This window comes from Caballeronia sp. SEWSISQ10-4 2, assembly GCF_030464885.1.
Classification (GTDB): Bacteria; Pseudomonadota; Gammaproteobacteria; order Burkholderiales; family Burkholderiaceae; genus Caballeronia.
On record NZ_JALPRJ010000021.1, the window covers coordinates 1 to 115,343 of the forward strand.

Below are 115,343 nucleotides of genomic sequence, written 5' to 3' on the forward strand. Positions count from 1 at the left end.
AACGAGCTTTCTCGCTGTCGTCGCGCGACAGCGACGTTGTGTATAACGACATGCCTTGAACGGGGTGTTTTCCATCCTGGTAGCAAGTCAGTGCAAGCGATGAAAACACTTACGCCGTTTCTGGCGATGGACCGCAGGGAATTGTCTTTCTGAAGCGCGGATAATTAGACAGGGCCTGGTTTACCTGGTGGAGCCGCGCAGCTTGATTGCAATATCGAGCTTCGATATCCAGCTTGCGTCGTCCAGGCGTGCGCCAAGGATATTTTCGATTCGTTCGAGCCGATAATTGAGCGTATTCGGATGGATGCCGAGAACGCTTGCGGTTACCTTTCTTCGTTGTAGCTGATTGAAGTAGGTCTTGAGTGTTTCGAGTAACTCCGGTTCGCTCGCCAGCTGTTCGACTAGAGAGACGAGGTATCGCAGCGCGTTTTTCGTACCGCGTACGCTTTCTTCGAGGACGATTTTCGAATACAACCACACGCGCTCTTCGCCTCCCTGACTGCGGCCGAGACTAAGGGCGCGGTTTGCTTCCTCCGCGGACATAGCCCAGCCTGCTGCGCCTTCGCCCATCAGGCCAACGCCGATCGCCTTGATTTCCGGTATTGCTTCTGCGAGTGCTGCGATCTGCTTGCCCACTTGAAGATCACTCACGCCCATTAGGTCACCGAGCCGGGACGGTATCCACACGAGCAGTGTCCCGCGGTGCCAGATATCGACGAGCTCATCGACGGACAATTTGAGGCGCCGTGCGGTTGCAACGACAATTCGATCCAGTTCGCTTTTGAACGTGGGTGAATTGCTGTCGATCGAGTGAACGTCGATGGCCAGCGCTATTCTGGGAATCGTTCCATCGAACCGAAGGGCGGCAGCGGTCTTGGCGAATCCCTCGGTATCTTCGGGATAGTGAAAAATAATGCTGTGCAACTGATATCGGAGTGAGTCCCGCCAGCGAGCCTGTTTATATTGTTCATCCAGGTAAGTCTGAGAGATGATCTGCGCCAGGATGTCGAAGAACTCCATCAAAAACGGAGAGATTCGGAATAACAGCTCATCCCGCAAATCGTCACTTTTCTCATCCAGTTCAATATAGAAACACCATAATTCACGGGACCCCAGTCGGAACGCGCGCAGTAGCGCATCGAGGGGTACGCCTTGGTAGACCCTCCGGCGGCCGTACTCCCGGAAGGCTTCAAACTCTTCAGCGGATGGCGCGCTACCGGACAATAGAGTATCGAACCAAAGCTTCGCAGACCAGGCGATCGAATTGCGTATATCAAGTTTTGCTGGAGAATCCAGATCGGCATACAGCTTGATATTCATCAACGCTGCATATACTCGATCGCCGACTCTCGCGTGATCAACGGCGATTTTCTCAGTCCACCCGCGTAGGGCTAGCGATATTTCAGGGACACTTTTAGTCACGCTTTGCATTCCTCTGTGATCGTCGTCCTCGCTAGCTTACCGAAGTCTCGTCCCGATGTATGACTCTGCGAGTGCATCGGCCTCTTTTCCGGTTGGCTTACGTCGGGGTCGTCAAAGCCATATTTTGCGCTACGTCGTATTGCTCGGGCCGCAACTGACGAATGATAAGTGCGAAAGAAAAATGAGCGGGAAAATCGCCCGTGCGCCAGGTTTAGACCTCCAGGGCAGCATCGCCAGCCCTGCACCGACCAACGAACAGAACAAGCTGTGCAACCATGCCGTACTGACGAAACCGACCTCCCCAAGTTTTGCACGCTCTCGAAAACAGCTCGCTCAAGTGTCCGAAGCTGGCACCGGGATGTCATGACCACGGTCTTTCACTCTTCTTACATATACCTCGTATCCGGTGCGCCCCAGCTACATAGACGATAGAACCGAATCCGTCAGTTCGCCACATCCGCCTGCAGCCGCGCGGACAAGGCTTGGGCACACGCGCTGCGCACTCGCTCACCCTTCAAAAAAGTGCCATTGAATCTCATTTTTGTGTAGAGACGCGCGCGCCATCCTCAAATATTCTTACCCCATCGAGACGATACGTACGGCGCTGAAGTCCTCATCCAGCCGTCGGCGACGAGTAATTCAAAGGAGATGGATGTTGACAAAAAAAGTCCCACTCAAGATCGCGATTGCTGAGCATCCGCACACGTCGGCCATTCGTAACGGCTCCATTTCCATCGATGGCGTGGATGCCGAGTTCATCACAGTCCAGCCGCAAATCGGTGCGTTTCGCCGGATGGTGCGCGATGTCGAGTTCGACGTTTGCGAACTGGCGCCGACGACCTACATCATCGCCCGCGCCTATGGAGCGCCGTTTGTCGGATTGCCGATCTTTGTGGTGCGGCGCTTTCACCATGGCGGGCTGCTGGTGCGTCCGGACGCCGGGATCAAAACCCCCAAAGACCTGGAGGGCAAGAAGGTGGGGGTGCGCGCTTACTCAGTCACGACCGGTGTGTGGACGCGCCAGGTTTTCATTGACGAGTTCGGGCTTGATTCATCGAAGGTGACCTGGGTCGTCGATGACGAGGAGCATGTCACTCAGCTCAAGCTGCCGTCGAACGTGATCCACGCTCCCGCTGGCAGCTCGCTGGCGGACATGATGGCCAACGGCGAGCTGTCAGCAGGCTTTGGCGCCGCCGCAGGCATTGGCCGCACCGGCGCACCCACGGGAGGATGGAAGGAGGTCGAGGCCGACTACCCCGATTTGTTGCCCAATGCAGCCGAACTCGAGGCCGAGTACTACACCCGTACGGGGGTGTATCCGATGCATGGAACCATCGTCGTCAAGGACTCGGTGCTGGCTGAACATCCGTGGATCGCGAAATCGATCTTTGACGCTTTTGCACAGGCCAAGAAGGAATGGCTGGCGCGTCTCGATGCCGGTGATGCCACCAGCAAAAGCGACAAGAAGTATCTTGAACTGCGCAAGATCGTTGGACACGATCCGCTTCCGTACGGTCTTCAAGAAAACCTGAGAACCATTAAAACGTTGGAAGCCACCGCGTTCAAGCAGGGTCTCACGCCTCGCCGCATGTCCATTAACGAACTGTTTGTGGACCCACTGGCCTGCTGACCCAGAAGCAACTATCTTGCATGGGACCAGAGTAACGCGCTAAAGCGCGAACTCCGGTCGACATAGGTGACAACATGATTATCGATTGCCACGGCCATTTCACGACCGTACCTACTTCATTTCGCAACTGGCGTGCCAAGCAGGTCGAGTTCGCAAACGACCCAGCCAACGCACCGTCACGCACCGATGCACATGTGACCGACGACGAAATTCGCGAAGGGGTCGGCAATGGTCAACTCAAGCTGCAGCGCGAGCGGGGCAGCGACTTGACGCTGTTTTCGCCGATCGCCGGATTGATGAGCCACCATCTGGGCAATGAACGTACGAGCCTGGAGTGGGCTGAAGTATCAAACGACCTCGTGTACCGCGTGACGAAACTCTATCCGGACAATTTTGCGCCGGTCTGCCAGTTGCCGCAATCGCCGGGCGTAGCACCCGCGAATTCCATCCCCGAGTTGCGACGCTGCGTCGAGCAGATGGGCTTCGTGGGATGCAACCTGAACCCCGATCCGACGGGCGGCTACTGGACCGGCAAGCCGATGACCGATCGCGAGTGGTATCCACTCTACGAAGCGCTGGTCGACCTGGACGTGCCCGCGATGATCCACGTGGCAGCCTCCTGCAACCCCTGCTTCCATGGCACCGGAGCCCACTATCTGAACGCCGATACGTCGGTGTTCATGCAGGTGCTGCAGTCCGACTTGTTCAAGGATTTCCCGGCGTTGCGCTTCGTTATTCCACACGGCGGTGGTGCGGTTCCCTATCACTGGGGACGCTATCGAGGAATGTCGCTGGAAATGTGTAATCGCCCGCTCGAAGGATTGCTGAACAACATCTTCTTCGACTCGTGTGTCTATCACAAGCCGGGCGTCGAGTTGCTGACCAAGGTTATACCGACCGATAACGTGATGTTTGGATCGGAAATGGTCGGTGCAGTGCGAGGCAAGGATCCGGCAACCGGCCAGTACTTCGACGACACCAAGCGCTACATCGACGCTTGCACCGAGCTGACGGACGAGGATCGCTTCAAGATCTTCGAAGGCAACGCACGGCGCGTCTACCCGCGTCTCGATGCGCGCCTGAAGGCCCGCAGCAAATAACATTGGCGCCAGCCGTACGCAACTGAAAAAGGGACTGAGACACTCATGGCTTCATCAATTGTTGATATCCATCCACACATCATTTCCGACGAGGAGAGCCGTTATCCGCCGGCACCGCTGTTCGGCACGCGCTCGGAATGGTCGAAGGAACGCCCCACTACCGTCGAGACATTGATCGCGTCGATGGACAACGCCGGCGTTGCCAAGGCCGCCGTGGTCCATTCTTCGACCACCTACGGTTTCGACAACAGTTATGTAGTTGACAGTTGTGCGAAGTATCCAGGACGCCTCGTTGCCGTCGGCTCCGTCGACGTGTTGCAGTCGGATGCGCCAGCGCGCATCCGCGAATGGGTCAAGCTTGGCCTTGCTGGTTTGCGCCTGTTCACGGGCGGTAGCACGAAGGAGTTCGACCCGAGCGAACTCGATGATCCACGTTCATTTCCGGCGTGGGAACTTTGTGCGGAGCTTAGCCTGACGATGTGCATTCAGACCGGTCCAATCGGACTGCCGCAGGTAACGAAGCTTGCCCGTCTTTTTTCCGACGTGCCCATCATCCTCGATCACCTTGGACGTCCCGACGTCGCTGACGGTGCGCCCTATGCCGCGGCGCAAAGTTTGTTCGACCTGGCGCCGCTCGAAAACATCTACCTGAAGCTCACGCCGCGTATCTTTGGCGATGTGAAGAAGGAAAAGGCAAGCGCCGAAACATTCTTCCCGCGCGTGGTCGAGGCATTTGGCGCGAAGCGGATGGCCTGGGGATCGAATTTTCCGACGTCGCCAGGAACGCTCCCGGAAATTCTGGCGACCGCTCAGGCGGGTCTGCAATGCCTGAGCGATGAAGACCGCGCGTGGATATTTGGCAAGACGGCACAGCAACTGTATCCAGCCGTAGCCTAAGTTCTGATGCATCCGTGCAGTCCACCCAAGGCGCCAGCGACGCCTTGGGTGGCCGAGAAACAGAATCAGTGCAAACCAAGAAGAAAGCAGATGGAGACAAGCAAGTCAGGACGAACAGGGACCGTGAGCCGATGGGGCACTCTCGCGCTCCTTGCGATCGGTGTTTTAATTTCGTTTGTCGATCGCACCAGCATTTCTTCCACGCTGGCGGACGCAAGTTTCGTTAAACACTTTGCGCTCACGAACGTTGATCGCGGCTGGATCAACTCGGCTTTCTTCTGGTCGTATGGACTGTTTCAAGTGCCGATGGGCTGGGCGGCCGATCGCTATGGCGTCAAATGGCCCTACGCGGTCAGCTTCGCGGCGTGGTGCATCGCTACCGCGTTGATGGGGGCGGTGACGGCGCTCGCGAGCCTGGTCGTCCTGCGCCTGATCATTGGCATGTCCGAAGCTATCGTAATTCCTGCAAGCTATCGCTGGATTCGCAACAACTTCGGCGAAAGCCAGAATGGCCTGGCCGTCGGCATTCTCGCGATGGGCAACAAGTTCGGTCCCGCCCTCGGTGCACCGGTCGGGGCCTGGTTCATTGTCAATTATTCCTGGCAGGTCATGTTCGTGGCGACGGGCCTGGTTGGGCTGATCTGGCTGGCGCCGTGGTTGCTGCTGGTCCGCAATGACCTTCCATCGCGGACGGAACTCACCGCGGCGAATCGAAGCGCCCGCACGGTCGGCCTCGGCAGCATCTTGTCCAGCCCGGTCGTATGGGGCGGAATGATCACCAACTTTTGCTACGGCTACTTCACATTCTATTGCATGACCTGGATGCCAGCCTATCTGGTCGAGCAACGCGGTCTCTCGATTTCGAGGTCCGGGCTGTTCACCTTCTTCAGCTTCGCCGGCATCGCGATCGTCGCGGCCGTCGCGGGATGGGGAGCGGACCGGATCATCGCACGGGGAAACAACGCTGTACTGGTGCGTAAGGCATTCACCATTGCGGGCTTTGTGGGCGGATGTACCGTCCTGCTCGGCGCCTATGCGCATTCGCTTGAGATGGCCTTGTTCTGGAACGTGCTCTCGCTCTCGCTGCTCGGCCTTACCACTGCGAACAACCTTGTCCTGTCGCGCCTGACCTTGATCCCCAAGCAAGCGATCGGATTGGTCACCGGCGTGCAGCAGGTTGCCACCAGCCTCGCGGGCGGTGTGGCAGCAAGCCTGTCGGGCTGGCTTCTCCACGTCAGCGGAAGCTACGACCTGTCGATGATGGTGATCCTGGTTTTCCTGCTGATCGGTGCAACGGCCACTGCAACCCTGTTCCGTCCCGAATGGGCGCCGAAGGTGACCGAAGCGCGTGGCTCGCTGCGGCAAGCCTAGAAATCACGGCATGGCCGCAATAGCAGGCCTTGTTGAACACATTAATTCACTGAGAGATCCTACATGGCGAAGATCGTATTCGGGATGGCGGTGCCGCACAGCGGCATGCTTGGGCAGGCACCGGAGGACTGGCTGAAAAACGGTGAGCGGGACCGTAACAATCAGGAGCTGTGGTACCGCAATCGGACCTGGACCTATCCCGAGCTGGAAGCGCATCGTGAAGCGGCCTTCGAGAAATTCCTGACGCTCGAAGAGCGCACTGCGCGCGCTGCGCGCTGCCGTACCGCGCTTGATAAGATGGCCGCCGCCTACCGCGACGCGAACATCGATGTCGCGATCATTCTGGGCAAGGACCAGAAGGAGATCTTCACTGATTTCTCGCCCTCGATCGTCATCTATAGCGGCGAGGAAGTGCACAACGGCCCACCACAGCGGCAAGTCTATGCGCCCGACCATCACGTCACGCACAAGTGTCATCCCAAGCTGGCTGCCCATCTCATCGGCAGCTTCCAGCAAGAGGGTTTCGACCTGACGGACCTCTTCGCGTGGCCCGACAACGTGTGGATGAAGCCACTGCCTGACTATCCGGTCGCGCCGCACGCGTACAGCTTCGTGTATCACCAGATCATGGACGACAATCCGCCGCCGCACGTCCCGATCATCATGAATTGCTTCTATCCGCCGACACAGCCGTCGATGCCACGTTGCATTGAATTCGGACGGGTCCTGCGCGACGCCATCAATGCGTGGCCTGAAGACGTGCGTGTGGGTATCTTCGCCTCCGGCGGCTTGTCCCACTTCGTCAACGACGAGGAGTTCGATCACAGCATCATGAAGATGCTGGCTGACTACGACTATGACGGCCTGGCCGCGGTGGATGACCGCTCATACCAGTCCGGCACCTCCGAAATCAAACTCTACGTCAGCGTGATGAAGGCGGTGCAGGAAACGGGTGCCGAGATGACGCTGGTGGACTACGTTCCCTGCTGGCGCACACCTGCGGGGACCGGCGAAGGCATGGGTTTCATGTACTGGAAAGCGGCCGACTGATCTGGCTTCATGCAACCCGCTATACATCCACCCGCGCACTCAATTAACGAGAGAGAAAGGCCATGAGCGATATGCGCCTCAACAGCATCATTCGCGCTTTCGAATCCAATAAGCCCGCATTCACTGCATTCGCAAAGCTGGATAAGCAGACCGCCATCGAGATGAGCGATGCACCGTATGACGGCATCGTTTTCGAGATGGAGCACAACCCCTACGACGTATCGGCATTGGGCGATGCGTTGCAGTACATGCTTAACCGAAAGCAGATTGCCGAATCCGGCTCGGTTGCGCCGCGCGTCACACCGATTGCCCGTATTCCCGCGAACGGCGTCGAAATGAACCAGGCCTTCGCGAAGCAAGTGCTCGATCGCGGCGCCTATGGCGTGGTATGGCCGCATGTAGCGACGGTCGAGCAGGCCTATAACGCCGTGGCATCGTGCCGCTATGCCCGGCCCAAGAACGCACCGCCGTATGAGCCCAAGGGCGTACGTGGTGACGGCCCCGCAACCGCTGCTCGCTACTGGGGCTTGAGTATGGCCGATTACTACAAAAAAGCGGATGTCTGGCCGCTGGCGCCGCAGGGGGAAGTTCTGGTCGGGCTGATGTGCGAGAGCACCGAGGCGATTGAAAACCTCGACGACATCCTGTCGAACGTGCTCGGCATTGGCTTCATTCTTATCGGCGAAGGCGATCTTAGCCAGCAACTTGGGTATCCGCGCGAGTATGAGCACCCGGCCGTGCTCGATGCCATGCGCCAGATTGTCGAGACTTGCCACAAGCACAAAGTGGTGGTCGGCAATCCGCATGTCACTGCGAAGAATCATCAGCGGCTGCTTGAAGAGGGATACCGCTTCCTGATGTCGGCGCCGCAGCGCAGCTATGGCGTTGTAGGCACGGCGCGCGAGATGGCGGGGTATTGAATGAACGGAGCCGAAAGCCTGGTGCAGACGCTCACCGATCAGGGTGTCGATATATGTTTCGCGAACCCTGGTACCTCGGAGATGCACTTTCTGAAGGCGCTCGAAAACCCGAGCATGCGCAGCGTCCTTTGCCTTTTTGAGGGTGTCTGCACAGGCGCTGCGGACGGGTATTACCGGATGAAAGACATGCCGGCATCCACTCTGCTGCATCTCGGGCCGGGACTCGCGAATGGGCTCGCCAACATTCACAATGCCAAACGGGCATCGTCGGGCATGGTCAACATCGTGGGCGAGCATTCGGCGTCGCACCTGAAATACGATCCACCGCTGATGTCCGATATCGAAGGCCTGGCGCGGCCGCTGAGTCACTGGGTGCGCCGCGTTGAATCGCCGGTTGCGGTGGCATGGGACGTTGCAACTGCGGTGAGCAAGGCAAGCGAACATCCGGGGCAAATTGCGACGCTCATTTTGCCGGGTGACACCTCGTGGCAGGATGCGGGCGAACAAATCGTGCTGCCGCGCACGGTCGCCAATGCGAAGATCCCGGACGCTGCACGCATCGAGCATATTGCGCAGGTACTGCGCTCGGGCGAGCCGGCGCTCATCATCCTGGCCGGTCGCTCGACACGCGGCCGCGCGCTCAAGCTGGCGGGCAAGCTCAAGGCGGCCACAAGCTGTCGCATAGCGACGCAATTCTTCAGCGCGCGGATCGAACGCGGGGCAGGGCGGGTCACGCTCGAACGCATTCCCTATGCCGTGGGACCGGCTGTCGAATATTTGAAAGGCTTCAAACACATCATCACGGTGGAGACGACCGAGCCAATCGCATTCTTCAGCTATCCTGATAAACCGAGCTTGCTCAAGTCGTCCGGCACCAGCGTTCATTCGCTGGTCGAAATTGGCGAGGACGGTGCCGCCGGCCTTGAGATGCTGGTTGAGGTGCTCGGTGCGACGAACTCGGCAGCCGTGCTCCAGCCGCGTTCGGACGCCCCGCCGCCGACTGGCGCATTGAGTCCTGCCACGATTGCCCAGGCGCTGGCCGCCGCTCTGCCCGAAAACTGCATCCTCGTCGATGAATCGCTGACCACAGGCCGCGAGACGATGGGCCTGACCGTTGGTGCTGCGCGTCATGACCTCATCAACAACATGGGCGGCTCGATCGGCTATGGCACACCGGTTGCCACCGGCGCCGCGCTCGCTTGCCCTGAGCGGCGCGTGTTCTGCATGGTCGGTGACGGCAGCGCCATGTACACCATCCAGTCGCTGTGGACGCAGGCACGCGAGAGCCTGAACATCACAACGATCATCTTTGCCAACAACAGCTACGCCATCCTCAAGGCCGAGTACGCCAACATGGGCGCCGGTGCGCCAGGGCAGCAAGCGCTGGCCATGATCGATATCGACCGGCCGCGTATCGACTGGCTGGCCATGGCGAAAAGCATGGGTGTTCCAGCCGTTGCTGTGGATACAGCCGAGGCTTTCCACAAGGCCATGGCCGACTCAGTCAACGAGCCGGGACCGTGTCTCATCGAGGTGCGACTGTAATTCTATTCAAGCTTCATGCGTAAGGAGAGACATCAATGACAACGACGCTGACCGGGGTGCCAACCCTGCGCACCAATCTGGCTGATTACCCGGTAACGAAGGCGATGAAGGACGGACGGGTGAGCTCGGACATCATCAAGCTAGACTATTGCGGACCGACCCTGGCCCATAACGGCTTCAAGGCGATGGTGCGCGAAAACGCCTTCGACGCGGGCGAGCTGGCGATCGTCACCTTCTTGCAGGCGAAGGCCTATGGCAAGCCCTACGTCCTGTTGCCGACGCCAATCTCGGGACGCTTCCAGCATCATTGCGCCGGCTTCAACATCGACTTTAGCGAGTTGAAGCCGAAGGATATCGAGGGCAAGAAGGTCGGCGTTCGCACCTATACCCAGACGACAGCGCTCTGGATTCGGGGCATCCTGCGCCACGAATACGGTGTCGATCTCGACAAGGTGACCTGGATGACGCTCGGTGACGGACATCTCGCCGAGTATCGCGATCCGAATAACTGCGTGCGCTTGCCCGCAGGCTCGTCGATCCCGCAGATGATGCTCGACGGTGAGCTGAGTGCAGCATTGCTCGGTGAAGACATGCCGAAAGACCCGCGTGTGCGCACGCTTGTTCCCGATGCGCAAGCCGCAGCCAAAGACTGGTTTGCGCGCGAGGGTGTGGTGCCGATCAACCACATGTTCGTGGTGCACGAGGACATTTCGAAGCAGCGCCCCGACATCGTTCGCGAGTTGTACCGGATGATCGTAGAAAGCTGTGCTCTCACTGAAGGCGGCGTGCCCGCTATCTTTCCGCCGATCGGGCTGGAGGAGAACCGCAAAGGGCTTCAATTGGCGATCGACTGGGCGCTTGACCAGAAGATCATTCCGCATCGCCTGTCCGTCGACGAACTGTTCGATGACGTCACGGGCAGTCTGGGCTGAATGATGATTCGCAGGAAGGAACGGTAAGGAAGGATGGAGCGCATCGGATTGGATCCGGGCTACGCTTCACGCACGCGCGCAGAAGGCCGGTGTGATTCTGAATCCGATCATTGAGCTCGACCATCAGTCGACGGGATTCGAGCTGGCAGCTCGAGGACTGGGTGATGTGATTGCCTCGCGGCCGATTCTTCATCGCCTCGGCTACGAGAAAAAATTGGGTTGGAAACCTATTGATCCTCCGCTCTTTGAAGTATTCGCGTTCATCCATCGTTACGATGCACCGCTTTCGGCAGCGACAAGAGCACTGATGCAGTTGATGCGGGAGCATCTCGCGCGCATGCAGCGCGCATATGCGCACCTTGATTCCGACTATCCGCCAGATGTAGCCGCTAGCGCGGCGAATGAACCGCATAGGCCTTCGAACGGGTAATACCTGGGCTCTGATTTGATGGACGACTCCCTTCCTTCGGGGTAGGGAGCTTGCTGCCACGCGCATCTAAGCCACCGGCTCGACACCACTCCCGTGAGCGTTTGTTCTTTGGAATGTTTCGACGATCAGCGCTTGCATCAGGTCAGCCGTGCGAATCACGCCAAGGCTTTCTCGCGTGACGCAGAATACGGGTCGCTCAGACATCCACTCGGGCACCGGCAGCCGATACAACTTACCTCGCTCTACCCAAGGCTCGGCAATGTGATCGGGCACAATGCCAACGAACTGGCCACAAAGTAGTAGTTGCAGCGTTCCCTCAACATGATGCGACAACGTTCGTGCTCTTTCCGATAACGATAAAGGCACCGTTTCGTTCACAAGATAGCCTCTGCGCACATAGGACGCGCTCTCTTCGACCAATTGCTTGGCGCGGTGTTCGTCCGCACCGAAAGCAGCGTGACCGCGTCCGCAATACATCGAAGCGCTCTCGGAGGTCACAACCTGATAGTTGAGCGATGGCAGGTTCGACTTGCATATCGTGATGCCCAGCGCAGCTTTTTTTTCCGCTACCGCGCGCTCCACCAGGTCAGGTGATGCCACGTTGAGATTCAGGGTTACCTGCGGATAGCGATCGCAAAATTCACCGATCGCCATGGAAACCGGGTTTGCTGGCGTGAAGGCGCTGTGGTCAATGAGCCAGATGGACAGTTCGCCGCGAATCTCGTTCTTCGCTGTTCCCAGCACCTCACGAAATTCGTCGATGGCGTCCAGTAGGCGCAGCGTAGCAGCGTAGGCGACCTGACCCTCCGCGGTAAGTTGAAAACCGCTGCGCCCACGCACACAAAGCTGGCAACCTACCCGTGTCTCGAGATCGGAAAGCTGCTTGCTGATTGCCGAGGTGCCAAGACCGGTGGCCTCTTCCGCAGCTGAAAGCCCACCGCACTCCACAACGGCCTTGAAGAGCCGCAAGTGCTTGATGTCAATATCGTGAAGTGGCGGGATCGGTAAAGTCATCAACGAAATGGGTCCTGAGTAGAGCGGTGGTCACGGCAACGACGCTCAGACTGTCGCAATTGCCGTCGTCCGGTAAGCGCTTATTTTGCGCCGAGGACGCGATCTAACAGGAGCAACGTCTCTGCCAGCACGCGAGTGCCGTCGAGTAACTGATTCGGGTCGAGCCATTCTTCGGGACAATGGCTACGCCCGTCTAGGCACGGCATGAAAATCATGCCCATGGGCCCGACGTTCTTCATGTAAACCGCGTCGTGGCCAGCGCCACTTGGCATTCTAACGCTTGCATAACCCAGATGGTCGGCCGCCTGCTCAACACACTCGATCACCACGTCCGAGCAGTCCGTTGGATTGCCCGAGGTCAGGTCGACGAATGTTGCATCAAGCCTGAGCGCATGCAAATGGGCTTGAGTTTCGCGCATGAGATTCTCGGGGAAATTCTGGAGCACTTCGTTCGTGTCACTACGCACTTCCAACACCATATCGACTCGCCCCGGTACCGCGTTCGGCACGTTCGGCTCTACGGCGATGCGGCCTACGGTCGCCACCACATAGTTGAGGCGGCCACTTAGCGTGCTCGCCATCCTGTGAGTCGTTTCGATAAGACGGGCGGCGCCCACGAGTGCATCGCGGCGAAGATCCATGGGGGTCGTGCCAGCGTGATCTGGCTGCCCGATAACAGAGATCGCCACGCGCCGAATCCCGACAATATTGGTGACTACGCCGATCGGCAGATTACGGCTTTCCAGCACAGGACCCTGTTCTATATGCAACTCGACAAAGGCGGCGACGCTGTCCGAGCCTCGCAGGGCCGTGCCGAGATCGTCAGGCCGTGCGCCGATGCGCAGCATCGCTTCGCGCAAGGTTTCGCCTTCATGATTGCGCGCGCACAGCATGTCGCTGCCCAGTTTGCCGCATAGCGCGCGACTGCCGACGCAGGACACGCCGTAGTCGCTAGGCTCTTCGGAAAGAAAGTCGATGACTTCCAGCGAATGGCGCAGCGATATCTTCGCGTCCTTGAGCGCATGAGCGACTTCGAGGGCTGCCAGCACGCCAATGATTCCGTCGAAGCGGCCACCTGCAACCACGGTGTCGCAATGAGAACCGCTGACCAGCGGCGCGAGTGCCGGCTCGCTTCCCGCGTGCCGGCCGATCAGGTTGCCGCCGGCGTCAAGTTCGACAGTCAGGCCCGCGGCAATGAATTCGCTCTGGAGCCAATCTCGAGCGCGCAGGAATTCCCCGCTGAACGCGCGGCGAGTCCAGGGAACGTCTGTCCGAACAAAGCCGGCAAGCTTTTCCACACGTGCCCAGAGGCGATCGAGATCAAGTGGCAGAAGGCTGGATGTGGTTGTCATTGGTTTTTAGTCGTGAGGGTGGGGCGTACGAAGCGCCCATCGCCAGATGAACCACAAATTTGACCTCTGTTATAGACGAGTCGTCCCCGACAGAACGTCGAAACCACTTCTACGTTAAATTGCATGCCCTCGAACGCGCTCCATTGCACAGCTGACAGGCTGCGCGAAGGATCGTATGCGTGCACGCGCGGATCGAGAATGACAAGGTCTGCATCGTGGCCGGCTTCAAAACCGCCTTTTTGTTTGTCGATCAGGAAGTGGTGGGCTGGACCATCGCACAGCAGGCGCGCAACCATGCGCAAGTCGATGCCGTGCTGCTCACAGCCCGTCCAAAGCGCTGGAAGTAGCGTTTCCAGACCCGGGCCACCCGACGCATTCAAGAATACGTTGGGATTTTGCTTGCGCTCAAGTCCCCAACTAACGTGATCAGATGAAACGAAGGTGCAGTCGCCGTTCGCGACGTGACGCCAGAGGAGTTCTGTCTCTGCACGCGGCCGGATTGGGGGATAGTGCTTGGCACGCGCACCGAATCTGCGCGTATGGTCCTCGTGGTTCAGCATCAGGTACTGGACACAGGTTTCGATGCTAGACGCGTGTCCCGCGCCTCGATAGAGGTTGCCCAACTCAAAACCGCGCGCCGTCGAGACGTGCACGGCGTGTGCGCGCGCGCCGGTTTCGGCGCCGATCTCGTAGATCAGCGCGGTCGCAAGATTTTCGATCAGCGGTGTATGCGCTCGCAGGAAAGCATCCCAGCCGGTGTCACCGGCTTGCGTCAAGCGCCGCACGTTTTTGCGGGTCAACTCCTGCATTTGATTGTGCACGCCGCACGCAAGACCCGACGGACCGATCATGCGGAATGCCTCGAAGAGCACATCTTCCTCGACACGGGGGAACCGGCCCGGACTCGCCTCGAAGGTCGAAAACTTGAACGCGCACACACCGCCGTCTATGAGACCCGCAGCCGCCGCAAGCCCGTGCTTTTCGTTAAGCGTGCCGAATAGTGCGACGTCCACTACGCAATCCCGCTCCACTTCAGCGATCTTGGCGTCAAGTTGGGAGCGGGTGGCCACGGGCTCGGGGTCGTCGTAAGGCATGTCGACCATCACTGTGATACCCCCGGCAGCCGCGGCATTTGATGCTCGGCCCAGACCCTCCTGATTCGCCTGGCTACCCGCGTGGACTTGCCCATCGATCACGCCGGGCATGACCCATTGCCCATGCGCATCCAGCGTGTCGCGGCCAGCTGGCGGGGTGCCTGTGCCACGCATGACAAACCGGCCGTCGCGTACGGCAAGCCAGCCGTCTTCAACAATTTCGCGAGCATCGACCAACCGCCCGCGCACTATAAGGTCGAAATCGCCCATCACTTAGTCCTTTGTCTTTACTGACGATGGACGAAGTGTCCCCCGCAAAAATGTCAACAACCATGATGGAACGAACAAGTTCACTTTCCGTTTATCGCATGGTTTCTCGAGGCCACTAGCCGAATAATTCGCTGAACTGCTCCTTGTGCAGCAGAAATCGACTGCCATTTAACGAGAGACCTTTCGCAATGACTCAGCAGACCGGAACCCGAATCACCGCTCAGCGTGGCCCTGTTCTTCGCTGCAAGGGCTGGCGTCAGGAAACAATCCTGCGCATGCTGGAAAACAATCTGGAAAACGCCGAGGACCCGTCTCGTCTTATCGTGTATGGCGGCATCGGGCAGGCAGCGCGCAACTGGGAAAGCTTCGACGCGATCGTGCACGCACTTAAGAATCTGGAGAACGACGAGACGCTCGCCATGCAATCCGGCATGCCTGTCGCTGTCTTCAAGACGCACCGCCTGGCGCCCCGCGTTGTGATGGCGAACAGCAACCTGATCCAGGCGACCTGGCCCAAGTTCTACGACTTGAAGGAAAAAAACCTGATTGCGTTTGCGTCCTACACAGCGGGCCCCTGGCAGTACATTGGCAGTCAAGGGGTGATCGAAGGGACCTTTGAGACGCTAGGCGTGATTGCGGAGCGGCACTTTGGCGGCAGCCTCGCCGGACGGATATTCTTCAGCGCAGGACTAGGCGGCATGGGCCGCTCACAGCCGCTCGCAATGAGCATGCACGGCGGGGTGAGTGTGGTAGTCGAAGTGCGCGAGGAAACTATTCGCGAACGCCTTGCGGCCGGTTATGCGGACGTGCGCGCTGACTCGCTGGCGGACGCGATTCGTCTGGCGGAAGAAGCGAAGAGCGAGCGGCGTTCGCTGTCGATCGTGGTGCGCGCCAATTTAATCGATGCACTCGACGACATGGCGCAAAGCGGCTGGGTGCCCGACATTGTCACCGAAATGTGCCCGTGCCACGATCCGTTCGCTCTCGTTCCCGCCGGAATGGAGGTGGCCGAAGCGCTTGACCTTCTTGTGACTGATCGCGACGCTTATCTTGCCCGTTCACGTGCCTCAATGATCCGAATCGTTCGCGCGATGACCCGGCTCCAAAAGGCGGGGGCCGTCGTGTTCGAATACGGTACCTTCGTGCGCAAGGAGAGCGTCGACGCCGGCTTATCTCCAGAGGAAGCCTACGCGTATCCGGGCTGTATCGCCGAGTACGTGCGACCGATGTTTCTTGAGGGTCGCGGGCCGTTCCGCTGGACCTGCGTGTCCGGAGAAGTCAGCGACCAGCGTCGTCTCGACGAGCTTGTGCTTGACATGTTCCACGATGACCCACTGGTGACTCGCTGGATCAAGTTGGCACGCACGCGTTTGCCACTCGAAGGATTGCCCGCGCGTATTTGCTTTCTCGGTTTTGGGCAGCGCAAGGCGTTTGGCCTTGCCGTCAATGCACTGGTTCGCGCTGGGGGGGGGGGGGGGGGGGGGGGGGGGGGGGGGGGGGGGGGGGGGGGGGGGGGGGCGGGGGGGGGGGGGGGGGTCGAAACCGAAAAAATGCGAGACGGCTCTGACGCCATTTCGGACTGGCCCTACCTGAACGCGCTGCTGAACACCGCAGGCATGGCGGATCTCGTGTCTATTCAGGCTAACGGCACGATGGGCGTGTCCGCCCATACCGGCGTCACGATGATCGCCGATGGCAGCGAAGAGGCGGATCTGCGTCTGGACGCAAGCCTGACCACAGACGCTGGTATTGGCATTGTGCGGCTCGCGCAGGCGGGATATCCGGTTGCCCGCGAGGTGGCGGAGGGCCGAGGCCGGCTCACCACCGATTCAATCCAGGTGCCGCTATGGTGGACCCCGGAAGCCACGCGCGTGCGTGAATAAGAGGTCGGCCATGGGACAACTGCACCTCATAGAACAAGTCCTGGTGGCGGGAATGCCAGGTTGCCCGCCGCAAACCATGGATGTATTGATCGACACGGACCGCTTCGTCGCTATTGCGCCAAAAATCGATCTAAGCACGGTACGCATAGATGAGCGCACCAACGGCCACCGGCTGTTGATGGTTCCCGGTCTGATTAACGCGCATCACCACTCTCACGACCGGTTTGACAAGGGCCGCTTCTCTGGTTTGCCGCTCGAGATTTGGATGAGCTTGTACAACCCGCCCACGCATTCGCGCGGATGGACGGCGCGGGAGGTATACCTGCGAACCTTGTTAAACGGTACCGAGATGCTTCGGAACGGTATTACGACGGTCGTCGATGACATTCATTTCGGCGGTTGCACCGATCCTGAAGTGGTGTCTGCGGCGTTCCAGGCTTACACCGATCTCGGCATGCGTGCGGACGTGAGCGTTGCATGGGGCGATCGCGCATTTCGTGACTCAGTTCCCTATCTCGACCGGCACCTACCCGCCAATGCAGGATCGACATGCCCCGTGCGGACTGGCGACTGGACGCTCGCGTTCTGGGAGGAGCTTGCGCAGGAATGGAAGGGCCGGGTGCGCTTTGTTTTTTCACCTTCCGCTCCTCAGCGGTGCTCGACGGCATTTATCGAGAGGACTTGCGAACTCGCAAGAAAACATGACCGTCCAGTGCTGTTGCACGTGCTTGAGACGCGGATACAGGCGCTCACCGCAATAAAGAACTACGGCATGCCGATGGTGGAATACTTGAATTGCCATGGTCTGCTTGATCACCATTGCGTGCTGGCGCATGGTGTCTGGCTGAGCGAAAGCGAACTCGACTTGATCGCCGGCGCTGGTGCGAGCGTCATCCATAATCCTGCCTGCAACCTGAAGCTTGCAAGCGGTATTGCACCTATCGGCGAGATGCTGCGCCGAGGTATTGCGGTCGGGCTCGGAACGGACAACAACAATGGCAATGACCTGAATTCGATGCTCGATGCAATGCGTCTTGCCGCGTTGGTCAGCGGCACGGGGGACGCAAGCCTGGAGGCCGGCATTGACGCGTCACAGGCATTCTCAATGGCAACCGCTGGCGGCGCACGTTCAATCGGGCAGACGACAATCGGCAGCATCCGCGTCGGAATGCAGGCCGACTTCGTTCTGCTGGATCTATCGAGCAATGCTTTCCTGCCGCTCAATGATCCACTCACACAACTCGTGTTCTGCGAGCAGGGGCAGTCTATTCGCGAGGTCTACGTTGCCGGCCAAAAGCTGGTGGACAATGGGCGGATCACGCGTGTTGACGAAAGCGCCATGCTCGCCGAACTGGACGAGCACATGCCCTTCGTGCAACAGCGCATCCAGGAGGGCGAAGCAGCGGCGGCTCACCTGAGGCCATTTCTCGAGGCGGCTTATATGGACTGCCTTGCTGACCCGTTGATGCAACCATGGCTAAGTCGCCATCGGGCGCTGTTGGACCCGGCCCCGCTCATTCAAAAACATACCCCCTTCAACTGGATAAGCATATGAACTCGATCGTCGAAATTTCCCCCGGCCACACGCAGCTTGGCATCTGGCGCGCCGTGCTCGCAGGCGATGCAGCACGGCTACATCAAAGTGCGCACGGGGGTGTTGAAAGCGCGGCTGCAATGGTTGAGCAACTGGTGCGGGCCGGCAAACCGGTCTATGGCCTCAACACTGGTTTTGGTAAGCTCGCGCACGTGCGCATTAGCGATGCGGATCTGTCCAAGCTCCAGCAGAACCTCGTCATGTCGCACATGACCGGCTACGGGCCAGCCCTCGACGCGAACGTAGTACGGCTTGCGATGGCGCTGAAAATCGCAAGCCTTGGCCGCGGTGCTTCGGGTGCGAAGTTGCGCACCGTCCATTTGCTTGAACAAATGCTCGAGCGCGGCGTGGTGCCGGTGATTCCCGCGCAAGGCTCGGTCGGCGCGTCGGGCGATCTCGCACCGCTTGCGCATATGAGCGCTGTGCTCACCGGTGGTGGCGAGGCCGTGTACCAAGGCGAAGCGCTCTCCGGGGCACAGGCGCTGGCGCGTGCGGGCCTCGCACCCATATCGCTCGCGCCAAAAGAGGGGCTTGCGCTGATGAATGGAACTCAAGTGTCCACTGCGCTAGCCCTGTGCGGACTGTTTGCATTGGAAAAGTCGTTCACGGCGGCAATGGTCATTGGGTGCCTTGCAACAGAGGCGATTGCCGGTTTGGCGAGTCCGTTTGACCCGCGCATCCAGGCGCTGCGTGGCCAACCTGGACAGATCGAGGTGGGGCGGACGATGAAAGCGCTCCTCGACAATAGCCCGATGCGGGCTATTAGCGAAGCATCCGGTAAAGTGCAGGATCCCTATAGTATTCGTTGCCAACCACAAGTGCTCGGTGCATGTCTCGACCTGATCCGCAACGCCAGCGCGACACTCGAGATAGAGAGCAATGCGGCTTCGGACAACCCACTCATCTTTACTGACACGGGCGAAGTAATCTCTGGAGGCAACTTTCATGCTGAGCCGGTCGCGTTTGCTGCAGACATGCTCGCCATTGCCATCACTGAAATAGGTAACCTGTCCGAGCGGCGCTGCAACCTCTTGCTGGACCCATCGTTCTCGGGTCTACCAGCAATGCTCACGCCCGACGCGGGCCTGAATTCTGGCTACATGACCGCGCATATATCTGCAGCAGCGATGGCATCGGAAAATAAGCAGCGTGCGCACCCGGCGTCCATTGACACCATTCCGACCGCGGGCAACCAAGAGGATCATGTCTCGATGGCGACTCACGGCGCGCGTCGCCTGCTGGAAATGAACGACACGCTGCGAGGAATACTTTCAATTGAAGCATTGTGCGCGGCACAGGCGCTAGACCTGCGTGGCGGCGATTGCTGTTCGCCGCTCTTGAAGAGCGCCTTCGACGCCATTCGTACGCGAGTGCCCTTCATGCCCGAAGACCGTCCGATTGCTCCAGACATGGCGAGCATCGCCGAGTCGATCCGCAGCGGCGCGCTTGTTCAACAAACGGGACTCGCATCATTTTTCAATTGATCTGACCGGCCTTCGGGCCGTCGCCAATGGCCACACAGCGTTCATACCGACGGACCGCGGTGTGAACACTTGCGCTCGTTTTAACAATGCGCTCGGAGTGCTCACGTTGCCCGCACCATCAGGCAAGTAAAGTTTCCATATCGTGGCTTGATCCCCTCTTTTTGACGCTCAAATAATTCTCCCAACCGCTCTCTGAATGCCAGTTTATAGGCAGATGGCGGTAATAAACCTTAACAACTAAAGGAAGATCATGAAGAGATTTTTTGTGGCGGCGATGACCCTGCTCGTCCTTTATTCAAGCGTGAGTATGGCAAGCGATGCTGCCGTGATTCGTTTCGGTGTGGACGCCAGCTATCCGCCACTCGAATTCAAGGATCCCGAAGGTAAGCCGACCGGTTTCGATATCGATCTAGGTTCCGAAATCTGCCGGCGGCTGAACGCGCGTTGCGAGTTTGTTGACATGAGCTTCGATGGATTGATTCCGGCACTGCTGAGCCGGAAATTTGACGGCGTGCTTTCGTCCTTGTCAGTGACCGAGCAACGGAAGAAGGAGATCACATTTAGCGACAAGCTATTCAGTTTGCCGTCGCGACTCGTCGCGCGCCGCTCAAGCGGGATCACGCCTACCGAGCAAGGACTCAAGGGTAAAACGGTTGGGGTTGAGCAGGGCACGATCCAGGAAACGTTTGCACGCACTTACTGGCAGCCCGCAGGCGCACACATCCAGGCCTATCAATCGCAGGATCAGGTTTACGCCGATCTGACGGCTGGGCGTCTTGATGCTTCGTTTCAGGATGAGGTCCAGGCCAATGCGGCCTTTCTTACGACCCCCCAAGGCAAAGACTTCGCTTTTGCGGGCCCCGTGCTTAGAGATACTAAGGTCCTTGGCGATGGCGCAACGGCTGTGGGACTTCGAAAAGACGACGTCGAGTTACGTGACAAGATTAACCGCGCTTTGCACGATATGCACGCCGACGGAACCTTCCAGCGGATCGAGAAAAAGTACTTCTATTTTGACGTCTACAGCGACTAAGGGCGTCGTTCCGCGCTCAACGTAGCGCGGCTTATAGGTCCGGTCCGAAGTATTCCGTTTTTGAGGGGTTCATCATGTCCTGGCAAGCCTATCTTCCACTTATCGCGCGAGGTGCGTGGACGTCTGTGCAACTATCGTTGTGGGCGCTCTTTATCGCATTCCTGCTGGGGCTGGCCACTGCAGGAGCGAAACTGAGCGGGCGCCCGGCTGCGATCTTTGTGGCCAGACTTTACACAACGCTTATTCGGGGCGTGCCCGATCTCGTGCTCATGCTGCTCCTGTTCTATGGCATCCAACGCGGCCTGAACTGGCTAACCGATCTCTGCGGTGTCGAGTTGATCCAGATCAATCCGTTCGCCGCAGGTGTTATGACGCTGGGCTTCATCTACGGTGCGTATTTTGCAGAGACGTTCCGAGGTGCATTTACTTCGGTGGATTGCGGGCAACGTGAAGCGGCCACTAGTTTCGGCATGACCCCTTCTCAGAGCTTCAGATTGGTCACCTTCCCGCTAATGATGCGCTTCGCGCTCCCCGGGATAAGCAACAACTGGCAGGTCCTCGTCAAGTCGACTGCGCTCGTCTCCATTATTGGCCTAAGCGATGTTGTGAAGGCTGCGGTGGATGCCGGCAAGGGCACTTATCACGTCCTGTTGTTTATGCTGCTCGCAGCCGGCCTGTATCTCTTCTGGGCATCGTTGTCGGGCATCTTGCTCCGACAGCTTAGCCGACGCTATTCCTTAGGAATCAGGGTGGCCGGACTATGATCGAAATAGCCCAACAATACTGGCGCGCGTTCCTCTGGACAGATGGGCAAGGCTATAGCGGCGTCGCAGTAACCTTCTTTCTTTTGTTGGTCTCGACAGTGGGAGGGTTTCTTCTGGCGATTCCGCTTGCCATCGTCCGTGCGTCTCCTAACCGATACTTGAATGCGCCAGTCTGGTTGTACACGTATGTGTTTCGAGGCACGCCTCTGTATGTCCAGTTGCTGATCATTTACACGGGCGTTTATAGCCTCGATTTTGTGCAGCAACACGAGTTGACGAATAGCTTTTTTCGCAGCAGCTATAACTGCACGATTCTCGCGTTCATCCTTAACGAATGCGCCTATGTCACGGAGATTCTCGCTGGGGCAATCAGGGCGACGCCAGCCGGAGAAGTGGAGGCGGCTCGTGCTTTCGGAATGTCGCCACGCACACTTTACACCCGGCTGATTATGCCTTCTGCATTCCGCCGCGCTCTACCCACTTTGAGCAACGAAGTTATCTTCATGCTTCATGGAACCACGGTCGCTTTTACCGCTACGGTCCCCGATATCTTAAAAGTGGCGCGCGACGCGAACGCCGCAACTTATGGGTCGTTTCAGGTCTTTACCCTGGCGGCACTCATATATTTGGCGATCTCCTTGGTGCTCATCGCCGGGTTTAGGCGTGCCGAAATTCGTTGGCTCGACCATCTGGGTCCGCGACAAGCGAAAGCCGGCGTCGCGTTGCTCCCAACCCTTCCAAACAAGGCTTGACATCATGCATACCCTGGACGTTACCGACATCCACAAAAGCTACGGCAACAACGAAGTCCTCAAAGGCATTTCGATCACGGCGAACGCAGGCGACGTGGTGAGCATCATTGGATCGAGTGGCTCTGGCAAGAGCACGTTTCTGCGATGCATCAACTTCCTGGAAACACCCGACCAGGGTCGTGTACAACTAGGGGATCTCGACATTTCCATGCAAGGGGAAAACGGTACGAGGGCCACGCTGCCAGAACGCAAAACGCTGCGAGCGCTTCGGACCCGGCTTGCGATGGTGTTCCAGCATTTCAACCTGTGGTCGTACCTCAACATCGTCGAAAATCTTTGTGTGGCGCCTATGCATGTGCTCGGCATCACGCGCTCGGAAGCGGAGACTAAAGCGCGGCACTATCTCGCGAAAGTGGGCCTTGATTCGAAAGTTCATAAAAGCTATCCGGCGCATCTGTCTGGTGGCCAACAGCAGCGCGTAGCAATTGCCCGGGCACTGGCGATGGAGCCGGACGCCTTGCTTTTCGACGAACCGACTTCGGCGCTTGATCCTGAGCTGGTTGGCGAAGTGCTGCGGATTATGCAGAAGCTCGCCGAAGAGGGCAGAACAATGATCGTGGTAACTCACGAGATGGGTTTCGCCCGACACGCATCGACTCACGGTATCTTTCTCCACAATGGCAGGATAGGAGAAGAGGGTAAGCCGGACGATATTTTTGGCCACCCGAGCAGCGAGCGGCTCAAGCAGTTCCTGTCATCCAACGTAAAGTAGGCCGTGGCATAACTCTGCTACGGCTTATCCGTCCCCCGCCTCCTATTGAGCATTGTCAGTTTGCGGGACCTCAAGATATGAGTTCTTGCAGTTTTTACATAGTCATGATCGGCATCACGTCGATCAACCCTCTCAGAGAAGAAACATGACCAAAAGTATCAAATTGCAATTGATGGGCGGAATGTACTGCATCTCGCGTCTTAGCGGCGGTGCCCCCATCCCCCCTTGGGCAGATGGAGAAGGTTTCGTCTCGATCTCACGTAACGGTGATGAACTTTCGATCGTTTGCAAACAAGAGCGCGTGCCGCCCGGTACTAAAGTTGATCTCGGATGGGTCTGCCTTAAATTTGTCGGACCTTTTGCGTTCGGCGAGACGGGGATCGTGCTGTCCGTAATCCAGCCCCTGTCTGAGAATGGCCTCGGCATCTTTGTTGTTTCCACCTTCGATGCAGACTGCATGTTGCTCAAGCGCGCTGACTTAGAACCGGCCACAAGGCTCCTTAAGGCGGCGGGGCATACGATTATCGATGAACCGTCATAGTCGTATTGGTTAATCGCCCAGGGCACTGGCGAATAGCAAAATGGTTAGCGCTCGCCACGGCAATATCGGTTCATCAAGCTCCGCGAGGTCAACAAGAAAGCGATTGTGTGAAAAGGAATCTTCGCCGGTGATCCGGACAACACGAAGACGCCCCGCCATCGTTGTTTATTTCGTACGATGAGGCTGGTCTCGAGCAGTGACCCGGAACTGGCTTGGCGCTTGACCGACTTCTTTCCGGAAGAAACGCGTGAAGTACGCGGCATCCGAGAAGCCAAGCCCAAAGGCGATCTGCTCCACGGACATATCCCCGAAAATGAGGTTTCGTTTGGCTTCGGTGATGATGCGTGCGTGAATCATCTTGGTGGGGCTTTGCCCTGTTGCGGAGGCGCAGGCCGCACGCAGTTGCACCAGTGACACCGCCATCGTTGACGCATAGTCCTGTAGCGGCAAGTTCTGCCGGTAATGCTGATCGATCAACTCACGAAACCGGTCTGCCAGGCGGATCTCGTTGCGTGTCGCGCCGTCGTTGTCAATCTGGTCCAGACAGGTTCCGCGAACTAGCATGAGCAACAGTGAGGTAAGCAGTGCTTCCGTTCCTACAACATGGCCGACCGCCTTGGATTCAAGCTCCTGTTGGAGCCTTTTGATCAAGCTGAAAAACTCCGTTGCTGCCATGGTAGCTGAAGAGAGTGGGATCATCCGAGGTAATGCCCACAGCTGGATGAATTCGTGAAGTTTGCTGTTGACTTGCGTCAGGTAGGCCACCTCGATCGTTACGACCCATCTATCCACATCGATCTCGTAGTCAAGGCCATGAACGCAGTCGGTCGGTAATAGCAGCGCGCAAGGGCCTTCGAACGGCACATTGCTGCCCTCAAGGTTTATTACACCGCGTCCGTTACGAACGAATATCACCTGGCCGTACTCTGGATGCGCGTGAGGCTCGGTTCGCCAGCGACCCCGGTCAGTGACATGCCCGATATTCACAAACCACTTTTCTTTTTCTTCAGGACGCTCGACATACAGCCGGACCTTTGGAACCGTTGTCAGCGTCGCTTTGTTGTTCGAGTGGCGTTGATATTTTGTCATCGCACTGTCTTTCATATTGTCTCCTTGGCGAGGATCAACGGGATCGATTTGGTGAAGACCGGTCATTGAAATTCCGGTCTTACGTAGAAAGATTTCTCGCGCTGGTCTCGCTTGAACCATGTCTCATCGATTAGACGACGGCCGGTCGTTCCCGCCACGTGGTTGGTGAGAAGGACGGCCTTGTCGATTGATCGACGATCGTCATCATTCTAGGCTTGGATCAGCATTGACTCAATGATCACCAGGCTTGGCTTCCAAGAAATGGAGGAAGCCGAGGTTGGTAGCATGACACATTTCGCGCCACGTCCGATTGCGCAGTTACCCTTCTCGCCAATTTCTGCGACATCTCGGCCCCTCCGGGACGAACGACACTGAGGATCACCCCTACCTCGGAACGACGTGTGGGATAGATGGCTGACCGAGCAAAGATGCGAATTGGACGAGTCACAACACTTGGTCAAGCTTTCTGCGGTCTTTCACCGATGGAAAAAATGCCGGTGAATCGCAATTTTGTGCAGGGACGAGAGATCGGGCATCGAATATCCTTTTCCGCACAGGCGATACTTCCGGTGGCGAGTCTCTTTCGAGCTGCCTGGAAACCTAATCGTTCCTGCGGCGGCGCCAAAAACCGCTGATGGTCTTCACCGACATTGCGCTGTGGTGAACCAGCGAATGGAATAACGGCTGATTGTCCGCTTGCGGTCTATGAATAATGGGGCGGCGGGCAGCGGCTATACCCTCACATCATTTGACTTCCAAGTTAAGAGACTATGACGCAGTCCCTCCGGAGAGGTATGTTGACGCGAGTCGTGGTTATGGCGGCACTTGCCATGCTGACGTTGTTAGCAGGAACATACAGCGAGCAGGGTCGAGCGGCCACGTTACCGAAAAATGCGCAAACGGAACTCGTTTACGTGGGCACGCAGGAGCGCCGAATTCACGCGCTGCGCTTCGACGCCTACACCGGCAAGCTCACTATGATCGGCCCGGTTGAGGAGGGGCTGAGATCCACATGGCTAGTTGCGCATCCCCAACTACCGATACTTTATTCGGTCGACGATCAAAACACAGAAGAGGGAAGTATCACTGCCTATGCGGTGGATCGCGGGAACGGTGCGCTTACCAAAGTGAACGCGGTCGCCACAGGAGGCAACGGAACCACGTATTTGTGGTTAGACATACCCTCGATGACCTTACTCGGTGCCAATTACAGCAGTGGGTCTGTATCGAGCATTGTTATCAACCCCGAAGCAAGCATGGGCTCACTCGTGTCCACGATCAAGGAGACCGGTTCCGGACCAAACCGTCGGCAGGCGAGCGCACATGCGCACAGCGTCGCAGTCGATCCGTCAGGTCGATACGCACTTGTTCCCGATCTGGGTGCCGATCGTGTTTTCGTTTATGGCTTTGACCGGGCGACTCATGCGTTGTCGCCGGATGACGGGGCCAATCCGCGGTCCTTCATTGCCCCGCCGGGCAGCGGCCCCCGTCATCTCGCTTTCGGTTTGAACGGTCAGTTCGTTTATTTGCTAACTGAACTAACTGCGGAGATCATGGTTTTACGCTGGGATGCATCGCAAGGGCATTTGACACTAGTGCAATCGTTGCCGACGACCAGCCCGGAATTTCAGGGTGCCAGGAGCGCAGCCGAGATCGCGCTCAGCCATGACGGGTGTTTTGTCTATGTCGGAAACCGCGGAGAAAATACGCTGGTCGTCTATCGCGTTAGTCCTGACTCGGGGGAGCTTTCTCTGGTTCAGCGCACGTCCTCGGGCGGTCAGAGACCATGGGGATTTGCAATCGATGCGTCGGGGAAATGGATGCTGGTCGAAAACCAAAGTAGCAGTAAAGTGAATGTGTTCAGAATCGACCCCGTGTCGGGCATGGTGTCGGACACCGGGCAATCGGTTGACGTACCTGCTCCTGTCAGTGTTGTCTTTGTGAGATAAGGAACTAGCCTATCATGGGACAGATCTGTCGCACTTAGTTAGAACAACTAACACAATGAAGGTTGAAGTTGCCGCGAACAGATTATTCAGGCAGCGATCTTCATGAACGCCTCCTGAGTGAAGGCGAGGCGTTCGAATCGGTGCGTACGCTTAAGCCCAGGTCGGTCGTAGCGGAAGCTGGTAGCACCGCTTACCACCGGCCCGACGTTTCCAGTTTCTGGGAACAGAAGCCCGACTAAACAGTTTCCGATGCGTCGCGCCGTTCGTCCGGTCAAATCTGTCGAGCAGCAGGGGATCCAGGCGCCGCATCGCATGCGCGCCGTCCTTCTGCGCAAGCGTACCGCGCTGATCAACTACGCAGCGGACCGGTAGGACCAGTCGAACTGAATCTGATTTCGTTCCGCGCAGGTGCTGCCGCTCATAAGGCTGCGGCGCATGCGCTCGCCCACTAGTAACAAAAGTGCCATTGAATCTAATTTTTATCTAGGGACGCGTGATCCGTTCTCCAATATCGTTACTCCGTCCAGACGATTCGGCCGGCACTGGAGCCCTTGCCCAGTCGTCGGTGAAGACTAAGCCACAGGAGAGATTATTGCCCAGAAAAGTCCCGCACATGAGCGCACTTGCTGAGCAACTACGTGCGTCGTCCAACGGTAACGGGTCCATTCCCATTGAGAACGCGGTTGCCGTGTTCATCACGGTCCTGCCGCAATTTGGCGCGTTTCGCCGGATGGTGCGTGATGCCGAATGATATTTATGGAATTGGCAACCGAATGTCGTAACAACAATATAAATAACTACACAATAATTTGGAGACAAAATGAAGAAGCTGGCGATATTTTTATCATGTGCTGCATCCGCCTGTGTTTTTAATACTGCAAGTGCTCAGTCGTCAGTCACTCTGTACGGCGTCATTGACAACGGTTTGGCATACCAGAGCACCAATGCGGGGGCGGCATACCGCGCGGTACCAGGTGGACTATATTCAACTAGGTATGGCTTCAAAGGATCTGAGGATATTGGTGGCGGCCTTAAAATCAATTTCCAACTGGAACAAGCCTTCTCTGGCATGACTGGCGCGGCAACCAATCCGGCTGAGGCCTTTAACCGTCAGGCATGGGTTGGGATGTCTGGAGGTTTTGGCGAGGTGCGTTTTGGTTTGCAGAATTCACCCCAATATGACGTCCTCCAAGCCGCAATGGATCCAACGGCAGTAAAGAGTATCGCGTCTCCCATGAATAACTTCAACAGCTTGACCATTCGGGAGAGTAACGCGATTTCCTATTTCACACCCACGTTCGACGGCTTTAGCGCCAAGTTTATGGTCGCAATGCGCGATTCGACGACTAAACCGACCAACGGACTGCTGTTCTATAACGCCGTAGTTCAATATGTAAAAGGGCCCTTCAGTGGGGCGGCCGGCTATGAGCAGGCGGCCAATGCAACCGGGACCTCAATACTGAAGCTTTTCAATGCAGGGGCGTCTATTGCGACAGGGCCCAACCGGTTTTGGCTGGCATATCACACGGAACTTCAGACAAATACTTTGAAAGACTCCAAGCGGGACGTGTATCAAGTATCGGATTCATACTTGTTCAGTCCTACTGATCAACTTTCACTGATGTATGGCTATGTGCATGACCGAACAGGCGCGGGGAACAACGCACAGGAATTGGGCTTAATTGACGAATACTTCCTTTCCAAGGCGACGGAGGTATACGCTGCGCTCGGATTTATCCAAAACCGGAATCGGGCGGGGTACACCCTGAACGGCACCGCGTATTCGGGAATCGCGGTCGTGCCCGGCGCCGACACGCGCGGCATTAACCTTGGGATCGTGCACAAATTCTGAGTGCGCCGGGAGAACGGCAAGGAGCGGGTGGTCCAGGACCATCGCGATGAAGGAACAGCGAACCACAGTTCGGCTCCAGAACTTGTCTGGCCAGTCGCAGCACGGACTGCTCCGCATCGGAAGGGAGAGGAGCTGTAGCCGATGATAAACGGACGGGAGAAGTCAGACTCTGTCGTTCGTCACTGACTCGGTGGCATGCCGCGTCGTTTTCGCTAGCGCGTCGAGCGCCAGCTCTACTTGATAGGGTGGTACATGAAGCTGGTCCATCAACTCCCCCTGGCGTTGGGCATCGCGTTGCTGGGTGCATCCGCGGCAGGACTCTTCGGAGTTTTCCAGATGAACAATGCTGCGGACACGTACGAGCGGCTTTTCGAAGTGGATGGTACGCAGGCACGCCAGGTCGCCGATGCGTTGGTCGCTTTCAAGAACCAGGTGCAGAACGGGAAAGACATCCTGCTGCGCGGCAAGAACCCCGAGCAACTCGACAAGTACTGGGGCGCCTTCGAGAAGTACGAGCAGGCTTCGCAGGCCGCCACGGAGAAGCTCGCGGTCGAGTTGCCGCCCGGCGAGGCCCGCTCGAAGATCGAGCGATTCAACATTCTCCACAAGGAGATGGGGCAGTCGTACCGCAAGGCGATCGAGCAGTTCAAAGCCTCGGGATTCGATATTGCCGTCGGGGACCTAGCCATGGATGGCATCGACCGAGAGCCGGTGATTCTGCTGCGCGAATCCGGCAGCAAGATCGTCGAGCAGACTACCGCTGCCATCGCCCAAGCAAAGGAAAAGCAAAAACGCGTGGTCCTTGCGAGCGTCGGTGCCATGGTGCTCACCCTTCTGGCCGGCATCGCCGGCACGGTCATGTTTTCGCGCGCGATTACGCGCAAGCTCGGCGGTGAGCCCGACGACGCACGCGAGGTGGTGCGCCAGATAGCGATGGGCAATCTCAATGTCGAGCTGCGCGTGCAGCCGGGCGACACGGACAGTCTGATGGCAGCCATGAAGGCGATGACCGTCTCGCTCGCCGCCATCGTTGGGCAGGTGCGCAACAGCAGCGATTCTATCGCGACCGGCTCGGCGCAGATCGCGTACGGCAACGCCGACCTTAGCCAACGAACAGAGGAGCAGGCGAGCGCGCTGCAGGAAACTGCCGCATCCATGGAGCAGCTCAGCGCTACCGTCAGGCAGAACGCCGAGAATGCCCGGGAAGCTAGCGAGTTGGCCACCGGCGCCTCTTCGATCGCATTGCAGGGTGCAAACGTGGTGGGTCAGGTCGTCGAGACGATGAAGGGCATCAATGAGGGTTCGCGCAAGATTGCCGACATCATCGGCATAATCGACGGCATCGCAGCCCAGACCAACATCCTCGCGCTCAACGCGGCAGTCGAAGCGGCCCGCGCGGGCGAGCAGGGGCGGGGCTTCGCGGTCGTCGCTACCGAAGTCCGCAGCCTCGCCCAGCGCAGCGCGCAGGCCGCCAGTGAGATCCACGCGCTGATCTCCAACAGCGTCGAGCGGGTCGATCACGGTACCGCGCTCGTCGACGAGGCGGGCACGACGATGACCCACATCGTCGGTGCCATCCAGCGCGTGACGATCATCGTGAGTGAGATCAGCAGAGCCAGTGCGCAGCAGAGTGCCGGCGTCGAGCAGGTGGGGAAAGCTGTAGGCCAGATGGATCGGACGACGCAGCAGAATGCCGCGCTGGTCGAGGAGAGCGCCGCGGCGGCCGAGAGCCTCAAGCAGCAGGCAGCGCAGTTGGTCGATTCCGTGGCCCAATTCCAGCTCTGAGGGGCGTCGCGTCGGGTCCATACATGTCGCATTAAGCCGACCTGCTATGGTGGTTGGCCCCGGGACGAGCGATGTAACGAATGATCAAGACCCCTAACGCCACTGCGAGCAAGACGCTAAACGGCTGCATTACCCGCTGGACATAATGCTGACATGCGTAGGTTGGTTCGTCGCCTATCCGTTGAGTCTGCGTCATCTGGAAGAAATGACGTCCGAGCGAACGGTGTCGGTCGATCATTCGACGGTGCACCGGTGGGCTATCAAGTTGCTGCCTGCGCTCGCTAAGGCATTCGGACCGCGCAAGAAAAAGGGTCGGTCGAAGTTGGTGAATCATGCATGTCCGCTCGGCGAAGGCGCGCGATCCCACGAGCCGAAGGCTGCCGCCGACAGCGATGCCCCGCCGGTGACAACTTTAATTTGGTCTACGCTTGGGCACTATCTCCCGTGCCATCAACAAGCCATCACCGTGACACAAGCAAATGACGAGAACAGCTCGGATGTGCTGCAAATCAATCAGATCGGTCTCGCCATCCAGGTGCGTTACGACATGGGGCGGTACCCGGGGCGGGTCGATTCCCCTCAAGCTGTCCCTTTGGGCCTAAACGGGAATTCAATCAGGTAAGGTCAACCCGCAACGTCCAGCACGAGCTTGCCGAAATTCTCGCCTGAGAACAGCTTCAGCAATGCATCATGGAACGCGGGCACGCCGCCCGCGATGACGTCCTCCTTCGACTTCATGCGCCCGTTAGCCAGGTAGCCCGCGAGTTCGGCGACGGCCTCCGGGTAGCGTGACGCGTAGTCGAATACGACGATCCCTTCCATCCGCGCACGGTTCACCAGCAGGGACAGGTAATTCTTCGGGCCGGCGACCGCGGTGCCGCTATCGTTGTTGTACTGGCTGATGGCGCCGCAGATGACGATACGTGCGCCGCGTGCGAGCCGCGTCATCACGATATCGAGGATCTCGCCGCCTACGTTGTCGAAGTAGACGTCCACGCCATCCGGGCAATACTGTTTAAGCCCGTCGCGCATGGCAGATTGGCCGGCCTTGTAGTCGATGCAGGCGTCGAAGCCAAGCTCGCTCACCACCCAGTCGCATTTCGCCTTGCCGCCTGCGATGCCGACTACGCGACAGCCCTTGATCTTCGCAAGCTGGCCGACGGTCTGGCCAACGGCGCCTGCTGCGCCGGAGACGACCAGCGTGTTGCCCGCCTGCGGTTCACCAACGTCGAGCAACCCGAAGTAGGCGGTCATGCCCGGCATGCCGAGCACGTTCAGCCATTGCGTCGCAGTGCCGAGCTGCCGGTCGATTTTAAAAAGGGCGCCGCGCCGCACGTCCTCGGCGCGGATGCGCGCGAACTCCTGGACGCCGAGCAGCGCGCTGACTTCATCGCCGACTGCAAATGACGGGTTCTTCGACGCGACGACCCTGCCGATGCCGCCAGCGCGCATCACTTCGTCGATGCCAACAGGCGGGATATAGCTCTTGCCCTCGTTCATCCAGCCGCGCATGGCCGGGTCCAACGACAGGGCGAGCGTCCTGACGAGCAGTTCGCCGTCGGCGAGTTCGCTCGCGTCGGGCACGGACTCTTCGGTCAAGCGCCAGTTCTCGCTCGTCGGTAATCCGGTTGGCCGCGAGGCGAGACGGATCTGGCGGTTGATCGAGGCAGCGGCGGTGATGGTCATGTAAGGTTCCTCATGGAGAGCCTGCGGTCAGCCGGCAACGGCGTCGCCTGATGCGCGTGGAATCCGTCTATTGTCCGTTCGTCCGCGCCCCGTGAAAGGTGCGATAAGCCCGTCGGCGTGGTGATTTTAGGACAGTTGGGGGGAAGTCATCATTGCAAATAGCCAGGTGCCTTGCTAGCTTAGCCAGTCCAATCGCGACGATACAACGAGATGGCGCCGCGGGACGTATGGACGCAGGAGGAAGGAGACAGAAGGATGGAGGGCCATTGTACCGATCCCGGGCCAATCAACCGGGCCCGTGCGGGCGCGCAGCGCCAACAGGAAGACCAGTTCGCGCTGCGTCGGCTTCCTGACTTCGAGCTGCGCATTTATCCGCCGCACAAGATTGCCGCGCTCGTCGCGGAGCTAGGCGAACAGGGCGTACCGGCGCAGGCGGCACTGGCCGGGACAGGTCTCGACGCGTCCCAACTGGGCACTCCTGCAACGCGCGTGTCCTACCGGCAGCTATCCACGGTCATGAGCAATGCATTGCGCCTGTCGCGCGATCCGGCGATCGCATTGCGAGCCGGTCAGCGGGTTCACGTCACGGCGTACGGCATGTACGGCTATGCGCTCCTCAGCAGCGCGAGCTTTGCCGATGCAATGGCGCTCTCCGGAACCTACGTGCCCGTCATCGGGCCGCTGTGCGACACCATTTACTCCCGCAACGAAACAGTCGCGACCTATACGTCCGAGCCGATCTACTGGCCGAACCCGGCCAGCGATATCTACCGCTTCGCCATCGAATTTGCGACGTCGCTCCACCTGACGGTCGCGCGGGATCTGGCCGGTCCGTCGTTCAGGCTCACCCGCCTGCGCTTCGTCTACGGTGCGCCCGCGCATGCGCACGCCTACCATCAGCTGTTTGAGTGCCCCGTGCTGTTCGGCCAGACCTGCAACGACCTGCAATACGACGCGGCCTGGTTCGACCGCCCCGTCACGCTCGCCGATCCGATTACCTACGCGATGTCGTGCGAAACGTGCGAGCGATTGCTGCGCGAAGTGAACGAGGGGGGAGGCATCGCCACCGACATCCGGCGGATTCTGCACAGCCGGTCCGGCCAGTTTCCGAGCCTCGAGGCGATGGCGGAGATGCTGTCCATGCACCCGCGCGCGCTGCGCCGCAAGCTCGAGAGCGAAAACACGTCGTACCGCGACCTGCTCGCCGAGGTGCGCATGCGTCTCGCGATCGAATACCTGCGCAAGACGCGGATGACCAACGAAGAGATTGCGAGCCTGCTCGGCTATAGCGACGCCGCGAACTTCCGGCATGCCTTCACCCGCTGGACCGGCAAAAGCCCGACCACCTTCCGCTGCTGCTAGCTTGGGGCGCGGCCGGTGCCGTCGCCGGGCGGCGTGCGTTGTCCTAAACTAACCGGCAAAGCGGCTTCGCCGCACCTCCCGTTGCACAGGCTCGGCCAGTACGCTGGTGCGTTTGCGACTGTGTATGGAGAGCCGATGAAAGCACTTGTTTGCCACGCCTACGGGCCGATCGAGAACCTGCAGGTCGAAGAAATCGATGCGCCCGCTGCGGGGCGAGGCCAACTGTCGATAGACGTGATGGCTGCATCGATCAATTTCCCCGATGTCCTGACGGTCCAGGGGCTGTACCAGGTGAAGCCGCCACTGCCGTTCGTGCCGGGCGCGGAGCTGGCCGGCACGGTCCGCGCGGTCGGCGAGGGCGTCACGGGCTTTCGTGCCGGAGACCGCGTGGTCGCCTTGACCGGTACCGGCGCGTTCGCCGAGCAATGCGTGGTCGATGCGGTGAATGCCGCGCCTTGGCTGGCATCGCTGGGCTTCGACGTCGGCGCATCGTTCGTGCTTGCTTATGGCACGTCGCTGCATGCGTTGCAGACGGTCGCCCGGCTGCAGGCAGGCGAGACGGTGCTTGTGCTGGGCGCGGCCGGCGGTGTCGGCATCGCGGCGATCGAGATCGCGAAGGCGCTGGGCGCGCGCGTGATCGCCGCCGCGTCGAACGCGGACAAGCTCCAGTTGGCGCGGGAAGCGGGCGCCGACGAAACCGTCGACTACACGCAACTAGACTGGCGCCGCGCCATCGACGCGCTGACTGACGGCCGCGGCGTCGACGTGGTCTACGACCCGGTCGGTGGCCCGTATACGGAACCGGCGCTGCGGGCGACGGCATGGCGGGGCCGCTACCTGGTGGTGGGATTTGCGGCAGGCGACATTCCGAAACTGCCGCTGAATCTCACCTTGCTCAAGGAACGAATCATCCTCGGCGTGTTCTGGGGCGAGGCCATGCGGCGCGAGCCGCTGCAGCACGCCGCAAATCTGCGTCAGTTGACCAATTGGGTCAAGGCTGGCCGCTTGCGGCCCGCCGTGACGGAACGTGTTCAGCTCGAAGGCGCAGCGGCGGCGATGGTGCGGCTAGCGAACCGGCAGGCGATGGGCAAGCTGGTCGTGCTGCCGGGTGACGGTAACGGTGAGGCTGAGGACGCGAAGCAATGAGCGCCGCCGTGTATCCGCTCGCCGCGATGCCGCAACTGGTCGGCCAAACACTCGGCACCAGCGACTGGGTGCAGGTCGACCAGTCGCGCATCGATAGCTTCGCTCACGCCACCGGTGACGACCAGTGGATTCATGTCGACGCCCAGCGTGCGGTCGGCGGCCCATTCGGGACCACGATCGCGCACGGGTTCCTGACGCTGTCGCTGCTGCCCGTTCTGATGACCTCGGCGTTCTCGATCGACGGCGTGCGCATGTCGGTGAACTATGGTCTCGACCGCTTGCGGTTTCTCGCGCCGGTGCCGGTGAACAGTCGCCTGCGCGGCCATTTCAGGTTGCTCGCCTGCGACGCAATTGAAGGCGGCGCGCAGCTGAAAGTCGAGACAACGATCGAGCGCGAAGGTGCGGGCAAGCCGGTGTGCGTGGCCGAAGCGCTGTCGCGCTGCTTTCGCTGATAATCGCCTCCATTCCAATCGCTCAATATGAGGTCAATTCCATGATCGTCGGCATGCAGCACAAATTCGCGCACGTCAACGGCATCCGGATGCACTACGTCGAAAAAGGCGATGGTCCGCTCGTGCTGCTCTGCCACGGATGGCCGGAGTCCTGGTACGTCTGGCGCTCGCAGATCGACTCGCTGGCGGCAGGGGGCTATCGCGTGGTGGCGCCCGACCAGCGCGGCTATGGGCTCACCGACGCACCGGAAGCCGTCGAGTCCTATGACGTCCTGAATCTGGTCGGCGACCTGGTCGGCCTCGTCAAGGCGCTCGGCGAAGAGCAGGCGATCCTGATCGGACACGATTGGGGAGCCGCCGTCGCCGCCTACGCGGCGCTGCTGCGTCCGGACCTGTTTCCTACCCTCGGGCTGCTGAGCGTTCCTTATGCGCCGAGGCGGCCGACGCGTCCGTCGGCGCGCTTTGCGCTGGCCACGCAGGAGCGCCATTTCTATCAGGAGTATTTCCAGCAGCCGGGGCGGGTTGAGCGGGAACTGGAGGAGGACGTCCGCCGCGCGCTGCTCGGCATCCTGTACACGGCGTCGGGCGACGCGGCCATGACGGGGCGGTCAGCCAATTTCGTGATCTTCGACAAGGCCACGCGCTTCATCGACAACCTGGCGCTACCTGACGAACTCCCTTCGTGGCTGACCGATGCGGACCTGCAATATCTCGCCGGTCAATTCGAGCGGAGCGGATTTTGCGGGCCCATCAACTGGTATCGGAACATTGACCGGAACTGGTCGATGACCGGCTTCCTCGACGGTGCCCGGATTATGCAGCCGACGCTCTTCGTAGCCGGGGAGTTCGATGGGGTGCTGAAAATAGTGGGCAAGGATTTCGACGACCTCGAAGTCAATGTCCCCAATCTCTGGAAGAAGCACTTGGTTCCCAAAGCCGGTCATTGGGTGCAACAAGAGCGTCCGGACGAGGTGAATGAGGTGATCCTGAAGTTCCTCGCCGAACAGTCGAACAATCGATGAAGCCGCCGCGTTTCAAATAAGCGCATAGGCAGGCCGATGCGGGCCGGTAAGACCGGGTAAGACCGCGCTCCACGGGCCTCGCGTTCGCGTGAAGTCCGTGTCGTGTTGCGTGCTCCGTCAGAACATATGGCGAATGCCGGCCTCCACGCCGACCGTCGTGCCTTGCGTGCCGTATAACGCGCCGTTGACCGCCAGGCCCGTGTCCATGCTGCCGTGGTTGTTCACGAAGCCGGCCTGCGCATACACCATCGTCGCCTTCGATAAGCTGTATTGCGCGCCTGTCGCGGCGAGGATCGAGTGATTGTTGGTGTTGTTGCCGTCGCGCGTGACCCAGACGCCGGCATTGAGGTTGAGGGCCGGCGTAACGGTATAGGCCACTCCGCCGGAATAAACGCGGCTGTCGAAGGACCCTGCCACCTTGTAGAGCGCGAACGACGCTTTCACGGTCAGGTTCCCGAACGTATAGCTGCCGCCGACCGTGCGGCCTTCGAAAGCCAGCGTGCTCGCGACCGGAATCGACGCGGCGCTGCCGCCCGCGTTGCCGCTGTAGTACGCCATATCGAGCGCCAGAGGACCGTTGTGATACGTGGCGGCCGCCGAGTATTGCCGGCCGGCCTGATACGTTCCGGCCGAACCGCCGAGCGCCGCCATCACGCTGCCTTGCAGGCCGTAGATATCCGGCGTGGTGTATGACACGGCATTCGGGTTGAACAGCCCGGTCACCAGTACGGAGTCGAGATAGGTGATCAGGCCGCTGCCGAACTGTGAAATGCCGCGCGAATCGGAGCCATACGTCGCGATGAAGAACGGCGAGTATTGCAGGCCGGCCTTGAGCGTGCCGAACCCACCGTCCAGTCCCACCCACGCCTGGCGTCCGAACACATTGCCGTTCGAGTCGCCGATCGCGCCGGTGCCCAGGTTGATACCGCTTTCGAGAGTGAAGATCGCATGCAGGCCGCCGCCGAGGTCCTCGCTGCCTTTCAGGCCGAAGCGTGACGACGATACCCCTCCCGACGAGAACGAGAGTTGCCGGCCGGCATTGCCGCCAGTGGTGGAGTCAATGGTCTTGCTCGTGTAGAGCAGCGAGCCGTCCACGATCCCGTACAACGTGACGCTACTCTGAGCACGCGCGTACGGTGCGATGCTAAGCATGCAGATACCGATCATGCCGAGTGTGGCGCCCATGCGTGCAGGTCGAAATGTGAACATCTGTCAGGTCTCCTGTTTCGATAGTCTCGAATGTCGTTATGGAATAAAAGGGAATAAAAGGCGCGGGACTTCACCCGGCGTGCTGCGGGTACGGCTGGGCGGTACGTTTCGTGATCAGGAGGACGAGGCCCGCCGCGATATACATCACGACCACGAGGTACATGCTGTAGACGGCGTTGCCGGTGTGCTGGACGATCAGTCCGTTGAGGCTCGGGCTTATGGCCGGCCCGAGGTTGCCGAGGCTGCTGATCAGCGCGATGCCGGCGGCGGCCTTGCTGGCCGGCAGGGATTCGCTGACGAGCGCGAAGAAGAGCGGCGTTGCGGCTGCGATGCCGATCGCACCGAACGACAACGCGGCGAGGGAGCCGGGCAGGTTGCCGTGCAGCAGCGTCGTCACCCAGAGGCCGGCCGCCGCGATCATGACGCTCGCCGCGAAGTGCCGCTGCCGTTCGCGCCGCCGGTCCGACCGGCGCCCGAGCACGATCATGCCGACTATCCCGCATGCGTTGGGAATGGTCGTGAGCAGGCTCACGACCAGCACGTCCTTGAGTCCCCAGCTCTGAATCAGCGTCGGCATCCAGAACACGATCATGTAGGTTGCGCCGAGCAGCAGGAAGTACACGAACGAGAGCAGCCAGATGCGCGGGTCGCGCAGCAGTTGGGTGCGTGTCGATGCCTGGCCGCCGGCGGTTTGCGCGATGCCCTGCGCGAGGCTATCGCGCAGCAGTGCTTTCTCGGCCGGCGACAGCCATGCCGCGTCGGCGGCCTTGTCGTCGAGCAGCAGATAGAGCAGCAGGCCGGCTGGCAGTGCGGGCAGTCCTTCGAGCAGGTACAGCCACTGCCAGCCGTGCCAGCCGTTGACGCCGTCGAGATACTTGAGGATCGCACCGCACAGCGGACCGGCAATGACGCCGACGATCGTCGTCGCGGACATGAAGATCGCGATCGCCTGGCCGCGGCGTGCCGGCGGATACCAGTAGGTGAAGTACAGGATCACGCCAGGGAAGAAGCCTGCCTCGAACGTGCCGAGCAGAAAGCGTGCGAGGTAGAACTCTGCCGGTGTCCTGACAAAGAGGATCGCGGTTGCGACGATGCCCCACAGGACCATGATGCGCAGCAGCGTGCGACGCGCGCCGAACTTTTCGAGCAGCAGGTTGCTCGGCACCTCGAACAGGAAGTAGCCGATGAAGAAGATGCCGGCGCCGAGGCCATAGACCGCTTCGCCCCACGGCAAGGTGTGCTTCATCTGCAATTGCGCGTAGCCGATGTTGATGCGGTCGAGGTACGCGATCATGTACGCGAGCAGCAGCACCGGAAGAATGCGCCGGTTGATCTTCGAGAACACGGCATCGACGGGCGTACGGGTGGACGAAAGCGATGGCGGAGTTCGCTTGGCCGCATTGGGGTTCATGTTTTGTCTCCTTATATGTTTCGGGCTGTCTTGCCGGAATCGGCCCGTGCGATTCGTCAGGTCTGCGAGACCTGTGCAGTCTTTTCCTCGTCGCGCAGTTCCTTCTTGGAGATCTTGCCGACGGGCGTTTTGGGCAGCGCCTCGCGGATTTCCAGCGCCTGCACCATCTCGTGCTTGCCGAGCTTGTCCTTCAGGAACGCCTGGAGCTCGGCGAGCGTGAGCACTTGCGCGTCGGGCTTGAGCACGACGAATGCCTTGGGCGACTGGCCGCGGTATGCATCGGGGATGCCGATCACCGCCGCCTCATAGACGTCCGGATGCTGGTAGATCGCCTCTTCCAGCAAGCGCGGGTAGACGTTGTAGCCGCTGCACAGCAGCATGTCCTTGGTGCGGTCGACGATAAAGACGTAGCCGTCTTCATCCATGTAGCCGACGTCGCCGGTGCGCATGAAGCCGTCGGATGTCGTCATGTCGGCGGTGGCTTCGCGGTTGCTCCAGTAGCCGCTCGTCACGTTGAGGCCCTTGATGCAGATCTCGCCGGTGTGGCCGCGCGGCACGTAGCGCGCCGGCGTGCTGAGGTCGAGCATGCGGATCGTAATGCCGGGCAGGGGCAGGCCGCACGAGCCTGCCTTGTGGACGCCCCGCACGGGTGTGTAGGTGCCGGTCGCCGTGGTTTCGGTCATGCCCCAGCCTTCGATCAGCGCGCAGCCTGTGATTGCCGACAAGCGTTGCGCGATTTCCTGCGGCAGCGGTGCGCCGCCGGAGTTGCAGAACTTGAGCGAGGTGAGGTCGCGCCGTCCGATGTCGGGGTGGTTGAGCAGGGCGGTGAACATGGTCGGCACGCCCGGGAAGCAACTGACCTTGTGCCGTTCGATATCGGCGAGCACGGCGGCCGCGTCGAAGCGCGGGTGCTGGATGATCTCGGCCGCGTTGAGAATGCCGAACAGCATGTTGACGGTCAGCGCGTAGATATGGAACGGCGGCAATACGGCGAGGATGCGTTCCTCGCCATCCGCCAGGACCGGCGGCTCGCCCTGCATGGTTTCGCGAAGCTGGGTAACTGCCGCGACGAGATTGGCGTGCGACAGCATCGCGCCTTTCGGCAGGCCGGTTGTGCCGCCGGTGTACTGCAGGACGGCGAGCGCGTGAAGCGGGTCTGCGATCGCGTGCGGGACGAAGCTGCCATCGTTGTCGAGCAGTTGCGCGAAGCTCAGGTGCCGATCGTCCCACCGTACATCGGCAAGAGAGCCATGTGCGGCGATACGTTCTGCCGCTTCGCCGCTGGCTTCGGCCATTTCCGCCATCGTGCCGACGATCAACCGTTTCAGCCGGGTCGTCTCGAGCATCGGTGCCATCTGCGGATAGAGCGACGCCGCGTCGAGCGTGAACAGGACGTCGGTGCGGCTGTCGTGAATCTTGTGCTCGAGCACTTTCGCGGCATCGAGCGGCGAATAATTGACCACGGTGCCGCCAGCCTTCAGGATGCCGAAGAAAGCAATTACGTAGTGCGGCGTGTTCGGCAGGTGCAGGCCGACGTGCACGCCGGGTCCCACGCCGAGGCGTTGCAGACCCTTTGCCGCGCGGCTGGAAAGCGTGAGCAGCTCGGCAAAACTCAGGCGCCTGCCCTCGAACTGCAGTGCCGGCTTGTCGGGCCAACGGGCAGCGCTGTCGTCGAGCAGCTGCTGCACGGGCACCGGCGCGATCTCGATGTTCCAGTGCACGCCGCTCGGGTAGGACTTGATCCAGCACAGGTCTTCCATGGGGTCTCGCTCGGTTCCTCTGGTTTGGGTGTCCGCTGAACCACGTTCCGCTCTGGACGTCAGATTGCCGCCGTCATGCGATCGGCGCGGGTCGTAGGCGACTGGACACGTGACGCAGCGTACTGAGCGTGCTTTGTCAACGGAAGGTTCGATTGGTCCGGTTTGCCGGTTCGTTCTGGACGAAGCCGGACGGGCGATGCTGGCAAGGCAAGCAGCACGGGCTTTGCCGCGCTAGCGGCGAGCCAGGCTAAGGGAAATCACCATGGACGTTGGGGCGCATCGGCCCTCGTGGCAATGTAGTTGGCGCAGATCAGACCGCCGGCATGCTTGCCGGGGCGGCGAAGGCGTCCATCAGTTGTTGCCGGAACCACCGGTTGGCCGGGTCGGCGTCGGAGTTCGCATGCCAGTAGAGGTATGCATCCGCCGACGCCGTGTCGAGCGGGCACGGATGCATCTGGTTGTCGAAGAGCGCGTTGAGGAGCCGTGCATAGCGGCCGGGCATCGTGAGCAGCAGGTCGGTCTGGCTCACCACCCGGCAGGCCGCGAAATAGTGAATGCACCGCAGCCGCACACGCCGCTGCAGGCCGAGTTTCACGAGCTCCATGTCCTCGAGCCCCAGCCCGCGGCGCCGGCTCGTGACGAGCACGTGCTGCTCCGCAACGTAGCTTTGCACGGAGAGCCGCCGACCCACGCGCGGATGGCCGCAGCGGCTCAGCACGACAAGTTCGTCCGATGCGAGGCGCTCGCTGCGCACGGTCTGCGGAATGGACAGCACGACGTCGATCGCGGCGTCGAGCGCGCCCGATTGCAGGTCCGACTCGAGTGTGCGCCGGTCGTGGTGCACGGACGCGATGTCGATCGCCGGTGCGTGCTCGACCACGTGCTTCATCAGCGGCGGCAGCACGACCGATTCGAGCACGTCGCGCACGCCGAGCGAGAAACGCTTGGTCGTCGATTCAACGTCGAACTGGTTCGTCTCGTGCAGCGTCAGCTCGAACGAGCGAAGCGCTTCGCGCACCCGGCCGATGATCGACCGGGTGAACGGCGTGGGCACCATCACGTGTCCCTGCCGTTCGAATAGCGGGTCGCCGAGCAGCTCACGCAGGCGGTTCAGCGCATGGCTGAGCGCCGACTGGCTCAGGTTCAGCTGTTCGGCCGCGCGCGTGATGCCGCCTTGCGTATAGATGCACTCGAGCGCGACGAAGAGGTTGAGGTCAACTCTGGATATATGCATGAAATGAGTTGGTCGCTATTCGAACTATTCATTTGTCTCATTATGCATGGGTGCGTAGTCTGGCGGAAGGAGACAAATGCATGGGATAGATGCGAGGCTGGACGAGTTCGATTACATCGACATCACCGACGCCTGTTCCCGCCGACAACCGCATGAGCGAGATCCTTTCCACCACGACCGCCATCAGGTCCGCGCATCGCTTCGATGTCTCGCGGCTCGAGACGTGGCTATGCGCGCGCATCCACGGTTTTCGCGGACCGCCGGAGGTCGCGCAATTCTCGGGCGGCCAGTCGAATCCAACCTATCTGCTGACCACGCCGGCGGCAAAGTATGTGCTGCGCCGCAAGCCACCGGGAACGCTGCTGCCGTCCGCGCATGCGATCGATCGCGAATACCGTCTGCTCACCGCGCTGCGTGGAACCGGGGTGCCGGTCGCTGACCCGTACTGCTATTGCGACGATGCGTCGGTGATCGGCTCCGAGTTCTATGTGATGAGCTACGTGAACGGGCGTGTGCTGTGGGACGCGCGTCTGCCCGGCATGACGCCAGATGAGCGCCGCGCGGTCTTCGACGAGATGAATCGCGTGATGGCGGCGTTGCATACGCTCGACATTGACGCGCTCGGGTTGCGAGATTACGGCCGGACTGGTAGCTACTTCGAGCGCCAGGTGTCGCGCTGGACCAAGCAATATTGCGCGTCGCAGACACATCGGATCGAATCGGTCGAGCGGCTGATCGCGTGGCTGCCCGAGCACATGCCTACGCGCGAGACGACTGCGCTGGTGCACGGCGATTTTAGCCTGCACAACATGATGTTCGCGCCGGACGAACCGCGAATCATCGCGGTGCTGGACTGGGAGCTGTCTACGCTCGGCGACCCGTTCGCCGATTTCGCGTATCTGTGCCTCGCATGGCATATGCCGTCCGATGGAGGGCGCGGGCTTGGCGGGTTAAGCGCGGCGGAGATCGCCTCGCTCGGCATTCCGCAGGAATCCGCGTTCGTGAGCGAATACTGTCGCCGTACCGGCGTCGAGAAGGTCGACGCGCGCGAATGGAACTTCTATCTCGCGTACAACTTCTTTCGCGGCGCGGCGATCCTGCAGGGGATCACCAAACGTGCGCTCGACGGCAACGCGAGCAATGAGCACGCACTCGAATTCGGTCAGCGCGCCGCGGTGTTGGCCGATCTCGGCTGGACCTGCGCCGAGCGCGCAATGAACGTTAAGACGTCGCGCTTGATCGCTGCATGCACTCACAAGGAGCAACACAAATGAATTTTGAGCATTCGGACAAGGTCATCGAGCTTCAGCATCGTGTCTCTGCGTTCATGGAGACATACGTGTACCCGAACGAGGAGCGGTATCACCGAGAGGTCGGCGAAGGCGATCGCTGGCAGCCGGTGCCGCTGATCGAGGAGTTGAAGGCGCGCGCCAAGGCGGAGGGCTTATGGAACCTGTTTCTGCCCGGCTCCGGTTATGGTCCCGGGCTGACGAACAGCGAATACGCACCGCTGTGCGAATTCATGGGGCGTTCGCTGTGGGCGCCGGAGGTGTTCAACTGCTCCGCGCCCGATACGGGCAACATGGAAGTGCTGGTCCGCTACGGCACGCCGGAGCAGAGAAAGGAATGGCTCGAGCCGCTGCTGCGCGGCGAGATCCGTTCGGCGTTCGCGATGACAGAGCCGCTCGTGGCGTCGTCGGACGCGACGAACATCGAGAGCTCGATCGTGCGCGACGGCAACGAGTACGTGATCAACGGTAGGAAATGGTGGACGTCCGGGGCGAACGATCCGCGCTGCAAGGTGTTCGTGTTCATGGGCAAGACCGACCCGGATTCGGCAGATCGCCATCGCCAGCAGTCGATGATCCTCGTGCCGCGCGACACGCCTGGCATCACGATCCTGCGTCATCTGCCGGTCCTCGGCTTCGACGACGCGCCGCACGGCCATGCGGAAATCCTGTTCGAGAACGTGCGCGTGCCGGTAACCGGCATGCTGCTCGGCGAGGGACGCGGTTTCGAGATTGCGCAGGGACGTCTCGGGCCGGGGCGCATTCATCACTGCATGCGTCTCGTCGGTCTCGCCGAGCGTGCACTGGAAGTGATGTGCAAGCGCAGCCTGTCGCGCACGGCGTTCGGGCGCGCGATCGCGGAGCAGTCGGTCACGCAGCAGCGCATTGCCGATGCGCGCATCGCTATCGACGAGACGCGTTTCCTCGTGCTGGACGCGGCGCACAAGATGGATACCGTCGGCAACAAGGTGGCCGCGCGCGAGATTGCGATGATCAAGGTCGCGGCGCCGAACATGGCGTGCAACGTAATCGACTCGGCGATCCAGGCATGCGGCGGGTACGGCATGCAGGACCGCTTCTTGGCCCACGCGTATGCGGCCGCGCGTTCGCTGCGTATCGCGGATGGCCCCGACGAGGTTCATCGCAACCAGATCGCGCGGATGGAGCTGGCCCGTTATCACAACGCGTCGTGAGCGGCGCAACGATGCCTGTACGGTTATCTATACAGGAAACGACATGACAGTGGAGTACAAGGTGCAGGATGGCGTCGCGCTGATCACGCTCGACAATCCCCCCGTCAACAGCCTCGGACACGCGACGCGCCTCGGCATCGTCGAAGGCGTCGCGCGCGCCGCGGACGATGACAGCGTGCGTGCAATCGTCATCACAGGCGCCGGAAAGGCGTTCTCGGGCGGCGCAGATATCCGCGAGTTCAACACGCCGAAGGCGGCACAGGAGCCATCGCTGCACACCGTCATCGAGGCCGTCGAATCGAGCGCGAAGCCGGTCGTCGCCGCGCTTCATTCGGTGGCGATGGGCGGCGGGCTGGAATTGGCAATGGGTTGCCACTATCGCGTAACCGCGCCGGGTACGCTGATCGCGTTGCCGGAGGTGAAGCTGGGGCTCTTGCCGGGCGCGGGCGGCACGCAGCGTCTGCCGCGTGCGGTCGGCCTGGAGCCGGCGCTGAACATGATCGTGTCCGGCGACACCGTGCCGTCGGACAAGCTTGCCGGCAGCGGCCTGTTCGACCAGGTGATCGATGACGACCTGCTGGCCGGCGCGATCGCGTTCGCGCAACGCGCGGCGGACAGCGGCAAGCTGCCGAAGCTGCGCGAGCGGAAGGTCGCGCACGAGAACCCGGAAGGTTTCCTGCAGCACGCGCGCAATACGATCGTAGCCGCCGCGAAGCATTTTCCCGCGCCGGGGAGGTGCGTGGACGCCGTGCAGGCCGCTGTCCAAAAGCGCTTCGACGACGGCATCCAGTTCGAGCGCTCGCTTTTCATCGAACTGATGGATACGCCGCAATCGCGCGCACTGCGTCATGCGTTCTTCGGCGAACGGGCCGCCGGCAAGATTCCCGATGTTCCCGAGGACACTCCCCTGCGCCAAGTGGAGCGCGTCGCGGTGATCGGCGCGGGCACGATGGGCGGCGGCATCGCGATGAACTTCCTGAACGCGGGCATTCCGGTCACGATCCTGGAGACCGCGCAAGCCGCGCTCGAGCGCGGCGTCGCGACGATCCGCAAGAATTACGAGAACAGCGCGAAGAAGGGCAAGCTCACGCAGGAGCAGGTCGAACAACGCATGGGGCTCCTCACGCCGTCGCTGTCCTATGACGACCTCCGCGACGTTGATCTGGTCGTCGAGGCGGTGTTCGAGGAAATGGGCGTCAAGGAAAGCGTGTTCAAGCGCCTCGATGAAGTCGCGAAGCCCGGGGCCATTCTCGCGTCGAATACCTCGACGCTCGATGTCGACAGAATCGCCAGTTTCACGAAGCGGCCGCAGGACGTGGTCGGCATGCACTTCTTCAGCCCCGCCAACGTGATGAAGCTGCTGGAAGTCGTGCGCGGCGCGAAGACGTCGAGCGACGTGCTTGCCACCGTGATGCAGATCGCGAAGCGGATCAGGAAGACCGCGGTCGTGTCGGGCGTCTGCGACGGCTTCATCGGCAACCGCATGATCGAACAATACGGCCGTCAGGCCGGCTTCCTGCTCGACGAGGGTGCGCTGCCCGAGCAGATCGACAAGGCCATCGAGAAGTTCGGTTTCGCCATGGGGCCGTTCCGCATGGGCGACCTTGCAGGCAACGATATCGGCTGGGCGATCCGCAAGCGCCGCGCGATCGAGCGGCCGGACATGCAGTACTCGAAAACCGGTGATCTGCTCTGCGAAATGGGCCGCTTCGGCCAGAAGACCGGCGCGGGCTGGTATGACTACAAGGCGGGCGACCGCAAAGCGCATCCGTCGCAGGACGTGAACGAGATGATCGAGCGGCACTCGCGCGATCTCGGCCTCACGAGGCGCAAGATTTCCGACGAAGAGATCGTCGAGCGCCTCGTATATGCGCTCGTCAACGAAGGTGCGAAGATTCTGGAAGCGGGGATTGCGTCGAAGGCATCGGACATCGACATGGTCTATCTGACTGGCTACGGCTTCCCGCTCTTCGTCGGCGGACCGATGCTCTATGCAGACACTGTGGGCCTCTACAACGTGCTGCAGGCGGTGCGCCGCTACAGCACGGGCTACCTCGGCCAAGCGTGGCTGCCGGCGCCGTTGCTCGAGCGTCTCGCGGCGCAAGGCAAAGGTTTCAACGACTGAAGCGGGAGAAGCCAATATGACTGATGCAGTGATTGTTTCCACCGCTCGCGCGGGGCTTGCGAAGAGATGGAAGGGCGCGGCCGGCCCCTTCGAGGTGCTGTGATGAGCTCGCTACTGGTGTCGCGCCGCGACCTGAACTTCCTCCTCTACGAATGGCTCGACGTCGAGTCGCTCACGCGGATTCCACGGTTTGCGGACCATTCCCGCGAGACGTTCGACGCCGTGCTCGATACCAGCGAGCGCATCGCGACCGAACGCTTCGCGCCGCACAACAAGAAGAACGATCAGCAGGAGCCGCATTTCAACGGCACCACGGTCCACATCATTCCCGAAGTGAAGGCGGCGCTGAAAGTCTTCCGGGACGCGGGGCTGATGGCCGCGGGACAGGATTTCGAGCGCGGCGGCATGCAGTTGCCAGCTGTCATCGAGAAGGCTGCGTTCGGTTATTTCGTTGCGGCCAATGCGGGTACCAGCTCGTATCCGTTCCTGACTATGGGCAACGCCAATCTGCTGATCGCGCACGGCACGCCTGCGCAGATCGACACGTTTGCGCAACCGCAGATCGAAGGACGTTTCTTCGGCACGATGTGCCTCTCGGAGCCGCAGGCGGGGTCGTCGCTGTCGGACATCACCACGCGCGCGGACCTCGAAGGGACGTCGCCGTGGGGGCGTCAGTACCGCTTGAGCGGCAACAAGATGTGGATTTCCGCCGGCGAGCATGAACTGTCGGACAACATCGTCCATCTGGTGCTTGCAAAGACACCGGGGCCGCACGGCAAACCGATTCTGGGCGTAAAAGGGATTTCGCTCTTCATCGTGCCGAAGTTCCTTGTCCGTCCCGATGGCACCTTAGGTGAGCGCAACGACGTCGTGCTGGCCGGCCTGAACCACAAGATGGGCTATCGCGGGACGACGAACTGTCTCCTGAACTTCGGCGAAGGCACGCGGTTCCGGCCGAAGGGGCCGGACGGGGAGCCGCGTGCGGGCGCGATCGGTTACCTCGTCGGCGAGGAGCACCACGGCCTCGCGTACATGTTCCACATGATGAACGAGGCGCGCATCGGCGTCGGCATAGGCGCCACGATGCTCGGCTACACTGGCTACCTGCATGCGCTCGATTACGCCCGCACTCGCGTGCAGGGCCGGCCTGTCCTGTCGTCTGGCAAGGACGCCGCGTCGCCGCAGATTCCGCTCGTCGAGCATGCCGACGTGCGCCGCATGCTGCTCGCGCAGAAAGCGTATGTGGAAGGCGCGCTCGGCCTGAATCTGTACTGCGCGCGGCTGATCGACGAGGCGCGGGATGCAGCCGACGCGGCCGCGCGGCGCAAGCTCGGGCTACTGCTCGACATCCTCACGCCGATCGCGAAGAGCTGGCCGTCGCAGTGGTGCGTCGAGGCCAACAGCCTCGCGATCCAGGTTCATGGTGGTTACGGCTATACGCGTGAATACAACGTCGAGCAGTTCTATCGCGACAACCGTTTGAACCCGATCCACGAGGGCACGCACGGCATCCAGGCGCTGGACCTGCTCGGGCGCAAGGTCGTGGTGCAGGACGGCGCTGCATTGACGGCCCTGGCCGAGCGCGTGCAGGCCTGCATCGACCGTGCACGCACAGCTGGCGACATCGAACTGGCGGGCTACGCGCGTGCGCTCGGCGACGCCGTCCAGCAGCTCGGCCAAGTCACGCGTGCGTTGTGGGCCGCCGGAGATCCGCGCGTGACGCTCGCGAACGCATCGGTCTATCTGGAGGCGTTCGGCCATGTCGTCGTCGCATGGATCTGGCTGGAGCAGGCCGTCTGCGCGGCGCGTGCGTTCGCGAACGCGCAGGGCGACGATGCCGCCTTCTATCGCGGCAAGCTGGAGGCTGCGCGCTATTTCTTCCGCTGGGAACTCCCGAAGACCGGCTCGCAGTTCGCGTTGCTAGCTTCGCTCGATACGACCACGCTCGACATGAAGGACGACTGGTTCTGAATCTGTCGTGCAATCCGACGTGAAAACAACATAGTTCTGGAGACATCATGGGTACGTTGAAGCAGTTGTTCGATCTTTCCGGCAAGACGGCGCTCATTACGGGCGGCTCGCGCGGGCTCGGCCTGCAGGTGGCTGAAGCATTGGGCGAGCAGGGTGCGCGCATCGTCTTGTCCGCACGCAAGGCTGGCGAGCTGCGGGAGGCGCAAGCGCACCTGAAGTCGCTCGGCATCGACGCCGACTGGATCGCCGCAGACGCGGCACTGGACATTGACATCCAGCGTCTTGCCGACGAGACGCTCGCAAAACTGGGCCACATCGACATTCTCGTCAATAACGCCGGCGCCACGTGGGGCTCCCCCGCCGAGGACCATCCGGTCGAAGCGTGGGACAAGGTGATGAACCTGAACATTCGCGGGTTGTTCCTGCTCACGCAGCAGATCGGCAAGCGCTCGATGATCCCGCGCCGGTACGGCAGGATCGTCAATATGGCTTCGGTTGCTGGCCTGCGAGGCAACCCGCCCGATTCGCTCAACACTGTCGCCTATAACACCAGCAAGGGCGCAGTCGTGAATTTCACGCGTGCGCTCGCTGGCGAATGGGGGAAGTACGGCATTACTGTCAATGCGATTGCACCGGGATTTTTCCCGTCGAAGATGACGCGCGGCGCGCTCGAGCACCTCGGGGTCGAGAAGCTGGCAGCGGACCTGCCATTGCAGCGGATTGGCGACGACGAGGATCTGAAGGGTGTCAGCTTGCTGTTCGCGTCGGACGCCAGCAAGCACATTACTGGACAGATACTTGCTGTGGACGGTGGCGCGAGCGCCGTGCTGTGATAGCGACGTGACGACAACGCAGGGGAGGGGGTAGGTGACAGACTTCAATGGAAAGGTCGCGGTCGTGACGGGAGCCGGCTCGGGGTTCGGCCGCGAGTTCGCTCGCGCAGGTGCAGCGCTCGGCATGAAGCTCGTGCTGGCCGATGTGCAGCAGGACGCGCTCCACGACACGGTGAAGGAGCTCGAAGCGCGTGGCGCACAGGTGATTGCACAGCGTGTCGACGTGAGTCGCGCAGAACAGGTCGAAGTGCTCGCGGAGTCGGCGTTTTCCAGGTTCGGCGCAGTGCATCTGCTGTTCAACAACGCCGGCGTCGGCGGCAGCGGCGGGCTCGTATGGGAGAGCACCGTGCAGGACTGGGAGTGGACGCTGGGCGTGAACCTGTGGGGTGTCGTGCACGGCATACGCGCATTCGTGCCGCGCATGCTCGCAGCGGCACGGCTAGACCTGGACTATCGCGGCCACATCGCGAACACCGCGTCGATGGCGGGGCTCGTCAATGCGGCCATGATGGGGACTTACAGTGTGTCGAAACACGCGGTGGTATCGCTTTCGGAAACGCTGTTTCACGATCTTTCGCTTACCGGCGAGCAAGTGCGGTGCTCGGTGCTGTGTCCGTACTTCGTGTCGACCGGGATCACGCGCTCAGAGCGCAATCGTCCCACTGAGCTGGCCGAAGAAGGACCGCTGACCCGATCGCAGCAGGTCGCCAAGGCCATGAACGAGAAGGCGGTGAGCGCGAGCCGGGTCAGCGCGAAACAGATTGCCCAGATGACCTTCGACGCCATTCGAGATGGGAGCTTCTACATCTATTCGCATCCGCACCGGCTTGCCGGCGTCGAAAGCCGCATGACCGACCTGTTGACGGCGCGCAATCCGGTCGACCCGCTGGCAGCACAGCCGGAGGTGCGCGCGGCACTTGAGGCGGCGGCGCGGATAAGGAACGAATTTATTTGATCAGGTCGCCCATACGGAACAACTGATTGCGGGTTTCGATCGGAATCAGGGTCGCGCTCCTTAAGGAGAATGCGGGATTGCATGGAGAGGAACCCCCCGCAACCAGTTGCTAGCTATCTTGGTGGACACTATCCTCACGTGCTATACCGCTTTGCTCAAGATGAGTTCGCCGTGCGCCCTCGACCAAATGCGACCGAACTTGTCTGACCGGGCATAGGTTGGAAATCGGTCGAACCATCCAATAGCTTTTTAACGGGCATCTACAACGCCGTCGCCGGGGCGGCGGTTGCGGACCTCGCGCTATCCATCTTCGAAGCGCTCTCTGAGGTCACAACCTGATAGTTGAGCGATGGTAGGTTCGACTTGCATATCGTGATGCCAAGCGCAGCTTTTTTCTCCGCTACCGCTCGCTCCACGAGCTCAGGTGATGCGACATTGAGATTAAGGGTTATCTGCGGATAGCGATCGCAAAATTCACCGATCGCCATGGAAACCGGGTCTGCTGGCGTGAAGGCGCTGTGGTCAATGAGCCAGATCGACAGTTCGCCGCGAATCTCGTTCTTCGCTGTTCCCAGCACCTCGCGAAATTCGTCGATGGCGTCCAGTAGGCGCAGCGTAGCAGCGTAGGCGACCTGACCCTCTGCGGTAAGTTAGCAACCCGGCACTAACCCTGACCACTACCGGCGGAACCCAGCAGCCGACGCTGACCCAGAACCGCTATCAGCAAGTCTTGTGTAAGGGTACCCTTAACCTTTATAGGTATTTGCTGATAAAAAATACAGTGGCTCCTGAATGCGAGGAGCCGGGTTAGCACGGAGAATTGATCGGCAGCAAGAGTCTGCTTGTGTCTGATATCGCGCCTCGATTTGGCGGTTAGCGCCAATTCCTCAAGGTGCGATGATCTCCATGGCAATTTTACTGAGGCAAGATGGGATGGTTGCGATTACGGTGAGGGGCCAAATACATGAATAAACCATCGCCGACCGAAGACAGTGCCGCGAGTATCGATCCGAGCCCGATACCGCCTGCCATTCGAGCCGATACTTATACGCAAGAACAAGCTGATCCGCTACGCGAATACCAGGAAGATATGGATCGTCAACTGGTTGAACACACTGCGGATCTGCTCGAACGAAATCGGCGGCTACAAGAGGAAATCGCCGGCTGGAAGAAGACATTCGAAGAAGGACAAGGCAAATCGGAGGGGCGCTTGCATCGCCTCGCAGGAAATATTCCTGGATTTCTCTACACCTTTCGCATGTCTTCCGACGGGCGCTTCAGTTTTCCGTTTGCCAGTGACGGGATCCGGGAAATCTATGATCTGGACCCGGACGACGTCGCAACCGATATGGCGCCGCTCCATGCAATGGCTCATCCGGATGACCGGCTATCCATTGAGGAGGCTATCGGGAAATCCGCTCGCGAACTCAGCTTTTTCAACGTTGAATTTCGGGTGCTCAATCCCGTGAGGGGCGAACTCTGGATAGAGTCTCGCTCCATGCCGGAGCGAGAGCCGGACGGCGGCGTCCTGTGGCATGGCGTCATGTTCGACATTGGCGCGCGCAAGGCGGCCGAGATGGCGCTGCGTGCAAGCGAACAGCGCTACCGGGAAATCTTCGACAATGTGTCCGACGCGCTCTTTTTGCTGGAGGTCACAGCCGATTCGACGTTCCGTTTTATCGAAGTCAATCCCGCCGTCGAAAGGCTGATGGAACTGTCTCGCGACGAGATCGTCGGGAAGCATGTGGAGGAACTCATGAGCAGCGAACAGGCTCATCGCCTGATTGCGAGCTTGCGGCGGTGCCTGGAGGTCGACGCGCGCATTGATGAAGAGGTCGAACTCGATCTGCCTGCCGGATCCTATGCTTTCCATGTGGATTTTCTTCCAGTGCGGGGCGTTACTGGCGGACGCGTTCGTCGCGTTGCCGGGATTGCGCGAGATATCACCATACGCAAGCAGCACGAAGCGGTACTGCAGGAACGCGGCGAACTGGCGTTGAGACTAAGGAAACTGGTAGAGATTGCACCGGGTGTGCTAGGCGAATTCTTGCTGTCACCCAATGGAAACGTGAGCATGCCGAACGCGTCGGATCAATTGGAAGAACTCATCGGCCTCAGCCGTGAGGATGTCATGGAGGACGCATCCCGTATCCATCCATTGATACATCCGGACGACCTTCCTAAACACCTGGCGTCCATTGCCGAGTCAGCCCACACGATGGAGCCTTGGCACGATGAGTTTCGAGTGCGGCATCCGCGCAAGGGCGACGTCTGGATCGAAGGACGTTCCATACCTGATCGTGAGCCGGATGGCGGAATTCGATGGTATGGATTCCTCCATGACGTGACCGGGCGCAAGCGTACGGAGGCGTTGCTGCATGCCAGCGAAGAGAAGTTTCGTACGTTGGCGGAGCACTCACCCGATGTTATTGGTCGCTACGACAGGGAAGGCAAGCGCATTTACGTTAATCCGCAATATGAACGGATCAGCGGCGCTTCGCCGGCGCAGTGTCTTGGCAAGACAGCGCTTGAGTTCGCGTTTTTACCGCCGTTGGTGGCTGCGCAGTTCTCGCAAAAGCTCATGGAGGCGATGGAATCCGGAGTCACCGCCGAGATCGATTTCAACTGGACAAAGGACGGGAAAGCGATATGGTGGTTCGTGCGTATCGTGCCCGAGTTCGACGCGAATGGCGAAGTGGCCAGCGCATTGGCCATCTCATGCGACATTTCGGAGCGCAAGGAGATTGAGGAAGTGCTGCGCGCCCTGGTCACGCGTCGCGACGCGGATCGGGAGGAGGAGCGCCGCCGTATTGCCCGGGAGCTTCACGACGAACTCGGGCAGCAGTTGTCGGCGGTGCGCATGAAGGTCGGTGTGCTCGACCTGCAGTTCGGCAAGGACCAGCCACTGCTGCGCAAGGAGATGGCGCGTCTGCTGGCGCTGGTGGACAAGACTATTCAGGTCACCCGGGATGTATCGACCTCACTACGGCCGGCAGTGCTGGACATGGGCATTATCGCGGCGCTGGAATGGCTAACGGTAGAGTTTTCCCAATACAGCGGGCTTCCGTGCGACCTGGACGTGTCCGAACGCGAGGTCGACCTGAGCGAGGAAATGGCGGTCGCCGTGTTCCGTATCACCCAGGAGTCACTGACGAACGTGGCACGCCATTCGAAGGCGGACAGCATCCAGGTCACCTTTAATCTCGAGCAGGAAACCATCTTCCTCGAGGTAAAGGACAACGGCGTTGGGTTCGATTCGGAAAGCTTGCAGAAGTCGGATTCGTTCGGTCTCTTTGGAATCCGCGAGCGCGCAATTGCGGTTGGCGGCGAAGCCCTCGTTTCCAGCAAGCCTGGTTGCGGTACCGTGGTACAGGTGCACATTCCGCTGGAAAAGGGGGAGCGCTCGGGTGGAGGTGGAGACGAAGACGCGGTCGTCCTCAGGCGTCTATCCGCTGCGAGCCTCGATCGAGCCGGCATCTCCCAATTCCGCGGACGGTTCAGGCCGGACAAGGAAGGGAAATGAAATAGGCTTGCCTGGGCTGGAACCCGGATGTGCAAAGCTGCGGAGATCGCCTATCCTTGCGCAGCAACAATAAGGCGACGTGGCGACGGTCTGCCGGATAGACAAAGGAGATCGAGTGATCCGACATCCAGACGATGCGTACGGAATACCGGCGTACGAGTGCTGTCCTATGGTTGAGCCTATGCATGGGCTCGCTTGTCCAGGCTTTGCCAGGAGGAATGGCACATGGCCTTGATGGAACATTTTTCGACGGCGGAAGTGCAGGCAAACGATCGCATCGGGCTCTGGAACCAGATCGTCGGGCAGACCTTTCGCGGTGGCGCCGTCGATGCTCAGCAAGACGATTTCCTCGCGGAATTCTGGCGCTGGAATGTCGGCCCCATCCGGCTGATGCGCGCAAAATCCCAACGCTCGACGGTGACGCGATGGAAGCAATCCCGTGCAGACGACGCTGACGCGGGCCGGCTGATCCTGCATATTCAAAACCGGGGGGCTTCGCAAACCACACAACATGCGCGTTCGGCAACTCTGTCGGCTGGAGACCTGACGCTGTGTGACGCCGCCAGCCCCTATACGCTCGATATTTCGGATGGCAACGATCTCCTTGTTCTCGATGTTCCGGTGTCGTGCTTTGACCATCCGGACAAGGTGACGGGTTTGATAACGCAGCGACTGTCCAGTGGCAGCCCGCACGTCGCGCTGTTGCGGCGCTTTGTCCTGTCGCTCTGGGATGAATTCGGTGGCTGGGTATCGGAAAACGAAGACGATACGGCTCTGGGACGCGCCCTTTCCGAGCTCGCCGGCCTGGCGTTGTCGCCAGACGCGATTATCGATGTCGCGGGAACGAACGAGGATCGCGAAAGAATTCGCAACTGGATACAGGAAAGGTTGACCGACCCCGACCTTTCAACCTCAATGATCGCCAACCGGTTGAATCTTCCGGTGCGAACCATACAGGACATATTCGCGCGCATGGGAACCACGCCAACGCAATACATTCTTCGCCATCGGCTCGAACGTGCGCACTCAATGCTGATCGATCATGCCGACAGGTCGGTCACCGACATTGCTTTTGAGGTGGGTTTCAACGACTCCAATTATTTCAGCCGAGCGTTCAAAAGGCGTTTTGACGTAACACCCAGCATGCTAAGAGCGAGATTGCGAAAATCTTCATGAGGAGGGGTGTTAAATGGCGGCGTTGCCGCCACCACTTAGCGGCTCACTTGCAACTACATTCTCAGCACAGGCTTTAGTGCAATGCCTTTGGCCGAGTCCTGCATAGCCTGATTTATCTGCCCGAACTCATAGAAACGGATAAGACGGTCGAACGGGAAACGACCCTGTCGCCAGAGTTCAATCAGTTTCGGAATGAACAGCTTGGGAACACAGTCTCCCTCGATGGCTCCGCCAACAGACTGCCCGAAGAACAGGCTGTTGATCGGCAGGGTAATCGATGCCCCCGGAGACGATACACCGAGGATGACGCACTGACCGAGCGGCAGCAGCGATTCGACCGCCTGCTGAATCACCGCTGGCACGGCCGTTGTGTCCAGCGAATATCCCACGCCGCCACAGAGCGCGCGGATCGCGTCGACGGCATTACCCTCCGCCGCATTGATCGTATGCGTCGCCCCGAGTTCCTTCGCCAGCGTGAGCCGGTTGGCATGGACATCCACCGCTATGATGGTCGTGCAGCCGACAACCTGTGCGGCCATGATGGCCGAAAGCCCGACTGCTCCCGCGCCGAAGACCGCAATGGAAGACCCGATCGCGGGCTTGAGCTTGTTCATCACCGTGCCTGCACCGGTCTGGATTCCGCAACCCAGAGGACCAAGCAGTGCCAGGTCAACATCCTTTGGAACTTTGACGGCGTTGCGTTCGTTGGCAAGCGCATAGCTTGCGAATGCCGACTGACCGAAGAAATTTCCGCTGATATCGACGCCATCGCAACAGATGGTGGCGCTTCCATCGGCGCGGCGTCCGGAAAAATTGAGCGGTAGCGCCTGATAACAATAAGTGGGAAGGCAGCGCAGGCAGTTGGGGCATTTCCCGCACGATGCAACAGTCAGTACGACGTGATCGCCAACGGCAAGTTCGGTCACGGCCGACCCGATCTTTTCCACCACGCCAGCGCCTTCATGGCCGAGGACGGCCGGAAGCGGTACCGGCAAATGCTGGTCACGCACGCTGACGTCTGTATGGCAGAGGCCCGTGGCGACGATGCGCACCAGTACTTCGTCATCCTGAGGTTCGTCGAGCGTAACGGTTTTCAGTTCCCAATCCGCACCGCAACATTGCGTCACGGCTGCAAGTGTCTCGATCATGGTCTTTCCTTATTCTTTTGAGGAGAGTCCGGCGGCGGGCGGCATCCGGTCAAATCGGGCGGTTCCGGGCAGGTCCGGCATCCAGGACACGGCGCGGTCACAATAGATCTGCATCTGGGGAGCCGGCATTGAAGGGGAATCCATCAATCCCGCCTTGATGACGGTGATGCCTTGCTCATCGGTTGCGGCGCTGATGGTCTGCACCGGCGAACCGCACACGCCGCAAAAGCGCCGCGAGATTGCCTGACCGCTGTCGCTGACATCCATGAATTCCGAGAGCGTTCCTTCGATGTCGACCGCGGCCGCAGGCACGATCATGGCCGCGGAAAATGCCGAGCCACTTTGTTTCTGGCAATGCCGGCAATGACATAGCGCAACCGCGAGCGGCTCGGCGGCCAACGAAAGCCTTACTCCTCCGCAAAGACAAGATCCCCGATAAACGGTGTCGCCCATTTGTATCCTCCTTTTTCGTCTCTTGAATAGTTATTCAACCCTCTGCATGCCCGAGAGCCGCGCTTGTATTTGACTCACGACACAGTCTGCTCGCGAGGCGATGGTCGATCTCGCACTCCAGCGCGAACCTCATCCGCACAATTGCGCAATACGTTCGACGTGCTTCAGCGTTTTCCCCTATCAGTCCCTGCTTGCATTCGTTTGAAATTAACTTATTATTGATAATAGATATTAAATATAACTAAAAGTTAAACCTGAAAGGAGACACCTTCATGAGTACTGCCCCACAACACGACACAGCGTATGAGCGCAAGACACTTGTCCTGCTTGGTCTTGGGTTCGGCCTCGTTGGTCTTGATCGATGGATCGTCGCGCCGTTGTTTCCGCACATGATGCATGACCTCGGGCTCAATTTTCAGCAGCTCGGCAGCCTGATCGGCATCCTGAGCGTGACATGGGGAGTGTGGGCTATCGCAATGGGGCCGGTATCCGACCGTATCGGCCGGAAGAAAATTCTCGTGGTCACTATGGTCGCCTTCTCCCTGTTATCGAGCCTGTCCGGGCTGGCCACGAGCTTCGCGAGTCTGATGCTGATCCGCGCGGTGATGGGGATTGCCGAGGGCGCGTTTACGCCGGCCAGCGTTGCTGCCACCGGCGAGGCGTCGTTACCATCGCGGCGCGGCTTCAACCAGGGTTTGCAACTCAGCATGTTCTCGTTGCTCGGTCTTGGTTTCGCCCCCATTCTCGCCACGCAGTTGCTGCGCGTAGTGCCGTCGTGGCACTGGGTGTTCATGATTTCGGCGGCGCCGGGGCTGATCGTGGCGGTGTTGATCGCACGGACGCTGCGCGATCAGCCGCGTAGCGTTGGCGTTAGCGTTCGTGCCACTGCTACGTCCAGCGCGGCGCGTCCGCGCTGGACAGCGCTCTTCGCCAGCCGCAACGTATGGCTGGCAACGGCGGCGATCCTGTGTGCGATGGCCGGCATTTTCGTCGTTAGCGCGATGGTGCCGACGTACCTCGTCGAGGTCCTGCATCTGGATACGCAGAGCATGGGTTTCGTCGTGTCGGCGATCGGTTTTGGCGGCTTCATCGGTTCGTTCGGCCTGGCCGGTATGTCCGACTACATTGGGCGCCGTAACGCGGCAGTCATCGCGTTCGCCGCGGCTGCCGCATTGCTGTACGTGTTCTCGTGCACCGGCCCGAATCCACCACTGCTATTCGCGTTGTTGTTCGGCATCTCGGTGTTCGCACTTGGCCTGCTCGGACTTCTGAGCGGACCGATTGCCACTGAGGCCGCGCCGCTTGGTCTGGTTGCATCGTCGGTCGGTTTTGTCTCCGGTACCGGGGAGATATTTGGCGGCGGTCTCGCGCCTGCCATTGCGGGCTTCATTGCGCAGCATTTCGGCCTAGCGTTCACGCTTGATTTCGCGCTTGGCGGTCTGATTGCCGGCGCCGCGGTGTCGCTGTTTCTGGCCGAGACGGCGCCCCGCAAACTGGCACAACGGGCTGCCATTCTCGGCACTTCGGGAGATCAGCCAGTATGAAACGCTAGCCCGCCGTTTCGAGACGGGCCGCGTCACTCGCTGGCGCGCATCCGTACAGATCAACCCCTGGATTCAGAACGGCCTGAAGGCTGTGGATTGTCACGCCTGTATCGGCTGCATCGAATCCGGGGGTATGTCGCAAAAGCAATAGCAATAGCAAACCAACTGACGACGAAAAGTCGCAATTTTTATATCCGGTAAGGAGACAGTCAATGAAGATGAAAGCGGTTTGTACAGCAGCCGGCATGCTGTTCGCGTGCCACGCGTTCGCCCAAAGCAATGTGACGATCAGCGGTTTAATCGACGGCGGTGTGTCTTACGTCAGCAACGAAGGCGGCGGCCGCACGCTGAAGTTCGATGACGGGATCGCGGTCCCGAACCTCTTGATATTTTCGGGCAAGGAGGATCTTGGAGGCGCCACGCGCGCGGTTTTTGAATTGACGAATCAGTTCGAACTCGGCACCGGCACCTTCATGCCCGGACAGAGCCTGTTCAGCCGCACGGCTTACGTGGGTCTCGATGACGATCGGTTAGGGCGTCTCACGCTCGGCAATCAGTATGATTTCATGGTCGACTCGCTGTTCTTCGGCTTCAACGACGCAGCCCTTGCTGCGGCCGGTGTTTACGACTTCCGCAACGGGCCGTTCGCCAAGCTTGCGTTGCCCGGCAATCCGACCGGCGCGTTCGATTGGGACCGGATGGCCGGCGAGCGGATCACCAATTCAGTCAAATATCAGAGTGCGAGTTTCAATGGATTTTCGGCCGGCGCGATGTACGGCTTCGGCGGCGTAGCGGGATCGATTGGCGCGAGCAACGCGTCGAGCTTCGGGCTCAACTATGTGAACGGCGCGTTTGGCGCGAATGCTGCCTATACGCTCGTTAAAACGGCGACGACCAGCGCTCAGGACAGCGTGCGTAACTGGGGTGTCGGTAGCCACTATCGCTTGGGTACGGTCACGTTGACGGGGCTGTTCACAACAGTGCGCAACAACCTGAACGGCGCTGGCATATGGCAGGTCGAGGCCGGCACCGCTTGGCAGATCAACCCCTTCTTGAGCTTGAGCGGCGCGTATTCTTATATGAAGGGGAACGCGGTGGTCGACGACAATCACGCGCATCAGCTGACGGCGATGCTGCAATACTTCTTGTCGAAACGCACTAGCGTTTATGTCGCGACTGTCTATCAACGTGCGAACGAAGGCGCCAATGCGCAGATCAATGACGTGATGGTGGCGTCGAGCTCGGCGTCGCAGTTCATCGGCCGCGTTGGTGTGCTGACGCACTTCTGAGTCCGCAGCATGCATCCGCAAACCGGCAAAACGGCCGCCGGTTCAGTCGGAAAATATCTTTCGCAATAGCGCTTTCAACAGCTCGCGTTCGGCTGTGGAAAGCCTGTCTACCGCAGCGTCGTCCGCGTCCGCCGCCGCTTTCAGGGCGCGGCCATAGAGCCGCGCACCCTGAGTCGTCAGCTCGACAAGCTGCGCGCGCTTGTCGTTGGGATTGCGCTGGCGGGTGAGCAGGCTGCGTGCTTCAAGCCGGTCAAGCAACGTCGCGAGATTGGGCGGCGCCACCACGAGCGCCTCGGCCAGCGCCTTCTGATTGATTCCGGGATTGTCTTTCACGATCGACAGCACGCTGAATTCCGCTTGCCGCAGGTCGTGTTTTTCCATCCGTTCGTCGAATAGCGACTGGATGACGAGATACGCCCGGCGCAGGTTGTAACCCACGAGGCCGAGCAGTTCGGTCTGGTCGGTCTGGTCGGCCTGATCGTCGGCAGCGTTGTCTGGAGCGGGTTTTGAGGCCATGGGGGTAGACGCTTTCACGCAAGAGAGGGCGCGCCGATCATAACACGCGAGTTCATCGAAACAGGCTTGCAGACACCCGATGAACGCTTCCCGGCTTGCCATCTTAATAGTTATGTTATATAACTAAATGCATGTTTCAACACCGACGCTTAACGACCATGAATATGACGCAACCTGACTATCAGTATCTGAGCGTCCAGTTCGAAGAATCGATCGCACTGGTCTGTCTCAATCGCCCCGCCAAGCGTAACGCGATCAGCGACGCGCTAGTGGCGGAATTGCGCCATGCGTTCGAAACGATGCGGGAGACCGTGCGTGCGATCGTCCTGCATGCCGAGGGTGAACATTTTTGTGCGGGGCTCGATCTGGCCGAAATGCGCGAGCGCCCCACGGTGGAAGCGATGCATCATTCACGCATGTGGCACGCCGCTTTTGAGCAGATCCAGTTCGGGCGTGCGCCGGTCATCGCCGTGTTGAAGGGGGCGACCATCGGCGGTGGTCTCGAACTCGCCTCCGCGTGCCACGTCAGGGTCGCGGAAGAGTCAGCGTTTTACGCGTTGCCCGAAGGCAGCCGCGGCCTTTTCGTGGGCGGCGGCGCGTCGGTGCGGGTGTCGCGTTTGATCGGCGTCGCGCGGATGGGGGACATGATGCTGACCGGCCGGGTTTATAACGCACAAGAAGGGTACGACACCGGGATCGCCCAGTATCTGGTGAAGAGCGGCGAAGGGCTTGAGAAGGCGCGCGAACTCGCCAGGCGGATCGCGCAGAACTCGCCGACCACCAACTACGCCGTGACCCAGGTGCTGCCGCGAATCGCCGACCAATCGATTCAAGATGGCTTGCTGACCGAGTCGCTGATGGCCGCGATTGCGCTGAGCGACCCGCAGACGCAGGAGCGACTGGCGGCGTTCCTCGAACATAAGGTCGGCCGCGTGGTTCCAAAGTAAATCCGCGCTCGCTCGTCACGCAACAAGATAGCCGTACACGGCTACTGCAAACAGGATGATGGACGGAGACAATTGATGCCAGCACATACCTATCGACGCGTAAGTTTCGGCGTCGGTCCGCTTGAAGTGAGCGAAGACAGCAACGGCTCGTTGCGCGTTCGCTCAACAACACCGCTAGGCCCGTATCCGGATCGCGTGATTGATCGGCTGTTCGAGCATGCCGCCGAAGCGCCGGAGCGCACCCTGGTTGCACGCCGCAGTCCCGACGGGCAATGGCAGCACGTAACCTACGCACAGGGCGCTGCTGCGGCACGCAGCATTGGTGAGGCGCTGCTTGCGCGCGGCTTGTCGGCCGAACGTCCGGTCGCGATTCTTTCCGGCAACTCGCTGCAACATGCGCTGGTTGCGCTCGGCTGCATGTGCGCTGGTGTTCCGTATGTGCCGGTATCGCCCGCGTATTCGCTGCTGGACAAGAGCTACGCGAAGCTGCGCCATATTCTTTCGATGCTGACGCCGGGCCTCGTCTTCGTCGACGACGGCGCACGCTTTGCCGCCGCCTTGCGCGAAGCGGTGCCGGCCGACGTAGAGGCGGTTGTCGGAAAGACGCCGCCGGCTGACCGCACGAGTACTTCGTTTGACCAACTGGTCGCCACCATGCCGACCGATGTGGTCGAGCGCGCGCGGGCCGCGACCGGCCCCGATACGATCGTCAAGTTTCTGTGCACGTCGGGCTCGACGAAGATGCCCAAGGCGGTGATCAACACGAACCGGATGTGGTCCAGCAACCTCGTGATGGAAACCGCGGCATGGCCATTTCTTGCCGAAGAGCCGCCGGTTTTTGTCGACTGGCTACCGTGGCATCACACGTTTGGCGGCAACCAGAACTTCGGACTGACGCTGTTTCACGGCGGCTCGCTTTATATAGACGACGGCAAGCCGACAACGGATGGCATGGCGGTAACGCTCGCCAACCTGCGCGAGATATCGCCAACGGTCTATTTCAACGTACCCAAAGGGTGGGAAGAAATTGCGCGTGCATTGGAGCGGGACGCCGGGTTGCGCGCGACTTTCTACCATCGGCTGCGCATGCAGTTCTATGCTGGCGCCGCGCTCGAGCAACCTGTGTGGGACCGGCTTCACGCCAGCGCCGTCGCGCACTGCGGTGAACGGATCGTGATGAACACTGGCCTTGGCATGACGGAGACCGCGCCGTCTGCTTTGATGATCGTCGAGACGGAAGTGATGGCGGGCCAGATTGGCGTGCCGCTGCCGGGGATGGAACTGAAGCTTGTGCCCGTAGGCGACGGCCAGAGCCGCAAGCTCGAGGTGCGTTATCGCGGCCCGAACGTGACGCCCGGCTACTGGCGCGCGCCGGAACAGAGCACCGAAGCGTTCGACGAAGATGGCTTCTTTTGTTCCGGCGATGCGGTCCGCTGGCTTGATCCAAAAGACCACGATCGCGGCTTCGTTTTCGATGGCCGGGTCGCCGAAGACTTCAAGCTGAATACCGGCACGTGGGTGAGCGTGGGGCCGCTGCGGCAACGTGTGATTGCGACGGGCAGTCCGTATGTGGGCGACGTTGTCGTTACCGGGCACGATCGCCACGAGATCGGCGTGCTGATCGTGCCGAATCTTGCCGCATGCCGCCAGCTTGCCGGCGCATCGCACGACGCACCACCAGCGATGGTCTACGCGCATCCCGATGTCGTCGCGATGTTCGGCGCCCTGGTCGAGCGCCTGTACGCCGACGGGACGGGCAGCGCGAGCCGGGTTGCGCGTGGTGCGCTGCTCGATCCGCCGCCGTCCCTTGTGACCGGCGAAGTCACCGATAAAGGCTCGATCAACCAGCGCATGGTGCTTGCACAGCGCGCCACGACGGTCGAAGCGTTATATCGCGGCGACGCCACGCTCACCGTTTGGGTGCCACGTTCAATCGTGGCCGTGTAAAGGTGTAAGGGAGTAAAGGAGTCACCAATGGATATAGATAACCTGATTGCGATCGACACGCACGTTCATGCCGAAGTGTCGTGCTGCCAGCCGCCGGACCTCTTCGGCAAGGTGTTCGACGACGCGGCGGACAAATACTTTGGCACTGTGCTGCGCCAGGGGCGCCGCCCGACGATTCCCGAAACGATCGAGTACTACCGCGAACGCAAGATCGGCTTCGTCATGTTCACCGTCGACGCCGAAAGTCAGATGGGCCGCCGCCGGATTCCAAATGAAGAGATCGCCGAGTTTGCGGCCAACAACCGGGACATCATGATCGCTTTTGCGAGCATCGATCCGCACAAGGGCAAGATGGGTGCGCGCGAGGCACGGCGGCTGATCGAGGAATGCGGCGTGCGCGGCTTCAAGTTTCATCCGACCGTGCAAGGTTTCTATGCGAACGACCGCATGGCTTATCCGTTGTACGAAGTGATTGCCGAATATGGACTACCGGCGATATTCCACAGCGGCCATTCCGGCATCGGCAGCGGCATGCCCGGCGGCGGCGGATTGCGGCTCAAATACTCGGAACCGATTTACCTTGACGACGTCGCGGCTGACTTTCCCGACATGAAGGTCGTGATTGCGCATCCGTCGTGGCCATGGCAGGACGAGGCGTTGTCGATCTGCTTGCACAAGCCGAATGTGTACATCGATCTATCCGGGTGGTCGCCGAAGTATTTTCCGCCGCAACTGGTGCAGTACGCGAACTCGCTGCTGAAGGAACGCATGTTGTTCGCCTCCGATTTCCCGCTGATTCACCCGGACCGCTGGCTCGACGATTTTCAGAAGGCCGGCTTCAAACCGGAAGTGCATCAGCTGCTGCTCAAGGACAACGCGGTGCGTCTGCTCGGACTGGGCGCGAAGCCTGAACCGGCACAGGCCGGTTAATCTTTTAAAGGGACTCAAGACATGCAAGCAGAAAGACAAGCCGCGCTCGTCACCGGCGCCGCATCGGGGCTTGGCGCGCAAACCGCGCGTGCACTTGTTGCAGCCGGCGCGCGGGTCACGCTGCTGGACGTGAACGAAGCAGCGGCGCAGGCGTTGGCTGAAGAACTCGGCCATGCGAATGCGTTCGCGCAGCGTTGCGACATCACGGACGCGGCTTCGGTCGAAGCGGCCATCGACGCCAGCGAGCGCGCACACGGCGTAGCGAGGATTCTGGTCAACTGCGCAGGGATCGGCGGTGCGAAGCGGCTTGTCGGGCGCGACGGTGCGCCGATGCCGCAAGAGGACTTCGCGCGGGTCATCAACGTGAATCTGCTCGGCACGTTCAACGTGCTCCGCATTGCGGCGGCGCGTATGACGGGCGCCGAGCCGCTGGCGGACGGCGAGCGCGGCGTCATCGTTTGCACGGCTTCGGTGGCCGCGTACGACGGACAGGTAGGGCAGGCCGCTTACGCAGCGTCCAAGGGCGGCCTCGTCTCGCTCACCTTGCCGCTCGCGCGGGATCTCGCTCAATACGGCGTACGCGTGATGACGATTGCACCGGGACTATTCCTCACGCCGTTGCTCCATGCGCTGCCTGAAGAGGTGCAACATTCGCTCGCCGCTTCGATTCCGTTTCCGAAGCGGCTCGGCAAGCCTGAGGAGTTCGCCGACCTGGCGCTGCATATCGTGCGCAACGTCGCGTTGAACGGCGAAGTGATCCGGCTCGATGGCGCGTTGCGGATGGCGCCGCGATAACTAGTTCCAGTACTCAGAAGCTCAACTGCCGGGGATCGACCATGCTGGATAAACAACTCGAAGCCATCGTTGCACAGGCGCACGCGGCCGGTGTGCCCGACCTTTGCGAACTGCCGCCTGTCGCTTGCCGCGCCTTGTTCCGGCAAATCCTCGCGGCAGCCGACGTGGCGCCTGCGGACGTGGACGTCCGCAACTGCACGATCGATGGCCCGGGAGGACCGCTGGGTTTGCGCGTCTACACGCCGCGCGGCGAAGTACGTCAGGGCATCGTTGTCTACTACCACGGAGGAGGCTACGTACTCGGCGATCTGGATGGCTATGACAACGTGTGCCGTCAACTGAGTGAAGACGCGGGCGCGGTTGTCGTGTCGGTCGATTATCGCCTTGCACCCGAGCATCCATTTCCCGCCGCAGTCGACGACGCGTGGGTGGCATTCGAATGGGTGGCCGCGCATGCGGCCGAGCTGTGCAGCGATGATGCGCGCATCGCGGTTGCCGGCGATAGCGCGGGCGCCTTGCTTGCAACGGTAACGTGCCTGCTGGCGCGAGATCGCAACGGGCCGGCGATTGCATTTCAGGCGTTGGTCTATCCGCCCGCAGCGGCCGGCGTCCATGGCGACTATCCGTCACGAACCCGGCATGCCGAAGGGCCAACACTGACCCTGCGTTCGATCGGCTATTTCAATCGGCACTATTTCGGCGAGGGTGCCGTTCCCACGGACTTCCGCGCAGCACCGCTGCTGGCTGAAGACCTCTCCGGCCTGCCGCCGGCGTTGCTTCAGATTGCCGCGTTCGATCCGTTGCGCGACGAGGCCCTGGCTTACGGCGACTGCCTGCTCGCGGCCGGCAATGCCGTGACGGCAATTGAATATCACGGGCTCGCGCACGGCTTTATCAGCATGGGCGGCGGCGTCTCGGCGGCGCGTCTTGCGCAACAGCAACTCGCACAAGCGTTGCGCAGCGCACTGCGTTAAGTGCTCCCGCTCTTGCGATCATGTAACTGATCCAGGGGGACTTCTCAGACGAGCGCCGGTTTGACGACCGGCGCTCGCATTCGTTTACTGCGTGGACTTACATTCGAACGATCGGCTTGATCGTGCGTCCTTCGAGTGAATCGGCAATGGCCGTGTTGATCTCGCCAAGTGAATAGAACTTCACCATCCGGTCGAATGGAAAGTGCCCCTCGCGATGCAGTTCGATCAGGGCCGGAATGAACGTATCCGGATCCGATTCGCCTTCGACAATCCCCATCAACCGGCGGCCACCGCTCATGAAATGCACCTCATCGAGCACGATCTCGGTGCCGGGCGCCGACGCGCCGAGTACGCCGCAGGTGCCGCGCGGAGCCAGGCTATCGGCGGCCTGGCGGATCACTCTCGCGACGCCGGTCGTGTCGAGCACATAGTCGATTCCGTAGCCCGTCAACGCAATCAGCGACGCGACCACGTCGTCGTGCGACGGGTTCAGCGTGTGCGTCGCACCCACGCTGCGCGCGAAGTCGAGCCGTTCGTCATGCAGATCGATTGCCACGATTGTCGTTGCACCGGCGACGCGCGCGGCCATCACCGCTGACAGTCCGACGGAGCCGGCACCGAACACCGCGAACGAAGCGCCGGCCGGCACGCGCAACGCGTTCATGACAGCGCCCGCGCCGGTCTGCACGCCGCACGCGAGCGGGCCGAGCAATTCCAGCGGCGCGTCGGCGGGCACCTTCACGACGTTGCGTTCGTGACATAACGCGTGCGTCGCGAACGACGATTGACCAAAGAAATTGCCATGAATCCGCTCGCCTTCCTTCGACAAAGCACTGCTGCCGTCCGCACGCATACCGAAGAAGTTGCGTGGGAAAAACGCGTGGCAATAGCTTTGGGCGTGCGCCGCGCAGGACGGACACTCTCCGCACGAGTCGTAGGTCATGACGACGGCGTCACCCGCCACAACCTTGGTCACACCGCGTCCCACACGCTCGACAATGCCCGCGCCCTCGTGGCCGAGCACCACCGGATGCGGCGTCGGCAACAGGCCGTCGCGCACCACGATGTCGGTGTGGCAGACGCCGGTTGCCACGACGCGCACAAGAATTTCGTCGTCGCGCGGATCTTCGAGATCGAGTGTTTCCAGCGTGAGCGGTTCGCCTTTGTCTCGCACCACGGCAGCCTGGATTTTCATCGTTTGTCTCCTTGTTGTTTTGTCTATTGTTAGAAAGGCGTCGAGTGAGCCGCTTCTTTCACCGTGACCCATTGCCATTGCGTGTATTCGTCCAGGTCGGATGGGCCTCCCACGTTGCCACCGTTGCCTGAGTGGCCGCGACCACCGAACGGGTTCACGCATTCGTCCGCAACGGTCTGGTCGTTGATGTGCAAAAGGCCGCACTTCAGCCGCTCGCCGATCGCCGTCGCACGGCCAACCGAGGCGCCGATCACCGCGCATGACAAGCCGTATTCGGTGCGATTCGCGAGGGCGACTGCTTCGTCATCCGTATCGAACGGCACGATGGCCGCAACCGGCCCGAAGATCTCCTCATCGAATGCGCGCATACCGGGCTGAACGTTCGACAACACCGTCGGCTTGTAGAAAAGCCGGTCATACGTGCCACCCGCTTCGAGCACTGCGCCCGCCTCAACCGAGGCGCGCACGATCGAGTCGATCTGCTGCAATTGCCGCGCGTTGATGATCGGCCCTAGCGCGACCGTGCCGCTCGCAGGATTGCCGACTGGTAAATGGTTGGCCTTGTCGATGAGCCGCCGCGTCAGTTCCGCAACGATCTTGCGATGTGCAACGATGCGTCCCGTCGCCATGCAGATTTGTCCTTGATGGAAAAATGCGCCGAACGCGGCATTGCTGGCGGCGATGTCGAGGCCTGCATCGTCGAGCACGATCAGCGTGTTTTTGCCGCCGAGTTCGAGCGAGACTTTCTTTAGATGACGTCCCGCAAGCTCGCCGACCTTGCGCCCCGCTGCGGTCGAACCGGTGAAGGCGATCATCCCGACCTCGCGCGCTTCGACGACTGCGGCGCCGGCGTCCGCGTCGCCGGGCAGCACTTGCAGCAGGCCCGGCGGCAGGCCGGCTTCCTCGAATGCGCGGGCGATCAGGAAACCTCCGGAGATGGGTGTTTGCGGATCGGGCTTCAGCACGACGGCGTTGCCGGTCGCGAGTGCAGGTGCAACGGAGCGCATCGACAGGATCAACGGAAAGTTGAATGGCGATATCACGCCGACTACACCATGCGGGACGCGCCGCGCGTAGCTGAGACGACCGGCTGTTGTCGGCAGCACGAGCCCCTGCGGCTGCAGCGGCAAACTGGCTGCGATGTGAAGGAGCGTCGCGGCTTCGGCGACTTCATGCTGTGCCTTCGCGAGAATGCCGCCGGTCTCTCGGGCGATGTAGTGCGCGAAGGCGGCGGCGTCGCGTTCGAAAACTGCGGCGGCGCGGCGAAATACGGCTGCCCGCTCGCGCGGCGCGAGCGCAGCCCATGCCGGTTGCGCGGCGGCGGCGTGCGCGCTGGCGCGCGCCACATCCGTCGGGCGCGCGAGACCGACCTGAGCGAGGCGTTCTCCCGTAGCGGGTTCGATGACGTCGCGTGTCTCGCTGGCCGGGTACCAGGTGCCGTCCGCACCGCCGAACAGACGGCCGGTCCAGAGCGTGTGATCGATGAGCGTGTTCGGCTGGGTGTCTGCCATGTTGTTTGTCTCCTTGATTTGAATGGATGAGCGTGCTTGGCTTTGAGCCCGCTCACGCAGGGTTCTTTGCAATAGCCGTGCCATTGCCATGGCGCGCGCCGTGTAAGCGTGTCGTCTCAACGCACCAAAGCGCCAGCGGGACTGCATGAGCGACAGCAACGTCTTGCATCAAAGTGGCGCCTGCGTGCCTGGCGGCGGCCTGGTCGGGACATCCTCAACTTGCGCAAATGATAAAAGTTATATCAAATAAGTAATATAGAGTTTAATGATTTCATCAAATAACTATTCGACGAATCCCTGGCTGCATGTCTTTAATGCAAAGGGAAACGAAAGGAGGCAAGATGCTCGATTCGATCACGCAACCGCATATAGGTCCGGACAGAGTCTCGCTCGCCGATGCGGCGCGCTTGTCCGGTGCGCTGATGAAGCCCGGCGACAGCGCTCATCTCGACGCGGGCGCTGCACCGACGCTCGGCGACCTTGCCGAATGCCTGTTCTTCTCGCCCGGCGATGGACGAATCTGGCTCAACGACCAGCGGATGTTGTTGCTGCACAGCGCATCGTTTGGCTCGCTGCGGCGCGAGTTGATCGAATGTGTCGGCGCCGAACCTGCGCGCCGTTTGCTGACGCGGGCGGGCTATGCGTCCGGCGCTCGTGACGCGGCGCTCGTCCGGCAACGGTGGCCCGCAGCCGATGGTGCGTCGCTGCTGGCTGCGGGCACGCGTCTTCATGCGCTCGAAGGCGTGGTCAAGGTCGAGCCGCTGCATTTCGCGTTCGACGCCGCGACCGGGCGCTACGACGGCGAATTTCTCTGGCATCACTCGTCCGAGGCGGATGAGCATATCGCGGCTTACGGCGTCGGCAACGAGCCGGCCTGCTGGATGGAACTCGGCTACGCGATGGGCTATGTGACCGGTCTGACGGGAACGCTCGTGATTTTTCGCGAAGTCGAATGCCGGGCGATGGGCAGCGCGGTGTGCCGCGTGGTCGGGCGCAATGCGCAGCGCTGGGACGACGTCGCGCACGACCTGCGCTATCTGGACGCGCCGGCCACGGCCGTTGGCGCGGCGCCGCATCCCGAGGCAAAGGGCTGGCAAGTTCGACGCCCGGCCGAGCGTTCAGAATCCGCCGCAGACGACGGTCTGGTAGGGCTCGCCGCCGCCTTCGTCGCGGCGCGCGATGCGATGGCGCGCGTAGCGCCAACCGACACCACGGTGCTGCTGACCGGTGAGTCAGGCGTGGGCAAGGAATTGTTCGCGGCGACGCTGCACCGACGCAGTCGTCGCGCGTCGGCTCCGTTCGTCGCGGTCAACTGCGCGGCGTTACCGGACACGCTGGTCGAGGCCGAGCTGTTTGGTGTCGAGCGCGGCGCGTTCACCGGGGCGACGCAGACGCGCGCGGGGCGTTTCGAGCGCGCGGCGGGCGGCACCTTGTTTCTCGATGAGATCGGCAGCCTGCCATATGCCGCGCAGGGCAAGCTGCTGCGCGTGCTGCAAGAGCGCGAGGTCGAACGGGTTGGCGGGACGCGCACGTTTCGGGTCGATGTCCGCGTGATCGCCGCGACCAATGTCGAGTTGCGCGAACAGGTGAAGCGCGGCCGGTTTCGCGAGGACCTGTTCTACCGGCTCAATGTTTTCCCGATCGTGATTCCTCCGCTGCGCGAACGCCGCGACGACATTGCCTTGCTGATCGAACGCTTCTCGCTGCAGTTCTGCCGCGAGCACGGCCGCATAACGCCGGGCCTCACGCCGCGTGCGCGGCGCACGCTGCTGAACTATGCATTCCCCGGCAACATTCGCGAGCTGCGCAACATGGTCGAGCGCGGCGTGATTGCAGTCAACGACGGCGAGCCGATCGATCTTGCTCATCTGTTCCGTCATGAGCCGTTGCCGGCTGCGGAACTGTATTCACTCGATCACGGCATGCTGCGGGCAGAGCAGACGGACGATTCTCAGGCGGCCGCCACGGCGAACTTGCCTACGCTTGACTCGATCGACGCGGCCGAGGCGCAATTGCTTGTCGATGCGCTCACGCGCGCAGGCGGCAACGTGTCGGCGGCGGCACGGCTTGTCGGCCTGACGCGCGCGCAGTTCGCCTATCGGATCGCGAAGCGGGGTGGCAGAAGTTGAACTTTCGGCGTGTGCGCGTCGTACTCGTGTTTACCCGCTAACTGCTGGGAAAAGTTAGACATTGTTCTTTCAATGTATACAATAATCATCCAAGACGTCAGGGTTGATAGAATTTATTTTTGGTGAATCGCGCATTTTTACCTTAAATATAGCCTTATTCTCGAATTAGCCTGCCGAATCGAAAATCAAATCCTGAAAAAAATGTATACATAGGTGGGGACATGTTCCTGAAAAATGCTTGGTACGTCGCATGCATGCCAGATGAAATCACCGGCCGGCCGCTCGGCCGCCGGATCTGCAACGAGAGCATGGTGCTGTTTCGCGGACCTGATGGTGCGGTTGCCGCGCTCGAAGATTTCTGCCCGCACCGCGGCGCACCGCTTTCGCTGGGTTTCATGCGCGACGGCCAGCTGGTCTGCGGTTATCACGGCCTGACGATGGGCGTAGAGGGCAAATGCAGCGGCATGCCCGGACAGCGGATCGGCGGGTTTCCCGCGATCCGCCGCTTCCCCGCAGTCGAGCGTTACGGTTTCATCTGGGTATGGCCCGGCGATCCGCTGCAGGCCGATCCGGCCAGGATCCATCATCTCGAATGGGCGGAAAACCCTGAATGGGCACACGGCGGCGGCCTGTATCACATCGCCTGCGACTACCGTCTGATGATCGACAACCTGATGGACCTGACGCACGAGACCTACGTGCACGCATCGAGCATCGGCCAGGCGGAAATCGAGGAAGCCGCTCCGGAGACGAAGGTCGAGGGCGACACGGTCGTGACCCGCCGCTTCATGGAAAACATCATGCCGCCGCCGTTCTGGGCAGCGGCGCTGCGCGGTAATGGACTCGCCGATAACGTGCCGTGCGACCGCTGGCAGATCTGCCGCTTCACGCCGCCGAGCCACGTCATGATCGAGGTGGGTGTGGCGCACGCGGGCAAAGGCGGTTATCACGCTGATTCGCAGCACAAGGCGTCGAGCATCGTCGTCGACTTCATCACGCCGGAGACCGACACGTCGATCTGGTACTTCTGGGGCATGGCGCGCAATTTCAATCCGCAAGACACCAAGCTCACGGAGACGATCCGCGAAGGTCAGGGGAAGATTTTCGCCGAGGATCTCGAGATGCTCGAGGCGCAGCAGCGCAATCTGCTGGCGCATCCGGAGCGCAACCTGCTCAAGCTGAATATCGATGCGGGCGGTGTTCAGTCACGCCGGATCATCGAGCGGCTCATCGCGGGCGAACGTCAGCCTGTCGCGGCTTTGTCCTGAGGTCAGGTATGCAAGTCAGGATCATTCGCAAATATGACGTGGCCACCGATATCTGCGCGTTCGAGCTGGCAAGACCCGACAGTTCGGCATTGCCCGCCGCCTCGGCCGGTGCGCATATCGATGTCCATCTGGGCGATGGACTCGTGCGCCAGTATTCGCTGTGCAACCATCCCGACGATACCCACCGATACATGATCGGCGTGTTGCGTGAAGCGAATTCGCGCGGCGGTTCGATCGCGATGCACGCGCTCACCGAAGGCAGTCCGCTGGAAATCAGCGAACCGAAGAATCACTTCCCGTTGGCGCAGGCAGCTAGCCATTCGCTGTTGCTGGCGGGCGGTATCGGCGTGACGCCGATTCTCAGCATGGCCGAGCATCTCGCGGCTTTGGGGGCGTCGTTCGAGATGCACTATTGCACGCGCGATCCGGCGCGCGCCGCGTTCCGCGACCAGTTGGCCGATGCGCGGTTTGGCGGCCGTGTTTCTCTATACTTCGATACCGCGCCTGCCGATGAACGCGTGAACCTGAGAGCGCTATTGGCCGCGCCTGAACCCGGCAAGCATCTGTACGTATGCGGGCCGTCAGGATTCATAGGAGCGGTGCTGAATACCGCCGTCGCAGCGGGTTGGGATGAACGTAACCTGCATCGGGAGTACTTTGCGGCGGCGCCGCAGCCCGAAGCCGCGAGCGATGACTTCCAGGTCAAGCTGGCCAACAGCGGGCAGGTGATAGACGTCAAGGGTGGACAAAGCGTCATCGCGGCGTTGACGGCGGCCGGCGTCGAGGTCCCGACATCGTGCGAGCAGGGTGTATGCGGCACGTGCATGACGCGCGTGCTGTCCGGCGTGCCGGATCATCGGGACGTCTATCTGACCGATGAAGAACGGGCCGCCAACGATTGCTTCCTGCCGTGCTGTTCGCGTTCGAAGTCGCCCATGCTGGTGCTGGACCTGTGACGGCTGTGGTTATTCCTGGAGTGCAGTGAACGGAGCAAAGCACATGGAGCAAAACGATCAGACACAACGCGATGCAGGCGCATCGAGTTCCGCATCGCAGACGGTGAAGGCGCAGTTGGGTCTGCGTGAACTGATTCTGGCGGGCGAGCTGACGCCGGGATCGCGCATCACCGAATTGTGGGTGGTCGACAAACTGGGCGTCTCCCGCACGCCCGTGCGGGCGGCGCTGATGCACTTGCAGGACGAAGGCCTGCTCGATCCGTTGCCGTCGGGCGGCTATGCGGTGCGTTCGTTTACGGCCGCCGAAATCCATGACGCGATCGAGTTGCGGGGCACGCTTGAAGGCCTGGCCGCGCGGCTTGCAGCCGAGCGCGGAGTCGATTCGTCCTTGATGGCGTTGCTGCACGACTGCGTGGCGCGGATCGACGATGTCCTCGAAGACGCGGACCTGTCGGAGCAGAAGTTCTCGCAATACATCGAACTCAACGAACGCTTTCATCGCTTGCTGGCTTCGGCGTGCGGCAGCGGCGTCGTCGAGAAGCAATTGTCCAAAGCAATGGCCCTGCCGTTTGCGTCGCCTAGCGGGTTTGTCAAGGTGCAGGCGGTTGCGCCCGATGCACACAACGTGCTGATCGTGGCCCAGGCCCAACATCGTGCGGTACTCGAAGCAATCGAATACCGCGAGGGAGCGCGGGCCGAAGCGCTGATGCGTGAGCATGCCCGGATCGCGCATCGCAATCTGCAGAATGCGCTGAAGAACCAGCAGGCGCTGTCACACCTGTTCGGCGGCAATCTGATCCGGCAGTGGGCGCTCTAGGCGCTGCCTGAGGAAGCGAAAATACCAGCTCACGGCGCAGCTGATAACGGCGGCCGGAAAGCGATGACCGTGATAGAGCGATTTCGATTTCTTCATCACATCATCTTAAGCGACAGCCCGAGCAACTTGACAGTGCCCCAGCGGGTAAAACAGCCGGATGGTTCTAGTTGCGACTTCCATGAATGCCTCGTGTATAGCGATGAGACATTCAAACCGGATGCGCAGACGCTGAGGTTGTGCGGCCATGCGAAGGTATCTTCAGCCGAAGTTAACGTTGCATTCCTAAAATAAATGCTGGATACCAACAGAGACACCGGTTGTAGACCGGCCGGACGCCACGCCTGCGCCCGTGAGCGAGGCGACGCTATTTGTGCCCGACGCGTGTTGGTAGGTCACCTGCTGGTAGACGGTAGTTCTTTTCGAGAAGAGGTAAGCGTTCGAGATGGTAATGGTCTTCCAGTTTCCGCCGTCGAGATTTTCCACCCATCCGCCAATTGCGAGGACATCATCGGGCTTGATCGTCCAGTTCATACCAGCGTCAACTGTGTTGGCGTTACCCTGGCCAGTCGCCAATGTGATGCGCGATTGCGTAAACGTCGCGTGCAGAAGCACATTTTTCACCTGATACGATGCTCCGAGCCCCCAATTTACGAGCTTGTTGGCGACAACGCCCTCGGACTGAGGAAGTGGGGTTCCAAAGAGCGACGGAAGACCAATAAAGCTGGAGAGTTCCAGAAAGCGGTTGTTCTCGTTCGCGTAGGTGGCTGCCAGACTCAGCGGCCCGCCCTTGTATTGGACAAAGAAAGAGTAGTTCCTGCTTTCGCTGAAATTGCCGGCCACATTGCCAAATGCAAATTCTGCCCCCGAGGAGAATCCGCCAAAGGTCGGGCTCACATATTTCACCGCATTGTTGAACTGGAAGAAGTTGGCGATTTCATCCAGGTTACCCTCGTGAAGCGAGAGAATGTTGCCGAGGAGCAAAGGCGTTTGATAATTGGACAGAACGTCATACATGAAGCTGGGTTGGCGGCCGAGCGTCAACGTCCCATAGGTGTCCGACTGCAGTCCAACATACGCCTTCCTGTTGAATAGCGTTCCGGGAACAAGTTCCCGGCCATTGTTTAGCAGGTATTCGTTCTGAAGATCGAAGATGGTGCGTAACCCGCCACCGAGATCCTCAACTCCCTTCAAGCCGAAAATATCAGGTGAGTGCGTGTTTTCCTCCTGGTATAGGGCATGTCCTCCGACGTTGCTAATGTACTGTACTGCAGTGTCCGCAATTCCATATAAGGTAACGCTGGATTGCGCGTTGGCGGCACTGGTCACAGAAAGTGCGACGATCGCACCTGCCACCGTACGTCCAAAAATTGCCATGCCTGTCTCCGATCCGGTTGCTACTCTTCCGAAGAAGTTATATGAATAAAAGGAAGGGTAAAAAATGTGTACTACTGATGAAATGAGAAGCTAAAAATTCAAACGTTTATTCCGGCTGCTCGCCCGCCTCGATTGCCCCAGCCTCCCGGTGTTGCATTCAACAATAATGAATGACATAATGTATGTTGAACACTATAGGGGCCACCCCCGGACGTGTCAACATGACGACCGTCCGTGGAAACCCCGGGGCGGTGATTTTTATGACTTCCATATGGCCCAAAAATGACCAATTTGACTGCGAGGCGCGGCATCCAGTCTGTCGAGATTGCGTTCCGAATTCTTTCGGCGTTGCAGACGAGTGTGCGGGCACTGCCTCTTAAAGAAATTGCTGCGCTGTCCGAACTGTCGCCGAGCGCGACGAGCAACTACATGATTAGTCTGGTGCGGACCGGGCTTGCGTCGACGGACGAAAAACCGGGGTGTTACAAGCTCGGACCGGCGTCGCTTGCTTTGGGTATGAGCGCGATCAACCAACTGGACGGATTCGATATCGTTCGTCGGGAGGTGATCGCCTTGCGAGAAGCAACACTTAGTGGCGCGGCCGTGACCGCATGGACCGAAGATGGACCGGTCAGTCTCTTTAAGCAGGAGGGGCAGACGCGCAGTATTCTCGAGCTGAGAACAGGCCTGATTCCGCTGGTCACGACTGCCGCGGGAAAGCTGTTCATTGCCTGCCTTCAACCTGCGCGCACCGAGGATCTCATCAGCCGCGAACTGTCTGCGGACCAGAAATGGAGCCCGGCTTCCGTGCGGGAAGAAGCGATCACGGAATTGCGCAACTGCGGCTTCACAACGGTCCATCGCGGGGACATGGGTTACGTGTCTGTCGCGGCCCCTATCTGGGACAGGGACGGAGATGTCCGATTTGCCATCAGTCTCATCGGATCGCCTGCAACACTGAACACGGAAGTTGACGGTAAAGAGATCAGGGCGCTACTCGATAGTGCGGTTCGAGCTACGGTTGCAATGGGCGGAAAGGTCCCCGGCAAAATTGGGTAGAAGCCGGGCACTCAAAACCGATGCGCGCCATCTGTCTCGTCGGGCGATCGCAATAGACACGCTATAGCGAGGGCAGCGGCTTGCGCCGCGGCCTCCTCATCGCATTCGTCTTTCCGTCAGTCAGTCCCGGCTGCGGCAGCTGCCAACACGATGGAATTGAACGCCCCGGGCGCTTCAAGCTTCGGCATATGACCGATTGCATCGAGTACATGGAGTGTCGAATCTTGAGCAACCTCGTGAATCGGCCGGGCATGGTCGTCAATTGGAGCGAGGCGGTCCAGGTTGCCGACAATGACGGAGATCGGCGGCTGGATCGAAGGCACGACGGATGGCGTATACGTGGAGAACAGCATCTCCACGGCATGTTCCCAGCCTGTAGGGGTCACCGCATCTCTCAGCCGGGATACGACCGCCCGAACCAGCGGACCGGTGTTCGGAGCGAGCAGCGCGTTGACCACTGCGGCGCGCGCCTCGGTCGAGTGTGCCGCTGCGCTTCGCATCAGGACTTCTCGCGCCACGTCGCGCTCGACACCGGATAGATGCCCTCGTGCGACATTGGGCGCGCTCAATACGAGGGCGCGCGTAGCCGACGGGTAACCCGCCGCAAACGTGGCAGCGATGACACTACCCCATGAGCTGCCGACGACGGTTGCACGCGATATGCCGAGCGCGGACATCAGGTCCGCGAGAACATCTGCATAATCCGTGGCGGCTGGAGAGCTGATCGCAAAGGGACTGCTTTGCCCGTAGCCGGGGGCGTCCCAGGCAATCACCCGATGGTTCTTGCTCAGTGCAGCGAGCTGCGCGCGATATCCCGCCGAGCTCGAACCCATGCCGTGCAGCAGCATGATGGCGGGCGCGTGTTCGTCTCCGGCGGCCCGATACGTGATGACCGGTTTGTCGCCCAATATGGGGAGACTCAATTGCACGTGTTCGACGGCGGGTAACGAGGCTTCAAGGAGATGGCTATCTGTTTCAGTCATGATTGGAGTTTGGGCCGATATATCAGTCGTTTTAACTTGGGCAAATGCCAATTCACGCTTCTCTCAATGCAGCGGATATCTCATGCGCAGTGGTTCTTAGGGTTTCTGCAAAAGGGCCGTCCGCCGCGGCATCGAAACGCTCTGCGGGGCCGATGGCCGTCAGTGCCAGCAAGGCCAGTCCGCTCGGGGAAAGAATGGGCACGCTGATAGCGTTAGCGAGCACCCGGTCGTCATAAAACGGCCCGGGCCGCCTCGTCGCGACATGAGAAGCCCTTACGGATTCAAGTACGCTTGCGAGTGATGCCGCGGTGAGGGGCAGTGCGTCAGAGGCTTGTCGCCCGTTATCACGCAGCTCCGCTGTCACGAATCGATCGGTCGCTTCGGGCGGAAGGAACGCCGCGAGAGCCAACCCCGAAGCGGAAGATGTCACCGGTAGCACAAGCCCCAGCGGCAGATCGGCGGCCACAGGGGTGGTTGAGGCTTGCCACGCGATTACCGTGGGGCCGTGATTGCCCCACGCTACCAGCGCAAGTGTCTTGTCCAATGTGCGCGCGAGCCGCAACATGGCGCGGCTGGCCAGCCGGACAGCATGTGGCTGCGATTTCATCGCACCCCCCGTTCCGGCCGGCGCGAGGCCGAGCTCGTGCGGGTCGGCAACCAGATACTGCCCGCCACCAAATACCAGCGGCCGCCGCGTGCTCTGGCGAATGCAATCCACCGACCCGACAAATATGACATGGTCTCCCCCAGGATAGCGGGAGATCACCTTGCACTCCAGCCATGCGCTGCAATCGCGCAATAGTGGTAGCCCGTCGACGCCAAGGTCATAGTCGACGCCAGAGAATTTGTCCGGCGACCGGGTCGCAAAGTGATTGGCGAGGTCGAATTGGTGCTCAGCCAGGATGTTAATCGTGAATCTCTCGGCATCCTTGAAAGCCGAATGGCTTCCCGCAGAAGTCGCCTGACTCCATAAAACGAGCGGAGGGTCCAGGGAGACCGAGGAGAACGAATTTGCGGTGAGACCGTGCATTTGCCCCTCAGCATCGAGGGTGGTAACCACTGTGACACCGGTTACGAAGGACCCTAGTACGTCTCTCAGCTGGAGTTTGTCGAACGTCCTGATTGCAGGAGGCTCCTGGTCTAACGAAGTACCTCCGGTCATGACAGAACCTTTTGCGCCTCGCTGAACGCCGGCATGATGGACTCGTGAAACAGGCCGATAGATGTCTTCGCTTCGGAAACGGACATGTCTCCGAACATGAACGTTCCGATGAGGTAGTTGAACCCCCCGTCGCGCGCCTGCTCCAGCAGCTTTTCACGAACGGTTTCCGGACGGCCCACTACGGCGAGGCCTGACTCCACGAGCGGCTCGATCGTCGGCGGAAGCTTTTGGTTGACCGGTTCCGTCCCGTGCTTCTTCCAGAGCTTGAAAAAGTTCGGATAGAAGACGGACCACGCACGCGAGGCAATTTCCATGGCCTCCTGATCCGTTTCCGCGACAACGATATAGCGATTCACGCCGATGAGCGGCTCAGCGGCGGACGGATGCCGTTTTGCGAATTCTTCGCGATATCGATCAGTGATCGCTCTGACTCGCTGGGCCGGGCCGCCGCACACGATGTTCATCTTCTCCTGGGCGGGCCATACTGTCGACTCCGGCGATGCCAGCGCGTACCAGGTCGGAGGCGGCGTCTGCAGCGGCTTGAGCTCGATCGGCATGTCGTTGAATTGCCAGAACGTCCCCTTATAGTTGAGAGTATCAGAGCTCAAATACCGCTTGATGATTTCATACGACTCGACGTATCTGGCCTGAGCCGTGGCCGGATCGATACCGAGCGCATCAATTTCGTGAGGCGAGGCGCCTCGGCCCACGCCATACTCCAGGCGGCCGCCGCTCAGATTGTCGAGCATGCAAATCTCTTCGGCAAGACGCACGGGGTGGTGGATCGGGAGAATGTAGACCAGTGGAGACAGACGCAGTTTCTCGGTGCGCTGCGCGGCAGCGGCAAGAAACACGCTTTGAGACGGGCAAGCACTCAGCGTGGTCGCATGGTGTTCCGACATGTGATAGCAATGGAAGCCGAGCCTGTCGTAAAGCTCAATAATCTCCATCCTATCTTCGTACTGCTTATGAATAGGCAGCCCATTGCGGTCGTTTTGGTCGAATATACCGAATTTCATCGATTTTCCAGTAAGGTGATAAATGAGTGATCTTCTGACTTAGAGGGTCGAAGATTTGCTGAATACCTGAAAGATGTTCTCTTCCGGATCCTTGTAGGTGGCAACGATGCCGTGCGTGCCCATGTCGCGCTTCGCGAGTAGCTGGCCACCCGTGGACAGGATTTTCTGCCGAACCTCGTCTTGGGCCTCCCCCGCGACCTGGAAGACGGGGACGGCCCCGACGGCTCCTTCTGCTGCTTCCTCCGCCGAACTCAGTGCAAACGCGCTGCGCTGCAGACGGAATTGAGTCCACTTGTTCTCGTCGCGAAACTGGACAGGCATTCCCAGCGCCGATACATAGAAATCTTCCAACCTGGCAATATCCTTCGCGACGAAATAGACGGCTTGTATATCAACGTCTGCCATGGCAACACTCCAGTAAATTGTTATAGCGGGATTGATGTGACCTCATCGCCAAGGAGCATCACGCTGTGTGTTGTTCGTCTAGTCCAAGCTCGTCGCTCATGATTTTACGAATCAGGTATTTCTGGATCTTTCCCGTCACGGTGGTCGGAAACGAGTCGACAAAGCGGATGTATTTGGGGACCTTGTAATGCGCTATCCGGCCCTTGCAATAGTCACGCACTGCGGTATCGTCCAGAGCCGTTCCCTCCCTGACGACGATCCATGCGCATAGTTCCTCGCCGAAATGCTTGTCCGGTACGCCGACCACCTGCACGTCAAGAACGCCGGGGCAGGTATACAGAAACTCTTCGAGCTCTCGGGGATAAAGGTTTTCACCGCCGCGAATGACCATATCCTTGATTCGCCCGACGATGTTGACGTAGCCGTCCGAATCGATCGTGGCGAGATCGCCCGAGTGCATCCAGCCTTCGGCGTCAATTGCCTCGCGCGTCCTGTCGGGCTGGTTCCAGTAGCCAAGCATGACCGAGTAGCCGCGGGTGCAGAGTTCGCCGGTCTGACCGCGCTCCACAGTCTGGCCGCTCAGCGGGTCGATAATCTTCACGTCGAGGTGAGGCAACACCTGGCCGACCGTGGATACGCGCCTCTCGACCGGGGTATCTGTCATGCTTTGACAGCTCACCGGACTCGTTTCCGTCATGCCGAAGGCGATCGTGATCTCGGGCAGATGCATTTCACCGACAACCCGCTTCATGATCTCGATCGGGCAAGGCGAACCGGCCATGATGCCGGTGCGTAGGCTGCCCATATCGAACTCCGCAAAGCGCGGGTGATTGAGTGCAGCGATGAACATGGTCGGCACCCCGTACAGCGCTGTGCATTTTTCTGCCTGTACGGTCTTCAGAACGGCTTCGGCGTCGAAGCGCTCGGCGGGGTAGACAATCGTCGAACCATGAGTCAGGCAAGCCAGATTGCCCATGACCATGCCGAAGCAGTGGTACATCGGAACCGGGACGCATACGCGATCCACGTGGGTGAGCTTCATGCATTCACCCACGAAGAAACCGTTGTTCAGGATGTTGCGATGACTCAGCGTTGCGGCTTTGGGAAGCCCCGTCGTTCCGCTGGTGAACTGAATGTTGACGGCATCGTCCGGGCGGACGGTGCGGCGTATGTCCTGAAGCGATGCGCTGTCTGCAGCGTCGAAGCGGAGCAGGTCAGAGAAGCGTTGAGCGCCAGCTTCGTCCGGGCAGTCGGCCTCGTCTATCCACCAGATCGTCTCAAGGCTCGGCAACCGTGCTTTTCCCAGTTCCCGCAACATGTTCAGATACTCGCTCGAGCGGTATCGAACCATCGTCACGATGGCCTTGCAGCCCACCAGGTTGAGTGCATGCTCCAGCTCTGAGGTCCGATAGGCCGGATTGATGTTGACGAGTATCAATCCGGCCTTTGCAGTAGCTAACTGCAGCAGCAGCCAGGCGATGTTCGTGTGGGACCAGATTCCGATCCGGTCGCCCGGCTTGAGCCCTGAGTCGAGAAGTGCAGCCGAAAGCCGGTCCGACTTTTTGCGAAGTTCGCTGTAGCTTAGCCGAACCCCTTCATGCCGGCTGACTACCGCAACGTGGTCGCCCATTTTGCTGGCGACTTCGTCGAATGCATCGCCAATGGTTTTGTCGACCAGCTCTGGGGAACGTGTTCCGCGTTCATGGGAAAGCGTCTTCATCGGTATCTTCCGTGCAATGGACTTGCCTGTAGGCTCATTTGCCGAGAAAAACGACCGGCGCTGGTTCTTCGCCACGAACGACGGCTTCTGCACGGGCAGTTCGCCCTTTCCTGGCGTCTTCCGTCGTGTGCAGTCCCATGGTGAGGTCGAGGATCAGCGCGTCGGCACCAGGCACGCCTCCGCCCGACCATGCCTTGAGGAGGGCGCGAATGGCGCCATACGAGCGCGTAGGCCCGTTGGCAAGCTTGATGGCAAGATCCTCGGCGACATGCTCGACCTGATCGTCGCTGACCACGAAAGCGGCAACGCCAAGCTGACCGGCGGTTGTGCCGGACATGGGCTCGCTTAGCATCGCGTAGCGCGCTGCATACGCACGACCCGCTCTTTCCGCCAGGCGCTGCACGCCGCCCGCGACAGGTGCCGAGCCAACGGACGCTTCAATGCACCGAAAGGTGGCGTTCTCCGCCGCAACGATGAAGTCGCAAGCGAGAGCCAGCTCGAATGCGCCGCCGAATGCTGCGCCGCGCACTGCGGCAATCGTCGGAATCTGGAGGGATTCGATTGACCGATAGGTATGGTGAATCTGCGATATGAACGTTCGCCAATCATCGAAACCTTTGTCGATGAAATCGAGGACGTCGCCACCCTTGCTGAAATCGGGGCCCTGTGCACGGATCAGGAGGGACCGGATATCGGCCTTGCTGGCTTCCCGGACGGAGCTCTCAAGGCAGTCAGCGAAATCAGCCGCGATGAGATTCGAAGGAGGATTGGCTAATACGATATGGCCTACGTTCTGACGACGTTCAAAATAGGTGCTTTTCATTGAAAGGAATCCTTAATAGATGATGGCGATCCTAAAAGCCTTGATGTCTCCTGCCAGGCCTTATGCTTACATTCAACAATAGTGAACGCATACAGCATAGTTGCATATTAGGATGCCGACGAAGGCGTGTCAAGCCATTTGCCGATGACAGGATGCTTGGGATTGCACCTAGGGTGCATCCGCAGCCAAGGCGTCTAGGAGATGCCGGGCGGCTGGAACCGTGCCGCGGCGCGTGGGGAAGATCGCGTGGACGAGGTTTGGCGTCGTAGCCAGGCCGCCAGCAGGTGTTGCAACCGGCCGGTCTGAATATCGGCGTCCACAAGCTCGGGTTTTGTCGCAATAGAGCGTTCTGGTAATCCGGCTCAATTGAAATGACGTGTGGGTCAAGGATGAAGTCGCTGGATCATATGATCTGCAAGGAGGAGATGAAACACACTGGCAAAATCAAGCCATCTGCGGCCTGCCAGTTCTACTCGTTGGTGACGAAAACCATCCTCACCACATCGCCTTTGTACGACTCAACCGCCTTAGCGCGACAGAATCGAGATTTGACTGAATGGTCTGAGCGCGTTAGAAATCGGCGTACATGCGCCGGGATTGAAGATTCCGTGCGGATCGAGACGCGCTTTTAGTTGCCGATGAAACCGCATTAGGGCTTTGTCAAATTGCCGGAGCTGTCGCGTAAGATCGTGTGATGAAAAATTCTAAATCGCTTTATCACGGCCACCGTTTTCCGGCTCCCGTCATCTGCTGCGCAGTGCGTTGGTATTTTCGGTTTCAGTTGAGCCTGCGTGACATCGAAGAGTTGCTGTTCGAGCGCGGTATCGTGGTCAGTTACGAAACCGTGCGCCGCTGGTGCGATAAATTTGGCGCGGGGTTCGCGCATCGCGTCAAGACTGCTCGCCGCAAGCCTGGCACCTCGACGAGGTTTTTGCGTCACTGCGCGGCGAGCCTTATCTGCCGTGGCGAGCAGTCGACCAGCACGGCGTCGAGTTCGATATCCTGCTGCAGAAGCGTCGCGATAAGGCTGCGGCCAAGCGGTTTTTCAAGCGCGTACTTGCCGCTTGTCCCGAAGGACCACGTAAGATCGTGACGAACCAACTACGCGGCTCCCCGGCGGCGAAGGCCGAGATTCCGAAACTGGCCGAGGTAAAACACGTTTTCGTCAAAGCTAGCGCCCGGTTGAACAACCGAGCCGAAAACAGTCATCAGCCAACACGTGAACGCGAGCGACGCATCCCCCAAGGGGACTTCCTTCGGGGCATGCGTAGCTTTCGCGATCCTAAACGTGCGCAAGCATTCTTGTCGAACTTCGGCCCGATCCGCCAGCACTTCGCGCTCAAGCGACATCTACTACGTGCCTCGCTCTACCGCAAACAACTCGGCGAACGCTCTGCCGCCTGGCGGCGTTTCGCCGAGCTCGCCCAAACTCCGTCCGCCTTCTGAGAAGATGACGCGCCTTTACGTCACCGCGTCTCGGCCTCTTTAACGTGACAACGCCCGCCGTAGCAAAGAGAGGGTTATGCGCTCGACTTGGGATCGGGGGGCAGGGTCAGTAATGCGTGCCTCGGCGCCAGGGCATTAATCAGGATGCCACTAATCCAGAGCTGGTGATTCTTGTGCTAACGGCGCAGATACTTCACGACGCGGTTCGTTCTCCTTTTCTCCTGCAACTTCTCCGTGGTCGGAGCGAACCCGCCCAAGCAGCGCGAAGACCAGAACAGCAGCAGCCAAGGTCAGGATAATCGCCACCCAAAGAAGCTTCTTGAACGCAAGATCATAGGCCAGGAGCAGGTGCTCATGATCAAAGCCCGAAAGGATCGATCCGGCTTTCGCCAGCGTTCCGGCGGCGAGTTGCGCTGCACCTGATGCCAGGGTATCCGGATTCTGATCAGGCCTGATGTCGGTCAGGGTTTGCCGGGCGAAAAACGCCAGCAATGAACCCACGATCGCCATGGCCGTGCTATCAATCGAGACACGCAAAGCGCCGAAGATGCCGACAGCCATCCCGGCTTTGTCGCTAGGGACGACACTGACGGCAAGGTTATCCATCAACCCCCATGGAATGGCGGCACCCAGGCCAATCAGAAGCAGATCCACGCGCATCAGGATGCCGTGATCTCCGAGTGGCACCTGGGTGAGTAGAACGAGCCCCGCGACCGAAATGAGCATGCCCAGACCCGACAGGATGCCAACCGGAATAAATCGGGTAAGCATTGCCGAGAGGAACGGGATAAAGAGCAGCGGTGCTGAAAAATAAAGCATCAGTATCCCGGCATCTAGGGCATTGAGCCCTTCAATCCCGATAAACCGCAGAGGCAGAATAACGAGCAGCGCAATATATGAATACGCTGTCGCGAGCGGCAGAAGCTGCGCGCCCACGAAGCGCGGATAGCGGAATAGACTGAGATCGAGCATGGGGTTCAAGACCTTCATCTCGATCACAACAAAAAGGACCAGCACCAGACCGCTCGCCAGAAAGAGTCCCAAGACAAGCGAGCTCGTCCATCCATGTACCGGGGCTTCGACCACTGCGAAGGTGAAGAGCGTCAGCATGAGGGTGAAGGTGCCGGCGCCTGCCCAGTCGAGACCATGCGCCGAAGGATTCTTGCTGTCAGTCATGAAGAAAATGCACAGCATCAGTGCGATAAAACTGATCAGCGCACTACTGAGAAAGACCGCATGCCAGCTGGCAAAAGCAATCAGAATGCCGGCCAGAGTCGGGCCGAAGGCGAGGCCTGCGCCAAACGCGATGCCGATAAGGCTGAAAATCCTGACGCGTGCAGGACCTTCAAATTCCTGCGCCAGCATTGACACGCCGCCTGCATACGCACAGGCAGCCGCAAGACCATGCGGGACGCGAAGGAAGTCAAGCCACAAAACGCTTGGTGCGAGCGGCATCAGAAGCGAAACGAGCGTCATGACCAACATGCCGGCGAAGAAGATTTTCTTGCGGCCATAGTGATCGGCAAGCGCACCCGCCACCATCAGGGTACTGCCGCAGGCGAGCATGAAGGCATTGGTGATCCATGAAAGGGCAATGGTCCCTCCCGCAAGGTCACGACTGATGTAGGTTTGGGCGGCAGGCCCCGCCGAAAGACTTAAAGGCAAGCTGATGCAGGCCAAAATCACTGCAATGAGAACAAGGGTTTTGGCGCGTGCGGACCGTGGCACTGTCGGGGAAGCATTCGTGGAGTGCTGGTGCATCGATCAGATTCCCTAAGGTTTATGCGATACAGGAGAACCGAACCGGGCGTCTCCCGGTTCTGCGGACGGGTCAATCCTAGGGGTGTCAGCGTCATGGATAAAGAAAGACAATGCGAATTCATCTGTCGGGAAACACGAATAATGAAAAACTGGCTGCATGCTGCGGTTGAATCGTCAACTGTCGGGTAGCAGCAGCGCAGCGATGAGTCACTGCTAACTGAGACGGACGGTCAATTGCGTTCGGGAGCGGCTGAAACATTAGAGACGGAACGAACCGGATAACCATCGAATCAATATCGAATGAATGGGAATCCGATATGACAATCACGAAACGGCCGACCACTACCAATACCGCCACAATCGAGGAATTCATCGGCCACGCGCCTTGGGGTCAGTCGTGCGGCGGCAATCGCACTCGCAATGTCTCGTTTCATAGAAGGGGAGAGGACCGCGACCAGCATGTGACATGTAGGTCGCGGCGACTGCTTTGGGTTCCGATCGTTTGCCCACGCAGCCAAGATGAGCTTTTGTGCACTTCCAGTTCGCCAGCGAACGATCAGGTTAACCCATGGCCCCAGACAGGGTTTCTATTTCAGTACCCCAACCTGAACTGTCCCAGTTGGTTTCGTCCATTTCATCGCAATCATGGCTGTGCTTAAGCAACTCAGCGGACGGGGCTAAGGACACGCGTTGCGCAGTCACTCGATGGAGGCGTCCCCTAAAAACCGATTCAATATTTATTAGAATCCACCTGATTTCTTGGCCCACAGAATGCGGCCAGTCGCAAGCGGCAGGTGTCCCAGTTGCGATGCCATCCGGTACGTTGCCCCGGAGGTCAAGCGTCAGAAGCCGAATCCACCACCGTCGACATTCAGCACCTGCCCGGTGATAAAACGCGCATCGTCCGATGCGAGGAATGCCAGAGCGCCGGTCAGGTCGTCAGGAAGCTCGGTACGCGGAATAAACTGGCGGGCGCGCACGGCATCGAACGCTTCGGCCGGCAGATTCGCTGCACTGCCCGCGTGGCGTGTCAGCCCCGGGGAAATCGCATTGACGGTGATACCACGTTCACCGAGTTCGGCCGCGAGCGCACGCGTCAGTCCGATCACGGCCATCTTGCTGCACGCGTAGGCGGACATGCCCGGCGGCGGCCCCCAGATAGTGCTGGACGCCAGATTAATGATCCGTCCCCAGCGCCGCTCGGCCATGCCGAGCGAGAACGCCTGGGCGAGCAGGAACGGCGCGTCGATGTTGATGGTCATGATCTGTCGCCACAGTGCCGCCGTAATGGACGCCAGCGGCACCATCGGCATGAAGGCGGCGTTATTGACCAGCACATCGACCTTGCCGACCTGTTCGAGTACCCGCGCCGCGAAGCGCTCGACATGGGCGGGATCGGCGAGATCGCAGGCGAACGTCGTGGCGCGACCGCCGGCCGCGTTGATCTGCGAGACCAGCGTGTCGCACGGTTCACGGTCGGTCAAGACCAGTTCATGGCCGCTTGCCGCGAGGCGCAGCGCGAACGCTTCGCCCAGTCCGCCAGCGGCGCCAGTAACAACGGCCACGCGGCCGTTGGACTTGTTTGAGGTATTCACGTTAGTGCGTCTCCTATCGTACGTATTTTGAAAGCGTGACCTGTCAAAGCGGTGCGCGCAGGGCTTGTTGCGCCTCGACCATCACGCGCGTATGTTCTTCACGCGAGCCGCCTTCCTGCTCGATCTGACCCATGCGGCCCGAAGCCGTGACCACCAGTCGCGCGCGGTCGTAGTGGCGGCCCGCGTAAGCGATCAACGCTCCTTCCAGGGAATGGCGGCGCTGCAGTTCCTCAGCCAGCACAATGGCGCCTTCAACGGCGATCCCGGCGCCCGACGCCAGGTGCGGGGTGGTTGCGTGCACCGCGTCGCCGAGCAGCACGATACGCCCTTTGTGCCACGGCGCTGAGATCATGTGGCCGACGAGCGGCCGGTACAGCACGCGGTGATTCTTGAGGGAACCGTCCAGCAATCCGGCGCGGAATTCGCCAATCGCACCGCCGAACTCCTCCAGCAACCCGGCGAGCACGAGCGGCCATTGTTCCGGTGCGATGAAGTCGGTCCCGTCGCGCTTGTCGAGCACGAACAGATAGCATTCGGTCGCGCTGATCGGGTTCATCCCCGCTTTGGTGGTCTCGCCCATGTAGATCGTCGAGTTTTCCCGCAGACGCGGCACCACCGCGCGCCATGATCCTTGGCCTGTGAACTTCGGACCGGCAAAATCCGGCACTACGAGCTTGCGCACGGCTGAGTTGACGCCGTCCGCACCGATCACCAGATCGTAGCGACCGCGGCCACCATCCGTGAAGAGGACGTCGACGCCTTCTTCATCTTGCGTGATAGTTCCGAAGCTCAGGCCGAGCTTGACGTTCGCGCCCGCATCGTGGGTGGCGTCGCCGAGGATGTCAGCGAGCACGGTGCGCATGATGCCCGCGCCACCCGGCAGATCTTCCGCTCCGAGCGCCGGTGCGGCGGGCACGGTGGCGTTCAGTTGCCCGTTCACGTCGCAGATGTCGATGGCGCTCCACGAGCCACCCCGGCGCAGCACCTCGTCGACGACACCGACTTCGTGCAGGCTGCGCAGCGACGGGCCGCTGATGGTGATACCGGCACCGTCCGGTGCCCATTGCGGATTGATTTCGATGAGATCGACGGCGATGCCCTGCCTGCGCAGCATGATCGCGGCACACATGCCGCCGATGCCGCCCCCAACGATCAGGACCTTCTTGACCAGTGCCATAGTGTGTCTCTGTATGCGATGTGGAATCGTCCGGTCAGGCGACCGAACCGCCGAGCTGTTCCGCCAGCCAGTCGGCAATCTGGTTGCCGGCGTTCAATGGGTTATCGAGCGAACTGTGTTCGACGCCGCCTTCGCGGGCCGTGAAAATGATCAGATCCTTCTTCGGACTGTTGACGAGCTGTTCAAAGGTCTGATGGGCATACCGCAAGGGGATCTGACGGTCGTTCTCGCCGTGCGTGACGAGAAAGGGCACGCGAATGCGATCCAGCACGCCGTCCAGGTGCATGTGCGCGGCCTTGGCGAAGAACTCGTCCATGTCCGTCGCGCCGAATACCCACTGCACGTGTTTCCAGTAGTGGGGCACCGGGTTTTCTCCTTCACGCTTCAGGCGGGCCTGCTGCACTTCGCGCCAGTCGTGGTTCGCGCCCCAGACGGCACCGCACGCGAAGCGCGGTTCGAACGCCACTGCGCGCGGGCAGTAATAACCGCCCAGCGACACGCCCAGTGCACCGATCCGCTGCGGATCGACTTCATCATGCTGCTGCAGCCAGTCGACGATCGGAGTGGCCCAGACTTCGGTGTTGTGCACGGCGGGCAGGTTGGCGAGGCGCAAGGCCTCGCCGGTGCCCGGCTGGTCGATGAACAGTGCGGACAGTCCACGCCGCGCGAACATCGTGCCCATCACGCTTTTCTGCAGCATCTCCTTGGTCGAGTCGAGCCCGTTCATCACGACGACGACCGGCGCGCGTTGTCCCGGTGCTAGGTTTTCGGCCCGCACATACAGCGCAGCCAGATGCGTATCGCCGTAGGGAATCTCCACACGCACGCAGTTTTCCCGGCCCAGCTTGCGACCTTGTTCGAAGAGCGCCAGCGAATGCTGGTAGATCGCGAGGCGGGCCTCGAAGCCGTGTGCCTGCATTCGCTCGGCGATGCAGCAATAGAGGCCGGCGCGGCCGAGTTTTTCGCCTGCGGACAAGGTGTAGCCGCGCGCCAGATCGCCGTCGGCCAACGCGATCAGTTTGTCCGCGCCGCCTTTCCACGCTTCATAGAAGGCCAGTGTGCCGGGGTCGTCGCCGGCGCGAGCTGCCTCCAGCAGAGGCGCGCACATTGCATCCACCTCTCCGATATTGCCGCCATGCGTGAGGGCGATCATCGTCGAGAGGCTCCAGACGTAGTTGGTTGGAAAGTACTGGAACATGGTGTGGTCGTATCCGATATCAGTCGAAGATCGAAGGCAGGTCGGCGGGAATCCAGACCTTGCCGTTCTCAAGCCGTGCAGCCACCTTGGTGAGGTGCTGGCCGGCGCAGGGGCCGGCGAAGCAGTGGCCCGTGCGGATGTCAAAATGCGCCGAGTGCGCGTAGCAGACGATGTGGCCTCCGTCGCCGGAGAGGAACCGGTCCTGCCGGTACTCCATCGGCCGGTGCTCGTGCGGACAATCGTTGAGCCAGACGAACACCTCGTCGCCTTGCCGCACGACGCATAGCCGGTCGTCGAGGCCTTGTCGCAACAGGCCGCGCGCGCCGCCGTCCGGCAGGTCGTCCAGCGCACAGAGCACGCGTTCAGCGGGCATTGTCATGTCGCGTTACTCGCTACTCGCCCGGCGCCCACTTGCCGCGCGCATCGAACAGGAAGATCTGCGAATTGTCCGAGCCGGGATCGCAGGCGCGCGGCGTCCAGTTGTCGTCGTGCAGGTCCATATCGGCATCGAATTCGATGGTCGCGCCAAACGGGCTGTTGAAATACCAGAAGTAGTTGCTGCCAAGAATGTGGCGGCCCGGTCCCCAGAAGCTCTTGTATCCCTTTTTGACGAAGTCCCAGCCGTGCTGCAGCACTTCGTTGGCCGATCCGAGGTGGAACGTGAAGTGATTGCAGCCGATCATGTGATCGTTCTGGCTCTCGATCATGAACAAGGTGTGGTGATCTTGCGTGCCGGCCGGACGCATGAACGGGCCCAGATGATTGAAGCGGTCGGTAACAATGAAGTCGAGGCGGGTGTAGAAGGCTTCGGCCTTCTGTGCGTCTTCAACGAAATAGACCACGTGCGAGAGCGTGCGCGGCTTGATCGTTGCGTCGGGGGTGACGGCGCAATCGTTGGGCGCGCGGCCAGGCGGTTGTCCCGGAACGTTGAAGCCGAGGTAGCGCGCCTCGTACTTGCGGCGGCGCGTAACCATGAAGGCGACGCCGAAGCCAGCGTCATCAATGCAGTGCAGCGTGCCGTCGGCATCGACGCTTACCTCGCGGTCGGCTTCGAGGTTAGCCTTGATCGACGCGAGCGTGTCGGCGTGGTCCACGCCATAGACGGTTTCGCGCAGGCTTGGGGTCGCGGCCTTTGGCGGCAGCGGCGGCAGGCTCGGGTCATCGGCTGCGCGCATGATGAGGCCGGTGCCGTCCAGCGCGGTGAAGATGCCACCACGCGCGGGATCGTAGTCGATTTCGTCGAGGCCGTAGTCGAGCAGATACTGGCGCGCGCCGGCCATGTCGTCGATGCCGAAGACGAGGAATTCGAGTCCGACAATGTTCATGAGTGGGTTCCTTTGTGATGGGTCAGCGTGAGGCGCGGCGCTCAGTGCGCCATTGCTCGCGTGATGAGTTGATCGACGCTGCCGTCGTGGCGTAGTCCGAGGCGCTCGGCTTCGGGCGTCAGCAGCGGCGGATAGGTTGCGAACAGCCGCTCGATGAAGGGATCGGGCGCATAGGTCACGAGCGCTTTACGGTCGGCGCCGAAGCGCGCGGCCAGCGCCTCGACGACCTCACCCACGCTCAGGCGCAGCACCGGCATCTGGTAGCTGCGGCGCGCGTTGAAGCGGTCAGGGTCAACCGTGGCTGCGTGCAGCAGGTTGTCCACGCAGGTGCTCACGGAGATCCACCAGGCCACGCCTTCGGCTGAAACCGGCACGGTGAGGGGAACACCTGCAGCCAATTTCCAGAACAGCAGGCTCATGAACGCGGACATCATGCCCGTGCCATCGCCCGGTCGCGCGACGACCCCTGGCAGGCGCAACGAGCAACCCTGCACCCAGTCGAGCCGCGATGCGTCGGCGACGAGCGCTTCACCCATCAGCTTGTGCGCGCCGTAGCTCAATGCAGGCGCGGGCAGGGTCTGTTCGTCGACGATCGCAGGCAACTGCTCGCCATAGACCGCAACGGTGCTCGCGAACACAAAACGTGGCGCGCGTGCCTGGCCGCGCAGATCTTCCAGCAACCCGAGCGTCGCATCGAGGTTGATCGAGCGGCCGAGCGCGTAGTTTTTCTCCGCAGCGCCACCGGGAATGCTGGCAAGGTGGAACACGGCATCGACAGGAAACGCGTAAGCACTCGCACGAACTACAGTGTCGGCGATATTGCCCGTCAGTTGCACGACGCGTGAATCGGCGGGCGGGGCATCGAAGCCGACGTCCATCAACGTCAGCCGCGAGACCGGCTTGCCACCGAGGCCCTCTGAAAGCAGACGCCTGACCAGCACCTGCCCGACGAAGCCTTGCGCTCCAGTCACGACAACATGAGTCATTTGGCGCCTCCCTTGCGGAACGGCAGCGATGCGAGGAACGCGAGCCGCGACGCCCCGAGCATCTTCAGCCCCGCTCGCGCCGATGAGGCATCGAGACGGGCTTCCATGGGCATCGTGCCGAAGCTCTTGCCCTTGATGACGAGTTCGTCGCCGACCCGTTCGAGCGATTCGACGTGCATCAGCTCTTCATCGGCGGGGCCGCGCAGCACCATGCCGGACTTCTTCGCGGCCGCCACCGTAGCGGGCACACCCGTGTCCTGCCGCGCGCCTGCCGCGACACTGCTGAAGTCCATGCCGAGCTGTTCAAACATCCTGATCGCCGTGGCACGGCCTGCGCCATAGACCCCGCCGCCGGGGTGCTGGAACGGGCCTGCGAGGTACAGGCGCTCCACGCCCGGCACGGTGAACTGGCCCAGATCCGGCGTCGGGCGATGACCGGCGCTCTGATAAAAATACGGCGCGACGCCGTGCAGGTCGCCACGCATCATGCTGTTCGGGCTGGACCGTTCGAGGTCCACCGGGCTGACGATGCTGCGGGCGACAATGTTGTCGCTTGTCAGGTTCGACACGAACTTGCGATAGTGAGTGAGCGACAGATCGCCGATTTCTTCCTTGAATTCGTCCCAATGCCGGCCTGCCCAGCGCTTGTCCTTCACGTTGTACGGTGCGAACGTGATGCCATGGAACATGCCGGCGCCAGCCGGTACGCGGGTCTTGTCGCCGATGCTTTCGTCGCCGCCGGCGCACAGGCGCCGCTCGGTGATCAGACCGCGCTTCAGGTCGTCGAAGTCGGCCAGCATTTCGTCGAGACTGTCGGTGGCCATGAACTCCAGCATCGTCGCGTAGCCCACTTCTTCGCCCGCGTGGTAGCGCGCGTTCTCCTTCAGGTCGTAATGGCTGACCATGATCGAGAAGGGCGCGAGCGTCGCGCGCTCGGCACGCTGCAAGACCGGCTCCGGCACACCTTCAACGAACTTGCGGATTACATGTGGATGGATCGCACCGATCACGGCGTCTTTCGCTACGATCTGCTCGCCGCTCGCCAACTGCACGCCCGTGGCGCGGCCCGCACTGGTGAGGATCTGCGCGACTTCGGCGTTGCAGCGCACTTCGCCGCCATGCGATTCGATACAGCGCACGAGCGATTCGGTTAGCTTGCCGCTACCGCCGACGGGCTGCGATACGCCATAGGTGTGGATGATGCCGGGCATCAGCAGCACGCCCATACCGGTACCCAGTTCGTTGGGCGCCTGCAGGTTCTCGCTGACGAGCCGCAGCAGGTGAATTTTGATCTTGTCGCTCTCATAGAGCTGGTTCACGAGATCCAGGCAATCCCGGTTCATGTAATCCAGCATCAGCCGTCCTTCGTCGCTGCGGTCGAGCATCGCGACGAGTTCGCCGAGCGGCGGCGGCGGGGCGTATAGCCCCGGCATGAAGACCTGCAGGATCTGCTGGCTCATCTTGACGAAGTTGCGATAGGTTTCGGCGTCCTTCGGCGAGACCTTGGCGAAGCATTCGCAGGTCTTGTCGATGTCCTTGTAAGTGAAGAGCACCGACTGGTCAGGAAATATCGTCGCATGCGGCACGGGCGAGTAGTGGTAGTTCAGGCCGTGTTTCGAGAGCAGCCCCAGTTCGTCCTGGCGCAGCATCGGGTTGCCCTGGATCATGATGTGCACGCTCGAGTGCTCGTCATGCCAGTAACCCGGCGTGTTCAGCTCGCGTGTGCTGACGCCGCCGCCCGGCCACGCCTTGCGTTCGAGCACCAGCACTTTCTTGCCCGCTTTCGCGAGATAGGCAGCAGCGACGAGGCCGTTGTGGCCCGCGCCCATCGCGACGATGTCGTAAGTCTGGCTCATGTGCGCACTCCTGCCTGTGCTGTTTGCACGAAGCGATGATCGATCGCTCCGAACACCGACTGGCCGTCGCGGTCGAGCATCTCGAAGCGTAGGCGCTCGCCGAAGCGCAGCCATGGTGTCGACGACTCGCCGGTTTCGATCGCTTCAATCGCGCGCTGTTCGGCAAGGCACGCTGAACCGGTGTTGCGGTAGTCGAGGTTCGAGAAAGTCCCGGAGCCGAGAATCGTGCCGGCGCGCAGATTGCGGTTGTAAGTCATGTATTCGATCAAGTCGTGAAAGCCAAAACTCATTTCGCGACCGTTTGGGTGACCGAAGGGGGCGCCGTTTCGGTCGACGTTCAGGTCGAGATGCACGCGTCCGTCCTGCCATGCGTCACCGAGTTCGTCCGGCGTGACCGCAACGGGAGCGAAGGCCGTCGCCGGCTTCGCGAGAATGAAACCGAAGCCCATCCCGAGTTCGCGGAACAGGTGCCGGCGCATGCTGACGTCGTTGAACAGCACCAGGAGCCGCACGTGCGCAAGCGCATCGTTGGCCCGCGTGCCGATCGGCGTGTCGCCGAGCACGACGCCGATCTCCCCCTCGAAGTCGCAGTGATCGGCCTCGTCGGGGAACGGGTAATCGTCGTGCGGTCCGACGAAATCGTCGCCTTGGCGCTGGATCAGAATCGGAATCGATGCGTCGGACTTCTTCTCCGGGTGATAGGCCTGCGTCATGATCCGGCCGTGGTTCAGGAACGCCGATGCGTCGATGAACTGATGGGTGCGGGGCAACGGGGCGGTACACGCGTGCGGGTCGAAGCTGAACGCTTCAGGTGCGCGCCCGCTGTTTAGGGCGTCATACAGCGCAGTCACTGCAGGCTCGACGCGCTCCCAGTCGTCCAGCGCGGCACGCAGATTCGGCGCGATGGCGGTAGCGCTGACCGCGCGATGCAGATCGCGCGACACGACGATCAGGACTCCGTCGGGGTGGGTGCTTCTGAGCGATGCGAGTTTCATTGTGCCTGTCTCCTTCGTTGTGTTATTTGAGCGGACGGCCACCGTCGACGGGCAGCACGCATCCGGTGGTAAAGCGCAGATCACGTATCGCAGTGAGCACCGCGAGCGCGATCTCCTCGGGCTGCGCGAGCCGGCCGAGCGGCGTTCGACTTGCCTGCTCGTCGCGCCAGGCCGCATCCATCGATTTGACGAATTCGGTATCGACGAGACCAGGCGAAACGGACACCACGCGGATCGCTGGCGAAAGCGCTCGCGCGAGCGACTTCGTCAGGTTGTCGAGCGCGGCTTTCGACGCGCAGTAGATCACGTTGCTGCCCATCGCGGTCTGCGCGGCAACCGACGAGATGTTGACCACCACGCCGCCGCCCGGCAGCTCGCTGCGTTTGAGCAGACCCGCCAACGCGCGCACCATCGCGAAGGGGCCGCGTACGTTGGTGGCGAGCACGTCGTCGATCAGCGCGTCATCCAGGCCCTCGAGGTCGTCGTGCGCGACGAAGCGGGTCGTGCCGGCACAGTTCACCAACACGTCGCAACGTCCGTAGCGCGACTCGATGTCATTGGCGAGACTGGCGAGCACCGCACTGTCAGTCACGGGCGCCGCCAGTGCGCAGTGCCCGGTTCCGGCCAGTTGTTCGACGAGCGCGTGTGCCGCGCCGGCCGAACTGCGATAACCAGCGGCGACGAGGAAGCCCGCCTGCGCAAGTGTCTGGCAGATCTGCGCGCCAAGGCCACCGGTCGCGCCGGTGACGACGGCGACCGGGCGGGCGTCGGAAACGCTGGTCGTTTGCATCAGTGCGCGCCGGGCCCCCCCAAGCGTACTGACAGCCCCCTCGGGCGGCAGCGAACCCAGTGAGCGTGGGGGCTTTTTCATGTCAAGCCTGTTTGCCAAGGCGCCGCACGCGGATGTCGGCCTGCTCCTTGTGGCCGGAGAAGTGCTCGAGCGCACAGAGCCGCGAGCAGACTTCGCCGATCTGCACCGACGCTTCGTCGGTCAGGATGCGCTGGTAGCTGTGCGTCTTGATGAACTTGCCGACCCACAGCCCACCGGTGTAACGGCCCGCGCCCATCGTCGGCAGCGTATGGTTGGTGCCGATCACCTTGTCGCCATACGAGACGTTGGTGCGATGGCCGAGGAACAGCGCGCCATAGTTGGTCATGCGGTGCAGGAACCAGTCGGGGTCGCGCGTCATCACCTGCACGTGCTCGGAGCACAGGCGTTCGGCTTCCTGCAGCATTTCCTCGTCCGTCTCGCACAGGATGATTTCGCCATAGTCACGCCATGCGACGCTGGCAACCGGTGCCGTGTCGAGGCGGGCGAGCACGGTTTCGATCGCGGGCGGCAGTTCCGCGGCGATCTTTTTGCTCGTGGTGATGCAATAGGCCGGCGAGGTCGGACCGTGTTCGGCCTGACCGAGCAGATCGACGGCGACCAGTTCGGCGTCGACCGAATCGTCGCAGATCACGAGCGTTTCGGTCGGGCCGGCGAACAGATCGATGCCGACGCGCCCATACAACTGGCGCTTGGCTTCCGCAACGTACGCGTTACCCGGTCCGACGATCATGTCGACGGGCGCAATGCGTTCCGTGCCGATGGCCATTGCCGCGACACCTTGCACACCGCCCATCACATAGATTTCGTCGGCGCCCGCGAGCGCCATGGCGGCGATGATTTCCGGCGAAGGCTTGCCGTCGAACGGTGGCGCGCAGGCGATCACCCGCTTCACGCCCGCGACTTTCGCGGTCAGCACGCTCATGTGCGCCGATGCAAGCAGCGGATACTTGCCGCCTGGAATGTAGCAGCCGACCGAATTGACGGGAATGTTCTTGTGGCCCAGCACGACACCCGGCAGCGTTTCGACTTCGACGTCGCGCAGCGACATCAACTGGATCTGCGCGAAGCGGCGAATCTGGGCCTGCGCGAACTTGATGTCTTCAATGGCCCGCGTGCTGAGCGAATCGATGCAGGCCTGAATTTCCGCATCGGTGAGGCGCAGCGACGGCGGATTCCACTTGTCGAAGCGTTCCGAGTAGTCGCGCACGGCGGCTTCTCCGCGCTGTTCGATGTCAGCGATGATTTTTTCGACCGTCGCGCGCACCTGCGCTTGATTGTCTGCTTTCACCTGGGCACTCTGGCCGGCCTTGAGGTACTCGATCATGTAGGTTTCCCAATTGGTTAGGAGACGGAAGGGAGCGGCATTCGCCGCGATTTTTAGCCTGCTGCGCGGTTCGCGAACACGAGCTGGTAGTGCGCGGCGCTGGGCGGCGCGGCAAAAAATGGCTGAAGTAGCGCGCGCCATTCGACAAAGCGAGGCGACTCGCGAAAACCCCGCATGTGATCTTCAACCGTGTTCCAGCGGACCAGCAGCCGGTATTCGCAGCCATCCTCGATGCAGCGATGCAACTCATGATCGAAGTAGCCGGGCATGCTGGCGAGAATGGTTTGCGCGGTCGCAAACGCGCTTTCGAAACCAGCGTCGCTGCCGGGCGGGATGCGGAAATGGGCGAGTTCGAGAATCATGCGGCTCTCCAGTGCGCGAGCGGCAGACCGGCGACTGGCGCGCGGAAACTGGCGAGCGTCGTGCCGGCGAGGCTGCCCAGATAGACCGTGCGCAGATCGGGTCCGCCGAACGTGATGCTGGCCATCATCGGCGCGAGCGTGCCGCGACATGCGCCCATGAGTTCGGGGGTCGTGGTGCCTTGATCGTAATGCACTTCGTAACGGGCGAACGCTTCAGAATTGCCGTCGTCGAGCAGCGTCAGCACTTCGCCATCGGGCGTGAGCGCGATCAGCTTTTCATTGAGGATCAGCGTGATCCAGAGATTGCCATGCGCATCGAAAGCGAAGCCGTCAGGAAAGCCGCCCAGATCGTGCGGACCGTAGATTTCGCGACCGCTGAGCGAACCGTCTTCGGCGACGCGCAGTCGCGAGATGCGGCGTGCGTTCGTCTCCACCACATAGAGCCATTCCTCGTTCGTGTCGAGCCGGATTTCGTTGGTGCCGACAAAGCCATCCGCAACGATGCGAATGCCGTTCGCGTCGATCAATCCGACGTAACCATCGGCGGTTTTCTCGTTGATCGAGCGGGTCCACGGCACCTGGCGAGTCGTGACCGTGAACCAGATGCGACCCTTCGAGTCGGTCAGGACAAAGTTGGTCTTGCCCAGCGGGGCACCGTCGATGCTGTCGTACAGCGTGCGCGATGCGCCGTCGCGGGTCATCAGTTCGATCGAGTCGGTGCCGAAGTTGGCGATCACGATGTTGCCTTCTCGATCGAACGCCAGGCCGTTGGGCAGGGTTTTACCGAGTACGAGCTGTTCGGCATCGCTCGCGGCAGGCGCTCTAGCGAAATCGGTCTGCTGCGCGATCAGCGTCTGCGTGCCGTCGGCATCGATGCGCATGACGCCCCCGCGGGCATCCGCAGTCCACAATGTGCCATCGGGCTCAGCGAGGATGCATTCCGGGCGTAGCAGATCGTGGCCGACCATGCGGATCGAGCCGCGGTTCACCTGCCAGCCGTGCAAGGGATTGGATGATGAAGTCATTGAAGAGTGGCGCGTGATAGATGGGTCCAGTTGCGGTGCAGCTCGGTGCGTAGTGCCTGTGCTGCGGTGTCAGAGTAATCCGGGCCAGCCCCGTTACCCGGAGCTGCGGTCAGCGGCAAACGGTTCGAGCAGCTCGATCAGGTTGCCGCACACGTCGCGAATGAATGCGGTCGGGTTGCCGTCGACCACCAGTTCGAACGCGATATCGGCTCCCTGTGTGCGTAACGCGGCAACCGCTTGCGGCACATCCGGCACCTCGAAGCACATGTGCTTGTTGCCGTGCGTGCGCAGATCCAGGTTCGGCACCCGGCGCGTTTCCGGCAGCGGGGCCGCGCCCGGCACCTCGAAGATCTCAATCCGGTAGCTGTCCCGGCGTACGAAAGCGATCCGCGCTGGAACCTTGTCGATCGTCATGCGCGATTCGAGTGAGAATCCAAGCATGCGCCCGTACCAATCAATCGCGGCGTCGAGGTTGGGCACACTGATACCGAAGTGATGAGGACGGAGGACGGGCAAAAGCGGCGCATGTGGCCGGGTTTGATCCGGCGCGTGTTCAGGCAGCGTTAATGGCGCTGTCGTCATGGTATGTGTCTCCTATTCCGATCCCACAGCAAAGCCGTTGCTCGCGTCCGGCTAGACGCCGGGGGGATGCCTCTTCGTATGGTCGGACTGTAGAACCGTCAATCCATCGCGACCATCAATTCCTAGTGGAAACACGCATTGATCGAATCGGATGGTTGTTGAATAGTGCGGCCATGAGACTGGGTCACTTCGACATGAATCTGCTGGTCGCGCTCGATGCTCTGCTCGATACGCGCAGCGTCACGCGCGCGAGCGAGCGTCTGCATATCGGTGCGTCGGCAACGAGCAGCGCGCTTGGGCGGCTGCGGGAATATTTCGGCGATGAATTGCTGATGCAGGTGGGCCGGCGCATGGACTTGACGCCACTTGGGCGCAGCCTCGCGCAACCCGTCCGGGAAATCCTGCTCACTGTGCAATCCACCGTGGTGGCACGGCTCGAGTTCGATCCCGCGCAGGCACGCCGCAACTTCGTGATTCGCGCGTCCGACTACCTGACCACGGTGCTGCTGATCGACGTGGTGCAGCGGCTGCAGCGCGAGGCGCCGGGCATTACGCTGCATATCGCCAACATGGCCGACGATGTGCCGGAACGGCTCGATCGCGGCGAAGTCGACTTCGTCATTTATCCGAGCGTGTCGGTCAATCCGCAGCACCCATCGCAGCCGCTGTTCGAGGAGACATACAGTTGCGTCGTGTGGACCGGCAACACGCTGGTCGGCGAGACCCTCAGCCTTGAGCAGTACCGGGAGATGGGCCACGTCGCGGCGACGTTCGGCGACAGCCGCAGCGTGAGCTTCGAAAGCCTCATGATGGCCAATCTCGGTGTGTCGCGCGCAATCGAGGTCACCACCACCAATTTCAATACGTTGCCGCAGCTCGTCATCGGGACGACGCGCATCGCGACGGTCCATAACCGGCTCGCGCAGATCTACGCGCATTACCTTCCCTTACGCCTGTTGCCGCTGCCGATGGATTTCCCGCCGCTGGTCGAGATGATGCAGTGGCATGCGATCAACAACAGCGATCCCGCCCACGTCTGGATGCGCCGCGTGCTGCTGGAACAGGCGCAGATGCGCTCGGGCGTGCCCGCCGTCAGCCTCGCGTGATGCCAACCCTCACTGCGTTCGTTTGACGCAGTCAAATGGTCCTGTCAACGCAATCTGATTGTGTCGTACGTTGTCTGCCGGAATCATTCGTCTCACACAAACGGGTACCTCGCTGTTCGGGCGGCGCTGCAAGCCGCCGGTTGAACGGCCGGGGAACACCCCTTCATAAACGGAGACGACGTCATGCATGTTCAGAACAACCGGCGCCATGCCGCGCCGGCCCCCCGCGAAGCCAGCTTCTTTCAAGCGCTGATCCTGCTCAGCACGGTGATCTGCGGAACACTTGCGCCGACCGTGATCGGACCTGTGCTTCCCGCGATGCAGCAGCATTTCGCGAGCGTACCGGGTATCGAAACGCTGGTCCCGGTCGTCGTCACGATGCCGATGCTGATACTCGGTGCGCTGGCGATGGCGATCGGTGCCGTCAGCGACCGGGTTGGCCGCAAGCGGGTGCTGGTCAGCGCGCTTGTTCTGTACGCGGTGGCGGGTACTGCGCCGCTTTACCTCGATTCGATCTATGGGATTCTTGCGAGCCGCGCAGTTGTCGGACTTGCCGAGGCGGCGGTGATGACCGTCAGCACCTCGTTTATCGGCGACTATTTCAGCGGCAAGCAGCGCGATCGCTATGCGTCGCTGCAGGTTACGGTCGCATCGACATCGGCGTTCATCTTCAACCTGATGGGCGGCGCACTCGGTGCGTATGGCTGGCGCGTGCCGTTCATGGCGTACGCGTTGCCGTTGTTGCTTGCGCCGCTTGTGCAGATCTTCATCTGGGATACCCGCAGCGCGTCCGGCACACCGGCAGCGGGCGGTCACGTTGCCGCAGGCGAACCGGCATTCAGTCCGTTGCTGCTCACGCTGATTTGCGCGGTTGCATTCGCCGTCGGCCTGGTGTTCATGGTCGTGCCGGTTCATCTGGCGTTCATGCTGGTCGACCTCGGCACGCGCTCGACCGGTGAGATCGGCCTTGCCTATGCACTGAACAGCGTCGGCATCATCGCCGGTACGCTGGCGTTCGGATGGTTTCTCGTCAGCCGGCTTGCGGTGGTGCAGCAGTTCGCAATCGGCTCGCTGGTCTGCGGCCTCGGCTTCCTGATCATGGGCGCGGCGCATGACTTTACCTTGCTCACGCTCGGCGCCGCGATCAACGGCTTAGGCTGCGGGGTGGTCCTGCCCGCACTGATCAGCTGGGGGCTGCGTTCGCTGCCCTTTGCACGCCGCGGATTCGGCACGGGAGCGTTCACCGCGACGCAGTTCATCGGGTACTTCTGCAGTCCGCTATTCGTGATGCCGCTGGTCGGTCTCTGGGGCTCGCGCTTCGCGGTCATCGAAGGCTGGGGCATCGGACTCCTTCTCATCGCTGCGCTCGCGTTCGCCGGGTCGCTCTGCTCACGCCGCCTGAAGCTTAGCTGATTCGTCGCGAGGCCCGTCATGAAGTCTGTTTTCAAACATGCACTCCCGGTGCAGGAAGGGCAGCGCTTGCAAGGTAAGGTCGCGGTGGTCACCGGCATCGGGAGCGGAATCGGCCGCGCGTGCGCGCTGCTGTTCGCGGCCCAGGGGGCACGCGTGGTTGGCTGCGATATTGATGCCGCAGCCGCTGGCCGGACTGTTGAAGACGCCCGCGCGCGCGGCTTCGCGCTCGATAGCCTCCATCCTTGCGACCTGACCGATCCCGCAGGCGCCGTGCGCGTCGTCGAGTTCGCGCGGGAAAAGCACGGCGGTTTCGACGTGCTGGTCAACGCGGCCGCGTACGGGGCCTTTGCGTGGTTGCAGGAGATGGACTACGAAACACAATGGCGCCGCACGCTGACAGGCGAGCTCGATATCGTGTTCCTGCTTTGCCAGGCCGCGTGGCCGGTGCTGATCGCACGCGGTGGCGGCTCGGTGATCAACTTCGCTTCGGCCAATGCCGCGGTCGCGCTCGAAGGGTCCCCTGCGCTTGCGCATTGCGCCGGCAAGGGCGGTGTGCTTGCCATGACGCGCCAGCTCGCGATGGAAGGCGGCCCGTACGGTATCCGTGTGAACAGCATTTCGCCTGCGCTCGTCGAAACGGCGGCCACGCGTGCGCACATGCAGGCACAGCCTGAGTTTCTCGAACGGGCGCTTGGCAAGATGATGATCAGGCGCGTCGGCCAGCCCGAGGACGTTGCGTGGTGCGCGCTCTTTCTCGCCTCTGATGAGGCGAGCTGGATCACCGCTGCCGACTTCCCGGTAGACGGCGGCGCGACGGCCTGGTAGCACCGCCTCCTCTCACTTTCCGTTACACGCCCTGAACCGTGCCTCATGAAGGCATGGCTGGCACCGCATTGCCTTTGAAAATACACAGGAGACTACAATGACATCGAACAGATTTGGCATCTTCTTTCGTCGCTCGCCCGGTGTGTTGCGCCTGTCGGCCATTGCGCTCGCAGCGATGCTGGCGAGCGGCACGGCCGCCGCGCAGGCAGAACCGGATGCGCCGGCAGCGACCAGAGCAACGCAGCCGGTAGACGCCACGAAAAACGCATCGACTGGCGCCGCGCAGAAAGCGGCAGGCGCAACCCAGGCGAATACGCCGGCTACGCACGCGTCCAGCGTTACGCACCCCACGGACGCAACATCGGCGCCAGTTTCGCTCGCGCAGAGCGGCGAGGCGGACAAGCAGGCTTCCACTGATCGCCCGACCGTGCAGCAGGGCATACCGTCGACCGACCAGCTCGGCGTGTCACACGTCGGCAACGCGGCGCCGGAGCCCGCCGAAAGTCCGCGCCAGGGGATCCTGTCGGGCCTCGGAACCACCTTGAACAACTGGGGCTTCACGCCGGTATTCAATCTCGTGCAGATGTACCTGACCAATCCGAGCGTTGGCCAGCAGACGGGCAATCATGAAGCGCTGACCTTCATTTCTGTCGGGGGCGACTTCGACCTACAGAAAATCGCGGGTTTCGATGGTGCCACGATTCACTTCCAGCAACTGTTCGTGCCATTCACGACGAACCTCGGTTGGGGCTCGCAGGTAGGTGACGTGCTTGCCGGACAGCCCGGGCCGTACGTACCGAAAGTGTCGCATCTCACGGTCTTCACCTGGGAACAAAAGGCGTTCCACGACAAGCTCGATGTAGAAGTTGGCAAGAGCAATCCGGGCCTCTACTTCGCGGCACCGGTCTGCAATCAGGGATTCGGCTGCCAGAGCGCGATACTGCAGGACAACGCGGGGATGAGTCCACCCATCTACGCCAACTGGGGCGCACGTGTGCGCTACAACCTGACGCCCGCTTTGTCCGTGCAGGCGGGCGTGTGGCGCTCGAATCCTGCCTTCCCGTTCACGAACGGCTGGGAATGGACCGACAGCGTACCGGACAGCAACACGTGGCTGGCGAATATTGTCTACCGGACGACGTATCAGACAGATCCGTATCCGAAGAGCTATGAGCTGATGTTCTATCACAACACGGCGACGCAAACCGACCCGTTCACTTCGGCCAAGCACAACGGAACGTCCGGCATGTATGTGGGGGGCAGGCAGGTCGTATACCGGCCAGACGGCGGCCAGAGCAGTGTGAGCGATCCGACCGCACTCTCGGTGTTTGGCAGCCTGACGACCAGCTTCGATGGGCACGCGAGCACGGGGCTCGCGATGACCGGGATTACCGGGCTGATCCTCGAGGCACCGTTTCGCAGCCGACCGCACGACAGCTACTCATTGAACTTCAATTGGGCGACCCTCACGTCGAGCGAGCAGCAGTTTCTGCAACAGCAGAACCTGGCAGCCGGAGGAACCGGCTATACGGTTGGACGCACCCAGCTCGGGCTCAAGCTCGACGGGAATATCGCTGTCACCCGGAGCATCATCCTGAGCCCGTATGTGATGCGGACGTGGCATACGAATACGTGGGGAAATCCCACGTATTCGGCCACTCCGAAGAATGGCTACGTCGCTGGGATCCTCGCGAGCATCTTCATCGATAAGATGCTCGGCCTGACCGACCATTGACCCGCCACGCGATCCGCAGTGCGAGGTGGCGGTGCGACGCCACCCCACGGAGGGAGGCGTTCTTGTCGATGTCTTGCGACGACAGGGACGCGCACTTTGTCGATGCCTACGCGATTGCACGGGTTTTCCGTTCCTTGGTGGCGTTGAGCGGTGATATCTTCAACTCAGTAATCCTCTTTGTTCGGGCATCGGTCGCGAAGGGGGTCTGGCGTCGCTGGACTTCTACAGTCAGCAGCGCAATATCTGCACGCTGGTATAAATTGTCGGAGACTGATCTTTCATACCAGCGGTTTTGGGTAATCAGGAAGGCGATGCCGTGCCAACTTCGCATTCCTCACGTACCAGGCTGTCATAGATTCGCCGGGCCTGAACGCTAGCTACGTCATTGTTCACGTCGACGGTCCGCCAGTCGGGCGCTTCGAGCAACCGCTCGTATTGGGCTTCGATAACCTCCCAGTCCTCGCGAAACGTTTTTTCGATTTCATCGTACATCGTCTGGGTGACGGCAGCATCCGACGGATTCAGGCTTTGAGCAGCTGACCAGAAGTAATGCGTCGTATGTTCGGTTTCAGGCGTTACTCCATTTGCTACGCGGAATTCGAACATCGCGTTCGCGCGCCCTTCGGCAGTCTGGCCCGTGCCGACTTTTGTGGCGCCGACGTCCACACAAATCAGACCCGGTTGAAAATGGATATCCTGCCAGCGGTCGATGTTGCACGTGATATTTGCCATCTTGGTGTAGGTTGGTGCGGGCGGTGTGTCAGGGAGTAGTCGCGAGACGGTCACGCTGCGATCCGTACGCTCGACCTTCATCGCGGTCTTGTCGTGAATACCCGGATTACCGCCGACGGTTTTCAGGTGAACATAACCAAGATGTGACGCGTCCAGCAGGTTGTCGTTCAGGTAGAGATGGTTCGACTTGATGAGGAAGGTTGTGCCTTTCCAGCCCCAGCGTTCGTCCGTATGCCATTGATAGCCTGGTACCGGCGTCTGTTGCGCCCGTTTGGCGTCCCCCATCCAGATCCAGATCAGGCCATCCTTTTCTTCGACGGGGAAGGAGCGAACCTTCGCACGCGACGGGATTGTCTCTTGACCCGGAATCTTGACGCAGGTCCCCTCACAGTTGAATTCGATCCCGTGATACCCGCATTGCAGATTGCTGCCGATAATCCTTCCGTGCGAGAGAGGGTAGCCGCGGTGGCAGCATCGGTCGAACAAGGCGGCAGCCGTTCCGTCAGTCTTCCTGTAAAACGCCACCGGCTCGTTCAGAATGCGACGCCCAAAGGGTTTCTTCGCCGTCACTTCGCTACTCCAAGCCGCCACGTACCACACATTCCGCGCAAACATTTGTCGTCTCCCGATTGATCTGAACTACGCCGTGCCATTGAATCGGCGCGGCACTGCAGCCAATCTATGGAATTAGCTAGCGACTGGCTATGCCGTTACGCGCATGTGAAGCATGCAATTCCGGAATGTCCGCGTGTGTGCGCGCTGTCTGAGTGATCTTGACGATCAAGCGCCGGCTGAATGAACGGGATGCATTGTTGCCGGACGGGTCAGGTGGGAACTCGCGTGGTCTCTGCGGTGCGTGCTCTATTCCTCGAGCGACGCGGCGTGACGGGGGGCTGGAGCGCCCGTATCAGGCTGAATCAGCAGTGAGTAGATGACATCGCGGAACCATTTGTTAGCCGGGTCTTTATGAAACCGTTCATGCCAGAATTGCCGCACTGAGAACCCCGGAATCTGCACAGGCAATTCCAGCACCTGCGCCGTCAGCAACTGGGCCAGGGATTCTCCCGCGCGCCTTGAAACGGTGAACAAGGCGTCTGACGTGGGCAAGACCATCAGAAGGGTCAGGAAGTTCGGCATGATTACCGCGAACTGAGAAGCCGGTACGTGGTCAAGCAGATACTTTTCCAGCCCTTCGTAGCCTGCGGGTAGCGGTGCGACTAGCGCGTGGGTTGCTTCCAGATAGGCTTGTTCGGTCAAGGTCCGCTGAACAGTCGGGTGTCCCGCTCGCGCGAGACAAACATAGTCTGAGTAATAAAGCCGGCGTTGATAAAAAGGCGAACGGGTGATCGCAAAGCTGCCGATCGCCAGATCCACTTCACCATCTTCAAGTGCTTCCTCTACGCCGTGTGTTGGCGCGTTAGCAGCCCGCACGCGGATGCCCGGCGCGTGCTTCGCAATGTATTGCAGCAGTTTCGGCAGCAGGAATGCGGCGCCGAAGTCAGTCGCGATGAAGCTGAAGGTCCGGTTTGACGTTGCCGGATCGAATTCGCCATTGCCCTTGATTGCATCCTCCATGAGCTGGATCACCGATGCGATCTTCGGAGCAAGTTCGCGCGCCCTGGGTGTGGGTGACATACCTGTTACGGTGCGAACGAACAGCGGATCACCGAAATATTGACGCAGTTTGCCAAGCGACTGGCTCATTGCAGGCTGGCTTATGCCAAGGCTGTCGCCGGCGACGGTGAGGCCGCCCTTGCGCATCACCGCGTCGAAGACGACCAGCAGTTTCAGATCAAGAGAAGCGGCGAGCGGGGAGTTAAATGTCACGGGAGTCATTTGAAGGTCTTCACGTCCCGAACCTAAATGCATATGGAGACTGCGTCAACTTAGATGAATCATCCTAAGGGTTAATGCGTAGCGCGACGTCATGCGTGCCGAGCATACCCGAGATGCATCTCGCTGTATCGACACTCAATAGTGACCTAAGTACCTTGTCATAGCGGTAGGAAAATAACAATGACGACAAGGATCGGAGACATGAAACGGCTTCTGCTACTGATGGTCAGTGCGGGCGCGCTGCTGGGTTCGTCGCAGGCGCAAGCTCAAAGCAGCGTCACGCTGTATGGCTTGATCGACGTGGGCGTTGATTGGGAGAGTCAGGCGGCCAAGGCGCCGGGACAAACCACGGCGTCCGGCTCCGCAGTTCGCATGGCGTCGCTGGCGGGATCGCTGCCGTCGCGATGGGGCCTGCGGGGCAAAGAAGAACTAGGCGGCGGAGTGAATGTGATCTTCGAACTCGAGAACGGCTTTGTACCGAATTCCGGCGCACTTAGCAACGGCAATCGTCTGTTCGGGCGGTCTGCCTGGCTGGGGCTGGAATCGCAGTACGGCACGTTCCGAATGGGCCGGCAAGTGAACATGACGTACATCGGATTGCTGAAATCGACCGTGCTTGGGCCTGCGCTGTATTCCCTCGCCGCGCTCGATCCATATCTGCCTAATTCACGCTCGGACAACGCTGTGAGTTACTTCGGCGAGTTCCGTCATTTTGTTGCGGGCGCCACCTATAGCACCGGTCGCGATGCGGCAAGCGCCGCCGGAAGCGCAATGGCAAACGCCGGTGCTGCGTACAACCCGGCCGCGTCGAACTGTCCCGGCAACGTGCCCGGCGACCCGGTTGCGTGCCGCCAGATTACGGCGTTGATCGGTTACTGGGGACAGGAGCTCGGGCTGCAGTTTGTCTACGACCAATTGCGTGGTGGCCCCGGGTTGTCTGCAGGCAGCGTTTCATATGATCCGTCGATGCCCCTGTTGCTGGCGACCAGCAGCGCAAAGACGACCCGGTATATGGCGAGTGGATATTTCCTCCTGGGCGATCTCAGCCTGCGCGGCGGCATGATTCACCGGATGACGACAACCACGACGGACTATCAGACGAACATTTTCTACGGTGGTGCGGCGTACATGTTCCGCCCGGATATTGAGTTTGACGGGGAGATATCGAGGATCACCACGACCGACCAAAAGAACGCCAACTATTACGTGATGCGTGCGACCTATCTTCTGTCGAAGCGCACGTCCCTTTATACGATGCTCGGTTTCATGCAGAACAACAGCAGGGCGTCGTACGCCGTCGGAGCCGGGTACTACACGGTTGCCGGTGCAAAGCAGACCGGCGTCCTGGTCGGCATGCAGCAACGCTTCTAGGCTAAGCCTGCAGTTGACGAAGACGTCGTATTTTTAAATTTTTTTCAGGAATTCATATGTGCGACGACAAGCGAATCGCAATTGTCGGCGGCGGTCCTGTTGGCCTGACGACTGCCCTGACCCTGTCACGACGTGGCGTCCCCTGTGTCGTGTACGAAGCGGCAGGGGAGATTGCAAAAGAGCAGCGAGGTGCGGCCTTTCATCCACCGACGCTGGAGATATTCCAGCGACTGGGCATTGAATCGTCGTTGATGAAGATGGGTTTGCGCATTCCTGTCTGGCAGATGCGCGACAGAGCGGACGGCGTCTATGCCGAATTCGATCTCGGCACGCTGGCGGAAATCACCAATTTTCCGTTTCGCTACCATCTGCCGCAGCATTATCTGAGCAGCTTGCTGCTGGACACGCTGAAAGATGATCCGAACGTCGAGCTTCGTTTCAGGTCCACCGTGACATCGGTGAAGAACGAGGATAAGACTGCAGTGCTGACCATTGCGACGGCTGACGGAGAGAGGATTGTCCGAAGCCCCTGGGTGGTCGGTTCTGACGGTGCACACAGCAAAGTCAGGAAGACGGCAGGTTTCGATTTTGAAGGCTTCACGTGGAAGGAAAAGTTTCTCGTGACGAACGTCGAATATCCGCTCGAAAAGCTGGGCTATACGGGCACGGCCTACGTTTCAGATCCGGAGAACTGGGCGGTTGTCCTGAAGCTTTACGACGACACGAAGGAGCACCTGTGGCGTATCGCGATGCCGGCCGACCTGGATGCCCCGGATGACGTGCTCCTTCAGGCAGAGGCTGTCCAGGCAAGGCTGAGCAAGACGCTGGGTACCGACATGGAATATCCGGTTACCTATTCGGGAACCTATCGTATCCATCAGCGGGTAGCGGATACGTTCTTTAAAGGCCGTGTCACGCTCGCCGGTGATGCCGCGCATATCAACAACCCCATCGGCGGATTCGGTCTGAACGGGGGGGTCCACGATGCATTCAACCTCGCCAACAAGCTCGCGGACGTATGGCTGGGATTAAGCGGCGAGGAGGCGCTGGAACTGTACTCGCGTCAGCGGCGAACGGTGGCTGTCGAAGTGGTGCAGAAGAACAGTATCCGTAACAAGCAGGCGATGGAGGAGCGCGATCCGGATGTCCGCCGCCGCAATCAGGATGCAATGCGCGCTCTGTCGAGGGATCCGGTCAAAGTACGGGAGTTCCTGCTGGACTCGTCGATGATCAGTTCGGTACGCAGGGCTGCCGAGATCAGTTAAGGTCCGTAGAAGCAGGCGGGCGGTACCCGCCTGCTGTTGGCACTTTCAGTCAGGGCAGCCGGTATTCCACTGCCATTGAAGCACCGACACGCTGCTGAACAGGTCCGCCTTCCGGTACGGATCGCCCGCAGAAAACGCCTCCACGGTTTCGCGATCAGAAGCTTCGACGACGATCAACGATCCGATCATTGTTTTACCATCCTCCGCGAGTAGCGGTCCCGCGAGCTTGAGCTGAATCTGCGCGTGCTCGCCGTGCAGATATTCCCGGTGAGCGTCGCGTGTCTTCAGACGCAAGTCGATGCTACCGGGGCGATCCAGCGCAGTAATGACGAAATACATGATGTGAGGATCCTTTCGGTCAAGGTTGTTAACAGCCTCATAGGTCGAGCACAAGGATTCCGCCTTTCGCGCGCGAACAACAGGGCGTGAACTGGTCGTTTCTTGCCTTTTCAGCGTCGGTCAGAAAGTGATCCCGATGATCAGGCTCACCTTCGATGATCCGCGTCAGGCAGGTTCCGCATATGCCCTGTTCGCAAGACACCGGGATATCGATACCCCCATTCGACAGCGCCATGGTGACAGAAGTATCTTCCGGCACATGAATGATCCGGCCAGTGCTGGCGATCTTCACGTCAAAGCTGCGGGCAGTGGCAGGATCAGGTTGGGCCGCCGCAAAGTACTCGAAGTGAATCTGGTCGTCACGCCAACCGCGATCTCGCGCGCCGTCGGCGATATAACCGATGAATCCGCCGGGTCCGCACACATAGAGATGCGTGTCGGGGTCCGGGTCAGCGAGAGCTAGTTCGAGATCGAGTTTCTGAGCGGCATCGCCATCATCGAAATGAAAATGAACATGCCGGCCAAATCGGGCGTTGTTTATGCGGTCGCGAAACGCGGTTTTTGCAGGTGAGCGCGTGCAATAGTGCATGTCGAAGTTCTTGCCGGCATGCGCCAGGACTTCGGCCATGCAGAGTATCGGCGTAATGCCGATACCGCCGGCGAACAGCAGACTACGACGAGCGTGGACAAGCGGGAAATGATTGCGCGGTTGACTGATCTGCATCACATCGCCTTCCTGTAGCTCATGCATCGCTGTCGATCCTCCGCGCGAAAGAGGGTCGCGCAGCACGCCGATCACGTAGCGGTGTGTTTCATCAGAGTGGTTACACAGCGAATATTGCCGCACGAGGCCGGAGCGCAATTGCACGTCCACGTGCGAGCCGGCCGAAAACGGTGGAAGTTGGACGTCGTCTACCGGGCGCAGTTCGAAGCTGACGATGTCATCTGCCTCCAGGATCTTCCGCGCCACTTTTACAGACAAGGTTTGCATTTGGAGATATCTCGGTTTGCCGCAGGTTGGCGGTTAATCGTCACGCAATGATCGTCAGCGCTGCGCGGTATTCCTCTTCCCGCACACAGTGATCGCTGTCGTCGAACGACAAGGCCTCGACCGTGGCGCCGCGCTGCACGAAATGCTCAATGGTTTCTTCGATCCGCTTGAGGGGAACGAACGGATCGCGTGCCGAGGCGGAGAACAGCATCCGCATGTTTTCCAGGCGCGTGTGTTCCGGCCACCGGACGTTCCAGGGTCCGATACGCCCACCGGTGAAGGCAATCAGCGCGCGCAATGCATGGAATTTGCGCCCGGTGAACTCTGCCGCGAGCGCCGCCCCCTGCGAGAAGCCCGCGAGGGTAATCGCATCCGGCGAGATGCCGCTACCGACTATCTTTCCGATCACCTCCTCCAAATAGCACAGGCTCGCTTCCAATTCTGTTTCGTTCATCGCAGCGGCCGACAAGAAGCTTGCCGGATACCACGATTGCGACGGCGCTTCAGGTAATGCCAAGATCGAGTCGGGCATGAACAGGCGCTGTGCCATCGCCCGCGCCGACCGCGAGGCCTGACCTCTGCCATGCAGGAAGACAAGCGCCTTTCGGGGCTTTTCCAACGCTTCGAACCAACGTGTCCTGTACACCATTCAACGCTCCGTCCCGGCCTTGCCTTGTGATGCCGAATTGGACACCGGCACGCGTCCTGACCATGCGTTCTCGAGCAGCGCACGGATACCTTCATGCGACAGTTCACGCGGGTTCGGGTACGGCGCCTGCAATGCGGCATCGGCGACGCGATCCAGATCCTGATATGCCACTCCTAGTTCGCGCAGCGACATAGGCACACCCAATCTCCTCGATAGTTCGAAGAGCCCCTGCGCGGCATCTCCGGCGCCGATCGCACGCGCCACTTTCTTCATGATCTCCGGGACCGCGACGGCGTTATAGGCGACTGCGTGAGGAAGAACCACCGCGTGAGTTTCAGCGTGCGGCAGATGCAGCATGCCGCCTAGCGTGTGGCAAAGCTTGTGATGCAACGCCACTGACGTCGCACCGAGAACCGAGCCTCCTAGCCACGCACCGTAGAGGCACTGACTTCGCGCGTCGATATTGTCGGGTTGAGTCATGACCTCCGGCAAACCTTCTGCCAGCGCCCTGATGCCGTTTTCAGCCATCAGCGAGGTTATTGGATTGCCGTTATCGGCATACAGCGCTTCGACGCAGTGCGCGATCGCATTCAATCCACTGGTTGCGCTCATCCCGCGCGGCAACGACGTTGTGAGCGACGGATCGTAAATGACCGTGCGTGGCAGCACTCTGATGTCGCGCCCGGTCTTCTTTTCACCCGCCGCGGTAATTCCGTAGATGGGCGTCATCTCCGAGCCTGCATAGGTTGTCGGTATCGCAAGAATCGGTAGATCGGATTCGAGCGCGATTGCCTTGCCCAGCCCGATTGTCGACCCGCCTCCGATAGCGACGATACCGTTCGCGCCAACCGCACGCGCTTGCTCCCGGGCGGCACGCGCCACCTCGATGGGAACATGCATGGCGGCCTTGGCGAACACGCCGGCACATCGCTTTCCGAGCAATGCAGCGACCGATTCGGCCAGCGCCACCTGTTCAGGGGTGCACAGCACCAGTGCGGCGCCGATCCCCAACTGGGCGAATTCCGTGGGTAGCTCGGCAAGACTTCCAGGACCAAATATGACCCGCGCCGGAAGCGGCGAATAGATAAAAGTGCGATGCAACATACGTGCAAAAACCTCGTGTGCTCGTGAGAAAGCGTATGTCGACGATCCGCGATAAAGCCGGCGAATGTCTCCTTGATAGCAAACTACACGAGCGCGGAGCGGCCGCCCATCGCTGGTCCGGACTTCGTCACATTCGGATTCGGCATGTGCACACGGCCCCTAAACAGAGGTCCACAACATCGGGCGCGGTCGATACACCCGGGGTGTGAACTGCGCTCCCGAGGCCGTTCGCGCAGTCACAGCCATATTCATTTTTGGCATTTGCGCTATTGCCGTCCGGCTATGGGCTACTCGACATCGCTGCTCCATACTCGATTCTGACGGCTCGATGGCATTCCGTTCGATGCGCCGAGGCAGCACGTCAGATGAGCTCATCCCTGGATTCAAGGAGACGGTATGACTAACAGCTCGATTCGCGGGCTTCACCACATTACGCTGTGCACTTCGACGGGACAGGGCGACGTCGATTTTTTTGTCAAGGTGATCGGCCAGCGATTCATCAAACGGACTTTGTTCTACGATGGGCACATTCCCATCTATCACCTGTATTTCAGCGACGAAGCCGGCACGCCGGGCACCGTCATGACGACGTTTCCGTTGCGCAGGACAAAGCTCACGGGCCGCAAGGGTTCTGGGCAGTTCACGGCGGTTGCCTATTCGGTGCCGGCCGGTTCGCTTGATTTCTGGCGCGAGCACTTCCGTAAAAACAAGGTTGAGATAGCGGGCGAATCAGAGCGCTTCGGCGAGCGGTATATCCGCGTCGTCCATGCCGGCATCGACTTTGAAATCGTCGAAGATCGCACCGACACGCGCAAGCCATGGAAATCGGACTATGTGCCAGAGCAGTATGCGGTCCGCGGCTTCCATAACTGGACCGCTACCGTGCGCGAAGCTGGCGACATGGACGTTTTCATGCAGCAGGCGTGGAATTTCCGGCCGACCATGCACGACGGAAAATTCACGCGGTATGAAACGGAAGAGGGCGGCGCTGGCCGCCGCATCGACATCCTTCACGACACCGAGTTACGTCAAGGCTCGTGGACACTCGGCCAAGGTATCGTGCACCACGGTGCGTTCGACGTGCCCGACTATGATACTCAGGCACGCATCAAGTTCGAAGCCGAAGGAATGGGTTTTACGGACTTTTCGGATCGCAAGAACCGCGGTTATTTCGAGTCGGTATATGTCCGTACGCCGGGCGGCGTGATGTTCGAGGCGACCAAGTCGCTCGGCTTCAAGATGGACGAAGAAGAGGCGCTGCTCGGAACCGAACTGAAGATCGCTCCGCAACTCGACGCATCCCGCGCGCAGATACTAGAGCTGATGGAGCGGGAAGACCCGATACACGTCTAAGCCTCCGTGAATGGAGGATGTCCGGTTTTATATCGATTAGGAGACTGAACAATGAAATCGCATAAGCTGGTCGGGACCGGACCGCTGAAGGTCCTGCTTTTCCCCGGCTTACTGGGCACGCGTGATTCTTTTGACGACATGCTCACCTACGCGGATACGGACTCGTTCCAGTACGCTGCAGGGGAATATCGCGGTTACGGGCAGTCGCGCGCAGAACCCGGACTCATGACGCTGCGCGAGATAGTCCTGGACGCGGTTCGTACCATCGAATTTCTGGGCTGGACCGAGCTTGCGGTGGCGGGCCATTCGCTCGGCGCACTCGCCGCACAGATGGTCGCCGTAGCGATGCCTCAGCGCGTCAAGGCGATCGTATCGATTGCCGGCTTGAGCGCTCGCGGTGCCGATGCCGACCCGCCGCGCCTCACATTCATGGGTGAAGCCGCCGTGTCTCGCGAGAAGCGCGAAGCGCTGTTTCGCAAGGGAACGGCAGACCGGTATTCGGTCGCGGTGGCACGCGCAGTGGTGGCCGAATCGTTTGATTCCATCAGCCCGGTGGCTTTTGAAAGCTATGCACGCGACGCCGGCACGACGGATATCAGCGACGAGGTGCGCGGGTTGTCAGCCGCAGTTCTCGCACTGATCGGCGAACACGACCCGAATTGCACCGAACGATTGGCAAAAGAGACCACGTTGTCGTTTTTCAGAAAGGCGGAGCTCGAGGTGATTGCGGGAGCCGGCCATTATCCGATGATCGAAGCGCCGCTTCAAACGGTCGCCGCGCTGGAACGGTTTGTCGCTAAAGCGCTCGACGCAAGCATGGATATCGAGCGGAGCAAACACGCAACCGAGTAATCGGTGGATCAGCGCGATTGTTCTCGATCCCCGCGCCATGCTTGCAGCGGCTTGAGCGAGATCTGCGGGGAGGGCAGTCATGTCGAACCGTTTTTCCCGCTAGTTTTCTCCGCAACCTCGCGGGTCGATCACGCGCCAAAACCGCTTGCTTCTGCGAGGCGTGACACCTCGTTATCGGGTCGCATGAATCATCGCACTCCTGACTGACGATGCGCGTCGATCATCCGCTCACGCACGGCGGCGATCTCCGACAAAGACGGCATTCGTCAACCGAAGTGACCATACATGCCAATTAGATTACTGGAGACAAAAATGAGCATCGCCGTTGACGACGCCAGCCCGGCTCTGGCCGCCGCGATCCCTGCACGCGAGAAGATGTCTGCACTCCAGATATGGATCGTGCTCCTCTGCTCCCTGGTCTTGTTTCTCGACGGTATGGACACGGCTGCGATCGGTTTCGTGGCACCGGCAATGGCAACCGAATTCGCCGTGCCGCGATCCCAGCTCGGCCCGCTACTCAGTGCGGCTCTCTTCGGCATGGCGGCCGGCTCTTTCATCGCGGGGTCGCTGGCGGACCGGATCGGTCGCAAGCCGGTTCTGATCGGGTCCGTTCTGCTCTTCGGCGTCTGCACGTTGGCATGCGCCTTTGTTCATTCGATGCCCAGCCTGACGCTTTTGCGCGTGCTCACGGGTCTTGGATTAGGCGGAGCGATGCCCTGCGCCGGCCCATTGCTCGCCGAGTACATGCCTGCAAGGCGCCGCTCCTTCTTTGTCAGTCTGATGTACTGCGGCTTTCCGCTGGGGGCGTCGGCTGGCGGATTCATGGCGGCGGCACTCATTCCGCATCTTGGGTGGCCCAGCGTGTTCGTGGTGGGCGGCGTGTTGCCGGTGATCCTCGCGGGGTGTATGTTGGTCTTGCCAGAGTCGCTCAGTTTCATGATGGCGAACAACTGGCCGTCGGCGAAGATCAAATGCGTGATGGACCGAATGCCGGCAGTCTTGCCGGTTGAGCCTCCCGCATCAGGCGCACATGCACGGAGAACTACGGCACTCGCTGGTATCGGGATGATTCTCGCGCGTCAGCTTGTTTTTGGTACCGTGATGTTATGGATCGGTTATTTCATGGGACTGCTGGTCTTTTATCTGTTGACCAGCTGGCTTCCGACGATTCTTCAGGACGCCCGGTTTTCGATCAGGGACTCGGCTGCGATCGCTGCGCTCATGCCGCTCGGAGGCGTGATCGGCACTGTTGTCTGCGGCTGGTTGCTCGATCGTTTTGCACCCTACAAGGTGACGATGTTCACCTATGCGTTTGGCGCACTCAGCCTGTGGGTTGCCGGAGCGGCGTTGGCGCATGTGTCGGTCCTGACCGCCGCGATATTCTCAGCGGGGTTCTTCGTAGTCGGCTCGCAAGCCTCAATGCTCGCGCTTGCAATTCGCTATTACCCCATCGCGTGCCGGGCTACCGGCAG

100 protein-coding genes and 3 pseudogenes (1 of these 103 running past the window's edge) are annotated in these 115,343 nt (G+C 60.5%); 58 read left to right on the top strand and 45 right to left on the bottom strand.

The genetic code is table 11. From position 1 onward, the window contains the following. Positions 1-180 precede the first annotated feature (180 nt). Complete coding sequence (locus M0D69_RS16010; RefSeq protein WP_301782936.1) at positions 181-1,320, bottom strand: CdaR family transcriptional regulator; 1,140 nt, start codon at positions 1,318-1,320, stop codon at positions 181-183. Between the two features lie 754 nt (positions 1,321-2,074). Between M0D69_RS16010 and M0D69_RS16015 the strand changes: the two genes are divergently transcribed. The 9 genes from M0D69_RS16015 (at position 2,075) to M0D69_RS16055 (ending at position 11,297) form a co-directional block, all read left to right on the top strand. Next, positions 2,075-3,052 carry a PhnD/SsuA/transferrin family substrate-binding protein gene (locus tag M0D69_RS16015; RefSeq protein ID WP_301783035.1) on the top strand — a complete coding sequence of 326 codons (978 nt, stop codon included), beginning with the start codon at positions 2,075-2,077 and terminating at the stop codon, positions 3,050-3,052. Between the two features lie 74 nt (positions 3,053-3,126). Then, positions 3,127-4,152 carry an amidohydrolase family protein gene (locus tag M0D69_RS16020; RefSeq protein WP_301782937.1) on the top strand — a complete coding sequence of 342 codons (1,026 nt, stop codon included), beginning with the start codon at positions 3,127-3,129 and terminating at the stop codon, positions 4,150-4,152. Between the two features lie 45 nt (positions 4,153-4,197). Further along, positions 4,198-5,049: an amidohydrolase gene (locus tag M0D69_RS16025; RefSeq protein ID WP_301782938.1), complete on the top strand. Its 852-nt coding sequence runs from the start codon at positions 4,198-4,200 to the stop codon at positions 5,047-5,049. Between the two features lie 90 nt (positions 5,050-5,139). Then, positions 5,140-6,420, top strand: a complete 1,281-nt coding sequence (locus M0D69_RS16030; RefSeq protein WP_301782939.1) for an MFS transporter — start codon at positions 5,140-5,142, stop codon at positions 6,418-6,420. Between the two features lie 63 nt (positions 6,421-6,483). Beyond that, positions 6,484-7,470, top strand: a complete 987-nt coding sequence (locus tag M0D69_RS16035; protein ID WP_301782940.1) for a protocatechuate 3,4-dioxygenase — start codon at positions 6,484-6,486, stop codon at positions 7,468-7,470. 62 nt (positions 7,471-7,532) lie between these two features. Next, entirely contained in the window at positions 7,533-8,390 is an 858-nt protein-coding gene (locus M0D69_RS16040; RefSeq protein WP_301782941.1) for an HpcH/HpaI aldolase/citrate lyase family protein, read from the top strand. After that, positions 8,391-9,935 carry an acetolactate synthase large subunit gene (locus tag M0D69_RS16045; protein ID WP_301782942.1) on the top strand — a complete coding sequence of 515 codons (1,545 nt, stop codon included), beginning with the start codon at positions 8,391-8,393 and terminating at the stop codon, positions 9,933-9,935. A 35-nt stretch (positions 9,936-9,970) separates the two neighbouring features. Then, the gene (locus M0D69_RS16050; protein WP_301782943.1) at positions 9,971-10,867 is read left to right on the top strand and encodes a phosphate ABC transporter substrate-binding protein; all 897 of its coding nucleotides are present in this window, start codon (positions 9,971-9,973) and stop codon (positions 10,865-10,867) included. Between the two features lie 52 nt (positions 10,868-10,919). Beyond that, the gene (locus M0D69_RS16055) at positions 10,920-11,297 is read left to right on the top strand and encodes a LysR substrate-binding domain-containing protein (RefSeq protein ID WP_301783036.1); all 378 of its coding nucleotides are present in this window, start codon (positions 10,920-10,922) and stop codon (positions 11,295-11,297) included. A gap of 66 nt (positions 11,298-11,363) precedes the next feature. Here the strand turns inward: M0D69_RS16055 and M0D69_RS16060 are convergent, their stop codons facing one another. From M0D69_RS16060 to M0D69_RS16070, 3 genes are all read right to left on the bottom strand, one after another. Beyond that, complete coding sequence (locus M0D69_RS16060) at positions 11,364-12,266, bottom strand: LysR family transcriptional regulator (protein WP_301782944.1); 903 nt, start codon at positions 12,264-12,266, stop codon at positions 11,364-11,366. A gap of 125 nt (positions 12,267-12,391) precedes the next feature. Continuing rightward, on the bottom strand, positions 12,392-13,663 hold the full coding sequence (locus M0D69_RS16065) for a Zn-dependent hydrolase (protein ID WP_301782945.1): 1,272 nt from the start codon (positions 13,661-13,663) through the stop codon (positions 12,392-12,394). Then, positions 13,660-15,027, bottom strand: coding sequence for a dihydroorotase family protein (locus M0D69_RS16070; protein WP_301782946.1), 1,368 nt, complete (start codon positions 15,025-15,027; stop codon positions 13,660-13,662). The genes M0D69_RS16065 and M0D69_RS16070 overlap by 4 nt, the downstream gene beginning before the upstream one ends. Positions 15,028-15,215: 188 nt before the next feature. Here M0D69_RS16070 and hutU point away from each other — a divergent pair, with 188 nt between their 5' ends. From hutU to M0D69_RS16110, 8 genes are all read left to right on the top strand, one after another. Then, complete coding sequence (hutU, locus tag M0D69_RS16075; RefSeq protein WP_301782947.1) at positions 15,216-16,910, top strand: urocanate hydratase; 1,695 nt, start codon at positions 15,216-15,218, stop codon at positions 16,908-16,910. 10 nt (positions 16,911-16,920) lie between these two features. Then, a complete protein-coding gene (locus M0D69_RS16080; protein WP_301782948.1) occupies positions 16,921-18,465 on the top strand; it encodes an amidohydrolase family protein in 1,545 nt (514 codons plus the stop codon). Further along, entirely contained in the window at positions 18,462-19,988 is a 1,527-nt protein-coding gene (hutH, locus tag M0D69_RS16085) for a histidine ammonia-lyase (protein ID WP_301782949.1), read from the top strand. The genes M0D69_RS16080 and hutH overlap by 4 nt, the downstream gene beginning before the upstream one ends. A gap of 250 nt (positions 19,989-20,238) precedes the next feature. Further along, positions 20,239-21,021 (top strand): ABC transporter substrate-binding protein, encoded by a 783-nt coding sequence (locus M0D69_RS16090; RefSeq protein WP_301782950.1) that lies wholly within the window; start codon positions 20,239-20,241, stop codon positions 21,019-21,021. 74 nt (positions 21,022-21,095) lie between these two features. Then, positions 21,096-21,785, top strand: coding sequence for an ABC transporter permease (locus tag M0D69_RS16095; protein WP_301782951.1), 690 nt, complete (start codon positions 21,096-21,098; stop codon positions 21,783-21,785). Continuing rightward, entirely contained in the window at positions 21,782-22,537 is a 756-nt protein-coding gene (locus M0D69_RS16100; RefSeq protein ID WP_301782952.1) for an ABC transporter permease, read from the top strand. The genes M0D69_RS16095 and M0D69_RS16100 overlap by 4 nt, the downstream gene beginning before the upstream one ends. A 4-nt stretch (positions 22,538-22,541) precedes the next feature. Further along, complete coding sequence (locus tag M0D69_RS16105) at positions 22,542-23,309, top strand: ABC transporter ATP-binding protein (protein WP_301782953.1); 768 nt, start codon at positions 22,542-22,544, stop codon at positions 23,307-23,309. 145 nt (positions 23,310-23,454) lie between these two features. After that, positions 23,455-23,850, top strand: coding sequence for an ACT domain-containing protein (locus M0D69_RS16110; protein WP_301782954.1), 396 nt, complete (start codon positions 23,455-23,457; stop codon positions 23,848-23,850). Positions 23,851-24,015: 165 nt separating this feature from the next. On the opposite strand, the gene M0D69_RS16115 is transcribed toward M0D69_RS16110, so the two are convergent. Then, positions 24,016-25,005 (bottom strand): helix-turn-helix domain-containing protein, encoded by a 990-nt coding sequence (locus M0D69_RS16115; protein WP_301782955.1) that lies wholly within the window; start codon positions 25,003-25,005, stop codon positions 24,016-24,018. Between the two features lie 728 nt (positions 25,006-25,733). On the opposite strand from M0D69_RS16115, the gene M0D69_RS16120 reads away from it, so the two are divergent. The 7 genes and pseudogenes from M0D69_RS16120 (at position 25,734) to M0D69_RS16150 (ending at position 31,147) form a co-directional block, all read left to right on the top strand. Further along, positions 25,734-26,888, top strand: a complete 1,155-nt coding sequence (locus M0D69_RS16120) for a lactonase family protein (protein WP_301782956.1) — start codon at positions 25,734-25,736, stop codon at positions 26,886-26,888. Positions 26,889-27,137: 249 nt separating this feature from the next. Next, positions 27,138-27,260 carry a hypothetical protein gene (locus M0D69_RS16125; RefSeq protein ID WP_301782957.1) on the top strand — a complete coding sequence of 41 codons (123 nt, stop codon included), beginning with the start codon at positions 27,138-27,140 and terminating at the stop codon, positions 27,258-27,260. Between the two features lie 220 nt (positions 27,261-27,480). After that, positions 27,481-27,639: a hypothetical protein gene (locus M0D69_RS16130; RefSeq protein ID WP_301782958.1), complete on the top strand. Its 159-nt coding sequence runs from the start codon at positions 27,481-27,483 to the stop codon at positions 27,637-27,639. A 69-nt stretch (positions 27,640-27,708) separates the two neighbouring features. Next, the gene (locus M0D69_RS16135; RefSeq protein WP_301782959.1) at positions 27,709-28,740 is read left to right on the top strand and encodes a porin; all 1,032 of its coding nucleotides are present in this window, start codon (positions 27,709-27,711) and stop codon (positions 28,738-28,740) included. A gap of 252 nt (positions 28,741-28,992) precedes the next feature. Then, the gene (locus M0D69_RS16140) at positions 28,993-30,525 is read left to right on the top strand and encodes a methyl-accepting chemotaxis protein (RefSeq protein WP_301782960.1); all 1,533 of its coding nucleotides are present in this window, start codon (positions 28,993-28,995) and stop codon (positions 30,523-30,525) included. Between the two features lie 80 nt (positions 30,526-30,605). Beyond that, a pseudogene (locus M0D69_RS16145) lies at positions 30,606-30,817 on the top strand (IS6 family transposase); the annotation flags it as partial. 111 nt (positions 30,818-30,928) lie between these two features. Further along, the gene (locus tag M0D69_RS16150) at positions 30,929-31,147 is read left to right on the top strand and encodes a DUF2844 domain-containing protein (RefSeq protein ID WP_301783037.1); all 219 of its coding nucleotides are present in this window, start codon (positions 30,929-30,931) and stop codon (positions 31,145-31,147) included. 2 nt (positions 31,148-31,149) lie between these two features. Here the strand turns inward: M0D69_RS16150 and M0D69_RS16155 are convergent, their stop codons facing one another. Further along, the gene (locus M0D69_RS16155; RefSeq protein ID WP_301782961.1) at positions 31,150-32,211 is read right to left on the bottom strand and encodes an NADP-dependent oxidoreductase; all 1,062 of its coding nucleotides are present in this window, start codon (positions 32,209-32,211) and stop codon (positions 31,150-31,152) included. Between the two features lie 255 nt (positions 32,212-32,466). On the opposite strand from M0D69_RS16155, the gene M0D69_RS16160 reads away from it, so the two are divergent. From M0D69_RS16160 to M0D69_RS16175, 4 genes are all read left to right on the top strand, one after another. Beyond that, positions 32,467-33,573 carry an AraC family transcriptional regulator gene (locus M0D69_RS16160; RefSeq protein WP_301782962.1) on the top strand — a complete coding sequence of 369 codons (1,107 nt, stop codon included), beginning with the start codon at positions 32,467-32,469 and terminating at the stop codon, positions 33,571-33,573. Between the two features lie 135 nt (positions 33,574-33,708). Then, positions 33,709-34,719, top strand: a complete 1,011-nt coding sequence (locus M0D69_RS16165; protein WP_301782963.1) for an NADPH:quinone oxidoreductase family protein — start codon at positions 33,709-33,711, stop codon at positions 34,717-34,719. Then, complete coding sequence (locus M0D69_RS16170) at positions 34,716-35,171, top strand: MaoC family dehydratase (RefSeq protein WP_301782964.1); 456 nt, start codon at positions 34,716-34,718, stop codon at positions 35,169-35,171. The genes M0D69_RS16165 and M0D69_RS16170 overlap by 4 nt, the downstream gene beginning before the upstream one ends. 41 nt (positions 35,172-35,212) lie before the next feature. After that, on the top strand, positions 35,213-36,193 hold the full coding sequence (locus M0D69_RS16175) for an alpha/beta fold hydrolase (protein ID WP_301782965.1): 981 nt from the start codon (positions 35,213-35,215) through the stop codon (positions 36,191-36,193). A 117-nt stretch (positions 36,194-36,310) separates the two neighbouring features. Here M0D69_RS16175 and M0D69_RS16180 read toward each other — a convergent pair whose 3' ends face one another. The 4 genes from M0D69_RS16180 to M0D69_RS16195 form a co-directional block, all read right to left on the bottom strand. Then, positions 36,311-37,378 carry a porin gene (locus tag M0D69_RS16180; protein WP_301783038.1) on the bottom strand — a complete coding sequence of 356 codons (1,068 nt, stop codon included), beginning with the start codon at positions 37,376-37,378 and terminating at the stop codon, positions 36,311-36,313. Positions 37,379-37,472: 94 nt separating this feature from the next. Beyond that, the gene (locus M0D69_RS16185) at positions 37,473-38,813 is read right to left on the bottom strand and encodes an MFS transporter (RefSeq protein ID WP_301782966.1); all 1,341 of its coding nucleotides are present in this window, start codon (positions 38,811-38,813) and stop codon (positions 37,473-37,475) included. A 56-nt stretch (positions 38,814-38,869) separates the two neighbouring features. Continuing rightward, entirely contained in the window at positions 38,870-40,573 is a 1,704-nt protein-coding gene (locus tag M0D69_RS16190; RefSeq protein WP_301782967.1) for a long-chain fatty acid--CoA ligase, read from the bottom strand. A 310-nt stretch (positions 40,574-40,883) separates the two neighbouring features. Continuing rightward, positions 40,884-41,807: a LysR family transcriptional regulator gene (locus tag M0D69_RS16195; RefSeq protein WP_301782968.1), complete on the bottom strand. Its 924-nt coding sequence runs from the start codon at positions 41,805-41,807 to the stop codon at positions 40,884-40,886. A 152-nt stretch (positions 41,808-41,959) separates the two neighbouring features. Between M0D69_RS16195 and M0D69_RS16200 the strand changes: the two genes are divergently transcribed. The 6 genes from M0D69_RS16200 (at position 41,960) to M0D69_RS16225 (ending at position 50,173) form a co-directional block, all read left to right on the top strand. Continuing rightward, the gene (locus tag M0D69_RS16200) at positions 41,960-43,081 is read left to right on the top strand and encodes a phosphotransferase (RefSeq protein ID WP_301782969.1); all 1,122 of its coding nucleotides are present in this window, start codon (positions 41,960-41,962) and stop codon (positions 43,079-43,081) included. Continuing rightward, positions 43,078-44,289: an acyl-CoA dehydrogenase family protein gene (locus tag M0D69_RS16205; protein WP_301782970.1), complete on the top strand. Its 1,212-nt coding sequence runs from the start codon at positions 43,078-43,080 to the stop codon at positions 44,287-44,289. The genes M0D69_RS16200 and M0D69_RS16205 overlap by 4 nt, the downstream gene beginning before the upstream one ends. A 43-nt stretch (positions 44,290-44,332) precedes the next feature. Continuing rightward, the gene (locus tag M0D69_RS16210) at positions 44,333-46,414 is read left to right on the top strand and encodes a 3-hydroxyacyl-CoA dehydrogenase NAD-binding domain-containing protein (protein WP_301782971.1); all 2,082 of its coding nucleotides are present in this window, start codon (positions 44,333-44,335) and stop codon (positions 46,412-46,414) included. A 102-nt stretch (positions 46,415-46,516) separates the two neighbouring features. Next, positions 46,517-48,385, top strand: coding sequence for an acyl-CoA dehydrogenase (locus tag M0D69_RS16215; RefSeq protein ID WP_301782972.1), 1,869 nt, complete (start codon positions 46,517-46,519; stop codon positions 48,383-48,385). 47 nt (positions 48,386-48,432) lie between these two features. Beyond that, positions 48,433-49,218 carry an SDR family oxidoreductase gene (locus tag M0D69_RS16220; protein WP_301782973.1) on the top strand — a complete coding sequence of 262 codons (786 nt, stop codon included), beginning with the start codon at positions 48,433-48,435 and terminating at the stop codon, positions 49,216-49,218. Positions 49,219-49,252: 34 nt separating this feature from the next. Further along, complete coding sequence (locus M0D69_RS16225) at positions 49,253-50,173, top strand: SDR family oxidoreductase (protein WP_301782974.1); 921 nt, start codon at positions 49,253-49,255, stop codon at positions 50,171-50,173. 260 nt (positions 50,174-50,433) lie between these two features. On the opposite strand, the gene M0D69_RS16230 is transcribed toward M0D69_RS16225, so the two are convergent. Then, positions 50,434-50,751 (bottom strand): hypothetical protein, encoded by a 318-nt coding sequence (locus tag M0D69_RS16230; protein ID WP_301782975.1) that lies wholly within the window; start codon positions 50,749-50,751, stop codon positions 50,434-50,436. A 386-nt stretch (positions 50,752-51,137) separates the two neighbouring features. On the opposite strand from M0D69_RS16230, the gene M0D69_RS16235 reads away from it, so the two are divergent. Further along, on the top strand, positions 51,138-53,696 hold the full coding sequence (locus M0D69_RS16235) for a PAS domain-containing sensor histidine kinase (protein ID WP_301782976.1): 2,559 nt from the start codon (positions 51,138-51,140) through the stop codon (positions 53,694-53,696). A 225-nt stretch (positions 53,697-53,921) separates the two neighbouring features. Beyond that, positions 53,922-54,872, top strand: coding sequence for a helix-turn-helix domain-containing protein (locus tag M0D69_RS16240; protein ID WP_301782977.1), 951 nt, complete (start codon positions 53,922-53,924; stop codon positions 54,870-54,872). 53 nt (positions 54,873-54,925) lie between these two features. On the opposite strand, the gene M0D69_RS16245 is transcribed toward M0D69_RS16240, so the two are convergent. Beyond that, complete coding sequence (locus M0D69_RS16245; RefSeq protein WP_301782978.1) at positions 54,926-56,020, bottom strand: NAD(P)-dependent alcohol dehydrogenase; 1,095 nt, start codon at positions 56,018-56,020, stop codon at positions 54,926-54,928. A 9-nt stretch (positions 56,021-56,029) separates the two neighbouring features. After that, positions 56,030-56,419 carry a GFA family protein gene (locus tag M0D69_RS16250; RefSeq protein ID WP_301782979.1) on the bottom strand — a complete coding sequence of 130 codons (390 nt, stop codon included), beginning with the start codon at positions 56,417-56,419 and terminating at the stop codon, positions 56,030-56,032. Between the two features lie 326 nt (positions 56,420-56,745). Here M0D69_RS16250 and M0D69_RS16255 point away from each other — a divergent pair, with 326 nt between their 5' ends. Next, positions 56,746-58,017, top strand: a complete 1,272-nt coding sequence (locus tag M0D69_RS16255) for an MFS transporter (RefSeq protein ID WP_301782980.1) — start codon at positions 56,746-56,748, stop codon at positions 58,015-58,017. A 212-nt stretch (positions 58,018-58,229) separates the two neighbouring features. Next, positions 58,230-59,306, top strand: coding sequence for a porin (locus M0D69_RS16260; RefSeq protein WP_301782981.1), 1,077 nt, complete (start codon positions 58,230-58,232; stop codon positions 59,304-59,306). A gap of 42 nt (positions 59,307-59,348) precedes the next feature. On the opposite strand, the gene M0D69_RS16265 is transcribed toward M0D69_RS16260, so the two are convergent. Further along, a complete protein-coding gene (locus M0D69_RS16265; protein ID WP_301782982.1) occupies positions 59,349-59,822 on the bottom strand; it encodes a MarR family winged helix-turn-helix transcriptional regulator in 474 nt (157 codons plus the stop codon). 164 nt (positions 59,823-59,986) lie between these two features. Between M0D69_RS16265 and M0D69_RS16270 the strand changes: the two genes are divergently transcribed. From M0D69_RS16270 to M0D69_RS16290, 5 genes are all read left to right on the top strand, one after another. Continuing rightward, positions 59,987-60,769, top strand: coding sequence for a crotonase/enoyl-CoA hydratase family protein (locus M0D69_RS16270; protein WP_301782983.1), 783 nt, complete (start codon positions 59,987-59,989; stop codon positions 60,767-60,769). A 75-nt stretch (positions 60,770-60,844) separates the two neighbouring features. Continuing rightward, positions 60,845-62,716: a feruloyl-CoA synthase gene (locus tag M0D69_RS16275; protein ID WP_301782984.1), complete on the top strand. Its 1,872-nt coding sequence runs from the start codon at positions 60,845-60,847 to the stop codon at positions 62,714-62,716. Between the two features lie 27 nt (positions 62,717-62,743). After that, on the top strand, positions 62,744-63,646 hold the full coding sequence (locus M0D69_RS16280; RefSeq protein WP_301782985.1) for an amidohydrolase family protein: 903 nt from the start codon (positions 62,744-62,746) through the stop codon (positions 63,644-63,646). A 21-nt stretch (positions 63,647-63,667) separates the two neighbouring features. After that, the gene (locus M0D69_RS16285; RefSeq protein ID WP_301782986.1) at positions 63,668-64,441 is read left to right on the top strand and encodes an SDR family NAD(P)-dependent oxidoreductase; all 774 of its coding nucleotides are present in this window, start codon (positions 63,668-63,670) and stop codon (positions 64,439-64,441) included. A gap of 41 nt (positions 64,442-64,482) precedes the next feature. After that, on the top strand, positions 64,483-65,415 hold the full coding sequence (locus M0D69_RS16290; protein WP_301782987.1) for an alpha/beta hydrolase: 933 nt from the start codon (positions 64,483-64,485) through the stop codon (positions 65,413-65,415). A gap of 97 nt (positions 65,416-65,512) precedes the next feature. On the opposite strand, the gene M0D69_RS16295 is transcribed toward M0D69_RS16290, so the two are convergent. Together M0D69_RS16295 and M0D69_RS16300 are read right to left on the bottom strand one after the other, a co-directional pair. Further along, entirely contained in the window at positions 65,513-66,610 is a 1,098-nt protein-coding gene (locus tag M0D69_RS16295; RefSeq protein ID WP_301782988.1) for an NAD(P)-dependent alcohol dehydrogenase, read from the bottom strand. 29 nt (positions 66,611-66,639) lie between these two features. Continuing rightward, a complete protein-coding gene (locus M0D69_RS16300; RefSeq protein WP_301782989.1) occupies positions 66,640-68,121 on the bottom strand; it encodes a benzaldehyde dehydrogenase in 1,482 nt (493 codons plus the stop codon). A 341-nt stretch (positions 68,122-68,462) separates the two neighbouring features. On the opposite strand from M0D69_RS16300, the gene M0D69_RS16305 reads away from it, so the two are divergent. The 4 genes from M0D69_RS16305 (at position 68,463) to M0D69_RS16320 (ending at position 73,291) form a co-directional block, all read left to right on the top strand. Then, positions 68,463-70,250: a sigma-54-dependent Fis family transcriptional regulator gene (locus M0D69_RS16305; RefSeq protein ID WP_301782990.1), complete on the top strand. Its 1,788-nt coding sequence runs from the start codon at positions 68,463-68,465 to the stop codon at positions 70,248-70,250. A gap of 221 nt (positions 70,251-70,471) precedes the next feature. Further along, positions 70,472-71,518: an aromatic ring-hydroxylating dioxygenase subunit alpha gene (locus tag M0D69_RS16310; RefSeq protein WP_301782991.1), complete on the top strand. Its 1,047-nt coding sequence runs from the start codon at positions 70,472-70,474 to the stop codon at positions 71,516-71,518. An 8-nt stretch (positions 71,519-71,526) separates the two neighbouring features. Next, on the top strand, positions 71,527-72,474 hold the full coding sequence (locus M0D69_RS16315; protein WP_301782992.1) for a PDR/VanB family oxidoreductase: 948 nt from the start codon (positions 71,527-71,529) through the stop codon (positions 72,472-72,474). A gap of 43 nt (positions 72,475-72,517) precedes the next feature. Continuing rightward, entirely contained in the window at positions 72,518-73,291 is a 774-nt protein-coding gene (locus M0D69_RS16320; protein WP_301782993.1) for a GntR family transcriptional regulator, read from the top strand. A gap of 12 nt (positions 73,292-73,303) precedes the next feature. On the opposite strand, the pseudogene M0D69_RS16325 reads toward M0D69_RS16320, so the two are convergent. Both M0D69_RS16325 and M0D69_RS16330 read right to left on the bottom strand, forming a co-directional pair. After that, positions 73,304-73,387, bottom strand: a pseudogene (locus M0D69_RS16325) (IS6 family transposase); the annotation flags it as partial. 186 nt (positions 73,388-73,573) lie between these two features. Beyond that, complete coding sequence (locus tag M0D69_RS16330; RefSeq protein WP_301782994.1) at positions 73,574-74,665, bottom strand: porin; 1,092 nt, start codon at positions 74,663-74,665, stop codon at positions 73,574-73,576. A 282-nt stretch (positions 74,666-74,947) separates the two neighbouring features. Between M0D69_RS16330 and M0D69_RS16335 the strand changes: the two genes are divergently transcribed. Continuing rightward, on the top strand, positions 74,948-75,724 hold the full coding sequence (locus tag M0D69_RS16335; RefSeq protein WP_301782995.1) for an IclR family transcriptional regulator: 777 nt from the start codon (positions 74,948-74,950) through the stop codon (positions 75,722-75,724). Between the two features lie 116 nt (positions 75,725-75,840). Here M0D69_RS16335 and M0D69_RS16340 read toward each other — a convergent pair whose 3' ends face one another. The 7 genes from M0D69_RS16340 to M0D69_RS43780 all read right to left on the bottom strand — a co-directional run bounded on the left by M0D69_RS16340 (position 75,841) and on the right by M0D69_RS43780 (position 82,486). Next, the gene (locus tag M0D69_RS16340; protein ID WP_301782996.1) at positions 75,841-76,707 is read right to left on the bottom strand and encodes an alpha/beta fold hydrolase; all 867 of its coding nucleotides are present in this window, start codon (positions 76,705-76,707) and stop codon (positions 75,841-75,843) included. Between the two features lie 52 nt (positions 76,708-76,759). Then, the gene (locus M0D69_RS16345) at positions 76,760-77,869 is read right to left on the bottom strand and encodes a flavin reductase (RefSeq protein WP_301782997.1); all 1,110 of its coding nucleotides are present in this window, start codon (positions 77,867-77,869) and stop codon (positions 76,760-76,762) included. Further along, positions 77,866-78,888: an LLM class flavin-dependent oxidoreductase gene (locus M0D69_RS16350; RefSeq protein WP_301782998.1), complete on the bottom strand. Its 1,023-nt coding sequence runs from the start codon at positions 78,886-78,888 to the stop codon at positions 77,866-77,868. Before M0D69_RS16350 ends, M0D69_RS16345 begins: the two co-directional genes overlap by 4 nt. A 39-nt stretch (positions 78,889-78,927) precedes the next feature. After that, positions 78,928-79,293, bottom strand: a complete 366-nt coding sequence (locus tag M0D69_RS16355) for a VOC family protein (RefSeq protein WP_301782999.1) — start codon at positions 79,291-79,293, stop codon at positions 78,928-78,930. 58 nt (positions 79,294-79,351) lie between these two features. Further along, the gene (locus tag M0D69_RS16360; protein WP_301783039.1) at positions 79,352-81,013 is read right to left on the bottom strand and encodes an AMP-binding protein; all 1,662 of its coding nucleotides are present in this window, start codon (positions 81,011-81,013) and stop codon (positions 79,352-79,354) included. Between the two features lie 34 nt (positions 81,014-81,047). Further along, positions 81,048-81,836 (bottom strand): enoyl-CoA hydratase/isomerase family protein, encoded by a 789-nt coding sequence (locus M0D69_RS16365; RefSeq protein WP_301783000.1) that lies wholly within the window; start codon positions 81,834-81,836, stop codon positions 81,048-81,050. Positions 81,837-82,363: 527 nt separating this feature from the next. After that, positions 82,364-82,486: a hypothetical protein gene (locus tag M0D69_RS43780; protein WP_367619720.1), complete on the bottom strand. Its 123-nt coding sequence runs from the start codon at positions 82,484-82,486 to the stop codon at positions 82,364-82,366. A 44-nt stretch (positions 82,487-82,530) separates the two neighbouring features. Between M0D69_RS43780 and M0D69_RS16370 the strand changes: the two are divergent. Next, positions 82,531-83,282: pseudogene (locus tag M0D69_RS16370) on the top strand (IS6 family transposase). Between the two features lie 150 nt (positions 83,283-83,432). On the opposite strand, the gene M0D69_RS16375 reads toward M0D69_RS16370, so the two are convergent. From M0D69_RS16375 to M0D69_RS16440, 14 genes are all read right to left on the bottom strand, one after another. Continuing rightward, a complete protein-coding gene (locus M0D69_RS16375; protein ID WP_301783001.1) occupies positions 83,433-85,043 on the bottom strand; it encodes an MFS transporter in 1,611 nt (536 codons plus the stop codon). A gap of 842 nt (positions 85,044-85,885) precedes the next feature. Further along, positions 85,886-86,638 (bottom strand): SDR family NAD(P)-dependent oxidoreductase, encoded by a 753-nt coding sequence (locus M0D69_RS16380; RefSeq protein ID WP_301783002.1) that lies wholly within the window; start codon positions 86,636-86,638, stop codon positions 85,886-85,888. A gap of 43 nt (positions 86,639-86,681) precedes the next feature. Next, entirely contained in the window at positions 86,682-87,815 is a 1,134-nt protein-coding gene (locus tag M0D69_RS16385) for an FAD-dependent oxidoreductase (RefSeq protein WP_301783003.1), read from the bottom strand. Between the two features lie 34 nt (positions 87,816-87,849). Then, positions 87,850-89,013 carry a S9 family peptidase gene (locus M0D69_RS16390; RefSeq protein ID WP_301783004.1) on the bottom strand — a complete coding sequence of 388 codons (1,164 nt, stop codon included), beginning with the start codon at positions 89,011-89,013 and terminating at the stop codon, positions 87,850-87,852. Between the two features lie 19 nt (positions 89,014-89,032). Continuing rightward, a complete protein-coding gene (locus M0D69_RS16395; RefSeq protein WP_301783005.1) occupies positions 89,033-89,386 on the bottom strand; it encodes a Rieske (2Fe-2S) protein in 354 nt (117 codons plus the stop codon). 19 nt (positions 89,387-89,405) lie between these two features. Then, complete coding sequence (locus M0D69_RS16400; protein ID WP_301783006.1) at positions 89,406-90,338, bottom strand: VOC family protein; 933 nt, start codon at positions 90,336-90,338, stop codon at positions 89,406-89,408. Between the two features lie 41 nt (positions 90,339-90,379). After that, positions 90,380-91,324, bottom strand: coding sequence for an NAD-dependent epimerase/dehydratase family protein (locus M0D69_RS16405; RefSeq protein ID WP_301783007.1), 945 nt, complete (start codon positions 91,322-91,324; stop codon positions 90,380-90,382). Then, entirely contained in the window at positions 91,321-93,180 is a 1,860-nt protein-coding gene (locus tag M0D69_RS16410; protein ID WP_301783008.1) for an NAD(P)/FAD-dependent oxidoreductase, read from the bottom strand. The genes M0D69_RS16405 and M0D69_RS16410 overlap by 4 nt, the downstream gene beginning before the upstream one ends. Continuing rightward, positions 93,177-94,175, bottom strand: a complete 999-nt coding sequence (locus M0D69_RS16415; RefSeq protein ID WP_301783009.1) for a fumarylacetoacetate hydrolase family protein — start codon at positions 94,173-94,175, stop codon at positions 93,177-93,179. The genes M0D69_RS16410 and M0D69_RS16415 overlap by 4 nt, the downstream gene beginning before the upstream one ends. Positions 94,176-94,197: 22 nt before the next feature. Next, a complete protein-coding gene (locus tag M0D69_RS16420; protein WP_301783010.1) occupies positions 94,198-94,965 on the bottom strand; it encodes an SDR family NAD(P)-dependent oxidoreductase in 768 nt (255 codons plus the stop codon). Between the two features lie 82 nt (positions 94,966-95,047). Beyond that, positions 95,048-96,331: a histidinol dehydrogenase gene (gene hisD, locus M0D69_RS16425; RefSeq protein WP_301783011.1), complete on the bottom strand. Its 1,284-nt coding sequence runs from the start codon at positions 96,329-96,331 to the stop codon at positions 95,048-95,050. A 53-nt stretch (positions 96,332-96,384) separates the two neighbouring features. Then, positions 96,385-96,693 (bottom strand): antibiotic biosynthesis monooxygenase, encoded by a 309-nt coding sequence (locus M0D69_RS16430; RefSeq protein WP_301783012.1) that lies wholly within the window; start codon positions 96,691-96,693, stop codon positions 96,385-96,387. Beyond that, positions 96,690-97,718 (bottom strand): SMP-30/gluconolactonase/LRE family protein, encoded by a 1,029-nt coding sequence (locus M0D69_RS16435; RefSeq protein WP_301783013.1) that lies wholly within the window; start codon positions 97,716-97,718, stop codon positions 96,690-96,692. Before M0D69_RS16435 ends, M0D69_RS16430 begins: the two co-directional genes overlap by 4 nt. Before the next feature lie 93 nt (positions 97,719-97,811). After that, positions 97,812-98,300 carry a VOC family protein gene (locus M0D69_RS16440; protein ID WP_301783014.1) on the bottom strand — a complete coding sequence of 163 codons (489 nt, stop codon included), beginning with the start codon at positions 98,298-98,300 and terminating at the stop codon, positions 97,812-97,814. Between the two features lie 173 nt (positions 98,301-98,473). On the opposite strand from M0D69_RS16440, the gene M0D69_RS16445 reads away from it, so the two are divergent. The 4 genes from M0D69_RS16445 (at position 98,474) to M0D69_RS16460 (ending at position 103,379) form a co-directional block, all read left to right on the top strand. Next, positions 98,474-99,406: a LysR family transcriptional regulator gene (locus M0D69_RS16445; RefSeq protein ID WP_301783015.1), complete on the top strand. Its 933-nt coding sequence runs from the start codon at positions 98,474-98,476 to the stop codon at positions 99,404-99,406. 183 nt (positions 99,407-99,589) lie between these two features. Beyond that, complete coding sequence (locus M0D69_RS16450; protein ID WP_301783016.1) at positions 99,590-100,819, top strand: MFS transporter; 1,230 nt, start codon at positions 99,590-99,592, stop codon at positions 100,817-100,819. Positions 100,820-100,837: 18 nt separating this feature from the next. Continuing rightward, positions 100,838-101,644 carry an SDR family NAD(P)-dependent oxidoreductase gene (locus M0D69_RS16455; protein WP_301783017.1) on the top strand — a complete coding sequence of 269 codons (807 nt, stop codon included), beginning with the start codon at positions 100,838-100,840 and terminating at the stop codon, positions 101,642-101,644. Positions 101,645-101,741: 97 nt separating this feature from the next. Continuing rightward, the gene (locus M0D69_RS16460; protein ID WP_301783018.1) at positions 101,742-103,379 is read left to right on the top strand and encodes a carbohydrate porin; all 1,638 of its coding nucleotides are present in this window, start codon (positions 101,742-101,744) and stop codon (positions 103,377-103,379) included. Between the two features lie 300 nt (positions 103,380-103,679). On the opposite strand, the gene M0D69_RS16465 is transcribed toward M0D69_RS16460, so the two are convergent. Beyond that, positions 103,680-104,726, bottom strand: coding sequence for an aromatic ring-hydroxylating dioxygenase subunit alpha (locus tag M0D69_RS16465; protein ID WP_301783019.1), 1,047 nt, complete (start codon positions 104,724-104,726; stop codon positions 103,680-103,682). A 246-nt stretch (positions 104,727-104,972) separates the two neighbouring features. After that, the gene (locus M0D69_RS16470; protein WP_301783020.1) at positions 104,973-105,947 is read right to left on the bottom strand and encodes a LysR family transcriptional regulator; all 975 of its coding nucleotides are present in this window, start codon (positions 105,945-105,947) and stop codon (positions 104,973-104,975) included. 201 nt (positions 105,948-106,148) lie between these two features. Here M0D69_RS16470 and M0D69_RS16475 point away from each other — a divergent pair, with 201 nt between their 5' ends. Both M0D69_RS16475 and M0D69_RS16480 read left to right on the top strand, forming a co-directional pair. After that, positions 106,149-107,318 (top strand): porin, encoded by a 1,170-nt coding sequence (locus tag M0D69_RS16475; RefSeq protein ID WP_301783021.1) that lies wholly within the window; start codon positions 106,149-106,151, stop codon positions 107,316-107,318. 56 nt (positions 107,319-107,374) lie between these two features. After that, on the top strand, positions 107,375-108,583 hold the full coding sequence (locus M0D69_RS16480; RefSeq protein WP_301783022.1) for an NAD(P)/FAD-dependent oxidoreductase: 1,209 nt from the start codon (positions 107,375-107,377) through the stop codon (positions 108,581-108,583). A gap of 45 nt (positions 108,584-108,628) precedes the next feature. Here the strand turns inward: M0D69_RS16480 and M0D69_RS16485 are convergent, their stop codons facing one another. From M0D69_RS16485 to M0D69_RS16500, 4 genes are read right to left on the bottom strand one after another with little or no spacing between them, the layout of a single operon-like run. Further along, a complete protein-coding gene (locus M0D69_RS16485) occupies positions 108,629-108,922 on the bottom strand; it encodes a YciI family protein (RefSeq protein WP_301783023.1) in 294 nt (97 codons plus the stop codon). 37 nt (positions 108,923-108,959) lie between these two features. Continuing rightward, complete coding sequence (locus tag M0D69_RS16490) at positions 108,960-109,913, bottom strand: PDR/VanB family oxidoreductase (RefSeq protein WP_301783024.1); 954 nt, start codon at positions 109,911-109,913, stop codon at positions 108,960-108,962. 40 nt (positions 109,914-109,953) lie between these two features. Then, positions 109,954-110,562: an alpha/beta hydrolase gene (locus M0D69_RS16495; protein ID WP_301783025.1), complete on the bottom strand. Its 609-nt coding sequence runs from the start codon at positions 110,560-110,562 to the stop codon at positions 109,954-109,956. Then, the gene (locus M0D69_RS16500) at positions 110,563-111,666 is read right to left on the bottom strand and encodes a maleylacetate reductase (protein WP_301783026.1); all 1,104 of its coding nucleotides are present in this window, start codon (positions 111,664-111,666) and stop codon (positions 110,563-110,565) included. Between the two features lie 396 nt (positions 111,667-112,062). Here M0D69_RS16500 and M0D69_RS16505 point away from each other — a divergent pair, with 396 nt between their 5' ends. The 3 genes from M0D69_RS16505 to M0D69_RS16515 all read left to right on the top strand — a co-directional run. Further along, positions 112,063-113,019, top strand: coding sequence for a VOC family protein (locus M0D69_RS16505; RefSeq protein WP_301783027.1), 957 nt, complete (start codon positions 112,063-112,065; stop codon positions 113,017-113,019). Positions 113,020-113,070: 51 nt separating this feature from the next. Next, complete coding sequence (locus M0D69_RS16510; RefSeq protein ID WP_301783028.1) at positions 113,071-113,871, top strand: alpha/beta fold hydrolase; 801 nt, start codon at positions 113,071-113,073, stop codon at positions 113,869-113,871. A 312-nt stretch (positions 113,872-114,183) separates the two neighbouring features. Beyond that, a protein-coding gene (locus M0D69_RS16515) for an MFS transporter (RefSeq protein ID WP_301783029.1) crosses the window boundary here: on the top strand, positions 114,184-115,343 show its 5' portion. 178 nt of this gene lie beyond the right edge of the window; 1,160 of the gene's 1,338 nt are visible here — the first part of the coding sequence; it begins with the start codon at positions 114,184-114,186; its stop codon lies beyond the right edge, outside the window.

Coding starts and splice junctions, on each gene's coding strand:
- M0D69_RS16010 (WP_301782936.1), bottom strand. CDS start 1,320: ATGAATATCAAGCTGTATGCCGATCTGGATTCTCCAGCAAAACTTGAT.
- M0D69_RS16015 (WP_301783035.1), top strand. CDS start 2,075: ATGTTGACAAAAAAAGTCCCACTCAAGATCGCGATTGCTGAGCATCCG.
- M0D69_RS16020 (WP_301782937.1), top strand. CDS start 3,127: ATGATTATCGATTGCCACGGCCATTTCACGACCGTACCTACTTCATTT.
- M0D69_RS16025 (WP_301782938.1), top strand. CDS start 4,198: ATGGCTTCATCAATTGTTGATATCCATCCACACATCATTTCCGACGAG.
- M0D69_RS16030 (WP_301782939.1), top strand. CDS start 5,140: ATGGAGACAAGCAAGTCAGGACGAACAGGGACCGTGAGCCGATGGGGC.
- M0D69_RS16035 (WP_301782940.1), top strand. CDS start 6,484: ATGGCGAAGATCGTATTCGGGATGGCGGTGCCGCACAGCGGCATGCTT.
- M0D69_RS16040 (WP_301782941.1), top strand. CDS start 7,533: ATGAGCGATATGCGCCTCAACAGCATCATTCGCGCTTTCGAATCCAAT.
- M0D69_RS16045 (WP_301782942.1), top strand. CDS start 8,391: ATGAACGGAGCCGAAAGCCTGGTGCAGACGCTCACCGATCAGGGTGTC.
- M0D69_RS16050 (WP_301782943.1), top strand. CDS start 9,971: ATGACAACGACGCTGACCGGGGTGCCAACCCTGCGCACCAATCTGGCT.
- M0D69_RS16065 (WP_301782945.1), bottom strand. CDS start 13,663: ATGACAACCACATCCAGCCTTCTGCCACTTGATCTCGATCGCCTCTGG.
- M0D69_RS16070 (WP_301782946.1), bottom strand. CDS start 15,027: ATGGGCGATTTCGACCTTATAGTGCGCGGGCGGTTGGTCGATGCTCGC.
- hutU (WP_301782947.1), top strand. CDS start 15,216: ATGACTCAGCAGACCGGAACCCGAATCACCGCTCAGCGTGGCCCTGTT.
- M0D69_RS16080 (WP_301782948.1), top strand. CDS start 16,921: ATGGGACAACTGCACCTCATAGAACAAGTCCTGGTGGCGGGAATGCCA.
- hutH (WP_301782949.1), top strand. CDS start 18,462: ATGAACTCGATCGTCGAAATTTCCCCCGGCCACACGCAGCTTGGCATC.
- M0D69_RS16090 (WP_301782950.1), top strand. CDS start 20,239: ATGAAGAGATTTTTTGTGGCGGCGATGACCCTGCTCGTCCTTTATTCA.
- M0D69_RS16095 (WP_301782951.1), top strand. CDS start 21,096: ATGTCCTGGCAAGCCTATCTTCCACTTATCGCGCGAGGTGCGTGGACG.
- M0D69_RS16100 (WP_301782952.1), top strand. CDS start 21,782: ATGATCGAAATAGCCCAACAATACTGGCGCGCGTTCCTCTGGACAGAT.
- M0D69_RS16105 (WP_301782953.1), top strand. CDS start 22,542: ATGCATACCCTGGACGTTACCGACATCCACAAAAGCTACGGCAACAAC.
- M0D69_RS16110 (WP_301782954.1), top strand. CDS start 23,455: ATGACCAAAAGTATCAAATTGCAATTGATGGGCGGAATGTACTGCATC.
- M0D69_RS16115 (WP_301782955.1), bottom strand. CDS start 25,005: ATGACCGGTCTTCACCAAATCGATCCCGTTGATCCTCGCCAAGGAGAC.
- M0D69_RS16120 (WP_301782956.1), top strand. CDS start 25,734: ATGTTGACGCGAGTCGTGGTTATGGCGGCACTTGCCATGCTGACGTTG.
- M0D69_RS16125 (WP_301782957.1), top strand. CDS start 27,138: ATGCGTCGCGCCGTTCGTCCGGTCAAATCTGTCGAGCAGCAGGGGATC.
- M0D69_RS16135 (WP_301782959.1), top strand. CDS start 27,709: ATGAAGAAGCTGGCGATATTTTTATCATGTGCTGCATCCGCCTGTGTT.
- M0D69_RS16140 (WP_301782960.1), top strand. CDS start 28,993: ATGAAGCTGGTCCATCAACTCCCCCTGGCGTTGGGCATCGCGTTGCTG.
- M0D69_RS16155 (WP_301782961.1), bottom strand. CDS start 32,211: ATGACCATCACCGCCGCTGCCTCGATCAACCGCCAGATCCGTCTCGCC.
- M0D69_RS16160 (WP_301782962.1), top strand. CDS start 32,467: ATGGAGGGCCATTGTACCGATCCCGGGCCAATCAACCGGGCCCGTGCG.
- M0D69_RS16165 (WP_301782963.1), top strand. CDS start 33,709: ATGAAAGCACTTGTTTGCCACGCCTACGGGCCGATCGAGAACCTGCAG.
- M0D69_RS16170 (WP_301782964.1), top strand. CDS start 34,716: ATGAGCGCCGCCGTGTATCCGCTCGCCGCGATGCCGCAACTGGTCGGC.
- M0D69_RS16175 (WP_301782965.1), top strand. CDS start 35,213: ATGATCGTCGGCATGCAGCACAAATTCGCGCACGTCAACGGCATCCGG.
- M0D69_RS16180 (WP_301783038.1), bottom strand. CDS start 37,378: ATGGGCGCCACACTCGGCATGATCGGTATCTGCATGCTTAGCATCGCA.
- M0D69_RS16185 (WP_301782966.1), bottom strand. CDS start 38,813: ATGAACCCCAATGCGGCCAAGCGAACTCCGCCATCGCTTTCGTCCACC.
- M0D69_RS16190 (WP_301782967.1), bottom strand. CDS start 40,573: ATGGAAGACCTGTGCTGGATCAAGTCCTACCCGAGCGGCGTGCACTGG.
- M0D69_RS16195 (WP_301782968.1), bottom strand. CDS start 41,807: ATGCATATATCCAGAGTTGACCTCAACCTCTTCGTCGCGCTCGAGTGC.
- M0D69_RS16200 (WP_301782969.1), top strand. CDS start 41,960: ATGAGCGAGATCCTTTCCACCACGACCGCCATCAGGTCCGCGCATCGC.
- M0D69_RS16205 (WP_301782970.1), top strand. CDS start 43,078: ATGAATTTTGAGCATTCGGACAAGGTCATCGAGCTTCAGCATCGTGTC.
- M0D69_RS16210 (WP_301782971.1), top strand. CDS start 44,333: ATGACAGTGGAGTACAAGGTGCAGGATGGCGTCGCGCTGATCACGCTC.
- M0D69_RS16215 (WP_301782972.1), top strand. CDS start 46,517: ATGAGCTCGCTACTGGTGTCGCGCCGCGACCTGAACTTCCTCCTCTAC.
- M0D69_RS16220 (WP_301782973.1), top strand. CDS start 48,433: ATGGGTACGTTGAAGCAGTTGTTCGATCTTTCCGGCAAGACGGCGCTC.
- M0D69_RS16235 (WP_301782976.1), top strand. CDS start 51,138: ATGAATAAACCATCGCCGACCGAAGACAGTGCCGCGAGTATCGATCCG.
- M0D69_RS16240 (WP_301782977.1), top strand. CDS start 53,922: ATGGCCTTGATGGAACATTTTTCGACGGCGGAAGTGCAGGCAAACGAT.
- M0D69_RS16245 (WP_301782978.1), bottom strand. CDS start 56,020: ATGATCGAGACACTTGCAGCCGTGACGCAATGTTGCGGTGCGGATTGG.
- M0D69_RS16255 (WP_301782980.1), top strand. CDS start 56,746: ATGAGTACTGCCCCACAACACGACACAGCGTATGAGCGCAAGACACTT.
- M0D69_RS16260 (WP_301782981.1), top strand. CDS start 58,230: ATGAAGATGAAAGCGGTTTGTACAGCAGCCGGCATGCTGTTCGCGTGC.
- M0D69_RS16265 (WP_301782982.1), bottom strand. CDS start 59,822: ATGGCCTCAAAACCCGCTCCAGACAACGCTGCCGACGATCAGGCCGAC.
- M0D69_RS16270 (WP_301782983.1), top strand. CDS start 59,987: ATGACGCAACCTGACTATCAGTATCTGAGCGTCCAGTTCGAAGAATCG.
- M0D69_RS16275 (WP_301782984.1), top strand. CDS start 60,845: ATGCCAGCACATACCTATCGACGCGTAAGTTTCGGCGTCGGTCCGCTT.
- M0D69_RS16280 (WP_301782985.1), top strand. CDS start 62,744: ATGGATATAGATAACCTGATTGCGATCGACACGCACGTTCATGCCGAA.
- M0D69_RS16285 (WP_301782986.1), top strand. CDS start 63,668: ATGCAAGCAGAAAGACAAGCCGCGCTCGTCACCGGCGCCGCATCGGGG.
- M0D69_RS16290 (WP_301782987.1), top strand. CDS start 64,483: ATGCTGGATAAACAACTCGAAGCCATCGTTGCACAGGCGCACGCGGCC.
- M0D69_RS16295 (WP_301782988.1), bottom strand. CDS start 66,610: ATGAAAATCCAGGCTGCCGTGGTGCGAGACAAAGGCGAACCGCTCACG.
- M0D69_RS16300 (WP_301782989.1), bottom strand. CDS start 68,121: ATGGCAGACACCCAGCCGAACACGCTCATCGATCACACGCTCTGGACC.
- M0D69_RS16305 (WP_301782990.1), top strand. CDS start 68,463: ATGCTCGATTCGATCACGCAACCGCATATAGGTCCGGACAGAGTCTCG.
- M0D69_RS16310 (WP_301782991.1), top strand. CDS start 70,472: ATGTTCCTGAAAAATGCTTGGTACGTCGCATGCATGCCAGATGAAATC.
- M0D69_RS16315 (WP_301782992.1), top strand. CDS start 71,527: ATGCAAGTCAGGATCATTCGCAAATATGACGTGGCCACCGATATCTGC.
- M0D69_RS16320 (WP_301782993.1), top strand. CDS start 72,518: ATGGAGCAAAACGATCAGACACAACGCGATGCAGGCGCATCGAGTTCC.
- M0D69_RS16330 (WP_301782994.1), bottom strand. CDS start 74,665: ATGGCAATTTTTGGACGTACGGTGGCAGGTGCGATCGTCGCACTTTCT.
- M0D69_RS16335 (WP_301782995.1), top strand. CDS start 74,948: ATGACCAATTTGACTGCGAGGCGCGGCATCCAGTCTGTCGAGATTGCG.
- M0D69_RS16340 (WP_301782996.1), bottom strand. CDS start 76,707: ATGACTGAAACAGATAGCCATCTCCTTGAAGCCTCGTTACCCGCCGTC.
- M0D69_RS16345 (WP_301782997.1), bottom strand. CDS start 77,869: ATGACCGGAGGTACTTCGTTAGACCAGGAGCCTCCTGCAATCAGGACG.
- M0D69_RS16350 (WP_301782998.1), bottom strand. CDS start 78,888: ATGAAATTCGGTATATTCGACCAAAACGACCGCAATGGGCTGCCTATT.
- M0D69_RS16355 (WP_301782999.1), bottom strand. CDS start 79,293: ATGGCAGACGTTGATATACAAGCCGTCTATTTCGTCGCGAAGGATATT.
- M0D69_RS16360 (WP_301783039.1), bottom strand. CDS start 81,013: ATGAAGACGCTTTCCCATGAACGCGGAACACGTTCCCCAGAGCTGGTC.
- M0D69_RS16365 (WP_301783000.1), bottom strand. CDS start 81,836: ATGAAAAGCACCTATTTTGAACGTCGTCAGAACGTAGGCCATATCGTA.
- M0D69_RS43780 (WP_367619720.1), bottom strand. CDS start 82,486: ATGCGGTTTCATCGGCAACTAAAAGCGCGTCTCGATCCGCACGGAATC.
- M0D69_RS16375 (WP_301783001.1), bottom strand. CDS start 85,043: ATGCACCAGCACTCCACGAATGCTTCCCCGACAGTGCCACGGTCCGCA.
- M0D69_RS16385 (WP_301783003.1), bottom strand. CDS start 87,815: ATGGCACTGGTCAAGAAGGTCCTGATCGTTGGGGGCGGCATCGGCGGC.
- M0D69_RS16390 (WP_301783004.1), bottom strand. CDS start 89,013: ATGTTCCAGTACTTTCCAACCAACTACGTCTGGAGCCTCTCGACGATG.
- M0D69_RS16395 (WP_301783005.1), bottom strand. CDS start 89,386: ATGCCCGCTGAACGCGTGCTCTGTGCGCTGGACGACCTGCCGGACGGC.
- M0D69_RS16400 (WP_301783006.1), bottom strand. CDS start 90,338: ATGAACATTGTCGGACTCGAATTCCTCGTCTTCGGCATCGACGACATG.
- M0D69_RS16405 (WP_301783007.1), bottom strand. CDS start 91,324: ATGACTCATGTTGTCGTGACTGGAGCGCAAGGCTTCGTCGGGCAGGTG.
- M0D69_RS16410 (WP_301783008.1), bottom strand. CDS start 93,180: ATGAGCCAGACTTACGACATCGTCGCGATGGGCGCGGGCCACAACGGC.
- M0D69_RS16415 (WP_301783009.1), bottom strand. CDS start 94,175: ATGAAACTCGCATCGCTCAGAAGCACCCACCCCGACGGAGTCCTGATC.
- M0D69_RS16420 (WP_301783010.1), bottom strand. CDS start 94,965: ATGCAAACGACCAGCGTTTCCGACGCCCGCCCGGTCGCCGTCGTCACC.
- hisD (WP_301783011.1), bottom strand. CDS start 96,331: ATGATCGAGTACCTCAAGGCCGGCCAGAGTGCCCAGGTGAAAGCAGAC.
- M0D69_RS16430 (WP_301783012.1), bottom strand. CDS start 96,693: ATGATTCTCGAACTCGCCCATTTCCGCATCCCGCCCGGCAGCGACGCT.
- M0D69_RS16435 (WP_301783013.1), bottom strand. CDS start 97,718: ATGACTTCATCATCCAATCCCTTGCACGGCTGGCAGGTGAACCGCGGC.
- M0D69_RS16440 (WP_301783014.1), bottom strand. CDS start 98,300: ATGACGACAGCGCCATTAACGCTGCCTGAACACGCGCCGGATCAAACC.
- M0D69_RS16445 (WP_301783015.1), top strand. CDS start 98,474: ATGAGACTGGGTCACTTCGACATGAATCTGCTGGTCGCGCTCGATGCT.
- M0D69_RS16450 (WP_301783016.1), top strand. CDS start 99,590: ATGCATGTTCAGAACAACCGGCGCCATGCCGCGCCGGCCCCCCGCGAA.
- M0D69_RS16455 (WP_301783017.1), top strand. CDS start 100,838: ATGAAGTCTGTTTTCAAACATGCACTCCCGGTGCAGGAAGGGCAGCGC.
- M0D69_RS16460 (WP_301783018.1), top strand. CDS start 101,742: ATGACATCGAACAGATTTGGCATCTTCTTTCGTCGCTCGCCCGGTGTG.
- M0D69_RS16465 (WP_301783019.1), bottom strand. CDS start 104,726: ATGTTTGCGCGGAATGTGTGGTACGTGGCGGCTTGGAGTAGCGAAGTG.
- M0D69_RS16470 (WP_301783020.1), bottom strand. CDS start 105,947: ATGACTCCCGTGACATTTAACTCCCCGCTCGCCGCTTCTCTTGATCTG.
- M0D69_RS16475 (WP_301783021.1), top strand. CDS start 106,149: ATGAAACGGCTTCTGCTACTGATGGTCAGTGCGGGCGCGCTGCTGGGT.
- M0D69_RS16480 (WP_301783022.1), top strand. CDS start 107,375: ATGTGCGACGACAAGCGAATCGCAATTGTCGGCGGCGGTCCTGTTGGC.
- M0D69_RS16485 (WP_301783023.1), bottom strand. CDS start 108,922: ATGTATTTCGTCATTACTGCGCTGGATCGCCCCGGTAGCATCGACTTG.
- M0D69_RS16490 (WP_301783024.1), bottom strand. CDS start 109,913: ATGCAAACCTTGTCTGTAAAAGTGGCGCGGAAGATCCTGGAGGCAGAT.
- M0D69_RS16495 (WP_301783025.1), bottom strand. CDS start 110,562: ATGGTGTACAGGACACGTTGGTTCGAAGCGTTGGAAAAGCCCCGAAAG.
- M0D69_RS16500 (WP_301783026.1), bottom strand. CDS start 111,666: ATGTTGCATCGCACTTTTATCTATTCGCCGCTTCCGGCGCGGGTCATA.
- M0D69_RS16505 (WP_301783027.1), top strand. CDS start 112,063: ATGACTAACAGCTCGATTCGCGGGCTTCACCACATTACGCTGTGCACT.
- M0D69_RS16510 (WP_301783028.1), top strand. CDS start 113,071: ATGAAATCGCATAAGCTGGTCGGGACCGGACCGCTGAAGGTCCTGCTT.